Genomic DNA, 110,067 nt, shown 5'->3' with positions numbered 1-110,067 from the left:
TGTTCATGCGCACCAAGCACCACGCCCGCAAGCTGGCCAAGACCCTGACGGATGCCGGTATTCCGGCTGTGGACCTGCACGGCAACCTGTCGCAGAACGCCCGCGACCGCAACCTGGCCGAGTTCTCCAGCGGTGAGGTCCGCGTCCTGGTCGCTACCGACGTCGCAGCCCGCGGCGTGCACGTTGACGACGTCGAACTCGTCATCCACGTTGACCCGCCCACAGAGCACAAGGCCTACCTGCACCGCTCCGGCCGTACTGCCCGCGCTGGCTCCGAGGGCACCGTTGTCACGCTGACCCTTCCGGAGCAGCAGCAGGACGTCAAGAAGCTCATGCGTGCAGCAGGCGTGGACGTCTCCTTCGAACGCGTTACCGCCAGCTCCCCGCTGGTGGCCGAGCTCGTCGGTGAGGTTGCCGATAAGGTCGATCCCCGCACCCGTGCAGCGCTCCTCGCTGCCAAGCTTCCGCAGCAGGGTGGCGGAACGTCCACCGGCGCCAACGCCCAGCGCAAGCGGGCCCGCCGCTCCGGCCAGGCTGCACCAACCGCGGGTGGCCGTGGTGGTCGCGGCGGACGGGGCAAGGTCGCGGCCGAGCCGGTTCGTACCGACGTCAACCGCGCCGAGCGTCGCGCAGCAATGAACGACGACGTCGCCCGCAACTCCCGCGGTCGCGGCAAGTCCGGTGCCACGCACCGAAATGACGTTCCCGGCTCGCAGGGCCAGAACAGCCGCAGCGGGCGTCCGGCCACGGGGCAGCGCGCCTCCGGTGGACAGCGTTCCGCCACGGCTCCGCGTTCGGCCTCGGCCACCACAACCCGTTCCAGCGGGAACCAGGCCGTGTGGTCATCGAACACGGGCGGCACGGCGGGTGGATCCTACGGTTCGGGCAACTCCGGTCGTGGGAGCTCCGGCTCCGGTCGCCCGGCCCGCAGCGGCCCCCGCCGTGCGTCGGCTCCGGCGTCCAACGAACGCCGCGGCCGATAGCACCAACTCACCAGCCCCGGGCGCGCCACTCTTCCAATTGGGGCCGCTCGGCTCCCAGGGTCGTGGGTAGCCCATGGCCGGGGTGGACCACCGTGTCATCCGGGTAAGCGTCGAACAGCCGTTCCGTGACGTCGTTCAACAGTGACGTGAAGCGTGCGGAATCGTTCTGTGTGTTGCCGACGCCTCCCGGAAACAGCGAGTCGCCACTGAAAATGTGCGCAGGCCCTTCCGGATCCTGGTACACGAACGCAATGGAACCCGGAGTGTGCCCACGCAGGTGGACCGCCCGGACCTCGACGTCGTCGAACCGCTCAACGTCGCCGTTGTTGAGCCGCACATCCACCGGAACGGGCAGCGCATCGGCGTCGTCCGCTCCCGCGGAGGTGCTGGCCCCCGCAACCTTCACCAGCTCCGGCAGCGCACGGACGTGGTCCCAGTGCTGGTGGGTGGTGGCGATCCGGAGCAGTCTGGTGGGCTGGGCCGAGTCGGCAGCGCTGTCTTCGAGCAGTTGCTGAATGGCCGGGAGGTCGTCGGCGGCGTCGATCAACACCTGCGCACCCGTCGCTTTGGACGTGAGCAGGTAGACGTTGTTGTTCATTTCGCTGACTGAGATGCTCCGGATCGTGAGGTCGCGGAGTGAGTGAATAAGCGAGTCCATTCGTTCAGCCTACGTCCTTCGCTTCGCGGCCTTGGGACACCCAGTTCGGGTCGGCGGAGCGTGAACCCACGACGGCGTTCGCGGCTTGGTCGAGCACCTCGAGTTGGGCTTCACCCAGGTCCAGGGACAGTGCGCCCAGGTTCTCGTCGATGCGGTGCGTTTTGCGCGTGCCCGGGATGGGGACCACGGGGATTCCGATCCTCCGGCCTTGGGCAAACAGCCAGGCGAGGGCCACTTGGGCCGGGGTGGCTCCGAGTTGCGCAGCTACGTCCCGGACAGCATCCACCACAGCCTGGTTCGCGTCCAGGGCCCCCTCGCCGAACCGGGGGATCTTGTGGCGGAAGTCGTTCTCGCCCAAGTCGCCTGCGCTGACGGTTCCGGTGAGGAAACCGCGGCCCAACGGCGAATACGGCACAAAGCCAACACCGAGTTCCTTGGCTGCAGGAACAACATGTTGCTCAACATCCCTGCTCCAGATGGACCATTCACTCTGGACCGCGGCAATGGGATGGACGGCGTTGGCCTGCCTGAGCTCCTCGGCTGTCACTTCCGACAAACCGAGGTGCCTGACTTTGCCCTCACGGACCAGCTCCGCCATGGCCTCCACGGTTTCCACAATCGGAACGCGGAGGTCACGGCGGTGCATGTAATAGAGGTCAATGACATCAGTGTCCAGCCGGCGGAGGCTCGCTTCCGCCGCTTGCCTGACGTAGGCGGCATCCCCGCGGACGCCCGAGTAGCCGTCCGCGGGGTTGCCCTCAATGCCGAACTTCGTGGCCAGTTGGATCTCGTCGCGGCGCTCCTTGAGTAGCCGGCCGACGAGTTCCTCGTTGCTGCCCGCGCCATACACATCCGCTGTGTCGATGAACGTGATGCCCGCATCCACGGCGTGCCGGAGTGTTTGCAGGCCCTCTTCAGGATCGATCCCGCCATAAACGGGAGTGAGGGCCATGCCCCCGAAACCGAGCGGACTGACGGACAAGCCGTCCCCGAGGTGAACTGCAGTCATGACGTGCTCCAATACGCGTTTAGGTGCTCTTGAAGGCGTGAACTCCACGTATGCTGCGGGTATTCCTCGGCCCGATTCGACGGGGGAGTGCCCGGCGCTGGTTGGAGCGTTCGGTGCTACTCGGCGCTGGCGGTTTTGTCGCTCTTGTCCGCTGGGAGGGCCTTCAAACCGGCAGCACAGCCCACGATTCCGGCAATGAACAGCAACTTCAGCGGGCTCGCCGGCTCAACACCGGTGACCATGGCCCAGCCGACAGTCAGCGCCGCGCCAATTCCTACCCAAACGGCGTAGGCCGTGCCCAGGGCAATCCGCTTCACGGCGATGCCCAGGCCGATCATGCTCAGGGTTGCCGTGACTGCGAACACCAGGGTAGGAACTGGTTGGGTGAAGCCGCTCGACAAGCCCAGCGCTGTGGCCCACACGGCTTCGAGGATGGCCGAGGCAAGGAGAACCAGCCAGTACGCGCCGGCCTTGTTCGACTTCAGGGTTTGGGTACTCATGGCTACGCCACCACCTTCAGGCCGACCACGCACGCACCGATGCCGGCGAGCAGCAACAGACGTGCCGCCGTCGGGCGTTCCACCTTGGTGACCATGGCGTAAGCCGAGGTCAGCACGACGCCCACACCAACCCACACCGCGTATGCCGTGCCCGTGGGGATGGATTGCATGGCGATCGCGAGTCCGCCGGTGCTGGCAATGACCGACACCAGGAACACGATGGTGGGGATTGGCTTGCGGAAGCCCTTGGAACGGTGGAGGGCCGCGGCCCAAACAGCCTCGAGCGCTCCGGAAAGAATGAGAATTACCCACGACATGACAGATCCTTTGGCCAGTCTTGTCGCGTGCCGGGTACTGAACCGTCGTCCGGAGGTTCCAGAGCGGAACCTTGATTTCAGGCTAGCAACTCCGGTGCGGGGTGGCCACCTCTGGTGGTTAACGTCACCACTTAGGCATGGTCAATGGAAATAACGGCCACGAAGCCCCGGCCTGAGATTTCCGGACTGCGGACATCCGACCCGACCACGGCGTCATACCGCGAGAGCTCCACAGGCTCCTCGACGGAGGGAGCCGGCCCGCCGTCGTCGGACGTTTCCGCGGCGCCGGGTACCACCGATGCCTTGCCCTCCAGGAGCACTGCCAGTTGGCCTTCGAACACGGGATGCGGACGCTTCTTGGAGATCTCCACAATGGAGGTGTAGCCCTTGAACTTATCGGCGCGGGCAATAACGTTGAGGTCCCTGACATCGCCCGTGGGGAGGGTCGCGGATGATGCAGCTTCACCGGAGAAGCGGAAGGGCCGGTATTTCTCGAGTGGGTGCTCGGAGCCGTCCACGGTCAGGAGCAGCAACTCGCCGTCGATGATGGTGATGACGCGTTCCATGCCGGGAAACGCCGAGAAGTCGCCTGCCTTGGAGACGTCGGCGATGCTGACGCGCCAGTCCCAGGTGCCGTCCTGCTCCGAGGCGGCTTTCGGGTGGCTGGCGAGCTCTCGCGTGACGCCTCCGCCGTTACGCCAGGGCTGGGGACGGAGGTCGGCAAAGCGGATGATGTCCATTGCTCCAGCCTAGTGCGGGAGCCCGGTTCTGCCTCGGCAGGCAAGGCTTGCTAACGTCATAGGAGGCTTGTTTTTGCTGGTGATGGCTGGAGGCACGGAATGTTCGTTAAAGTGTGTGGTTTGAGCACGCCCGAATCCGTGCGTGAAGCCGTGGACGCCGGTGCCGATGCCGTCGGTTTCGTGCTCACGGCCAGCCCCCGCGAAGTCAGTCCTTCCACTGTCCAGCAACTGTTGCCCTTGGTGCCACCTTCAGTCCATGCCGTTGGCGTTTTCCGCCACGAGTCCGCCGCTGACGCCGTTGCCGTTGCGCGGGAGGCCGGCCTGTCCTGGGTCCAGTTGCATGGTCACCGCACTGCGGCTGACGTTGAGGAAGTGCACGACGCCGGGATGCGGCTCATCAGGGCCGTCACCATGGGTGCCTCCCCGGAAGAGTTCGGTGATCTGGGCGAGGACCTGTTCCTGATCGACGCCGCCGTGCCCGGCTCGGGCGAGGCCTGGGACTATGCGTCTGTTCGGGAGAAAGCGTTGGACGGGCGTTCGTGGTTGCTGGCCGGTGGCCTGGAGCCTGGAAACGTGTCCTCCGCTGTGGCCGCTGCCGGTGCATGGGGTGTGGACGTGTCCTCCGGGGTGGAGTCCTCCCGCGGCGTGAAGGACCTGGCCAAGGTCCGGGCGTTCGTCGAAGCCGCCAAGGCCTGACCCTCTCTCACCGTTTGCCTGGTTTGGCTGGACGCTCTCTCACCTTTTGCCCGGTTTGGCCGGATGCTCTCTCACCGTTCGCGGCTTTTCAGCGGACGCTCTCTCACCTTTTGCCCTGTTTGGCCGGACGCTCTCTCACCGTTCGTGGCTTTTCAGCGGACGCTCTCTCACCAAATGCTCGCTGCTAGTCGAGCGCCGCATCTAATTTGTCGAAAGACGTGCCCCATCCGTCCCGCGTCATTTCTACCCACTCTTCAGATGCGAAGGGGCCCTGGGTCAAATGCATCCTCGTCCGGCTGCCGCCCAGGTCTTCGAATTCGAGGCGCATTTCTTCATATTCATGGTCGGCATCCGGGGCGGCTTTTGCTTGGGCGACCAGCAAGCCGGGGGCGTCGAGCTGGGTGATCACGGCTTCAATGGGCGCTTCCTGCTGACCGTTCTCATCCGTCCAAACCATGACCACCTGCCAGATCCCGCCGACTTCGGGCTCGACGATAATCTTTCCCCGGGGAGCTTCCACGTCAACGGGCCCGAACCACCTGGTGAGCTGGTCCGGGTCCATCCAAGCCTCAAACACTTTCTCGCGAGGGGCGTCGAAGTCCCGAGTCAGGGTAAGGGTGTGCTGTGCCGTGCTCATGGTGCTCCTCGGTGTCTAATTCAGTGGATACCGTCGTGCCGTTTCGGCCGTCGTCGTAGCGCTGTCCTGTGACCGAGTCTAGGCTGACAACCGTCCGAAACCGACGCTCTCTCACCAAACCACCCGATATTCGAAACGCTCTCTCACCCTCGCGGGGGAGGCCCGGAACGCGGTGAGAGAGGGTGGGCGCCAGGGGGTGTTTTGGTGAGAGAGGGTTGGCGCCAGGGGGTGTTTTGGTGAGAGAGGATCCGGGAAGTCAGGGTCCGTTCAGGGCAGACCCCTAGGCTTTTGGGCGGTCGGGCACGAGAGAATGGGGACTATGAAAACTCTGCTCAACATCATTTGGCTGGTTTTTGGCGGCTTCTGGCTCGCCCTTGGCTATTTCGCCGCCGGGCTCATTTGCTGCGTCCTCATCGTGACCATTCCCTGGGGCATCGCGTCATTCCGCATCGGTTTCTATTGCTTGTGGCCCTTCGGCCAGATGGTGGTGGAAAAACCCGGCGGGAGCGGCGTCTTCGCACTGCTCGGTAATGTGATCTGGCTGTTGGTTGCCGGCATCTGGATCGCGATCGGGCATGTGGTCACCGCGGTGGCCATGGCCATCACGATCATCGGCATCCCGCTGGCCATTGCCAACCTGAAGCTGATCCCGGTCTCGCTGATGCCCCTCGGCAAGCAGATCGTTCCCACCGACAGGCCGTTCGCCAGCAACTACCGCTAAGAGGCAGTGACGTCTCCGGTCCGCAGATCGAACCGGAACGTCCGCTGCAGCGGCAACGGACCGCCGTCGTGCGTTGCTCCGGAGGCTTGGACTGAGAACGTGAGGTCCAGGGTGCCCTGGCGCATGTCTGCGTCCGTGATCGTGTAGGTGGGCGTGAAGTACAGAACGTGCTGTCCGGGGGCCAGGTCAGTGGCCGGGAAGTCGCCCGGGTTGGTGTGCGGCCCTTGAAGTTCGACGCCGGTCATCGCCTCCCCGGAGCAGTTGCGGACACGTCCCGTGAAGGCGAGGATGTCGCCTGCCTTGTACCCGGGGATGATGGGGCCGTAGTTGAGGTCTTGGGCCTCCCGGGTGCCCAGAATCTGATCGCCGGTGTAGCCCTGCCCTATCTCCTTCCACGTTTGGACGTCCCATTGATCTCCGCCGGAGGACGGAATCACATGGAAGGGGCCGGCATTTTGCCAGGCCTGCGGCCGGCCCGGAGTGATGGAGCGCAGTTCCATGTCGAAGGACAACCCGGCCAGAGGTACAGCGTGCCCTTCTGCCAGCTGTTCAGTAAGCTGCGCCGGCGGAACCGACGCGAACACGAGCTCCCGGTAACCCTGCCGTTCGTAGAGGACGCCTATGTTCCCGTTGGGCAACCGCGTCACCGTCGAATACGCCGAACTTCCCTCGCACAGCACCAGTCCGGCCGGCCACGTAGCTCCGTTGTCCGTGGAGAGGCTGAGCACAGTGTTTCGCCGCAGGTGCGGGTCCTGGTTGTTGCTTGCCAGGAGCCAGCGGTCGGTGTCGGGCGTGGCGAGTGACTTGATGGAGGGCAGCCCGTCGAACCGGGCCACCGAACCGTTGTCGCTGGGATCGGGAAGATCCGGTACAGGCTGCAGGGGACTCCAGCTTTGGCCTCCGTCTTCGGAAAGGGCGGCCAGACGGCACGGCGTGGCCCGCGAATGCAGCAACAGCCGGCCGTCCTCCAGGCAGACCACCTTGTTCTCGTTGGGCCCCACGCCGGACGGTCCGGGGCCAATGAACGAGCCCAGCGCCCACGTTTCACCGTGATCGTCACTGAAAGCTGAGGCTGCAACGATCCGGCCGTCCACCAGGAGGACGTATTGCTGTACCAGCCTGTTCCTGTAGGGGCCCGCATGGATCTGGATACCTTGGCCGGCGGCCGCGAAGAGGCCGGTGATTCGCCCTTCCCGTTTGAGCTGGGCGGTGAGGCGCCGGTGTTGCCAGGTGCCGCCGTCGTCGTCTGAAAAGCTGACGTCGGCGTGCTGGATGTCGTCCGCGGGCTCCAGTCCGGCGGCGGCCTCGAAGAAGCCCGCGTGCGTTCCGGCCGCATGGAACATGAAGATCCTGCCGGTCACCGGGTCGACCAGGAGGCTCGGATCGCCGTAGCCGTCCAAGCCGGTCCCGGTCCTGACAACCTGCTGGCTGCCCCAGGTGACGCCGTTGTCGTGGCTGCGCCGCAGGAGGAGGTCGATCGGGTTGGGAAGGTCATCCAAATTGGGCCTGCCGTCATAGGCGGCCAGGATCGTCCCCCGGGTGCTGACCGCGAGTGCCGGGATACGGTACTGCCGGTATCCGCCCGCACCGCGGACGGCAAGCACGTGCTCGACGTCGGGGCGGGCGTGCGGGTAAGGGGAGAGGTAGGAGGTCACATCTCCAGTGTACGAGAGTCAGCCATCCAACTCCGCGGCCAGGTTCCGACGGGCGGCATCCTGCCATAGGGACCGGGCACGCCCGCTGTGGAAGAGCGGATCCAGCGCCAGGAGATAACGCACGACGGCGGCACGTCCCGCTGCGAAATCATCGTCGCTCACGTGGGCGTAATCTTCGCGGACGGCGGCAAGATACCGTGCGTAGGACTGTTCGTCGCCGCCCAAAACGGAAAGGTCGGCGTCGCAGAGGAGCGCCCCGGCATGGTCGCCGGGCTCGGGCGAATGGGTGGCCGTGAGCCGGACCAGCCGGGCGACCTCGGCCACGTCCTCCGGCGCCAGGCGGGCGGCGGTCAGCCTCTCCTCGGCCAACAGCGCCGATTCCTCTTCATCCTGGCCGGCCACTCCCTCATAAACGGCGTCATGGAACCACGCAGCCAAGGCGACCGTGCGCGCAGGAAGGGCCGGCTCGGTGAGGATATCCAAAGCCTCCAGGACCGCTAGCAGGTGTGTCCGGCTGTGGTACTTCCGGCTGTCTTCACCCCACCGTTCCACCAGTTCCAGTCCCAGCTCCTCGTGGCCGGGAAAGGTGCTGTTCCAACGCTCCATCAAAGGCACGGTCAGGGCCTTGCTGCGCTCCCGGGCAGGAATCCTCAGGCCGCTCGCAATCAACTTCCGGACCAGCACACGGGCTTCCACCGGGATGGCGCCCGCTTTGACCAGGTCGTCATAGCGACGCTCGGGAACGTCGTAGTGGTCGCCGTCGAAAGCGCGTTCAGGAACCCCGGCCGCTGCGGCGAACGCGTGCAGTTCATCCAGCGAGGTATCGGATACCAGATGGGAAAACACCGTGCCGTGGGCGGGCCACAGCGGCGGATCAACGTAGACGGCCATGGCCAAAGTGTAGTCCCGGATCGTGCTGCAGGAACGGCCGGATGATCCTTCCCGGTTGCCGGTCATCGGGCGTGTCTACCGCCGACCACGGCCCGGAATCACAAGCTTCGCTGCCGGTGACGATCACGGCAACCGGGAAGGAGTGCGGCGGGTCAGCGTTCGGCAGGCAGGATGTTCTGGTTGCCCCTGAATACGTTGTCGGGATCGAATTGTGCTTTGACCTTGGAGAGCCTGCGGTAGTTCTGCTCCCCGAACGCGGCCATGATCCGGTCCTGCCCTTCGTCCCCGATGAAGTTGAGCCAGACCCCGCCGGTGGTGTGCGGGGCGATGTCGTGCCTGAACTGCTTCACCCATGCCTTGGCTTCCTGCCCGCCTTCGGGGGAGTCTGCCAGGCCGAACGGATGGCTGACCCAGGCTGCGCTGCGATGCTGCAGGGGAGTGTTTTGGGCCGCAGGTCCTCCTACGGCCCCGCCCCAGCGGCCGATCAGTTGCTGGGAGTGCGTGCCGGGCAGACGCTGGGCCGAGTCCACCAAAATGTCCAGGGCTTCGTCGCTGAGTTGGTCGTGGTAGTCGGCGCTCCAGTAGTTGTAATAGCCGGGAGGGTCATCGATCATGCACTGGAAATCCGCGTAGCCCATGGGCTCCACCAGGTCCACCGTTGGACCGAGTTCCTTGAACGGCTTGGCGTACTCCCTGCCCTCCTCCACGTCCCCGGCATACAGGTAGGCCATCCCCACGGCCATCTTGCCCACCATGTCCTCCGGCACGAATTCTTCCTCCGGCGCAGTGAGGTAGATCAACGCAGTTCCCACGCCGTCCGGTGCTTCCAGTGCCAGGCGCCGGAATTCGCGGGACAACGCAGGTGCAGCCTCGCCGGGGAAGAGCGTGATCCCGGCCATGACAGTGGGGCCAAGATCGTGCAGTTGAAAGGTGAAGGACGTCGCAACACCGAAGTTGCCGCCACCGCCATGCAATGCCCAGAACAGTTCGGGATTCTCGTGGGCGCTCGCGGTGACAAGGTCGCCTGAAGCGGTCACCAGGTCCACGGACAGCAGGTTGTCGCAGGCAAATCCGTAGGAACGCTCCAGCCACCCCGAGCCGCCGCCCAACGTGAAGCCCGAGACACCAGTGGTGGAGGCGCGGCCTCCCGTGACCGCCAAGCCGTGCCGTTGTGTTGCCCGGTCGAACTCGCCCCAGGTAAGCCCTCCGCCGGCCGTGATGGTCTTGGCCTCCGGGTCGACGCTTACGGATTTCATGGGTCGGACATCGACGACCAGCCCGCCCTCGTTGGTGGACATTCCGGCCACCGAGTGCCCGCCGGATCTGACGGCCACTTCCAGATTGTGGGTGCGGGCATGGTGGAGGGCCTCCGCCACTTCACCGGGGCCGGAGCACCTGGCGATCACCGCCGGACGGCGGTCGATCATTGCATTGAAAAGTTTCCGGGTCTCGTCGTAATCCGGGTGGTCCGGACGGATCCATTCCATGGGACGCTCCTTCGCGCCTGAGACTCTCCCCTGAAACAGGGTACTGCGGCATCATCCAGCGGGCCATGGCTGGAGCTTACGGAATGCTTTCGGAGCCTGTTTCCAGGAAAATTACGACGGCGGTCCTCGCCTTGCGCGCACTGGCCGACCTAAGGGTCATATTGCGTTTGCGGACATAGAGGTTTCTTCCAGACGCAAATACGGATCTACACTCGATTCATGCCGCACATACGAATATCCGAGGCCGCCCGTTTCCTGGGTGTCAGCGACGACACCGTGAGACGTTGGACGGAGAACGGGACGCTGACGCCGCAGAAGGATTCAGCCGGACGCCTGGTGGTGGACGGCTTGGAGCTGGCCACCCTTGCGCGTGACCAGTCGCACCTCCCGGACGACCCCTCCCGCGCCGGCAGTTCAGCCCGGAACCGCTTCATCGGCTTGGTCACCGGGATTACGGCGGACAAGGTCATGGCCCAGGTGGAGCTGCAGTGCGGCCCGTTCCGTGTGGTCTCCCTGATGAGCAGCGAGGCCGTGCGCGAACTCGGGCTTGAGCTTGGATCGGTGGCCACCGCCGTGGTCAAGGCCACCACTGTCATCATCGAAACACCCCAGGGAAAGAGCATCATATGAACCGCAAACCCCTTACCGCAGTGCTGCTGGCCGGGGCCTTGGCAGCAAGCGTGGCGGGATGCGCCCCAGGCGCCAGCCCAACGTCGCAGCAAAGCACCTCACCTTCAGGCGAAATCACCGTCTTCGCCGCTGCGTCCCTTAAAGGAACCTTCTCGCAGCTGGCCAAGGACTTCGAGGCAGCCAACCCGGGGACCAAAGTGAAGCTGAGCTTCGCCGGATCCTCCGACCTGGTCACGCAGATCACCCAAGGCGCCCCGGCGGATGTGTTCGCCTCCGCCGACACCAGGAATATGTCCAAACTGGCTGATGCGAACCTCGTGGAGGGCACTGCCACCAACTTCGCCACCAACGTCCTGGAGATCGCCGTCCCACCCGGCAATCCGGCGTCGATCGCTTCTTTCGCGGACCTGGCAAAGCCGGGCATCAAAGTGGTCACCTGCGCAAGCCAGGTGCCGTGCGGCGCCGCAACCGACGCCGTCGAGAAAGCCTCCGGAACCACGCTGAGCCCGGTCAGCGAGGAGTCGTCCGTGACGGATGTCCTGGGGAAGGTCAGCTCCGGCGAAGCGGACGCCGGCTTGGTGTACGTCACCGATGTGAAGGGAGCCGGCGACAAAGTGAAGGGCATCCCGTTCCCCGAATCGGACAAGGCTGTCAACACCTATCCCATCGCCACGGTAGGCTCCAGCAAGAACAAGGCGCTGGCGGCGGCCTTCATTGCCACGGTTACCGGGGACAAGGGCAAGAAGGTCCTGGGCGACGCTGGTTTCGGCACACCGTAGGGAGAATATGAAGACCACCGGCTATCACGGTATTCCGCGATGGATCCATGCCGTGGCAGCAGTGGGTGGCCTCTTGGTGATCCTTCCGCTGGCAGCCATGCTGCTGCGCGTGAATTGGCCCCAGTTCATCCCCCTGATCACGTCCGAGTCGTCCCTCGCAGCCCTGGGCCTGAGCCTGCGGACGTCTGCCGCCAGCACTGCTCTCTGCATTGTGCTGGGTGTCCCGCTGGCTCTGGTGCTTGCCCGGGGTGAGTTCCCCGGCCAGAAACTCCTCAGGTCCTTTGTGCTCCTCCCACTGGTGCTGCCGCCGGTGGTTGGCGGGATTGCGCTGCTGTATACCTTCGGGCGGCAGGGCCTGTTGGGGAAGTCGCTGGAGCTGGCCGGTCTGCAGATCGCGTTTACCACCACCGCGGTGGTCCTGGCCCAAACGTTCGTGGCCCTGCCGTTCCTGGTGGTCAGTTTGGAGGGCGCCCTGCGGTCGGCGGGCAGCAGGTACGAAGCCGTGGCTGCGACGCTCGGGGCCAAGCCCACCACCGTGCTTCGTCGCGTCACCGTTCCCTTGGTGCTGCCGGGGTTGGCGTCCGGGGCGGTGTTGTCGTTCGCGCGCAGTCTGGGTGAGTTCGGCGCGACGCTGACGTTCGCGGGCAGCTTGGAGGGAGTCACGCGCACGCTGCCGTTGGAGATCTACCTGCAGCGCGAGACCGACGCCGATGCCGCCGTCGCGCTGTCCCTGGTCCTGGTTGCCGTGGCCGTCGCGGTGGTGGGCCTGAGTTATGGCGGCGGCCGCCGACGCGCACCAGAGGCGGTCCAGCCGTGAGCTTCGAAATGCGCGCCAGCCTGAAGACCAGGAATTTCGACATGTCCCTCAGTCTCGGGGACGGTGAAACCGTGGCCGTTCTTGGTCCCAACGGCGCCGGCAAGTCGACGTTGCTGGGGGTGATCGCCGGACTCTTGCGGCCCGACTCCGGCTCCGCCTCGATTGACGGGCGCCAGCTGTTCAAGCTCGACGCCGGCACTCGCCAATGGGACCCGCCGCACCTTCGCGGCATCGCCCTTTTGGCCCAGGAGGCACTCTTGTTTCCGCACCTGAGTGCGTTGGACAACGTGGGGTTCGGCCCCCGCAGTGCAGGTGCTTCCAGGCCCGCTGCCCGGGAAGCTGCCCGGCATTGGCTGGCCGAAGTTGATGCCCAATCCCTTGCTGACCGGAAGCCGGCGCAGCTCTCCGGCGGCCAAGCCCAGCGGGTGGCCGTAGCGCGGGCCTTGGCAGCCGAGCCGGACTTGCTCCTCCTGGACGAACCCATGTCCGCGCTGGACATTCATGCTGCGCCCTTGCTCCGCCGGGTCCTGAAACGCGTTCTTCAGGACAGGAAGGCCATCATCGTCACGCACGATGTCCTGGACGCCTACATGCTGGCGGACCGCGTGATAGTGGTGGAAAACGGTCGCATCGTGGAACAGGGCCCGACGCGCCAGGTTCTGGAGCGCCCCAGAAGCCACTTCGCCGCCGGCCTCGCCGGCCTCAATCTCGTCACCGGCGCCCTCAGCCGGGAGGGAATCACGACGCCGGATGGCCGGGTTTTCGCCGGACAGCACGATCCGGACTGGTCACCTGTGCCCGGCCAGGCAGGCGTGGCGGCGTTCCCGCCGTCGAGCGTTTCCGTTTTCCTCGGTGATGTCCACGGAAGCCCCCGCAATTCCTTCCCGGTGATCATTACGGACCTTGAGCCGCACGGCGACCAGATCCGGATCCGGGCAGGCGCCGGTTTGGACGGCACGTTGTCCGCCGACATCACACCAGCGGCCTCGGCGGACCTCGGCCTTGTCCCCGGCATGGAGGTGCGGTTCGTGGTGAAGTCCGCGCTGGTGTCGGTGTACCCGGCGTGAGGCCTGGTCCCGATCTTCAACTGACGGAGACCGCCGGCACAACGCCGACGGCCCCCGCTCCCGTTTAGGGGATGTTGTGCCAGAACAGGCGGATAACATCAACGGCTAGCCGGATGATGTTGACCGCAAGGTTCCAGGCGCCCCTTGGTTCTTCACGTTTCCGCTTTGAATCCATGCCGACACCTCCTCCCAAAGGAACAGGCGCGGCTCGCACTGATAGTCGGCACAACAACGTTGCGGCCTACGTGCGTAGGGCCATAGACTCAAAGTGTGGCGTTTGAGGTTCTATGGCCCTCTTACCGCACCAATGAGCGAACCGCTCAGAACAAAGACCCGATGCCAGTCGGGTCTTTCGTTCGTTAACGGCACAGCAGGCTGTTGCCTGATGGTGCAAGCCTAGGGCAGGTTCCTGCTACTCCCGGTACATCCGCTCCGCGTAGGACGGCCCGTAGTAGGTCTCGAGATCTTCCAGCGGCGTCTCCGGCTGGGTGTACGCCTGGGCGAGCACCGCGATGCTGGGAAGGTCTTCGGTTTCCCACGTTTCCGGCTGCCACAGGCCGCTGCGCATGAAGGCCTTGCCGCAGTGGGTGAACACTTCCTCCACCGAAACCACGACGGCGGCACGCGGCCGGTGCCCCTTGACCACCATCTGATCGAAAAAGTCAGCGTCGCTGACCAGGCGGGCGGTGCCATTGATGCGGAGGGTGTCCGTGCGGCCGGGAACCACGGACAGGATGCCCACGTGCGGGTTCTCCAGGATGTTCCTGAAGCCGAAGGCAAGCTTGTTCCCGGGACGTTCCGGGATGGCAACGGTGGTGTCGTCCACCACGTGGATGAATCCCGGAGGATCGCCCTTGGGGGATGCATCCACGTGGCCTGCAGCATCGGACGTTGACAGGATGCAGAACGGGCTGGCTGCCAGCCACTGCCGGTCGAAACCGCTCAAGGTGGTGCGGACTTTGCGGCGGACCCTCTCCAACGGGGTGCCGATCAGCTCTTCGAGTTCGTGAGTGGTGGAAATCGGGTTCATGGCCCCAGCCTACGGCGCGGCGCAGGACCCAGGCCTTGCCTTTCTGCCCCTTTCATCTGGACAGGCGTTTCGCCCTCGGCAAACATGGAACGCAGTGGACGAAATCCAAAGTTGAGCGTAGTAGACTCAACTTTGAAATAAGTTTGGACTCACTCCAGGAAGGGAGCTCGCTTTGGATACCAAATTCACCACCAAGAGCCAGGAGGCCCTTTCTGCGGCCGCCATGAACGCCTCCACCGCGGGCAATCCGCAGGTGGAACCGGCGCACCTGCTCAAAGCGCTCATGGACCAGCGGGAAGGCGTTGCCGTGGCGCTGCTTCGTGCCACCGGCGCGGACCCGGACGCTGTGAGTGTGCAGGCAAGTTCCGCCATCAAGGCACTGCCTTCTTCCTCCGGCAGTTCCGTCCAGCAGGCGCAGCTGTCCCGCCCGACCCTGCAGGCCATCCAGGCCGCCCAAAACGAGGCCGACAAGCTCGGCGACTCCTTTGTCTCCACAGAGCACCTCCTGCTGGGGCTTTCGGCCGGAAGTGATGCGGTGGGCAAGTTGCTGCGCGACGCCGGAGCCTCCCATGAGGCCCTCCTCGCCGCCTTGCCGGGTGTCCGCGGTGATCGAAAGGTCAATTCCCCGGACCCGGAGAACACGTTCCAGGCTTTGGAGAAGTTCGGGACCGACCTGACCGCTGTTGCGCGCTCGGGCAAGCTGGACCCGGTGATCGGCCGCGACAGTGAGATCCGCCGCGTGGTCCAGGTCCTGAGCCGCCGCACCAAGAACAACCCCGTCCTGATCGGTGAGCCCGGCGTTGGCAAGACGGCCGTCGTCGAAGGCCTGGCCCAGCGCATGGTGGCCGGCGACGTTCCGGAGAGCCTGCGCGGCAAGACCCTGATAGCCCTGGATCTGGCTTCCATGGTGGCCGGTGCCAAGTACCGCGGCGAATTCGAGGAGCGGCTCAAGGCCGTCCTGGAGGAAATCAAGAACTCCAACGGGCAGATCGTCACCTTCATCGATGAGATCCACACCGTAGTGGGCGCCGGTGCCACGGGTGAGAGCGCCATGGACGCCGGGAACATGCTCAAGCCCATGCTGGCCCGCGGTGAGCTCCGCTTGATCGGTGCCACCACCTTGGACGAGTACCGCGAGAACATCGAGAAGGACCCGGCCCTGGAGCGCCGGTTCCAGCAGGTCTTTGTTGGCGAACCCAGCGTGGAGGACACCATCGGTATCCTCCGCGGCCTGAAGGAGCGCTACGAGGCCCACCACAAGGTGGCTATTGCCGACTCCGCCCTGGTTGCGGCAGCCACACTGTCCAACCGCTACATCTCCGGTCGCCAGCTGCCGGACAAGGCCATCGACCTCGTGGATGAGGCTGCTTCCCGACTCCGCATGGAGATCGATTCCGCCCCGGAAGAGATCGACCAGCTGCGCCGCGCGGTGGACCGTCTGACCATGGAAGAGCTGGCCCTCCAAGGTGAGAGCGATCCTGCTTCCGTGGAACGGCTGGCTGCGCTCAGGGCAGACATGGCGGACAAGAAGGAAGCCCTCGCGGCGTTGAATGCCCGTTGGGAAGCCGAGAAGGCGGGCCTGAACCGGGTCGGCGACCTCAAGGCCAAGATCGACGAGCTTCGCTCAGCGGCTGAAAAGCACCAGCGCGAAGGTGACCTCGAATCGGCGTCGCGCATTCTGTACGGCGAGCTGCCTGCGCTGGAACGTGAGCTCAACGCCGCAGCCGCGGAGGAATCCGCACGCAGCGACTCCGAGCCCGAGCTCATGGTGGCCGAGGAAGTCACCGCGGACGATATCGCCGAGGTGATTTCGGCGTGGACCGGGATCCCCGCCGGCCGCATGCTGCAGGGCGAGTCGCAGAAGCTGCTGCATATGGAAGAGGAGCTTGGGAAGCGCCTGATTGGCCAGGCCAAGGCTGTGCAGGCCGTCTCCGATGCCGTTCGGCGCGCACGTGCGGGCATCAGCGATCCCAACCGCCCCACGGGGTCGTTCCTGTTCCTGGGCCCCACCGGCGTTGGCAAGACCGAGCTGGCCAAAGCCTTGGCTGATTTCCTCTTTGACGACGAACGCGCCATGATCCGGATCGACATGTCCGAGTATGGCGAAAAGCACTCGGTGGCCCGACTGGTGGGTGCCCCTCCGGGATACGTAGGGTACGAGGAAGGCGGCCAGTTGACTGAAGCCGTGCGGCGCCGCCCCTACTCCGTGGTGCTGCTCGACGAAGTGGAAAAGGCCCACCCCGAGGTCTTCGACATCCTCCTGCAGGTGCTCGACGACGGCAGGCTCACCGACGGCCAGGGCCGCACTGTGGATTTCCGCAACACCATCCTGGTGCTGACCTCCAACTCCGGCAGCCAGTTCCTGGTGGACCAGTCCCTGGATGCCAAGGCCAAGCGGGACGCCGTCATGGCCGTGGTGCAGGCATCGTTCAAGCCGGAATTCCTGAACCGCCTGGATGAGATCGTCCTGTTCGATCCGCTGTCGGTAGAGGAGCTTGCCCGGATCGTGGAACTGCACGTGGCAGAACTCGGCCGACGCCTGCACGATCGTCGCCTCACCCTGGAGGTCACGGACGGCGCCCGCGCCTGGCTGGCCATGTCCGGGTTCGATCCTGCCTACGGTGCAAGGCCGCTGCGCCGTTTGGTGCAACGCGAAATCGGGGACCGCCTGGCCAAGGAGATCCTCGCCGGCCAGATCAGCGACGGTGACACTGTCCTGGTGGATACGGCCGCCGATGTGGACGAGCTCACCATCGCGGGCCTCGAAGCGCTGACCGCCGGCGACGACGCTGCCAGCTTGGGCACGGGCCTGTCGGTCCGGAGGAAGTAAGCGGCCCGCAGGAAGTAGCGGTCCGGAGGACCAGGGCTACTTGTCGAGGAGGTCTTCCTTGATGGTGTTGCCCGAGTCCACCACGATGAAGCAATCAACGCGGCGGTCGCCACGGTTCCAGCTGTCAGTGCTGGGATACACGTTCTGCTGCAGCAGCACGTAGTTGTCGGCCGCCGCGTTGTCCAGTTTCACTGTGCCGCAGACTTCACGGCCCTTTTCCCGGAGCGCGTTTGTACCGGGGAATGACTCGTCCTGGCCATAGCTGTGCACGGCACCAAGCTGGGCTGAATGTTCGGTGTCGCAGGCCACGGCTTTGGCTTTGGGTGCGTTCGGGTCGAAGTCGGCAAAGCAATCGCCTACCTGGAAATCCTTGGCCTCGGTGTCGCGGGGGAGCGGTCCCAAAGTAGCCGTAGGGCTGGGGGTGCTGACCACGGCTTCCGGCCGGGTTCCCAACAGGTTGAGCAGCACCCAAATGACCACGCCTATGAGCGCCAGGACGCCTACCACGATTCCCCCGATCACCAGGCGTTGCCGCTTGGTGGTATCACCTTGGGGTGGAACCTCGGCGCCGGGCTCCCAGGATTGGGGAGGGTCCTGGGGCGCTGGCGGCAGACCGTCCTCGCCTCGATCCCGTGGCGAATCGTCACGTGGTGCAGTGTTGTCCTGGCTCATTCCCGTGGTGTGCCTTCCTGCCGTGGTGCCACATTGAGGCCGACTCTACCCAATTTTCCGCCCCAGTGGAGGTGCTGGAAGCCGGAATTGCGCGCCTGGAGCCCCGACCCGTGGCCAGGGTGGCACGCAGGCACTCCCGAAAGCATGTAATCTAGACATACGACAAATTGACCAAACATTCCGGGGCCTCACCGATCGCCAAGGTGACCACCTCCGGTCCAAGTACAAAAGGGGGTCACGCCATGGGGCGCGGCCGTCAAAAGGCAAAAGCTACCAAGCAGGCTCGGGACATCAAGTACTACTCCCCGAACACTGACTATTCGGCCCTTGAGCGTGAGCTCACGGGCCCATCCAGTCGTGCAAAGAGCCACTTCCCGGAAGATCCGCCGGAGCCGGACTACTCGGCTTATGAGGACAAGTACGCGGAAGACGATGACGACGAGGTAGACACCCGCCGTATCGGATAGCTGTCGCAACCAACAGGTGCCGCAGGCACTGAGTTGTGTACCGCCGTCGTACATCAGGTCGTCGCGCATCTCCGGATGCCGAAAATCACTGAAGAAGGCCCGCAGGCCACGCCGCTGTTTGGCGTACCCTGCGGGCCTTCTTTTGTGCATCCAAGGCCAATGCGTTGTCCTGGTCAAGGCCCGGTACTAAGTTGATGAAGGACACGCCCCAGCGAAAGGAAAGCCATGCCTGAGGTCGAGAGGTACCAACAGGGAACACCGTGTTGGGTGGACCTGTCCTCCACCGACATCGAGGTTTCCAAGGCGTTCTACAGCGACCTTTTTGGCTGGGAGCTGGACGGCATGGAGATAGGACCGGGCCTGACCTATTACATGGCCAAACTCAAGGGACGCTATGTTGCCGGGATGATGCAGCAGCTTCCGGACGCACCGGAGGGCATGCCGTCCTATTGGGCCAACTACCTCGCTGTGGATTCAGTGGACCAGGCGGCAGAGCGGGCGGTGGCGGCCGGTGGAACCATCGTCTTTCCGCCGGATGAGGTCCCCAACGGCAGCGGCCGGATGTTCTTCGCGGCCGATCCCACAGGGGCGCAGATCGGTTTCTGGGAGGCCGGGAGCCATCCTGGGTCGGGGCTGGTCAATGAGCCCGGCACCCTGATCTGGAACGAGCTGCAGACAAACGATGTCCCCAGGGCCGTGGCCTTCTACCAGGCAGTGACCGGGTGCGGAAGCAGCACCGCCCCCGCAGGAGACCTGCAGGAATACACCAACCTCACCGTTGCCGGGAAGCCGGTGGCGGGAGCTGTGAAGTTGCCCATTGAGGGCCTGTCACCCTTTTGGATGACCTACTTCAATGTCACTGACGTGGATGCTTTTGCGGAACATGCGGCCAGCCTCGGCAGCCACGTCATTTCGCCTGCGTTCGACGTGCCGGGCATTGGCCGCATGGCGGTCCTGATGGATCCGGCCGGCGCAGCGTTCAGCATCATGTCGAGGCTTGACGCATGACCGCCCGTAGCCGTTACTCCCACGGCGAGCCGTGCTGGGCCGACCTTCAGACCCGGGATGTCGCCGGGGCCAAGGAGTTTTACGCTGCAGTGTTCGGGTGGAGCTTCACGGACCTTCCCACGCCTGACGGTCGGTTCTATGCCCAGGCTTTTATCGGAGAGGATCTGGTGGCTGTGGTCGCTCCGCAGAACCGCAGCCAGGAAGCCGCCGCCACCCCGGGCCAGTGGAATATCTATTTCGCGGCCACAGACGCCGAGGAGGTTGCCGAGGACGCCGTCCATGCGGGAGGGAAGCTCGAGTTCGGTCCCGAACATGTGGCAGACACCGGCGTCCTGGCCTTCATTGCACCGCCAGGAGGCGGGACCACGGGCATCTGGCAGGCGGGCACGCACCTGGGAAGCCACCTCTACAACCAGGCCGGCGCCTTGGCATGGGCGGAGCTGTCCACGCCGGAGCCGCAGGCAGCGGTGGCCTTCTTCCAGCAGCTTTTCGGTCACGAGGTTACCGAATACCCCCAGGACGACGGCGGCAGCTACTCCACGCTGATGGTGAACGGTGGGGAGGTGGCCGGCGTCGTCCCTGCCGAAGCGGGGGAGGAGGCGGCCTGGCAGATCTACTTCGGGGTCACCGACCTGCGGAAGGCCGCACACGCCGCAGTGGCCGCTGGTGGCACCCTGCTCGTGGAACCGGAGGAACACCCGGAAGAAGGATCACTGGCCACCATCCAGGACCCCCAAGGCGGAGTGCTCAGCCTGATCCAAACCCCCTCATCCAACTAGGTCGCATTTGTGCGCGTTTTGAGGGCTCAAAACGCGCTTAACTGCGACCCAGTTGGGTAAAGCGGAGGCTTAGGCGTAGGCGTTCACCAAACGGACCGCACCGCCGTCGACGCCCTTGGCACCCTGGACGTAATCCGGGCCGGTCTTGTCGATCGCGTCCGAGTCGGCTGCAACGGTACCCATGATCCAGGACGGCAGGCCACGCTCGTTGAGGCGTGCCACCGCGGCGTCTGCTGCCTCGGGGGAGACGATCGCCACCATTCCAACACCAAGGTTCAGCGTGCGTTCGAGGTCGGCCAGCGGGACATTGCCCAGCTCGGAAACCAGCTTGAAGATGGCGGGAAGTTCCCACGTGGCGCGGTCAACCGTGGCCACGAGGCCCTGCGGGAGGACGCGTGCCAGGTTGGCCGCCAGGCCACCACCGGTGACGTGGCTGAAGCCGTGGACAGCCGCTCCGGCGGAAACCGGGAAGGTGCGGGCCAGGTCCAGACAGTCGGCTGCGTAAACGCGGGTCGGCTCCAGGAGTTCCTCGCCCAGCGTGCGGCCGAGTTCGGAGACCTGTCGGTCCAGTGCCCAACCGGCGTGGTTGATGACGCGGCGGACCAAGGAGTAGCCGTTGGAGTGCAGGCCGGAGGATGCCATGCCGATCACGACGTCGCCGGCGCGGACACGGTCCGGGCCAAGCAATGCGTCAGCTTCCACAACACCGGTGGCGGCACCTGCGACGTCGTATTCATGCTCGCCAAGGAGGCCCGGGTGCTCGGCGGTTTCGCCGCCCACCAAGGCAGTATCGGCAACAGAGCAAGCAGACGCAATACCGCGGACAATGCCGGCGATGCGCTCCGGAACAACTTTGCCGCACGCGATGTAGTCCGTCATGTAGAGGGGTTCAGCGCCAACTACGACGATGTCGTCCACAACCATGCCCACCAGGTCGAATCCGATGGTGTCGTGGATGTCCATGGCCTGTGCGATGGCTACCTTGGTGCCCACGCCGTCGGTGGAGGTGGCGAGCAGCGGCTTCTTGTAGGTGAGCAGCTTGGAAACGTCGTACAGGCCAGCGAAACCGCCGACGCCGCCAATCACCGAGCTGTTATGGGTCGCCTTGACGGCGTCCTTCATGAGTTCGACTGCGCGGTCTCCCGCTTCGACGTCGACACCCGCCGAAGCGTAGGTGATGCCGGAGGCGTTCTCAGGAGTTCCGGCGGAGGATGCGGAGGTCATACAGACTCTTTCTTTTCGGCGTCGGTCAAACGATCAGCGTCGGTAAGGAGGTTCTCGAATTCGGCATCCGGTCCCGGATCACAGCCTGTGGCGCCCGGCTTCTCCGCCGGATCCTGGGTGTCGGAAGGATCAGAAACTGCGTCACCGGTAGGTTCTGCCGGAGCCAGGCCACCGAGGTCGGAACGCTCGAGCAGGTTCTTGCCGAGCTTGTCAGCGTGCGGCAGCTCGATCGGGTACTTGCCCGTGAAGCAGGCGGTGCAGAGGCGTTCACGCGGCTGCTGGGTAGCCCCGATCATGCCGTCCTCGGAGATGTAGGCCAGCGAGTCGGCGCCGATCGCCTGCGAGATCTCTTCGATGGTGGCACCGTTGGCGATGAGTTCCGCGCGGGAGGCGAAGTCGATGCCGTAGAAGCACGGCCACTGGACCGGCGGGGAAGAAATCTTAACGTGGACTTCCTTTGCGCCGGCTTCCCGGAGCATCCGGACGATTGCGCGCTGGGTGTTGCCGCGAACGATCGAGTCGTCCACCACCACCACGCGCTTGCCGCGGATCACGGATTCCAAAGCGTTGAGCTTGAGGCGGATACCAAGCTGGCGGAGGGTCTGCGAAGGCTGAATGAAGGTACGGCCCACGTAGGCGTTCTTCACGAAGCCGTGCGCAAACGGGATGCCGGACTGCTCGGCGTAGCCAACGGCAGCGGGAGTTCCGGACTCGGGGACCGGAATGACGATGTCGGCCTCGTGGGTGTTTTCGCGGGCCAACTGGCGGCCCATCTCCACACGGGACTCGTAGACTGAACGGCCTGCGATGGCCGCGTCCGGACGGGCCAAGTAAACGTACTCGAACACGCAACCGGCGGGGGTGGGGTCGGCGAAACGCTGGGAGCGGACGCCCTCTTCGTCAATCGCGATGAACTCGCCGGGCTCGATCTCGCGAATGAAGCTCGCGCCAACGGTTGCCAGGCCGGCCTGCTCGGAGGCGACAACCCAGCCGCGGTCCAGGCGGCCGAGGCACAGCGGGCGGATACCGTAAGTGTCACGGGCTGCGTAGAGCGTGCCTTCGTCCATGAAAACGAAGCAAAAGCCACCCTTGATCTTGGGGAGCAGCTCCAGGGCGGTCTGCTCCAGGGTCTTGCCCTCTTCGCCCTCAAGGAGTGCGGTCACCAGCGCAGTGTCCGAGGTGTTGCCCTGCTTCATTTCACCGGTGAGCTGGCCGTTGTTCCGCTGCAGGATCATTTCGCGAAGCTCTGCGGTGTTGGTCAGGTTGCCGTTGTGCGCCAGTGCAACCGTGCCGGTCGCCGTGGCGCCCAGCGTGGGCTGGGCGTTGGCCCAGTGGCTTGCGCCGGTGGTGGAGTACCGGCAGTGGCCCACGGCCAGGTGTCCGGTAAGGGTGTTGAGGGTAGTCTCGTCAAAGACCTGGGACACGAGGCCCATGTCCTTGTAGACATTGATGCGCTTGCCGTCACTGGTAGCAATACCAGCCGACTCTTGTCCGCGGTGCTGCAGCGCATACAGCCCGTAATAGGTGAGTTTTGCTACTTCTTCACCCGGTGCCCATACCCCGAAGACGCCACAAGCGTCCTGGGGGCCCTTTTCGCCGGGGAGAAGATCATGTGAAAGTTTTCCGTCGCCACGTGCCACTGGTCGATTGTCTCATGTCCCGGCCGTGGTAAGTTCCCGTGCAGACTTTGTGACCCCGTCAACAGGCACTTATCGCGGAGGAAACGCCCAAAATGCGGTGCGTCTCACACTGCCCATATCGGGCCGGACTCAGCGGTCGCCGTCGTGCTCCGGTCCCTCATCCGGAACCGAGTCCGGAACGGGCTCAACCACGGCACGTTCTGCGCGCTTGACGCTGATCCGGTCCAGGACCAGCGCCAGGATGGAAAAAAGGATGACGCCACCCGCGGCGCAGGCCACCAGGAAGAAGCCGAACACGGTGCTGGCGTCGAACGCGGGGTCGGCCGGGCGGCCGTAGGCGATGATGGCAGCCACGATGGCGCCCACAATGGCGCCGAGGATCATGAACGGGACGAACTTGGGCGCCCTGCGGACGGTGATGTTGCGCCGGGCGGGCGGTTCGTTGCCGGTTTGATTGCCGGGTGCGGGAGTCGGGGTTTCCTCGGGAGCCATGCCTTCCAGCCTACCGTTCCGGATTTGGGGACAAGAACGCCCTCCGGCGCGGGCCGAAGGGCGTCATGGCGGCAGACCTGGTCAGCTGCCGCGGTACGTGGAGAATGCAAACGGGCTGAGCAGGAGCGGCACGTGGTAGTGCTCGCCTGTGTCCGCAACCGTGAAATTAAGGTCCACTTCCGGGAAGAACGTGTCCGTGCCGAGGGCAGCGTAGTAATCGCCGATAGCGAAGTTGAGCCGGTAGGCGCCGCCCGGAATCTGCTCGGGGCCCAGGTTCTTGATGCGGCCGTCGGCATCCGTTTCGCCCTTGCCGACCAGCGTCCAGTTCTCGCCTTCGCGGACGTAAAGTACGACGGCGACACCCGCCGCCGGGCGTCCGGAACCGGTGTCGAGGATATGGGTTGTTACCTGCGATACGCTCATGCGTTGGCTCCTTCGGTGACCAGGCCCGAGAGGCGCAGCAACGCGATCTCCCGCAGCTGGCCGGCTACGATCGTGTCTTCTTCTTCGGGGGTGTGGGCCAGGCGCTCGTTGAGCGAGGCAAGGATTTCCTGGGCGCTGCGTCCTGCGGCGCGGATCAGGAAGACCCTGCCAAACTTTTCCTCGTAGTCGCGGTTGCCCTGGGCGAGCGCTTCGGCCACGGCCTGGTCTGCGGGGTCCACGCCGGACTGTTCGGAGCGGGACATGGCCGCCTCGGTGGTCTGGGCCTTGGGGCGTTCGCCGATGCGGGGGTGGTGGGCCAGCGCTGCTTCCACTTCGGTTGCCGTGAAGGGCTCGGCGGCTTGGCGGCCTTGTTCCAGCAGGTCATCGAGGCTGGTGAAAGGGCGTGCGTCCACTACTGCTTCCACCCAGCGGGTGATGTCCAGGGCGGGGGTGACGGCCGTGATGGCCTGCTCCCGGTCCAGGCGGTTGAATTCTTCAAGCTCCATGCTTGTCGGTCCTTGTGCAAAATGCTGGCATCCATGGTGTGGGCTATGCGGAACTCCGGGGTTGGCCGGAGGAAGCATCTTCACTTCTTCATTCCGCATCATGGAACTGTTATTTCAGCATACGTAAGTAGTTAAGCCGAGCTGAAGCATCAGTGTCAAGAGGCGACAGCTGTACGACGCCGCGTCCGTACCGTGAGGTACAGCCGGTGCGACGTAATCACCAAGGCGAGCCAAGCGACACCGATGGCCCAGGCAGCGAGCACATCCGTCAACCAATGGTGCCCCAGGTAAACGCGGCTGAGTCCCATGGTAAGGGCGAAAATTACCGCCACGGCTATGGTCAGAACCCTGGCCCTGGCCGTTTTGAGGCGCAGGATCACCAAGTAGGCAACGATTCCCGCGATGACGATCGAGTTCAGGGAGTGTCCGCTGGGGAAGGACGCCGAGTGCTCGTACGGAGGAATGGCATCGGAGAGATCCGGGCGTGCCCTGCCGAAGAGCGGTTTGCCCAGGATGGTGATGATCAGCGACCCCAGCCCTGCAGCCAGCATCAGGATCACCGGGGTCCACGAACGACGCCGCAGCGCCAATGCCACCATAATGGCGGTGGCGAGCAGCGGCATCCCTACCGTGCCGCCGATGTTCGTATACGCGGTCACTGCGACATCAAGCTCAGGGGACCGGACGTTCTTGGCCGCAGACAACACGGGATCATCCAGCCCGGCCACACCGTCGGCGTCCGTCACGGACTCATAGACCTCGCCGAACACCAGCGCCAATGAGGCAGCGACGGCCAGGCCGAGGAGCAGCGTAAAAACCAGCGCCGCGTATGGGCCGAGCAACGCCGTGACACGTTCCGCGACCGCAGCCATGAACCGTCCCAGCGGAGTTTTCCACCGGGTCAGGTCCTGTCCGGCTACAAACCGGTCCTGGCTTACCTCGCCGTGGACACCCTTCTCAGGCAGCTGTTTTTCTTCGGTCGCCACTCTCGGTCTCCTCGTTAGCAACGGCTTTGGTAATGGTGAGTAACCTTAGCAGTTTGGGCTTGGACCTTCGGCTCAGAGCGCGCCTACAACGATGTGTGCGGCAGAATGACCTCAACCAGCTGAAGGAGTTCGCACATGCCAGACATTCTGACGTCCAGGTTCCTGTTCGGTCCCGGCCCGGGCAACTGCTACCCCGAAGCCATGGCGGCCTTGGCCTATCCAGTGCTCGGGCACCTCGATCCTGTGTTCATCGAACGGCTCGACCATGTGTGCGAAGGCCTCCGGGCCGTCTGGGGGACATCCAACGCGCGGACGCTCCCGTTAAGTGCCACAGGTTCCGGTGGGATGGAAGCGGCGTTTGTGAACACCGTGTCCGACGGCGACGTGGCAGTCATCGCCGTCAACGGACTGTTCGGGGCACGGATGTGTGAGGTGGCCCGGCGCTGCGGAGCCACTGTGGTGCGAGTGGATCACGAATGGGGTCAGCCCGTGGATGCGGACCGCGTGCTCTCTGCGCATCCCAACCCGAAAGTCATCGCCGCCGTCCACGCAGAGACGTCCGTGGGCGTCCTCTCCGACATCGCCGCCCTCGGTGCGGGCAAGGGCGATGCGCTGCTCATCACGGACGCTGTCACGTCCATCGGCGGACTGGAGCTGTTGGCAGACGACTGGGGTATCGACGTCGGATACGCCGGAACGCAGAAGTGCCTCGGCGTCCCGCCGGGACTGTCGCCCTTCACGGTGTCCGACCGCGCCTTCGAACGCCGCGTCAAGGATCCGCGCTCCTGGTACCTCGATATCGGACTGCTCGGCGGTTACGTGGGCGCGGCGAGCGGGACCCGGACTTACCACCACACTGCGCCGGTAACGATGGTCGCAGGCCTCGAGGCAGCGTTGGACCGGATCCTCGCTGAAGGCCTGGACGTTGTGCAGGCCCGGCACCGCGCCGCGGGCGCCGCTTTGCAGGACGGGTTGCGGGACATGGGGCTCGAACTGTTTGCCGCCGAGGGCTCCCGCCTGCCAAGCCTCACCACGGTCAAAGTGCCCGACGGCGTCAACTCGTCCGCCGTCCGCGCCTACCTTTTGGAGCACTTCAGCATGGAGATCGGTGCCGGGGTGGGCGAATTCGCGGACACAGTGTGGCGGATCGGAATGATGGGGCCGAATGCCAACAGTGCGTCGGTGACGTTGGTGTTGGGCGCGCTGAAAGAGGCGATCGCGAAGGCGTGAGCGCGAGAGGGTTCCCTGGGAAGGGCCGGTGAGAGAAGGTTCCCAACGGGCGCTCACCTCACGGGGTGACCTGACCGGCGTCGTACGCCAAAACCGCGGTGGCGGTCGTATCTCCGGTGGCCGGCTGGATCGAAGCGAAGCGCAACGAGCCAGCGCCCGGCAACTCGACCGACTGGCATGCCGCCCCGTCTGTGTTTGCTCGAAGATAATTCTGCTCAGCCACGGTCAACGTACCCCGGCCGCGGTGGAGCGGCGATGGGTACATCTTCCCGGTCAGCCCGTGGGAAGTTCGTTCGGGTCGCAGCTTGGCGAGGCGACAGGAACAGTCAGGCGCAGGTAGGCGGGGTTTCTTGGACTGGATGGTGACCGTTGCCCCCGATCCGTTTGTACTACGCGTGACGACCCAACCGCCGGGAGTGGGATCGGTCCCGCCGAACGACGGGAATCCATTCTGCGCCAGGATGGGGTCGGCCACAGCGAAAACGTCCTCGAACGCGTTGGAGGGCTTCACAATGTCAGCACTGCTTTTCATGCTGGCTGGCCGGAGGATGCACCTGCCGTCATCCGTCCGGCTCAAGGTGGCCTGTTTTTCCACACTCCACGTGATCCCAGGCAGCTTCTTTTCCAGCGCAGCAACGAGATCCGAACGCAGGGAATCATATTTGGCCAGGCTCTGTGCCACCGGCTCGGGGCTCGCCGTGATGGGCGGGGCGCTGCTCGGCCCGCTGGTGTGGTGGTGCGGGGTTGCAATGCACCCGGCCAAGATTGAGGAGCACGTCACCAGCGCGGTCAGGATTAATGGTCTCGGTGCAGTGCGGCGCATTGTTCCCCCAGGTTTTGTTAAGGCACGACGGCGGCCTTCAACGCATGCTTTCGCGTTCGCCTCGCGTCCGGCCATGGGGAGATGAGCCCATCTTCCCCGGGTGAGAGAGGGATCGGTGGAAGGGGTGTTTACGTGAGAGAGCGTCCGCGTGGAGGGGTGTTTAGGTGAGAGAGCGTCGCAACCTCCGGACGCTCTCTCACCTATTGCACGATTGAGATAAACGCTCTCTCACCCTTTTACGTCTCGCGGGTCAGGGTCCAGGTGTTGGTGCCGTCCTGGCGCTCGAACGTCACCGTGGTCACCAGAGCCTCGATGAGGGCCAAACCGCGCCCCGACTCGGCATCGGAATCCGGCATCGAGGCCTGCATGTCGTTGGCAAACGGTTCGCGGGCATTGAACGCGCTGACCCTCGCCACCAGACGCGTCGGCCACACGCTGATGTCCACGGCGATTTCCACGGGCTTCTCCGCCACGGGCTGCGCGTGCTGCACGATGTTGGAAGCTGCCTCGATCACGGCGGTGGCGAACGTCATCCGGTCCATGTCGGGCACGAACGAGGCGTCATCCCACAGCGCGTCGATCTCATTATGGATGGCCTCGATGGCGTCGTCGTTGGACAGCCCGTGGTAGCTGCGGCGGGCAATGACGTCAGTCATTGCCGAACGCCTCCTCCGCCGACGGATACGCGGTGAGGACCCGGTCCATGTTGGTCAGTTCCAGCACCATCTTCACCTGCGGCTGCACGCCCGCGATACGGAGATCGCCGCCGGCCTGCCGTGCAGCTTTGAGGCATCCGATGAGGGCACCCAGTCCGGAGGAATCCATGAAGTCGGTCTCGGCCAGGTTGACCACCACACGGTTGGAGCCGCCCGCGACAACCTCGTTCACTACCTCGCGCAGCTTGGGAGCGGCCACCATGTTCAAACGGCCCACGCCCTTCACCTCCGCGTAGGACTCCTTGACCTCGTAACTAAACTGCATCGGCATTCCTCTCTTCGGGGACAAATCCCTTGTACAAAACTGCCTTCACCAGGACGCTCAGGACCACCAGGTCAAAGGCAACCCAGGCGACGTTCACCAGCGTGCCCAACGGCTCGGAGAGACCCGTCATGAGCCGGACGATGCCCACCACCAACGCCACGGCCAGCAACACGGCCACGATGATCTGGGGACGGATGAGGCTCCAGCTGGGTCCGCCGTTCTGGCGCGCCTTGGGGGTGACGGCGAACCCCAGGGGACGTCCGAACCAAACGTTACGGGCCGCCGTCGTGCATGCTTTGATCCAGGTGGGGAACAGCGCAAGGCTGTACTGCTGACCGCGCCAGGTGGGAATACCGTGACCGGCCACCACGAACAGCAGCTGGTTCACCACCATGAACGGGATGAAGCGGACAAAGAAGTCCCAGCTCAGGCTGCTCACGGGCAGGATGCCCAGCGTCAGGTAAATGATGGGCGCGGCGAAGTAGACCACGGCCGCGAACCCGCTCAGGTAGCTCCACATGGTGGAGAAGTACATGAGCCGCTGGCCCCAGGACAGGTTCCGCTGGACCAGGGGGTTCTCGCGGAGCAGGACCTGGATGGTGCCCTGCGCCCACCGGAGGCGCTGCGTGAGCATGGTCTTCAGGTCCTCGGGCGCCAGGCCGTTGGCCAGGATCTCGTGGTGGTACACGCTCTTCCAGCCCAGGCCGTGGATGCGCATGGCCGTGGCCATGTCCTCGGTGACCGAGATGGTGGCCAGCGGCATGATGGGCTGGGCTTCGTCCGTGCGTTCCACCGAGATGGCAGCCAGCACCGCGTGGACGGACTCGAGCGCGCCCAGCGGCGACCAGTCGCGGCCGGACATACGGTCGACGGCGTCACTGGCCACGGTGGTCACGCCCGACTCGCCGACGTGGGCGAGTTCCATGGCGGCGATTTCCTCGAGATCGGCTTCGAGGGCGGAGAAGTCAGCGGCAACCAGGGTGCGCACGGCCTCGTCCACTTTGCGGCGTACCCGGTAGGTGATTTCGCTGAGGGAGACGCGGGCTTCGAGTTCCTGCTGCGCCGAGTTGGTGGCAGCTTCCACCTGGTTGAGCATTTCGGCCACCAGCGGATTGTCGGCCTCAGGTGACCTGCGGGCCTTCCTGATGGCCTGCTTGGAAGCCGCCAGTGCGCGGCGGATGCTCTCCTCCGTGGCCTTTACGTATCCCACCAGGCCCAGCTGCATCAGGGCTTCGCGGCGGAGGATGGCGTTGGATCCACAGAAGAACGCCGCATTCCAGCCGTCCTTGCCCTGCTGAATCGGCCCGTAGAACAAGGGTGCCTGGCTGCCCAGGGGGTCGTCGGCGGGGACGTTGATGAAGTACTGCGGGGTCTGGACCAAGGCAACGCGGTCGTCGGTGAAGTAGCCCAGCGTCTTGTCCAGGATGTCCGGCTCGGGGATCTGGTCGGCGTCGAGGATCAACAGGTACTCGCCGGAGGTGAGCATCAGGGCGTTGTTCAGGTTGCCTGCCTTGGCGTGGCGCGGCATGTCCGGCGTCCAGTCGGCGGAGCGCGTCACATAGCCAATCCCGTGCGATTCGGCGAGTTCGCGCATCTCGGGCCGGTTGCCGTCGTCGAGAATCCAGGTGCTGTGCGGCCAGCGGATGTCCTTGGCCGCCAGAGCCGTGGTCAACACCAGGTCCAACGGCTCGTTGTACGTGGTGATGAAGACGTCCACGGTCGCATCCGGGGCAGGCGGGGGCGGCGGCTTGCGGATCTTGAGGTTCCACACCGTCAGCCCGAACAGCATCACGTCTATGAGGCTGTAGGTCTCGGCGATCACCAGAGGAATGGCGATCCACCACGCCTCCCAGTTCAGCGACGCCAGCCAGCGCCACGTCACGTAGTTGACGCCAAGAATGACTGTCAGGACAACCAGCAACCGGGTCCAGAATCGAGTCACAAATCCCCCTTTTTGCGGCTAGTGCCGGATTGTCCCTGTCTGGTGGGCAGCGCTTTGTTGACGGCGGACCACGACGGCGGTCACGTCATCTTCCGCTGTGGCGGCGGGCGCCAGGTCCAGCAACGCGGCGCAGACCTTGTCCGAGGTCGGCTCGTTGCGCGCTGCTTTCTCCACGTTCCGCATGAATTCCTCGAGCGACTCGTGGGCGTCCAGGACACCGTCGCTGACAATCACCAGGGAGTCCTCGGCCTCCAGTTGCAGCTCCGCGGCGGGCCACAATTGCCCGTCCAGGATGCCAACCGGTGGACCTGACGAAACGAGTCTCCTGGCCGGACCCTCAGCCGGGATGTGCACGGCCAGGCCGTGGCCGGCGTCGATGTAGCTCAGCACGCCGGAGCCGCTGTCCAAGCGTGCATGGAACATGGTCACAAACGAGCCGGACTGGTCCAGGTCCGAGGCGATGGTGGCGCTCGCGGAGGCGAAGGCGGCATCGAGGGCCGGAGTGTCCGCGACGGACCGCATCACGGCCCGTACCGTGGCGGCGATGAGCGCAGCACCCATGCCTTTGCCCATGGCGTCGGCGAACGTCAGGTGCATGCCGGCGGGAGTCTGATACCAGTCGTAAAAGTCCCCGCCCACGCTGCGTGACGGGCGGAAAGCGCCGGCGACGTCGTAGTCGTCCAGCCTCACGGTTTCCTGCGGTAAGAGGCTCTTCTGCACGACGGCGGCGCGCGCGAGTTCGTCGCTTTGGCGTGGGTCTTCCGTGGGCTGGGCGGGAGTGCGTGCCCGGCGGAACAGCGCGCGGATGCGGGCCTGGAGCTCCTTGGGACTGAAGGGCTTGTTGATGTAGTCGTCCGCGCCGGTATCCAGGCCGTTGAGCCTGTCGATCTCGTCGGCGCGGGCCGTGAGCATGAGGACGTAGGCATCGGAGAACTCCCGCAGACGGCGACAGACTTCCATGCCGTCGATGTCCGGGAGGTTGATGTCCAGTGTCACCAGCTCGGCGTTGGTGGTGCGGACGGCCTCGACGCCGGACAGGCCGTCCGGTGCCTCCGTCACCTCGAAGTCGAGCTGCTCAAGAACAAGGACCAGGAGGCCGCGGATATCGGCGTCGTCTTCCACGACGACAGCCTGGCGTTTGACCGGTGTTGAGACCATGGCTCCATTAACTAATGTCCCTGACGATTTGTCACGTTTAGTAAAGACACGTGTAACGCCCGCTCATGGAAGTGAGCGGGCGTTACAAAATTTGTGCATTTATGTGAGTGAGGGATCTCCAAAAAAGGGGTACTACGTGAGAGAGCATCCTCGGGAAGGGGGTGTTAGGTGAGAGAGCGTCCTAGACGCCGAGCTCTTCGCGGAGAGCCTGCACGTGGCCCTGGGCGCTCACCTGGTACTGGGCGAGCTTGACCTTGCCGTCGCCGTCCACCACCACGGTGGAGCGGACGATGCCCTCCACGATTTCACCCTTGACGAGCTTCTCGCCCCAGGCGCCGTAGGCCAGCGCCACGGAGTGGTCTTCGTCGGAGAGCAGCGGGAAGGTGAGCTGGAAGTCGCCGGTGAATCCCTGGAGGGCTTCCTGGGCGTCGGGCGAGATCCCGATGACGTCGTAGCCCTTGCCCTGGAGGCTGGCCAGGTTGTCGCGGAAGTCGCAGGCCTCGGTGGTGCAGCCGGGGGTGGCCGCCTTGGGGTAGAAGTACACAATGACGTTGCGTCCGCGGTAATCGGACAGCGAGACCTTGTTGCCGTCGGCGTCGAGAAGCGCGAAGTCCGGAGCTTGCGTTCCGACGAGGAGTTTCTGGGTCATGGCGATCCTTTACGTTCAACCGGTCTGCACCGGCGTTTGGTCATACTAAGAAAGCGGATTCGAGATATAGAACAGCACAATCAGATGCTGTATTCCGCAGGTCCGCGCACAGTGGCATAAGGGCCGGGCACGAACTGGTAGCCACCACCACGGACGGTGGAGACGGTGTAACGGGCGGAGCCAAGCTTCCGCCGCACCCTTCCAACATAAACGTCGATCGACCGGAACGCCGCGCCCGGCAGGTCAAATGACTCCAGGAAGCGTTGCAATTCTTCACGTCCGATCGCCCGTGAGCAGTTCACCACGAGGTAGCGCAACAGCTTGTATTCCATGCCGGTAAAGGCAACGGGCTCCCCGTCCAGTAGGACTACTTCAGCCGCGAGGTCGATCGCAAGTTGGCTGCGTCGGGCGGCCAACGTTACGGGCTCGACGGCGGTGCTGCCGCCCGCTTCAGCCTGTTGGGACGCCTCTGACAGAGCGTCCGCAAGGGAGACGGAAGACGCGCTGGAAAGGTGGTTACCGGCGTCGGCGGTTTCCTGCGGAGTGCCGCCCCAGGAAGTGTCGCCGACGCCGGAGTGCTGTGCCCCGGTGGCGGGCCAGATGCGGACTTCCGCCTCCGGGGCAAGTTTCATGGCCCGTGCCAGCACCAGCCGTGCTGCACGTTCCCAAATTTCGGGGTCCACGGGATCGCCCTCGGCGGGGTTGACCCAAAGGGCCAGGCCGTGGGCCGTAAGACCCGGTGCGGTGAGGCCCTGTGTTGTCCGGCCCGGGCGCCGCGCGGCCCCCTGCGCTCCTGTGGAGGAGAGCCTGGGGAACCGTGCGGGCGGGGGACCGTAGGCATTGACTGCCATGGCGGTTGGTCCTAAACGTTACCGCGGCGGATCAGCTTGCCGCTGGGGTTCTGGAAGTCGATTTCCGAGCCCCGCAGGTAGGTCTTGCGGACGACGCCGGAGAGCGGACGTCCGTCGTAGGGGGTGATCGGGTTCTTGTGCTTGAGCTTCTTCACGTCCACCACGTAGGCGTCGTCGTGGGCGAAGATCGAGAAGTCGGCGTCGTAGCCGAGGGCGAGCTGACCCTTGTTGTGCAGGCGTGCCAGCGCGGCGGGCTTCTCCGACATCCAGGCAACAACCTGCTCCAGTGAGATGCCGCGGTGGCGTGCCTCGGTCCAGATCAGGGACAGGCCGAGCTGGAGGGAGGAAACGCCGCCCCACGCAACTGCGAAGTCGCCGTTCTCCAGGTCCTTGAGGTCAAGGGTGGAGGGGGAGTGGTCGGAGACGATGCAGTCGATGGTGCCGTCCTGCAAGCCCTTCCAGAGGAGCTCGCGGTTGGAGGCCTCGCGGATGGGCGGGCAGCACTTGTAGGCCGTGGCGCCGTCGGGGATTTCCTCTGCCATGAGGGTCAGGTAGTGCGGGCACGTCTCAACGGTGAGGTTGACGCCGTCGCGCTTTGCCGAAGCGATCATGGGCAGCGCGTCGGAGGAGGAGAGGTGCAGGATGTGGGCGCGGGCGCCGGTCCAGCGGGCGCGTTCGATGACCTCGGCGATTGCCTTGTTCTCAGCGCCGCGGGGGCGGGAAGCGAGGAAGGTCTCGTAGTGGTCGCCGCCGGGGTGCGGGGCGCGGTCGATCGCGTGGGAGTCCTCGGCATGGACGATCATGAGGGAGTCGAAGGACTTCAGTTCCTTCATGTCCTCTTCCATCTCGTCCGCGTCCAGGTGCGGGAACTCGTCCACGCCGGAATGGAGGAGGAAGCACTTGAAGCCGAAGACGCCCTCGTCGTGCAGCGGGCGGAGGTCGGCCTTGTTGCCCGGGATGGCACCGCCCCAGAATCCGACGTCCACGAACGCCTGGTCCTTGGCAACCACGCGCTTCTGCTCCAGGCCGTCCACGCTGGTGGTGGGCGGGATGCTGTTCAGCGGCATGTCGATGATGGTGGTGACACCGCCGGCTGCGGCTGCACGGGTGGCGGAGGCGAAGCCTTCCCATTCTGTGCGACCGGGCTCGTTGACGTGGACGTGGGTGTCCACGAGGCCGGGGATGAGGGTCTCGTCGTCCGCGAGGTGGATGACCTCGGTGCCCGTCAGGCCGTTGCCCAGGGGTTCGATGGCGACGATCACGCCGTCGCGGATGCCAACCTCGCGGGGTGCGATGCCGGCCGTGGTCAGGATGCGCTGACCCCGGATAACGAGGTCATAGGCGCCGATTGCTTCAGACATTGAGGTACTCCTTGTTTTCAGTCCGTTCCGCCAGGTACACGCCTATGTGCTTTCCTAATTGTTCAAGCAACGGACCTGCTTCAGCGATACATTTCTGGACATCGTCTTCCAAGTCGGTCAATGCGTGGACCGTGTGGAAGCCGGCATCGTTCAGTTGTTCCCGGCTCAGGGTACTCCGGCCGCACACGGCGATCACGGGTACCCCGGCTTTTGCTGCCGCCCGGCTGACACCCATCGGCGTCTTGCCCAGGAGGCTTTGTTCGTCCAGGCTGCCTTCCCCGGTGATCACCAGGTCGGCGCCCTTCAGTTTGCTTTCCAGTTCAGTGAATTCGAGGACGACGTCGATACCCGGCCGCCGCTGCGCCTTCAGTGCCGCGATGGCAATGTAGCCAACGCCGCCCGCCGCGCCTGCGCCGGGAGCCTTCGCTGCGTGCTTGGCTTCGATGCCGGTTGCTTGGCTCAGCACGTCCACGAAGTGGCTTGCTGCCGCGTCCAGTTCGGCGACGTCATCCGGCGTCGCGCCTTTTTGCGGACCGAAGATGGCTGGGGCTCCGCTTGTCCCCAAAAGGGGATTGTCGACGTCGGACGCCAAGACGAACTCTGTGGCCTCGATCCGCACGTCGAAGTTGGCGAAGTCGATGCTGTCCAGGTTGGCGAGGGCGGCACCGCCGCCGGGGAGCTCGTTGCCGTCCTTGTCCAGGAACACGGCACCGAGGCCCTGCAGGACGCCTGCCCCGGCGTCGGTGTTGGCGCTGCCTCCCACGCCAAGGATGATCTTGCGGCAGCCGAGGTCCAGCGCGGCGCGGATGAGTTCACCCGTGCCGATGCTGGTTGCCGTCTTCGCGGTTTCGCTCGTGGGGCCTTCCGGGAGGAGGGCCAAACCGGAAGCGGCTGCCATTTCGATCACTGCTTCGGTGCCTCGGATGGCGAAGTCGGCCTTGACCGGTTCGCCGAGCGGGCCGGTGACCGTGGCGGTCCGGCGGGTGAAGCCGGAGCCGATGGCGGCGTCGATGGTTCCTTCGCCGCCGTCGGCCACCGGAATGCGTGTTGTCTCAAGTCCGTTGCTGCCGAAGCCGGCCAGCAGGCCTGTTGCCAGGTGCTCGACGACCTCGGGCGCGGACAGCGAGCCCTTGAATTTGTCCGGGGCGATGACCACACGCATTCCGGTGCCTCCTTACTGTTACTTACGCTTTGGCGAGGATCGCGGTGGGGGCGTCCTCTGCCGACTCGGCCAGCTCTTCGAACTCGTTCACTGCGTTGATTTCCAGGCCCATGGAGATGTTGGTGACCTTCTCCAGGATCACTTCCACAACCACCGGAACCTTGAACTCGTCGCGCAGTGCCTTGGCCTTGTCGAAGGCGGCAGGCATGTCTTCCGGGTTCTCCACGCGGATGGCCTTGCAGCCGAGGCCCTCAACCACCTTGATGTGGTCCACGCCGTAGCCCATGGTCTCGGGGGAGTTGATGTTATCGAAGCCCAGGGACACGTGGTAGTCCATGTTGAAGCCGCGCTGGGACTGGCGGATCAGGCCCAGGTAGGAGTTGTTCACCACAACGTGGATGTACGGCAGGTTGAACTGTGCGCCCACGGCCAGCTCTTCGATCATGAACTGGAAGTCGTAGTCACCGGAGAGTGCAATGACGTTCTCGCCCGGCTTGCCGCGAACCACGCCCAAAGCGGCGGGAGCGGTCCAGCCCAGCGGGCCTGCCTGGCCGGCGTTGATCCACTTGCGTGCGCCGAACACGTGCAGCATCTGGGCGCCGGCGATCTGCGAGAGACCGATGGTGGACACGTAGGTGGTGTCCTTGCCAAAGGCCTTGTTCATCTCTTCGTACACGCGCTGCGGCTTGATCGGCACGTTGTCGAAGTGCGTCTTGCGGTGCAGGGAACCCTTACGCTCCAGGCACTCGGCAACCCAGGCGGAGTAGTCCGGCAGGGTGCTTGCAGCCTTGCGCTCACGGGCCAGTTCCAGCAGACCGTCCAGGGCCGCGCCGGCGTCGGAAGCGATGCCCAGGTCCGGGGAGAACACGCGGCCGATCTGGGTGGGCTCGATGTCGATGTGAACGAACTTGCGGCCGGCCGTGTAGGTGTCCAGGCCGCCGGTGTGGCGGTTGGCCCAGCGGTTGCCGATGCCGATCACGAAGTCGCTCTGCAGGAAGGTCTCGTTGCCGTAGCGGTGCGAGGTCTGCAGGCCAACCATGCCAGCCATCAAGTCGTGGTCGTCAGGGATAGCGCCCCAGCCCATCAGGGTGGGGATGACCGGAACGTTCAGCAGCTCGGCCAGCTCAACCAACTGGGCCGAAGCGCCGGCGTTGATGATGCCGCCACCGGCAACGATCAGCGGGTGCTTGGCCGCGGTCAGCATGTCCAGAGCCTTTTCCAGCTGCTTGCGGGAAGCCTTGGGCTTCTCCACCGGCAGGGGCTCGTAGGCGTCGATGTCGAACTCGATCTCGGCCATCTGAACGTCGATAGGCAGGTCCAGCAGGACAGGGCCCGGACGGCCGGAGCGCATTACCTGGAAGGCCTTCTGGAAAGCACCGGGAACCTGGCCCGGCTCCAGGATGGTCATGGCGAACTTGGTGACCGGCTTTGCGATGGACTCGATGTCCACGGCCTGGAAGTCTTCCTTGTGCAGCTTGGACACCGGGGCCTGGCCGGTGATGCAGAGCATGGGGATCGAGTCGGCCCAGCTCGCGTAGAGGCCGGTGATCATGTCCGTGCCGGCAGGGCCCGAGGTGCCGATGCAGATGCCGATGTTGCCATCAGCTGCACGGCTGTAGCCGTCGGCCATGTGGCTGGCGCCTTCAACGTGGCGGGCCAGGGTGTGGCGGATACCGCCGTGTGCCTTCATTGCGGAGTAGAAGGGGTTGATTGCTGCGCCTGGCAGGCCGAACGCCTCGGTGGCGCCTTCCTTTTCCAGGATGGCGATCGCCGCGTCAACGGTGCGCATCTTAGCCATGGTGTGCTCCTTGAAATCTTGGGTTCGCCCCGCGTTCGGGGCGGAAAAAGGGTGTGGTGAGGGAGCCGCCGTCGTTATTTACGACGGCGGGTTCCCTTGTTTTTGGTGCTTAGTGCCTTAGTTGCGGCCGCTGAGCTGCAGGACCTGCTTGAAGAGGCCCGAGTGGTCCAGGCCGCCGTCGCCCTGGTTGACGGTTGCGGCGACGAGCTGCGCGACGACGGCGCCGAGCGGGACGGCGACGTTGGCTTCGCGGGCTGCGGAGGTGACGATGCCCAGGTCCTTGTGGTGGAGGGCGAGGCGGAAGCCGGGGTCGAAGTTGCGGTCGAGCATCTTCTGGCCCTTCTGGTCCAGGACCTTGGAGCCGGCCAGGCCGCCGCCGAGGACCTTGAGAGCTGCGTCGGTGTCTACGCCGTAGGCCTCAAGGAAGGCGATGGCTTCGCCGAGGACCTGGATGTTGACGGCGACAATGAGCTGGTTGGCTGCCTTGACGGTCTGGCCGGAGCCGGACGGGCCGACGTGGACGATGGTCTTGCCCACTGCGTTGAGGACATCCTGTGCTGCCTCGAAGTCTGCTGCGTCGCCGCCGACCATGATGGACAGGACGGCGTCGATGGCGCCCTGTTCGCCGCCGGATACCGGTGCGTCGAGGGGGCGGATGCCGGCTTCACGTGCCTCGTCGGAGAGGCGCTTGGCGACGTCCGGACGGATGCTGGAGGCGTCGATCCACAAGGTGCCCTTCTTGGCGTTGGCGAAGACGCCGTCCTTGCCGCTGACTACACCCTCAACATCGGGGGAGTCCGGCACCATGGTGATGACGACGTCGGCGTCCTTGACTGCGTCCGCGATGCTGCTGGCGCCCTGGCCGCCTTCGGAGACGAGCTTGTCGATCTTGTCCTGGCTGCGGTTGAAGCCGGTGACCGTGTGGCCGGCCTTGACGAGGTTGATGGCCATGGGGAGGCCCATGATTCCGAGGCCGATGACTGCAACGTTGCTCATTGTGGTTCTCTTTCTGAAAGTCTGCGTGTGCTTTGAGTTCGTGTGTATTAACTCAGGTGTGCTTACCCAACTAGGTCGCATTTGTGCGCGTTTTGAGCGTTCTAAACGCGCTCTGCTGCTACTTAGTTGGGCTCGCGGGGCTTAGTTGGCGTTGGCGCGCTGGCGGATGGCCCAGCTGAATGCCGTCTCCTGCGGTTCCTTGTATTCCAAACCGATGTAGCCCTCGTAGCCGAGTTCGCGGCTGCGGGCGATCCACTCGCCGAGGGGGAGGGTGCCGGTGCCGGGGGCGCCACGGCCGGGGTTGTCGGCGATCTGGATGTGGCCGAAGTCCTTGGCGTGGTTCTCGATGACGGATTCGACGTCGTCGCCGTTGACTGCCAGGTGGTAGAAGTCGGCGAGGAGCTTGATGTTCTGTGCACCGGATTCTGCCTTGACGCGGGCGATGACCTTGAGTGCGTCTTCGGCGGTGAGGAGCGGGTACTTGGGTGCGCCGCTCACCGGTTCGAGGAGGACAGTTCCACCGATACGTGCGACGCCGGCAGCTGCTGCGGCGAGGTTCTTGGCGGCGAGCTCGTCCTGCTCTTCGGGGGTGAACTCGTCCTGGCGGTTGCCGTAGAGGGCGTTGAAGGCCTTGCAGCCCAGGCGCTCACCGATGCCCGCGACGACGTCGATGTTGTCCTTGAATTCGGAGCAACGTCCCTTCCAGGAGACGAGGCCGCGGTCGCCACCTGGCATGTTGCCGGCGTTGAAGTTAAGGCCCGTGAGCTGAACGCCGGCGTCCTTGATGGCTGTCTCGAACTCTGTGGTCTCTTTGTCGGTGGGAACCGAAGTGGCGAAGGGCCACCAGAACTCGACGGCGTCAAAACCGGCTGCCTTCGCGGCGGCGGGGCGCTCGAGCAAGGGCAGCTCCGTCAGGAGGATGGAGCAGTTCACTGTGTACGTCATCGTAGGTCCTTCCGAGGAGGGGCTTTGATCTATCTTCCTCTGTGCTTCGTCTTGGCCTTGGTGCTTGGCTTAAGTTTCCGCTTGGTGGAATTTAGATTCTGCTTTATGAAAAGTTTAGGGAAGTGGAGGGTGCGAGTCAAGGGGGTGGGTGGGGAGGTGGGGGTTTGGATACCAGGAGACGTGTGGTGCCCAGTGCGGGTAGCTGCACTGTTGGGCTGTTCTTCGTACGAATTGTGCAAAGAGCCTTTGCACAATTACGGGTTGATGGTTCGGGGGAAGAGTGGGCCGGTGCGGTCTTCGCACACCTACTCCGCGCCAAGGTTGTCCGTAGGATTGGCCTTGTGTCAGATACAACAACAGGCGGCCCGCCGCGTCCCCTGAGCGTCGGAGACATCGTCGTTGGACCGAACGATCTTCTTGGCGAATGGGTGGCGGCCCAAATCACGAGTATCGATGCTAATTGGAAAAAGGTTGGTGTCCTGGACCTGAATTGGTCAGGTCCAGTGCCATCGTCAACGGACGACTTGGGCGTTATTGAGCCGCTCGTACTGACGCACAACTCCTGGAATGGCCGGTTGTCCTACGTCAATTGCGACTGGGTGCTTCCCCGGAGTTTTCACGTCCTCGGCAGCTTGCCGCTGATTCACGAGCAACCGTCGAATAGCTATACCAGCATTTGGACAGTTGGTTATCAGCTGGCCCGGCAACGCGCTTGGGACAGGGGCGAGCGTGATTGGAACGAACCAGGGGAACTTGAAATGACTCACGCGGACCTGGCTAATGCCCTCGCAGACGGAGCACCCGTTCAAAGTGACGTGCGCAGCCTGAAGTCAACCGCTTTGTCGGAAGTGGACTGTCTTCGGATAGTGTCCACCTTTCCCAACTTGACGAGGCTGGCCCTCGGCGGCAACCTCGGACAGGTCACGAACGCTGGAATGCTCAACAAACTCGGCCGGCTCCGGGACCTCTTTATTTCCAACCTGTTCGGCATGACAAAGTCCGACTGCTTGCTTCCTATCGAAATTCCCAACCTCGAGTACCTCTACCTAGACAGCGTCCCTCAGGAGTACGCCTCTGCGATGCGGAGTCGGTGGCGGTCTGAGGCGGCTAACGGCACAAGTGTCAGTATCACCAAGGCACGCAAGCCTGAATGGGTTCAAGAGAATCTAGAGAACCCGCTTCGTGACTGGGACGGACGCGAGCACATTAGCTCTGGTCGGTTCAAGAAAGCTGTGGCGCAATTCAAGAAGACACGAAGCGAGGTGTTCGAAGCACTCTCTGCCGAGCCAGACGAGACCACCTTGGGACGGCTGGAGGACCTTGGGCGTGATTACGCTGGTGCCTTCAACCGGCTTGACGGGCGGTCCCCATTCATAGAGACAGAGGAGCGTGAGGAACTGTTCGCCGCGCTTGCCTCTGTCATAGATGAGTTCGAATTGGAGCTGGGGCGTCCTCTCGCGGCCGAGCGGCAGGCACTTTTGTCGGGAGTGGAGGAAGCACGGGACTGGTGAGCGTTGCCTTGCCGTGGGCGTGGGCCTACGACGCACCTGACCGGGAAACTCCACCCGCCAGCCCTGATCAAGGCCCGTGCGCTGACCCATGTGCTGAGGTGCCACGGCTCCTACACGACATATGCGTTGTTATCGGCCTTTTGAAAGTGCTGCGCTGGCCATAGGGGTAGCACTCAGTTCTGTTCGGTGAGTTGGTTATTGCCTCGTTGGGGCCAGTAACCGACAGACTGGAAGTATTCGGTTGCGTCAGCATGCTCTGTGAATTCGAGCAGGTTGCCGATCTTATGCTCCAGGACATCGCGTACCTCGGCTGGTGTAGCGAAGAAGAACTCTTTTCGGAGGTTGGACTGGTTCAGGGCACGGGCGGCGAAGTGTTTGTGGAGTTCGTTCTCAAGGGTGACTGCATCTTCAGAGAAGTACAGGGTGTGGATGTCGAAGCGGAAGGGGACGGATGCGCCACTGAGTTCGGCTACGCGTTGTTCTGGCTCAAGCCTGCGTGTGAGGCCGATCTTCACGACCCCTTCGCCGAAGGCTCCTCGGTTTGAGATCACGTAGATGTACCCGGCTCTGATATTTGCCGCACGGAAGTCGTTCTGGGCGATTGCCTCATCGACTTCTCTTAGACGCTGTTCTAGTTCTTCGTCGTGCTGGCCTGAGGCGCCGAGGGCAGCCAGGGCATTGACGAGGTGTGAGCGTTCTTTGTCCAGCCGGGAGCGTTCCGCGGCGAGTTCCCTTTCGACGCGTTGTTCTTCGCGTAGGCGGGCGCGCTCTTCACGTTGCGCTTCTTTTTCTTCCTGCTTCTTCATCAGCCAGTCTGCCGTCAGCTCAATCTCTTCGAGCCGGAGGTCATGAAATTCATCGCTGATGTGCATTTCCATGAGCGCGCCGAGCTTGGCGATGGCCACTCGTGACGCTTCCAGACGCCGTTTGGCGGTTATGACGTTGCCGAGTTTGAGTGACCTGATGCTGTTGTCTGCTTCGGCGTTGTATGCCCTAAGCATGAGTTTTGCCAGGTCCTCGGTCATCCGTCTGCCCTTGGCCAAGGAGTTGTCAAAGGTGAACATGTTGGACTTGATGATGGCGCCACCGGCCCGAACCAGGTCCGCGATGCGTGTTTCGATCTCACTTAGCCGATCACGGTAGGAGGCTGCGTTCTCGAGTGGGTGATGGTAGCGGTAGATCCCGACCTCTTGAAGTACCAGTCCGTCGTTGAGTTCAACATACGACGTTGCGGCAGTCGGGGTCTGTTTAAGACGTTGCTTCAAAAGGCTGTTCTCCGCCTCGAGGAAAGCGATCCTGGCTGATTCGGAAGACTGACTGCTGGAGGTGGGAACGTCCGGTTGGTCTTGCCTGTCGATCGCCGCTGGCGGCGTTTGAGTTAGGTCATCCCCGCCAGTTTCGGCGGGTAGCCATAATTGCCAGCCCTCGGGTGGGGCCGGCCATGCTGGATCGGGCGTCCATCCAGCCGGAGGGCGCCACGAAGGAGGGGGCTTCGGCCACCCGGGCGGGGGATTGAAAATCATTGTTTGCTCAGCCGACATCAGGAAGTACGTACTCCAGAGACATTGGCAGGAACCAGACCGAGCGGATTCTTCGAGACTGAAGCCCCAAGATGCTCAAGCGTGGCGGACGGGACGACGGCTGAGAGGTCAATGTCGGCGAAGCTGGCACGCGGGACAGCTACAGCAACGAACGGGATGTAGGTGTCACGGCCCGTCGCCGGGTTGATGGTATTCGTTCCCACTTCCAGTGAGATGCTCTGGATCAATCCACGCCGGTCGGCTTCAAAAACCTCGTGTAGCGTACGCAGCGCGACTTGGTGCACAGCGCCGGCATACCGGTCCTTTGAGTCCTTCTGAGACAACGCAACCGGCGTGATTTCATCCGCTGCTCTGACGTACTTGTAGGACTTGATCGTTGGGACACTGTCCGGGCCCGGCACGAGCGTTCGCAAGGCAAGTTCAGCAGTTGCAGGATCGAACTCGGATTCGTGCTCCACCTCGAAAGCCTCGGGGTACACAGAGTTGGCGAGCACGATTCCAACGTACTCCTGCACGGCATCGACGACGCCATAACCCAAGCCCGAGATCAACTGGTCAAGGGAGGCATTGTGTTCGGCGACTTCCGATTCGCGAGCGGCGCACTCGGCTTCGTAGACCTTGCGCGCTTGCGCAAGTTGCTCCTGCCTTTTCGTCTCGGCTGCCACGTGACGTTCCGCGAGTTGGCGACGGCGCTCGGGCAGCTGCTTCATCTCTGCCTCCCAAGCGCCGCGGGCAGCTGCGTACTCCGCTTCAGCCTGGGCCTGCGCTTCAGCCAGCTTCTTCTTCCGACCAAACAATCCGGTCGGGGGAGCAGGAGGCCGAAACACGGGCTCTTCGGGATCCAAGAGGACAACGGGGGGAGGCGTCGGAAGCTCGAGTGAGCGATCAAAAGGAGGATGCTTGGCTGTCTGCCGCAGTGATTCAAGATCGACGTAGTCGTCAACGTCGAGAGTTGCCTCCAGAAGAGAATCGACTTGGTCGTACACCGCAAAAAGCTCGGCATTCAGTTGCTCGACTTCAGCCTGTTTGGCAGCGATGTGGGCATCGGCAGCTTCCTTCTCCAAACGCTTCCGTTCAGCCTCCGAAGCCCGTTGGAACGCGGCAGTTGCCCGTTGTTCCGCCCTGAGGGCCTGCTCTGCCCGCCGGGCCGCTGCCGCCTGCTCACGGACCGCGGCCCGCTGACGCTGTTCAGCCAGCCGTGCCTGATGTTGCATTTCCGCAAAGAATCCCCGACGACGCCCCATTACTAACCTTTCACTGAATTTTCGTTCACCATATCAAGGGCGAACGACGTCTTTTGCCCGAACTTCGAGAAACGACCAATGAGAGACAGAAATGGTGGTTTATGTGAATAAGAAGCAGCCTCTAGGGTTGGGTTATGAGCATGGATGTCATACAAGTGGAAGTCGTCGGCCAGTCCTGTGGTCTGTAGCGCTTCCTGTCCTCGCGATCGCTGTCTCCCCTGGCTCGCTGGGTGCCAGGCTCAGGCTGCGCGCAGTTCGTGGGTATCTGTTCGGTGCCGGGCAGGACGACAAGATGTTCCACCATCTTGAGGCTACGAACCAAGGCAGATCCGGAGCCGGTGTTCTCCGGACCTCGTTGAGTGCTCCTAGACGGCTCTGCAGCCCTGGTAAGCGATAGCCTCACCGCCCGCGATACCCGCCGACAGTGTTCCAGTAGCGGCGACCCGCAGGGCGTTGAAATTCAGCAAGCAAGGTAACTAGCGCTGGAGAGCCAGCCCGGTAACTGAACGGGACTCGATCGATGCGCACCGGGTCAATGCCGCCTTGGACATTCATGACGACGACCCGGCATTTGGGAACCGTTTTGTGGACGACGAACTTCCTGAGAAGGGCCTCACTGCGGGCGAGAACAGGGTCCAGCGCCTTCGCAGGGACCGCGGAATCTGGTCGGCTTTCTCGAGGAAACGCGGCCTGAACCGCAGACCCGGGCCACCGGGTCATGACGATCTGGTCGAACGGGACTTCGCCGCCGCCGCTCCCAACGAGCTGTGGCTGACAAACATCACATCCCACCGCGAGGGCAAGCTCTACCTCTGCGCGGTGGAGGATGTCTATTCCGGCAGGATCGTCTTCTACTCGATGGACTCACGGATTAACTCCTCCCTGACGGTGGCGGCACTGGAGAACGGGGTCCGGGCACGCAAACCTGCAGGGACCGTGGTGCACTCGGGCCGTGGTTCCCAGTTCGGGTCACGCCGGTTCGTAGGCGGTCGGCCTGATGAGCAACTGTTAGACGTAGCCCTCGACTAGCTTCGATACCTAGAGTTTAATGTCGCCGTCGTTTACGCCTGAAGATATTGCAGACGCAATTATTGCGTCGATCAAAGACCACACCTGCGTGCTCGGATTGTGTCGGGAAGGTGAGCCGTTCTTCTCGTGCTCCGTATCTAGCTTTTTAGCAGCCGCCCTGGCCTTCTGGAAGTTTCCGCGAAGGAGGCTGCAGTCAAGGCTCTTATCATAGTCAGGCATATAAACCCTAAGGCGCTCTGCTGCCTCCTCCGACGATAGATAGGCGGTGGTATAAGTGAAATGCAACAACGGCCAAACTTCAAAACAAGGATTGCTTACCGCTACGTTAATCTTCTCTCGCTTAGCGAGACTAAGAGCAGTCGGTATGCGGGTGAAATCGTCGACATCAAAGACGCACCAAACGTGATCAAAAGACAAGTTGTCGTCCCGCTGTTGCTTGGCCACTTTTAGCGCATCTCGTTTTAGCCTTACTGCATGTTCGACAACCTGCAGCGGGTCGCCGACGCCGCCAACCGTTCGCACTTGGATGAGGTCATCGCGTAGTCGATCCTTCACGTCAGTGAAGTACTCGGGTTCGGTGACCTTTCCCTCGCTCACAATCAGGAAACTTTTCCTCTGCTCCAGTCCCTGCCCCTTTCTCGCTAGCGATCGAGGAGGAGAGAGGTTCTTTCGACCCAACCGTTACACCGTTCCCACTTCGACATCGCCGCTAATAGCTCCAGCGATTTTTCTGTGATTGACGTAGGGGACAGCTCCATAGCGGCCCTGCAAGTAGCCTCGTTCCAGATTCTCGAGTCGCCTCGGGCTGTATTCACTAAGGGCATAGACTCGACTAGCACCATTTCGACCCTTTTCTACAAACCACACCTGGTCCCGGTCGAGGACAGGAGATTCATCGCCGGAAGAGGCCAGCAAAGTGGTGTCGTGAGTAGAGAAAATGAGCTGTGCTTGCGCTGGGTTCGACTTGGGTGACTGAAATAGGCGTACGATCTCGGCAACCACACGAGGGTGCAAACTAGTGTCTACTTCGTCTACTACGAGTGTGTTGCCTTCCTCTAGGGCTTTGATTACGGGACCCGTGAAGCTGACTAGGGACTTTGTGCCGAGAGACTCATACTCGAACGGCAGCGAGAATTTTTCACCGTCAATACCTATATGCTCAAGCTCAAACTCATTCCGCATTTGCGAAAAAAGCTTTTCTGTAGCCACGTCGTCTTGTTTTTCTGCGGGTTGGTCAGGTGAGATTTCTCTGGATATCGCAGTCATTAGGCGTCGCATGAGGGCTGCGTCTTCTTCGCCCAGATCATGATGCCGCACTTGAATATCGGAAATGCCGAGATCAGCATGTCGGAGTAAGGCGGTTGCTTTCGCTGCGAGTGTGCGATCTTTCTCGATCAAATTCATGGTATATCGAGTACGCTGATCTTGATTTGTGGGTTTTACAAATCGAAGGTTAGTCCCAAAGTAAGAATAGATTTTTGAGAGTCGTGGGTGCTTTAGACCTGCAGCGGCAGAAATGAATAAGGAGTTGTCGCGAGTAGACTCGGCAATGAGTCGGTTCGGGCCACCTAGACCCTTGCCAAAGTACCAAGGATCGCTCTCATCGCTGTTACGTTCAAAGAGGGTTTGCCTCCGTGCCTTGGGGTAGGCGTACAGCCACTCCTTCAAGTACTGATTAGCGTCGTGTTCGAAGCCGTACTGGTGCCGGACGCCTTGCATCAAAAATTCAAGTTCATAGCGAGTGGGTTCCGTTCGGCTGTCCGCATCTAGAAGGAACGGACTGAATGCAACCTTTTCTGTGGGCTTGGAAGTGGCCGCAGACCTGTCAACCATCCTTACCATCTCACTAAGGGCGTCCAAGAGACTGGACTTCCCCGAAGCGTTGGGGCCATATACGGCAGTGACCGGCGAGATGCGGTCATTCCACTCGCTCTCGGGCGCCTCGGTACTCGTAGATCGCTTACGGCCGGTTCTCATGAACGAGAGGTTGATCTCATCGCGTATTGAGCGAAAGTTAGACACTCGGAATTGCATTAGCATGGTGATTCCTCAGTTCTCACTATCGAAGACTATCCGTTTCAGGCCCATTTTTGCAAAAAACAAGCAAAAAATGACTTCTAAGCATGCCGTCGGGGTTGCCTCGCTAGGTTCTGCGTTCGATTAACAAGTGTTTCACGTCCCACAATCACCTGCCCTGGGGCCGCAACTACTTCCGCGCATGATGGGCTCGGTAGCCATTTCTACTCGTCGCGTGTCGCCGAAACCCAGAGTGCAATGACACCTTGAAGCTAAAGTCCGGCGATGACAGATTTTAGCCCTTCCCCTTGGACGCAGGAGCGAAGGGACTGTTGTGGGATTCGAGGTTTCCGACTCTTTTCGGCCAGAGGAAGCAGACATAGGCCGGACGTCTACTGACCTGACTATGCTGAGGGGGCCAGCTGTCACGGCGGTGACGTGGCGGCGAGGTCCATGGTCACTGCTCGCGGAAGGACAATCGAATGGCTCGGCCGACAGTTCAGGACGTCGCCAGGACTGCGGGTGTGTCCGTGGGGACGGTGTCGCGCGTCTTGAACGGGAGCTCGGCGGTCAGTGCGTCGGCCAAGGAAAAGGTCAACGCCGCCATCAAGGAGCTCAGCTACCGCCCTCTGGCCTCGGCGCGGGACCTAAGAAGAGACCGGACCATGCGCGTCCTAGCCCTCGCCAAGAACCTCGACTCCCTCGTGATCAGCGAGGTCTTCCGAGGTGTAGGAGATGCCGCCGCGGACAACGGCTACGTTAGCCTCATCGCAGCCACCGACGGAGACCGTGACCGCGAACAGCAACTCGTGGACATGCTCCGCAACGGATCAGTGGACGGCCTGGTGATCTTCTCGCCGACCATGCCGGACGCGGACGTCAACGCCGTCGCGGAGCAACTCAGCGTCATCCAGGTCTGTGAAATCGTCGATGCCGAGGCAGCCTTCGGTGTATCAATTGATGACCGCCAGGCGGGCTACGACATCACCAAACACCTCATCGACACGGGCGCCAGGAAGCTGGCCATGCTCGCCCACAGGGGTGCCCGCTCGGGTCGGCTCAGGGAAGAAGGCTTCCGCCAAGCGCTCAAAGAGGCAAATCTGGAACCGGACCGGGTGCTCCTAGGCGAAGGCAACTTCGGCTTCCACGCCGGACGCAACCTCGCCAAGAAACTTCTGGAAGCCGAAGACCTCCCCGACGCCGTCTTCTGTGGGACAGACGTCGTGGCGGCCGGGTGTGTCCGCGAGCTGACCGACGCAGGCCTAAGAGTCCCACAGGATGTCGCCGTGGCGGGCTTCGATGACTCCGCCCAAGCGGAAATGTGCGTGCCGGAGCTGACCACGGTAAGGCAGCCGGCGTACGAGATGGGCCGAGCGGCCTTCACCGAGCTCCTGGAGCGGATGACTGTGGAGGGCGCGCACCGCAAGGGGCGGACCTTCTTCCCGCACCAGCTCGTCATCCGGGACTCCACCAAATAGAAAGGGTTGACAGCTACGAGCAACCACTGCAAAACTACTTTGGAATCGATTCCACGGGCCGCGAGGCCTTTTTTCAAAGCAACATTTGGAATCGATTCCACGGAACGACCACAGCACCCGGCAACGAAGCCAAACTCAGGACTGCGCAACAGCCAAAGCGCCGCACTGAACATCCCCACAGTCACCAAAGGAGCCACTTGTGGACTTGAACCAACCTGCTCTCCCGCTCCGCAACAAAGCCACCAAACGCACAACCCTCGCTGCAACAGCCATAGCCGCCGCCCTCCTCCTCAGCGCGTGCGGCGGGGGAGCGGCGCCCCAAGGCGCGGAACAAGCGGCAGCCGCCGATCCGGCGTCGGGCGCTAATGCCAGCGGCGCCGTGAACGTCTGCGGCGTCAAGGACGCGAGCGGTATTTACAAGGGCACGGCGGAAGCGTTCACCAAGGCGAACGGCAAGGTCATGGCCAAGTACACCGAGATCGGCGCCACCACGGACGAGGCCCGCACGCAGATCGTGCAGCGCTTGGAAGGCAAGTCCACCGAGTGCGACATCTTCATCTCGGACGTCATCTGGACCTCCGAGTTCGCATCGCAGGGCTGGCTGCTGGACCAGACCAAGCTGGTGGAGGCCAACAAGGACCGGCTCATTCCCTCCACTGTGGAAACCACCAAGTACCAGGACAAGTACTGGGCCTCGCCGTTCTTCACCAACGCCGGCCTGATCTACTACCAGAAGGACAAGGTAGCCAAGCCGGAGACCTGGCAGCAGCTCTACGCGGAAGCCGCCAAAGCCCCGGGCAACGGCTTCGTCTACCAAGGCAAGCAGTACGAGGGCCTCACCGTGAACTTCCTCGAAATGCTCTACAGCGCGGGCGGCGAAGTCCTGGATGACCAGGGCAACGTCAAGATCGACTCCCAGGAAACCCGCGACGTCCTCAACTTCATGACCGACGGCCTCAAGAACGGCTCAGCCGACCGCGCCGTCCTCACCTACAACGAAGACCCGGCCCGCCTCGCCTACGAGTCCGGCAACTTCGGATACCAGCGCAACTGGCCGCACGTGTACCGCCTGCTGAACGCGACCCCGCTCGCGTCCAGCTTCGCCGTCGCACCGCTGCCGGCGTGGGAAGGCGGCAAGGCCTCGGGCGTGCTCGGCGGCTGGAACCTGGCGATCTCGGCCAACTCCACCAACCAGGCCGGGGCGGTTGCCTTCATCGACTTCGCCACGACGCCGGACTGGCAGAAGCACGTGGCCATGGATTACTCGCAGGCACCCGTGAATGAGGCTGCCTACTCGGACGCCGCGGTATTGCAGAAGATGCCGTTCGCCACGGAACTCCTCGCCTCCGTCAAGGGCGCCAAGCCGCGCCCGATTTCCCCGGTCTACCCGCAGATTTCGCAGGCGATCTACAAGAACGTCTACGCCGTTCTCTCCGGCACTGCCTCCACTGAGGACGCCGTGAAGAAGATGGCCGACGAAGTCGCTGCGGCCAAGTCGAGCTTCTAGTCATGGCCATCAAGACCCTCCAACCCGGTCGCGGGGCGCCAAAGCGCGGGGCCGGCGGATCGAACGACGGCGGCGCCCCCGTCCGCGTGTCAGGCCGCGACCGCGCCGAACGCCGTCTAGCCTTCCGCATGACCGCGCCGTCGCTGATCCTCATGGCCCTCGTTGCTGCGGTCCCGATCGGCTACGCGATCTGGCTCTCGCTGAACCAGTACAGCGTCCGCACGGCCGGGCTCTCGCGGTTTGTCGGGCTGGAGAATTACATCAACGCCCTGGCCAGCCACGAGTGGTGGGCAGCGTTCGGCCAGACCTTCATCTTCGCCGCCTTCTCGGTCACTCTGGAGCTGATCCTCGGCACGGCAATGGCGTTGCTGCTCAACCTCGCGTTCAAGGGCCGCGCCGTCCTGCGCACGGTGGTCCTGCTGCCGTACGCGATCGTCACCGTGGTCAGCGCCATCACCTGGCAAACGATGTTCCAGCCCAACCTCGGTCTGGTCACCAACGTCCTCTCCGCACTCGGGCTGCCGGGCGGCGACGTCGTCTGGCTGGGTGAGCACGGCTACGCCATGGCGGTGATCGTCCTGGCCGACGTGTGGAAAACGACGCCGTTCGCGGCACTCATCATCCTGGCCGGCCTGCAGGTCATCTCCTCGGAAACCTACGAGGCCGCGGAGCTCGACGGCGCCAGCAAGTGGCAGACCTTCGTCCACATCACCCTGCCGCTGCTGCGCCCCGCGATCGTGCTCGCCGCGATCTTCCGCACCATGGATGCCCTGCGCGTGTTCGACCTGCCGTTCGTCCTCACCCGCGGCGCCAACGGCACCGAATCAATGTCCATGCTGGCCTACGGCGAACTCCGCGAAAACCGGCTCGTCGGCGAAGGCTCGGCACTCTCCATCCTCACCTTCATCACCGTCATGGTGGTCTCGGTCATCTACATCCGCTTCGGCGGCGGCAACATCCGCGACGTCGCGAAGGAGGAGCAATGAGCACGCTGACTGCAGAACGCTCGACGCCGGCACCCGCCACCGGGCGCAAGTCACCCAAGCGCCGCTTACGTGGGGAGGCGAAACTGCACCCCTTGGTGTGGGTGTTCGTCGTCGCGGTCATGGGCTTCTCGCTCATTCCGTTCTACTGGCTGGTGAACACCTCCCTTAAGAAGGGAGCGAGCCTGTCCAAGGGCGAACTCTTCCCGAGCCAGCCAACCCTGGAGAACTACCTCGTGGTCTTCCAGAACCCCGAGTTCCTCCTGGCCTTGCGCAACTCGGTGATTATCGCCGTCGTGACTACAACAGTGGCGCTGGTGTTTGCATCGTTCGCCGCGTATGCGCTGGCGCGGCTCAAGATGCGCCGCAAGGCGATGATCCTGACGCTGATACTCTCGGTGACGACGTTCCCGGCCATCGCGATCGCGGCCCCGATGTTCTCCATCTGGCGCGAAATCGGGCTGTACGACACCTTGCTGGGCCTTATCATCCCGAAGCTGACGTTCGCCCTGCCCCTGGCGATCTACACGCTGACCTCGTTCTTCAAGGAGATCCCGCGGGAGCTTGAGGAATCGGCGTACATGGATGGCGCCACGCCGTTCACCGCGTTCCGCAAGGTCATCCTTCCGTTGGCAGTCCCCGGCCTGGCGACTACGGCGATCCTGGTGTTCATTTCGGTCTGGAACGAGTTCCTCCTGGCCGTCACGCTGACCACCTCGCCCGAAGCCCGTCCGGTACCGGTCGCGATCGCGTTCTTCAGCGGAACCAGCGAGTTCGACCAGCCCCTCGGCACCATCAGCGCGGCATCGGTGATCATCACGGTCCCGCTCGCCATCCTGGTGCTCCTTTGCCAGAAGCGCATCGTGTCCGGCATGACCGCGGGCGCGGTCAAGGGCTAACAGTTTTTCAAAACCGTCAAGAAACCCAGAAAGAACAGGAACAACGTGAGCATTCAGCAGCAGGCCCCCACCACAACCCTCAAGGTGGGAGTTGTGGGCATCGGTTGGGCCGGCCAGCAGCACCTCAAGGCCTACAGCAACATCGACGGCGTCGAGATTGTCGCCGTCGCGGGTATGGAACCAGAGCTCCTGGCCCAGCTGAAAGAGGAGTACAGCATTCCGCACGCCTTCGCGCGCTGGGAAGACATGATCGAACTCCAGGACCTCGACGCCGTCAGCGTCGCCGTGCCGACGTTCCTCCACGCGCCGATCGCGATTGCTTCGCTTGAGCGGGGTTTGCACGTGCTGAGCGAAAAGCCCCTGGCGCGCAACGCCGTCGAAGGTCAAGCGATGGTTGACGCCGCCCGGAAGGCGGGCCGCGTCCTCGACGTCGCGTTCAACCACCGCCGTCGCGGTGACATTCAGGCGCTCAAGAACGTGATCGACGAAGGGACCCTCGGCCGTCCGTACTACGCAAAGGCTTCCTGGCTTCGCCGCCAGGGCATTCCGATGCTCGGCAGCTGGTTCACCAATCCTGCGCTCGCCGGCGGTGGCCCGTTGGCTGACATCGGCGTGCACGTCCTGGACTACTCGCTGCACCTGCTGGGCGAGCCGAAGGTCCTGGCCGTTTCGGCGTCGACCCACTCCGAACTTGGCCCGCGCGGCCTCGGCGGCAACGCGAGGTATACGGCGTCGAACTCCAGCCATAAGTTTGAAGTGGAGGACTTCGCCTCCGCGTTCATCCGGCTGGAAGGCGGCGGAACCTTGATCCTCGAAGCGGGCTGGGCCACCTACCGCGACGAGCGGGACCTCCTGGACTTCACCGTCTACGGGACCGACGGCGGAGCGGACTTGCGCTCGGTGGGCGCCTCAGAGAACCCCGTCGCGGATGTGCACATCTTCACCGAGAAGGATGGCGAGAATGCCGACTTCGAGGTAGTGGCCGAACCCGGAAAGGCGCACCAGGCCGTCGTCGACGATTTTGTTGCTGCCGTGCGCGGTGGCGAGACCGTGTGGGGAAGCCATGACGGATCGCTTGCCCTCAGCCGTGCGCTGGTGCTCGATGCCTGCTACAAGTCCGCCCAGGAACAACGCGAAGTAAGGCTCTGACATGTCTGATACGAAACTGAAGATCGTCGTCTGGAACGAGGGCGTCCACGAGGCCCGCAACGAGCCAGCCACCATCGGCGAAATGTACCCCGAGGGGATCCACGGCGCTATTGCCGCCGGGCTCCGCGGCTTCTACCCGGACTCCGAAATCACGACGGCTACCTTGGCTGATCCGGAGCACGGGCTCTCGGAAGAAGTTCTCGCTCAGACCGACGTGCTGCTCTGGTGGGGGCACATCGCCCATGAGGAAGTCGCCGAGGAAGTGGTGGAGCGCGTGCAGCGTCATGTGCTTGGCGGCATGGGACTCGTCGTGCTGCACTCCGGACACTTCGCGAAGATCTTCACCAAGCTGTTGGGAACCACGTGTTCCTTGAAGTGGCGCAACGAGGGCGAGCGTGAGCTGGTGTGGACAGTCAAGCCGTCGCACCCGATCGCGGCAGGCATCGAAAGTCCCATCGTGATCCCGCAGCAGGAAATGTACGGGGAACTGTTCGACATCCCGGAGCCTGACGACCTGATCTTCATCAGCTCCTTCGCCGGGGGAGAGGTGTTCCGCTCCGGCGTGACGTTCTCGCGCGGCAAGGGCCGGATCTTCTACTTCAGCCCCGGCGACCAGGAGTACCCGGTTTACCACCAGCCGCAGATCCAGAAGGTGATCGCCAACGGCGTCCGCTGGGTGGCGCAGCCGGGTGTGTTCCGTGAGGCGCCCGAGGTTTCCAACCCTTCGCGCGACTGGTTCGCGTAGGCCTTTCTATCCAAGGAGCTTGATCATGACCACTTCTCTTCCTGTGGGGCGTCCGTTGGGTGTTGCCGCGATCGGTTACGCCTTCATGGGCAAGGCCCACTCGAATGCGTGGCGGAACGTGGCGAGCTTCTTCGACGTCCCGGCCTTCGAGCAGAAAGTGCTGGTTGGCCGGGACGCTGTCCAGGTTGCTTTTGCAGCGGGTAAGTACGGTTGGGCTGAGTCGGCTACTGACTGGCGTTCGGTGATCTCACGGGACGATATCGACATCGTGGACATCTGTGCTCCGGGCTGGATGCACGCGGAGATCGCTATCGCGGCGCTGGAAGCCGGTAAGCATGTGCTCGTGGAGAAGCCGCTGGCCAACACGCTGGAGGAGGCTGAGCTGATGGCTTCGGCGGCAGCTTCGGCCCAGGCACGGGGTGTGCAATCGATGGTCGGGTTCAACTACCGGCGCGTCCCGGCGCTGGCCCTGGCTCGGGAACTGATTGCCGAAGGACGTCTCGGAACCGTTCGGCACGTACGCGCCGCTTACCTGCAGGACTGGCTTTCCGACGTCGAAGCCCCCATGAGTTGGCGACTTCGGAAGGAGACAGCCGGCTCCGGGGCGCTGGGCGACATTGCTTCCCACGCGATCGACCAGGTTCAGTACCTCACCGGGCAGTTGGTTACCGAGGTGACAGGGACGCTGCGGACTTTTGTCACGGAGCGTCCCGGTCCGTCGGGCCCGGAGAAAGTGACAGTGGACGACGCCGCGTGGGCCACTTTGGGGCTGACCGGCGGCGTGAGTGCCTCCGTGGAAGCGTCACGGGTGGCTACCGGCCAGAAGAACGCACTCAAGATTGAAATCTATGGTTCCCTTGGCTCGTTGACGTTCGATCTGGAGAGCCTGAACGAACTTGGATTCCTGGACGCCACGCTGCCCGTGCGGGAGCAGGGGTTCCGGCGGATCCTGGTGAATGAGCCCGAGCATCCGTACGTTGGGGCGTGGTGGCCGCAGGGGCACATCATTGGCTGGGAACACACCTTCACGCATCAGATCCGGGACTTCCTGTGCGCGATCCGCGATGGCGAGGCGCCGTCGCCGTCGTTCGAGGACGGCCTGCAGGTTCAGCGGGTGCTGGCTGCCGTCGAAGAGTCGGCGCGAAACAGGAGTGTGGTGACGGGGGTTCCACAGGGCGCTGAACCTGCTAGAGGCAAAGCCCTACCGCCAACCGTGGCCGACGCTGCGCGAGATCAGTCCGCGCCGACGGCTTCAATACGGTAGTGTTTCTTCATCACGATCAGCCCGCTCGCCTCACGGCTCGGGCTGATTTTCTTTTTAAAGCGCGGGCGAGTTATGCTGTTTAGCTCAACGCCGCCCCACGACCTCTCGCAGCTGGTCGTTAGCCGCCATCGTCGATATATGCCGCCCTTCTTTCGTAGGCGTACTCCAGACGGTCGCAGGTGTCCTGCGAAACAAGATTTGAACCGTCTTTTCGACACCATTCGAGGAACACTGACAGCTGATCGTCACTAACGCGGATGAGAGCCGTTGGATACAACTGACCGTCAACCACAAAGGTGCTGACTCTCAGGGCCTCGGCCGTGGAACCCTTGAAGTCTTGAACATTGGGTTCATCCGATGCCAGTGGAAACTGAAGTGCTGTGTACCCTCCTGGCTCGGGCTTATCTGGCGGGCACCAATCGCTGAGGGCTATTTTGCAGAGTTCGATGTAAGTGTTGACTCCGGAGGCGCAAATTGACATAGCTGTGGAACCGGAGACCCGAGGGTTCACCTCGATGCATGTGAACCCTTTAGGGGTTGCGATGAACTCGAATTCGAAAGCTCCCCTGAGTCCGTCCGTTCGGCACATCTTGCGTATCCGACTTGCGAGCACGGGCTCGATGGTGTCCATGTGAACACTGGAATGAGACCATCGGACCTGTTCAAAGGCGAAGCTTCCGGGGGAGATCGTGGGTCCTTTCCATACAACTGGTTGCATCAGCACAGTCGTACCGTCGGAAATGACTTCAATTGAGCACAGTTCGCCGTCTATGAGTTCTTCAATGACACAATTAACGTTCATCCCGCCGGCGTTGAGCCATTGGTTGAGGCACTCGCTGTCATCCAATTTAACTATCCCGTTGCCTAGGCAATCCCAGACCGGTTTTGCCAGCACTGGGAACGTCAGATCCTGCGCTAAAGCTCTAAGCGCAGGCGGATACTCCATCTGCACTGAAGCCCGACCAGCCAGTAAATCGCCGTCAACGTAAAAGCCTCTTGGGGTAGTAATACCGTGCCGAGTCAGCGCATGCTTGGTTTCCCATTTGCTTGAGAGAGTTAGCGCAGCAGAAACTGACGGCGCGAGAATCGTCCGCCTCCGCGGGGCCTGCGAGTCCGCCAAGACCGCATCACGGACCACATTCTCGTCGGGGATGGAGATGCTTACGCCAACCCCGCCCGGGGGTACGATGCGCTCGAATGCCTGGACAAAGTCGACCAAGCCGCCGGAATCCGGCAGCCGGGTTGTTTCGCCGTTGAACAAGCGGGGCGGGACGTCGCCGTCAGAATAGATCAAGTGGCTGGTTAGCCCTTGCTCGATGAGCCAGTCATGGCACTCAGAGAGATGGGGAAGTGCCTGTCCGACCTCGATGGATCGCAGGAAAGCAAGACCAACCACTAGACGACGCCGACCTTGACGCGATCCAGGACAGACCGCATTTCCTGCTCGTATTCGTCCATAGTGTTGGAAGCAACAATCGCATACGCCAAGCGAGAAATATTATCGACACCATCTGAGACGGCCTCGCCGTTGGCTACGAGATAATCCCCCTCAACTAGGGACGGATGGACAGGGAACGGTGCCGAGACCACGGCAGTACCCACACGGTCCGGTACGACAAACCGAACTCCTGCTGTGCGGGACACAGGGCGAGGCTCCAGGTCAGGCGCAATGCCCCGCGCTACGTCGACGTACGCCTCTGCCAGACCCACTCCGGTAGCAAGGGGAACTAGCTTGATGATGTAGTCTCCTCCTGGTCGCAGCCCTGCTTCTATGACCCACGCTTCGCCGTTCCATACCTTCACTTCTGTGTGCGCTACACCGTCGGTAAAGCCAAGACTTGTCAGTGCTGCCGTGGTTGACCGATGGATTTCAGACAGGTCATGGGCGGACACGTTTGCGGGGATTACATGTCCGAGTTCGGCGCGGCGGTTCCCCTTTGTGGTGCTCTTGCCGGTTACTGCCACGTGGCTGATCCTGCCCCGAAAGGCCACCGATTCAACGGAGTACTCAAGACCGCCAATATACTCCTGGGCAAGTATCCGAATGTCGAGTGGCAAACCATGGGGAAATTCGAACGGGAAGGATTGGGCTTCCCTAACAGCCTCGGGGATGTCGTGGGGTTTTTCGACGATTGTCACTCCAACAGAGCCGGCATTCTCTGCTGGTTTTATGACTAATGGATAGGAAAGTCCAGCCGAGGAAATCTCCTCCAGTAGACTAACGGCATCGGCTGCGACCACAGTTTTGGCATGCTTAACATTTGATTGGAGGAAGACCTCGGCCATCATGCACTTATTCCGGGCAGCATTAGACTTCTCCTGCTGGTTTCCCGGAAGGCCGAGCTTCGAAGCGACTTCGGCCACTATCCCGGTGAAGAACTCCCAGCCTGTTATCAAACCCACAACCCCCTTGTCGCTGAGCTGAGCCTGAATGTCATCGACCACGCTCGGACTACCAAAGTCGACCAGGAGTATTTCGTCGGACGATGCAATCACCTTGGCGTCGAGCTTTGGCAAGACATCCTGCTGGGTGACTGTGATTAGTCGTAGGTTTCTTTTGACAACCGCTTCAGCGAGAGGCCGCGAGGCATTGCCAAATGGTTCTAAGATTGCGATTGCATCCTTAGGAAAATTAGTCATTTTGAGCGATCTTTCGTTTCAACAGGAAGCATCCGAGGATGGAAAGCAGGCATAGGACAGTGAGAATCCCAATGAGAAGGTTTGGTGAAAACTGAAGTAGCGTGGCGAAAAGGACTGGTGCCATGGCCATTCCGAGACTCCATGACGACTGGAACGCGCCCTGATAGCGACCCGAGTGTGCAGAGTCAGCCATCGAAACACTCAGATCGCTCATGTACGGCGTGCTCAGCATCTCCGCAGCGCTGTAGATCACGATGAACACAGTGAGGAAGAGTACGGCCGCTAGACCTCCACTGTTTGCACCGGCGGCCCACAACAAAATCAGTGATAGCGCGTTCAGGGCGAAAGCCCCAATGAGCAGGGACGCAGGGTGGAATCGTTCGGTTAGTCGTACTGCAACCGTGCTCAGCAAAGCCACGCATAGCGTGTTAGCCGCGATGAGACCACCGGCCCACCCTGGTGCGAGCCTGGCAATGTCGACGACCCATACCGCGAGCAAGAGTGGAAGGACCATCGCCGCGAGCACAAACACAAGGTTGAGCGCCAGCAGCAGCATGTAGCGACTGTCTGTGAGCACTGCGGCATATCCCCGGTTTCCTGGAGATTCGGGCGGGCTTGTGAAGTCCCTGGCTTTTTCGGACCTGTGTTTCTGCTCCATTGATGACATGTTCCAGGCCAGCAGCAGAATGGACGCGATGGCGAAGGCAAAGGCGCTGCCACCCACCAGCGACCGCAGCAGGACTGGGGAATCGACTGCAAGAAATAAGGATGCGACCACCGCGCCCACCCCGGTACCAACGTTCCGGAGCGCGCCGAGGAGTGCAAACCAGCGGGGCAGTTCTTCGCCCTGTGCAGCGATCGCTACAAGGCTCCTGGAACTAGTCCAGTACAGGTTCATACCAACCTGGATGAGTAGCTGACTGATTCCAATCACCCAGAAATCCGTAGCGAATGCTGCCACGCCAACTCCCACGAAGGAAATCCAGTTCCCAAGGACGATGACCTTCCGGGGGGACCAGCGGTCAAGGGCCATGCCGGCAAGCGGCGGCGTTGCAAGGGCGACCAGACGTCCAGTCGTCATTGCAAAGCCGATTTCCGCCAGCGGAACAGCCGTCACTTGTTGAAAGTAGATGAGCAGGAAGGCAAAGACGACACCATTTGCGAGGCTGTCGACCACCGTCGAACCTACGAACAGTCCTCGTCCACGGACAGAAGGGAACCCCATCGTGGTGCGAATTCGCTCGCCCAAGGAACCAACATGTGTGTGTTCGGTCTCAGCAGGAGCCATAAGTACCCGGATCGAAGTAGTTCACGGAGCTCACTACTAGACCGACACTTCGTGGAGCAGGTTCTCAGCGACAACGAGATTCGCGTGATAGCTCAAGAAGGCCCGTTCGGAGGGTGTAAGCGACAACTCACGGAAAGCGGCGAGATCCCACTTGCGTGCAAAGAACTCAATGGCTCCGATCCGGAAGTCCGATGCTGGCAGTCGTCCTATCACATCGACAATCTGTGCCTGGGAAACTCCGTTCAGGTGCATGTTGTGGATCCTCAGCATCTGTTCGCAGCCATCAAGGAAAGGATCACTTAGGTCAACCGTGGCCGAATAATTCCCGCGCCTGAATTGGCTTTCCACTTCAAGGAGGCCGACAATGCCGTGGTCGAATGCGTCCAGCGTTGACAGAATCGGCAATGATCGCACGCCGTAGTGATACGGGCTTTCGACCGGGGCGTTGCTCGTGATCCGTCGGGCCACAGAGTAATGGCGCTCGTACACGTGCATAGAGCCGACAAACCAATTCAACTCTCCCACAGCCAGGCCTAGTGACGCAGCGATGAGCTCCAGAGTCACACTCCACTCGAAAACATTGATGCCCGAGAAGCCCCAAATGGCGTCGTTGGCGCGAACTGAAACGTTCAAGTGGAGCCGCCCATCGCGCTGGATAAAGTTCAACCAGTTGTTGCAGGGAACATCCTTGGAATCGACGAAATCCGAGGCCGGATCGTAGATCGAGGCCACGGCGCGCTTAGTGTTGATGTCTTCATGGAAACGCTGAAGCACTCCTGCAAGTTGATCAACTTGGCCATTCCACTTCCTCAGCCGAGGTCCGTATGCCGCTCGCCACGTCGTACCGTTGTCGGAGAAGTCGACTGCCCGGGGGAGATACCGGGAAAGGAAGTCCATGTCATCCCGTCCAGCCAGCACCCACAGGGTTTCGGCTATCTGGGCGAATATGTTGTTCTTCCGGCCAGGGAGAACTACAACGCGTTCCTGGGGTGACGTCATGGTGGTGCGGTAGCCGATAATCTCACGCTGGTTCTGCCCCCGCGCAAGGACTTCCGAACCAGTGGTCTCGATCTCTGTGAGGGCACCCTGGAGGGCGCTTGATAGGTTGCGGTACTGAGTCATTTGGTCACCCGTTCCAGTGCGGAGTCAAGTTCGCGAAGCGCGGCATCGAGGTCGTCGTATTCGATAACCTCGACACCATCTGCGCCGGCGATCATTGCTGAAAGCGATGAACGCTCAGGACGATGTAGAGCGATGACTGGGATGTTCCAGTTCAGGGCGCATGCAATCTCATATCCCACGCCGAGGCTGGGATTTGTAGTTTCGGCGACGACGCATTTGCAAGTACGCAGCCAGCCAAGGTCACGATCGTGAATGAACTTGTCGGTATGCTCCGTCTGACCCTTCAGAGAAAGTGAGTAGTCGCCGACGTGTTCGGTCAATACATCCCCAGTGGTCTGGAGGTGATCGATGATCCGCCGGTAGGTGGGTACGTCGCTCCGCCCGGCTCTGATGGAGCCGGCAAAGTAGTACTTTTTCATAGACTTTCGCCTTTCTTCGGTGTGGAAGGGCTTCTCGGTGACCCCTTTCAAGGGTCGTTTGAAGTCCAAACGACGGATTTCGCACGTGCCTAGATCGAGAATGCCGATAGCTTCAGCTTCTGTTCCCCGATGTCCTCGTGAGCGGAAAAACCGAAACTAGGTGGTGTTTTGGGGCAAATTAGGTACTGGAAAGGGTCAAAATAGGTGGTGCTCGAAGGTGGTCTAGGTGCTGGAGCTGTCCTATGTCGTGCGTGTCGGGGGATGTCGCTCGGACATCGTTCGGAGATGGGAGCGCTTTCGTGGCCGCTAGTGTTGTGTGTCCAATGCTTGAGTACAGCTTCAACATCGACATGATGACAACGCGTTGAAAGCGGCTTTGCGCAATTGCGGACAGATGTCGCACCGTTTGTCTCCGGTTGGCCAGCTGTGCGGTGGAGGTTGCTGTTTTTCGTGCAAGAATCACGGCATGGACCAGTTTGAGCGGCAAACGAGGGAAGAACTGGTTATTCTCGAGGCCCTGATGCAGGCGATAGATCGACGCGACGAGGTTTTCCAAACAATTGAGGATTCAGAAGACGTCAATGAGGCCACTCGTCGCGTTGCTCAACTTCTGGGAGTCGAGACGGTTGCCAGCCGGGCGGTCCTAGATGTGCAGGCCCGGAGATTCACCCGCGACCAGCGTCAAAGGAGCGCCTTCCGTGCGGCAGAACTTAGATCCATATTGGGCGAAGGGGACTGACTTAAGGCCCTTGCCCGGCGCTAAACAGACCTAGTAACCCGCCCTTTTCAAGCACACATAAGTAACCAGGCAGCCGACCAAGCCCAGCAGTACCCCGGCCCACGCGGCGGGTTCCGAGCCTCGAACGAGCAGAGTAACGGGAAAAAGACAGGGTATGACTGCCAGGGCGCTTCCCTTTCCGGCACTGGCGTCTTGGCCGGTACCGTGCACGAACTGTCTGTAGTACATGGCGAGCCCGGCCAGGAACGCCATCAGGCCAACGAACACCAACAGCAGCCAAGGCCAGCCAACCATCGTGAACAATGTCAATGGCCACTAGTTTCTGCCCACCGGCGGCCAGTTAAAGTTCCCGCTGGTGGCCAGTAAAACTGCCCGGTGATGGCCAATAGATCTGCCCACTGATCGGTTTCGGCGGGATTGGCCATCGTCGGGGCTTGTTAGTTCAGTTGGGTGACTCCTTTCCCGGCGAGGGCTTGGGTGAGGCGGATGGAGTCGCCGCTGGTCTGGCAGACGTGCGCGTGGTGCAAGAGCCGGTCCACTGTGGCTGTTGCGAGGGTTTTGGGCATGAGTTCATCGAAGCCGGCCGGGTGCAGGTTCGAGGAGATCGCGACGGAGCGTTTTTCGTAGGCTGCGTCCACGACCCGGTAGAGTCCTTCGGCGGCGTCGGTGGCTACCGGCAGGAGCCCGATATCGTCAATGACCACGAGTTCGGCGCGCAGGATTCTGGTCACGGCGCGGGTGACGCTGTCATCGGTGCGGTGGGCGCGGATGAGGGCTCCGAGGTCTTCGAGCCTGAACCAGGCCACGCGCATCCCGGCTTCGACGGCTTGCTGGCCGAGGGCTTCGAGGAAGAACGTTTTCCCGGTCCCGGAGGGCCCGCAGACGACCAGGTTCTCGCGTCGGGTTATCCATTCCAGGGTGCGCAGGGCCTGCTGGGTTGGGCCTGGGATGGAGGAGACGGCCGGGTCCCACGCGTCGAAGGTCTTCCCGGTCGGGAAGCCTGCTGCTTTGCGGCGGGTGGCGAGCATGGACCGGGCCCGGCCGGCGGCTTCCTCGGCGAAGAGTGCCTTGATTGTCTCGGCCGGTTCCCAGCGTTGGGCGCGGGCGGTCGCGATCAGTTCAGGCGCGAGGGCCCGGGCGTGGGGCATTTTCAGTTGCCGCATCAGCGCTTCGAGGTCGGCCGGCAGTGGCGGTGCAGTGGTGTTCGTGGTGGTGACCGGGCTCATCGGTTCGGTTCCTCCTGCGTGGTGGAGGCGGTGACGCCCAAACGTGCCCAGGCGCTGGTGCCCTGGGTCAGGGAGCGGGTTTCGTCCGCGGAGTGGGTGGTGGTGCGGGACTTTCCGGCGTTCAGGATCGAGGCCAGATCCCCGTGAGCGAACCGGCCGTGGAAGGCTGCGTTGCCGAGGGCTTTATCGACTTCAGCGGTGCCGGCGATTTTGGCCAGGGTCACCGCTTCGGCCATTTTCACGTTCATCCGGGCCGTGCCTGCCGCGGCGGCTTCAACGATCCAGGTCCTGGCGCCCTCGCCGATACCGAGGAACTCTGCTTCGTCAGCGGTGCGGGCCTTCACCGCATAATCACCCGGGACCCGGGTCCTGGTCCCGGGAAAGTGTTCATCGTTGACGGCAGGGCTGCCGGGCCTGGCCCGGTGATGTCGGGCGACCTCGACCGGACCGGTCCGGCCGTGGTGGACGATGATGACCTGCTCATCGGTTCCGGCGCCGTGGGAGCGGACGAACACCCTCGCCCCGAGCAGCTGCGCAGGGACCGAATACTGGGCGTTCTCGAACGTGACCATCGGTGTGTTCTCCGCGACGGTGCGGGAGAGCCCGAACACGACCGTGTGCGCGGTCTCGGGGACCCGGTGCAAACGCGGGGCCTCCTCGGCCAGGGCCGCGGCCGGTTTACGGCGGGTCACCCGGTGCTCGCGGTTGTTCACTTCGTCCATGAACGCCGCGCACGCCTCCTCAAGCTCACCGAACGTGGAGTATTCGGCCCGGAGATTCGTAGCAGTGGGGACCAGGTCGGCTTTGGCCAGCTTCACTGATGCTTCGACGCCGCCTTTTGTTGCGGGGTCCGCGGGCTGGCACGTCAGCACAGTAACCCCGTAATGGCGCGCGAAGTCCAAAGTCTGCTGGTTCCTCACCGGAACCCCGGCGACGTGGGTGGTGGTGACGGTTTTCTCGTTGTCCGTGAGCACATAGGTCGGTGCCCCACCGGCGATACGGAAGCACCGATCCAAGGCGGCGAACACGCTCGGCGCGGTCCGGTCCCGCAACGGGATCACGATCCGGAACCTGGAGAACGCCAACCAGGCAACGAACAAGATGGTCTTCACCCCCTCGATGCGGGGACCGTCGCCGAAGTCGTACTGCAACCACATCCCCGGCTCCGTGATCCACGGCCGGTGCACACGAACATGACCCAACCGCCAGGCGGCCTTGACCTGTGCGACGGCGCGACGGGTGGACCGCTCCGAACCCTCATAGCCCAGAGCGATGAGTTTCTCGTGGGCTTTGTCAGCACGGATCCGGCCCTTGGAAGCCTCGACCCATTCCTCGATCTTGGGCAGAAACGCGTCAGTGACACGATCCCTGGCGGCGGGTTCGGCGATGGGACGGCCCGCGTCCCTCGCGGCGACATGCCTGGCGACAGTGTGGTGCGAGCAGCCCGTCAGCTCCGCGGTTGCCCGCAACGATCCGGTCAGATCGTAGGCAGCGAGTATTTCCATGATTTCTCCGTCAGACTTCATACAGGGCCTCTTCCTGGCGAATTTTGATGCGACTAGACACCGTCATCAAATCCCGGGGAGAGGCCCCCGCCGCTTAAGACGCGGCAGGACAAGTAAGGAAGTGGGCAGATCTCATGGCCACCGCTGGGCAGTTCTACTGGCCATCAGTGGGCACTTTCGTGGCCGCCTACGGGCAGTTTTTCATGGCCGCTAACAGAACAACGCCAGGCCGACTCCGGAAGCGGCGGAAAGTCCCAGCCGATGGCCCTTCGCTGACTTCAGGTGCCACATTTCCAGTTCCTTAGAGCAACGAGGCCGTCTCGGCGCGGGCTGACATCTCACGCCTTCTGGTTCGGAACCAACCCACCAGGGATGCCACGGCCGCCACCGCACTCAGGGCGCAGAGAGTCGGATTGTTGGAAAACGACAAGCACGCGGCCACCACATGGAACCCTGCCGTGACCAGGAACAAAACCTTCATCTCCCACATCCAATCCCTCGACGTCCCCGAGGTCCCAGCCTTATCCCAAATTATGAGCACTAGGTGGTAGGGACCCAAATGCACGGGCTAATGACAGCGGTACTAGGTGCTGCGGCGTCGAAAAATAGGTGGTGCTGAAACTCATCTAGGTGCTCAGCCGGTATCGTCCAACCCATGGGGAAAACAAAGCCAGCACCGCGAACCATGGCGACTGCCGCCGTCGTACTTCTTGCCCTCAGCGCCTGCGGCGTTCCAGCCGCCTCAACGCACAGCGGCGCACCGACTCCAACCGCCGCGTGCCCAAGCGCCGGCACCGAACCTCTACCCACCAACTGCGTCCCCTACGACGGAGACGCCGCCATGGCCGCCAACGAGACCTACCGCCAACGCGGAAAGCTCAGTTCGGACGTGCAAGCGGAACTGAACCAGCACATTGCCCCCGCCGTCGAGGCACTGCAGAAACTCCCGCGGCCCGCCACGGCGGACACCGTCACTGCCGCGTTTAACGGCCTGCACTTAAAAGAGGTTCAAACGGACGACGGCGGCACAGGCGTGAGGTTCGGGGTGGCGGTGCCAAGCGGCGGCTGCCTGTACGGCTTCGTTCCGGATCAAGGTGACGTCACCGTCCAGGCCGGCGGCGGAATCATGGACGGCGGATGCCTGGAGATGTTCGGCCATTAGGCCCTCCACGAGCGCCCGGAAGCCCCGCACCCAGCACCACCTAGACCCAAGCTGCATCACCACCTAGGCAGGCTCTCCCACCACCTAGTTTTGGTGTTTCGACCACCTAATTTCCCTCTTTGGGCTTGCGCAGTGTCCACTTTCACACCCATGCCCATCACCGCATCCATAGTCTCCTTCACAGGAACGGGCCCTGAGCACCCTCGGGGCCGTAGTGGAGCGACTATTGGGGGTCGGGTAGATGACGTTGACTCAGCAGCAGGCCACAGCTGCGGCAGTGGACCAGTGGATCACCGGGATTCCCGGACGGATCCAAGGGCCCGCAATTTTCGTGGAGAATCCGGACCACGCACCATATGCCAAGAAGCTTGCGGACCGGGATGCGACAGTCCTGGTACTGGGCGGCGATGCCGGCGACCACACCATAGTTCCGGTGTCAGGCGCGTTCGCTGAGACTGGCGAAGAACTCTTGATTGACGGGTCGTTGAGCCTGGAAATCCAGGACTATGTGGCCATCCCGTTCATCAATCTGGTGGGCGTCACGGTGGTGCGCATGACCACCCGGGAAGACTGGCAGGCATTCTTCGATGACGCCGATGCCGCCCGCAGCTCCGGGCATTTCATCCAGCAACTGACTGAAGTCAACGCAGTGCTGGCAGAACGTGCTTTGCTCAGCGGACTGGCCACCCACAGCCTGGTGATGCCCCGGCTCCACATCACCGGGGACGGACGGATCCTTAACGGACCCTACGGAACCAGGATCGGCCAAGTGGGCGACCCCCTTCATGACCTGCGCCTCCGGTCCCTGGCCCTCCACCCGGAGTCCTCCGTGGCTGCGGTATCCGAACCGGGTGACATCCGCCGCCTGCTCCGGGAAAGGCCTTGGCTACCCCGGTATCTGGCAGCTTTGGACGCTTGGAAGTTCATTCCCCGGGAAGAAAGGGCAGCAACCCAGCTGGTGGGCTTCGGGCGCAGCCTCTACGGCGCACTGGACAGCAGCAGTACGGCCTCGCCTGACGCCCCGTTTATCCTGCACCGCGGCGGTGAACACACGTTGTTGGATCCTAAGACAGGCCGACTGTTCAAGATCGGCAAGGATGCGGCAACCATCGTGGAGGCAGTGTCCAACCTCCAGGACTTCAACACCGCCGCGATACTGGCCGCCCCGGCACTGGGCGTTCCCGCCGCGCAAGCGGAAAGCTCGGTACGCGCCGTGGTGGCGCAGTTCGACCAGTTGGGCATCGACATCCTCGGAGTCCGGTGATGACCGGCCAGTCACCCCGCACAATGCTGCCACTGTGGGTGCCGCTGATTCCCCAACACGACTTCGTGGCGGAGAGTTACACGGCAACCGCGGCCCAAGGCGTCCACGTGACCTTCGCGGACGGCCGCCGACGCATCTGCGCCAAGAGCGGTCTGTGGAACGCCAACCTCGGCTACGGCAACCAGCGGATCGCTGCGGCCATGGCAGCGGAGTTGGAGACGGCGTCGTACCTTCCCCTTTTCCGGTCTGCCCACGGCAAAGCAATCCAAGCAGCGGACGCCTTGTTGTCCCTGCCTGCCCACCCGTTCCAGCGTGTGCTGTTCTCCACGTCCGGCGGTGCCGCCAACGACGCCGTCATGAAACTGGCGCGGCAGTATGCGGCCTTGGCGGGACATCCGGAGAAAAAGCTGATCGTCGGCTTGGAGCGTAGCTACCACGGCCTCACCTACGGAAGCCATGCGCTGGGCGGCGATGACCTGGGGCAAGCAGTGTACGGGGTGGACACCCGCAATATCAGGCACGTCAGTGCAGACGACGGCGGCGAAGGGCTTGCCGCGCTGATGCGGCGGGAAGGGCACCGGATAGCTGCCGTGGTTGTGGAACCGGTCCTCGGCTCCGGAGCGGACGCACTCCTGCAAGAATTCGTCAGCCAACTGCTGGGCTACCGAAAAGACCATGGCTTCCTGATCGTCGCGGACGAGGTTGCCACGGGATTCGGCCGCGTGAAGTCCTGGTTCGTGTCCGATGAATGGGCCGAAGGCCCGGACGTAATTATCACCTCGAAGGGTCTGACCAACGGGACTTCCGCCTGCGCTGCCCTGCTGATAGGAACACGCGTCACCGCCGCGTTCGACTCCAGCGAGGCCATCTTCGTCCAAGGTGAAACACAAGCCGGAACTCCTGCTGCGTGCGCGGCCATCCTGGCAACCATCGATGAAATGAAAAGGCTCGACCATGAGCGGCTCAATGCGGAGGTTTCGCAAGGGCTGGACGAGCTCATCGAATCACTGACGGCTATTCCAGGCGTGGGAAACACGTCCGGCCGTGGCTGCATGAGGGGCATCCAACTGTTGAGCAGCAATGGTGTTCCGTTGGCGTCGAACGCAGTGCTTGCCGTGGTGAGGCGCATCCATCACGCGGGTGCCTTGGTCCAACCCGGCCCCGGCCGGATCCAACTCCTTCCTGCCCTCGTCTATACGCCCGACAACTTCGCCGAGCTCAAAGAGGCAATCTTCAAGGGCCTCCAGGACGCATGTCGGGACGGAGTTTTCGGATGATCGCCGACAAAACGTGGCGGACCCGCAGCGTCATTCTCGACGCCGGAATGTCACCGAAGTATCTGCATGCCCTGACGCGCGGGCGCACCGGTTTGGTGCTTGATCCTGCGCTCGGCGGGCAACGCGACCGGCTGCTGGCAGGCGACCTGAGAGGAGCACCAATTCTGGAACTCCCTGCCGGGCCCGTCGATACGGAAAGGGTCCGTGAGGTCACTGCGTTTGTCCTGGCCAAGGGACTGCGGACCGTGGTAGGCCTGGGCGGCGGTTCGGTCATGGATGCCGTGAAGCTGGGGGCGCTGTTCTCCGCCGACCCCAGCCTGGCTGTATACGTGGAGCGCCATGCCAGGAGGTCCGGCCTGATGGTGGTGCCGGCGATGGCTGCACCCCATGAGCGCCCACGGACTGTCCTCATGCCGTCCACCATAGGGACCGGAGCGGAAGTCAGCGCAGTAGCGTGCCTGGACACCGCCGTCGGGCGCCGGCTCCTGGCCTCACGGCACTTGGCTGCCGATGCCGCGGTCCTGGACGCAGCGCATCTGGCGGACTTGCCGCGGCACCTGCTTCTGGAGGGGTTGCTGGAAGCTTTCCTGCGCGTGGCCGGAACTGTTGCGGGCAGCAGCGCCAGCATTTTCGACGACGACGCCCACCTGCTGCTGTGCCGGATCGTTGCCTTGGGGCAACGCCTCACACAGGAGGATTCTCCGGGGTTGAGACTGTCGGCCGCGCGGCTCAGCCAGGAAACACACACCGGATGGTCCTTGGCAGGCCGGGACCCTTACGGCGCCAAGCATTGGTACGTCGCCAACGAGCTCGCCTATCACGCAGGAATCCGGAAAATGAGTGCCACCGCCGCCATCATCCCCGCGATTTGGGAAGAGATCACCCGCGGGGCAGCGGCTTGGGGCGACGCCCGCAGACTGGCCGCGCTCTGGTCAGCCGTGACCGGGACAGACTCCAGCCTGCCGCCGAATCCTGCGCTGGGAATCGCCGAACTGATGCGCAGATGGGGACTAAACCAACCCACTGTCGTCGCGCACGGTACCGCGCAGGAAGCCGCCAGCTCCTCGATCAGGAACTGGGGCGGCGTCCTGCCCATGCTTCGCGGACTCACTGCAGCACAGGTCCTGCAGGTCCTCCAGCCGGGAGAGGACCCGGCTGGAGTGGACCCGGCCGGCGGGGGACAGCGGGCCGCATCGAACTTGCCACATGCCACTACACCGACGGCAAGGGAAAGGAGGTGACTACATGAGCAGCCTTACTGCACCGAAGACCCTGGACCTGCATATCCAGGAACTTGAAGCCATGGATGTACCCGATGACTGGGACGAACGGATCAAGGGAATCTCCTGCGGGCTCGCCTTGGTGACGATCGCCGTCACCATCACCTGATGGCGGGTCCACTACATCCAGCCCCGACCCAAGGAAGGAGGTGAAACAGCACCACATGCACAAGCAGCTCAATATCTCCGTCCAGGAGATCGAATCCATGGATACTCCGGACTTCACCAACTGGTTCGTCGGCGTCACCCAAGGTGTGGCAATCGGCATCATCGCCGTCAGCATCACCTAGGCCAACCATGTCCCCCTGAACAACACCCTGAAAGGAGGCAGCAATGACGCTCCAACTGTCCATCGAGGAAGTGGAAAATCTCGATACCCCGGATGACACACCGTGGTACATCCGCGTCGGTGACGTGATCATCATCGCCGGCATCGTCGTCGGAATCGCCGCGACCTGACCCGTGCGCGGGCGGGAGGTTCTGGTCCCGCCCGCGCGCACCTTTCAACGGCCACTTCCGGAGGAGACAAGTCGATGAAACCGACACCAGACAAAACCGCAGACGCCATTCTGCGCGTCCTGGGTCACGTTGATCCGCCCGAGGATCTTTACAGTGCATCAGGATCGCGCCTCTACGACCTGATCACTGCCGACGACCTCACCGAGCTTCCCGAAATCCTGGCGGCAGCCCGCAGCACCAACGGGCCCATCCTTGAGCTTGCCGCCGGGTCCGGCCGGATCACCCGTGCCCTGCTGGCCTTGGGACGCCCCCTGACGGCCGTCGACTCCTCACCGGAGATGCTGGCGATGCTCGCCCGGAAAGTCAGGACCAAGGAGTTCAACCCCCGCAGTGTCCCGGTTGAACTGGTGGAGGCGGACATGTCCACGCTGGAGCCCGACGGCGGTTACGGTTGCGTTGTCCTCGGTGCCAGTTCCATCACGCTCCTTGACCCGGAAGGACGCCGGAACCTCTTCCGGCGGGTCCGCGGTTCCCTGGCCGCCGACGGTCGCTTCCTGCTGACCGTCCTGAATGCTGACAGCCACCGAACGTCGGGAACCTACGACGGCGGCACAACAGTTTCCGCTCTTGGGGACGACGCCTTCCTGATCACCGCGGAAAGCCGCGATCCCGTAAACGGCGCCAGGCACGTGACCATGATCCACGTCAGCTTCAACGAGGGCGGCACGTACCGGTCCTCCGCCTACACCAGTGAGGTCGCCTTTGTCAGCAACCACCTGATCGAGTCCGAGATCACGGCGGCCGGGCTGGAGATCCTTGAGCGCCGGCCTGTCCGGTTGGCTACGCCCAGTCCGGAACTGAACGACGTTGAACTCTGGGTGTGTGGCCCATGAGCATTGATGCCGTCACCACGCTTGACCCGGCCTCGGGCCTGCTTTCCGAGGCAACCGTTCACCTGCCCAATGAGGTGGGCCTTTGGCGGACCGTGGGCTATCTGTCCAACACCGCCGCCGCCGCCGGCACGGGGTACTCATCCGCGGTGGGGGCCTTCGACCTTCGTCGACGTGCCTCCATGATCCGTGCCGCCGGAGAAGCCGTGGAGCGCTTCGCGTTGGTCCGCGTTGAGGGCGATCGGGATGTCCTGGCCGTGTCAACGGACGAGGACCGCCGCATCGACTTTGTCTCGGCGGGGCTGGGACGGGCCTCCGCACTGGCTTACGACTTCCCCTGGTACCGCGCACGCAACCTGCAAACCGGTGCCGAATCACAAGTTCCGGCTCCGGTGGTGGACTACGGTCCTCAACAGCCTGGCGAACCGTGGGATGTCTTCTTTGATCCCTCTCCCAATGGGGCAGCGTCCGGTCCAACGGCAACCTTTGCCCAAGCTGCTGCCCTGGCCGAGGTCCTGGAACGAGACAGTTTCCTGACCGCTTGGTACAAGGGAAGTCCGCTCCATCAAATAGACACTGCCCGTCTGAAGGGCCTGCCGGACTGCCGCGGCCTGACCCAGCTTCTCGAATCAGCCAAGACCGCCGGCATAGATCCGTGTCTCGCGTTTGTCCCGGAATACGGCTCCCCGCTGCACACGGCGGTCTGCATCATTTGTGATGGCAGCGGGCCGGGATTTGGCGCGGTTGGGCTAAAAACGTCTGCCGACCCGCTGACGGCGTTGCTCGGGGCGCTCCAGGAAGGCCTGCAGATCCGTGAGCTTTTCCTGGCCCGGACACCGCACGCGAGCAGCGCCACCCTGCAGGTCACTGACGACGATTCGCGCGCTGCCTACTGGTCAACCCCCGGCGCTGTTCAGCGACTTCAGGACTGGGTTGGTTCCTTCGCAGAGTCCGGAATCCCCGCAGGCAAGCCAGTTCCTGATGCAGCCGCCCTGGTCCGGCACCTGGCATCGCGCGGCGTCGGCTCACACTGGGTGGATCTCACGCACCGCCTTCCGGTACGGATCCGGGAATTGGGTTGGGTCAGCGGCAAAGTGGTCTGCCCGGGTGCCCTGCAGTTGACAATGGACGAAACCAAGGGGCTGTCCATCCCGGATAACCGGAGGGCCGGGTGGGAATCCTCCGGCCATACGACCCCGCACCCGCTGATATGAGCCTGCGCAACAATATGTCCCGGTCCGCAGCTCAGCCGCTTGAATGGCCGGTGCGGCTCAGTTCCGTGGCGTCCATCGATCAACCCCTCGACGCGGGTGGTCCGTGGATCGTTGCCCTGAATCAGGTGCCAAAGGCCCGCGTTTCGGCTGACGTGGCCGCGGTGCTGCGGACCGTTGACGGCACCCTGCTGCCCGGGCAGGTAGCAGCTGCTCTCGGGAGCCAATGGACTGCGGAGGACGTGGAAAACGTGGTGGGCCGGTTGGCCCACACCGGAATCTTCGACGCCGGTCCGCACCGTGCAGAGGTCCGTCGCGTGCAGTTCCGGGCACCCTTGACTGTCCAACTCACGCTGTTCAATCCGGCGCCCCTGCTCCAGGCCTTGCGCCCGGCGTTGGCGGTCCTGGTACGCCGGGAAACAGCGGCCGCCCTTGCGATCGTTCTGGTGGCAGGCCTCCTCGGCCTTGTCACGGCCAGCGAAGATATCGTCCGGGTGTTGTCCACACCGTTGCCCATGGAAGCGTATGTTTTTGTGGTTGCGGCCATGTTCGCCTCCACGCTGCTGCACGAACTGGGCCACGGAATGGCCTTAACGTACTTCGGAGGCACGCCCAGACGCATCGGCATCATGCTGTTCTACCTGTCTCCGGCATTCTTCTGCGACGTGACGGACGGTTGGCGCCTGGGATCCCGCAAGCAACGCGTCGTGATCGCCTTGGCCGGTCCGGTGGTCCACGCTGCCTTGGGTAGCCTGGCCCTGGCAACGCACCTATTCCTCCCGGCCTCCCCGCTTGGCGATGCTGTCCTGCTGTACGGGGTGATCTGCTTCGCGGTGGCGGTCCTGAACCTGTTCCCCTTCATCAAGCTGGACGGTTATGTGGCACTGATGTCGTGGCTGGATGTGCCGCACCTGCGCAGGAAAGCCCTGGATGCACTGGCCGGCGTCGTCGGCTATTGGCTGCTGGGTGCACCCCGCAGCAATCACCATCAGGGGTGGCTGCCGTGGTTTGGCCTGGCGGGCTTTGTGTCGGGCGCAGCCTTCACCTTGGTTGGCTTCCAACGACTGGTGCCCGTCTTCCTGCAGCTTGGGCTGGTGGGACACGTGGTTGTGGCCGCTGGTTCTTGCCTGCTCCTCGCAGTGGTCCTCAAGAATGTCCTTGCCTTCTTCGGCTCCGCGGCCAGGCAGGGAAGTCCTTTCTGGAGGCGTGCAGTAGTTGTGGTGGCTGGCGTGCTGTGCGTTGCTGCCCTTCTCGCAGCAGTTCCCGTCAGGCCCACCACGGTTGCCGGCTACACCTACAGCGACGGCGATCTTCGTATTGTCATGCCAACGGTGTCCGGGACACACTCGATCTCCGCGGGGGACGAGGTGATCCTGCAAACGCAGGGCATGGTGGTCAACCTGGAAGTGGCCAGGGCCAGCGTTGGTGACCAGCCGCCGTCGAACATCAACGCACCAGTGGAGACGGTAGGGCCGGTGACTTTCCCGGGCGCCCTGGTGCCGGTGCTTGCCTACCCAGGCGAGATGCACGCCTTCGCATCCTCCACCCCTGCGTCCGGACGCGCCGTGATCAGCGGCGGCACAAGCGTGAGCCTGGGGGAGTGGCTTTGGAACGCCATCACCGGGTCGCCGTTGTGGCCGGGCTCGTCCGTGTCCGGAACCGACCCCACGAAAGGTGCCCCATGACTGTCTACGCCAAATTTGCACACTTCAGCAAGAAACGCGGAGACCAATTGGTGGTGGACGACCTGTCCTTCGAGGTGCCCGCAGGCAGTGTTGTAGGACTGATCGGCCCCAACGGTGCCGGCAAGAGCACGGCGCTCGCAGGATTGACTGGCTTGGTGGCCGCGACCTCCGGAAGTGCCACAGTTTTCGGGACGGGGTACCGGGGACTGCGGAGGCCGGCCACCAAGGTGGGGGTGAACCTCGATTGCATGGATATGGAGCCTGGCCTGAGTGGTCGCCGGCACCTCCAGATCTGCCAAGTGGCCGCAGGCGTGGGCAGGGACAATGTGGAGCGGGTCCTGGAGCAAGTGGGCCTCGCCGAGCACGCCGACAGGAAGGTCAAGGACTATTCCCTGGGAATGCGTCAACGTCTGGGCATTGGATCCGCAATCATCGGCGATCCAAAGCTTCTGGTCCTCGACGAGCCCGCAAACGGGCTGGATCCGGAAGGCATCCAGTGGCTGCGCCAGTTTCTCAGGGGCTTCGCCGCAGCAGGTGGGAGCGCACTTGTTTCCAGCCACCAATTACTTGAACTGGAACACGTGGCGGACAGCGTGGTGGTGCTGAAGCGCCGAACCATGTTCCAAGGATCCTTGGCGCAGGCCAAAGCGATCGGTGGGGGCAGCCTGGAGACTGCGTACTTCCGCATCCTCGAGGACTCATGGTGAAGGACGACGTGCGGGGAACGATCATGGACGTGGTCCGGTCCGAACTCCTGCGGTACATGAGCGGCTACTCGGTGCTCGGTGTGCTGGCGTTCGCGGCCCTGGTGCCGTGGTTCATCGCCAATTTCGCCGGCTGGCCTGGCAACTCCGAAGCCGTGCCGCCGGGTTACCACATCCAGGCTTTCTGGGGTTTGGCGGCAAGCATCGCCGTAGTAGCTGCCTTTGCCGGGAGCTATGTGGTGTCCCGGGAGTCCTACTACGACACTTTGCGGCGTACCGTCCTGGTGTCCGGACTGGTTGCCGTGGCGGTTGCCAAGTACGCTGCCGCGTTGGCCATAGGCAGCGGCATCATGCTGACCGGTATTGCTTTGTGGGGTGCGAGCGTCGCGTTCGCCGTACCCGCCGCGGCCCACGCCGAACTCCTGTCCCCTGAATCGTGGCGCTTCCTGCCAGGAGTCGTCCTCGCCGGGGCCATGGCATCCTTGTGGGGCTGCTCACTGGGCTGGATCATCCGGCATTACTACGCAACGACGATCGTCACCATGCTCCTTCCGCTGGCTGTCGAGTTGCCGTTGCTCTTGAGCTTCCCGGAAGCAGCGCGATGGCTTCCGTCCGGAGCCTTGGCAGGTGTGGCGTCATTGCCTCTTGACGGGCTCCTCGACCCGGTCCCCGCCTTTGCCGTGTGCTCGGGATGGCTGGCAGCCAGTGGGTTTGCCGCAGCCAAGGTGCTCGAAGGCACGGAATTCTGAGTGGGCAACTTGTCAGCAGCCTTTATCTCGGATCTGGTCCGGCCGTCCTTATGGCGTGACGCGGCCGTGGGTTCGTTACTGGTGGGTGCGCTCGCCGGAACGTTGTATACCCTCGCCTACTTTGAATCCGGGCCGTCGTCCCCCGGAACCGAAGCAGTGCTGTTGAAGTCTGCCCTTTCCCTGGTACTCACAGGCTCCGCGCTGCTGGGTTCTTTCGCGTTCACCTCGGCCTTCAGGACAGGATCGCTCCATCTGCGGGTTCTCTTGTTCCAGCGGATCCCGGCGTTCGCAGCAAGGGCAGGATCCACCATGGTTGCGGCTTCCGCCTTGGGAGTTGCCACGGCAGAACTTTGTGCGGCCCTTGGTGCCTTGGTGTCCGGAACAACCGGGATCCATGCTCCAGGTGTGTTCGCGGCGACGGGGTGCATGGGTGCCGCATGGGGATACTCGATTGGTTCGGTGGTGAGGAACCACCAAGTGAGTCTCTTCCTTGTTCCCCTGACCTTGGTGCTCCCGGGGCTTGCTGCTCAGCTGATGCAGGAGGCCGGTCAGTTCGTCTTTCCCTTGGCAGCAGCGGACTGGGCGGATCGGGCGATCCTCAGCCAGCCGGCGTCGTGGTCTCTGCTGACCTCGCTCGGCTGGTTAGCCACAGTCGGCGCCGTAGCCCTCGGCGTCTTCACCAAACGCGACCTGGCTTGAACCACAACCCAATGAAGGAGTCCATCATGAACCGCACACCCCTGGTCCGGCTGCTGCTGGCTCTGGTCCTCGGCACGTACGGCGTGTCCATCTTCATGAGCAACGGCAACAACCCCGCGTGGTGGTCTACTGTCTCGGGGGTCATTGCAGTCGTTGGCGCAGTAGTGATGTTTGCACGATTCCTGCTTGAACGGCGATCAGACAGGAGCGGGCAATGAGAGCTGACAGACGCCGGGCCCGCTTGCCGGGGACTGATGTCCTTCGCGGCAAGCGAGCCCGCCAATCCTGTGCTGGCCGGTCTGCGGACTACTGTCCGCGGACTGCTCACTTTCTAGCTAGGTCTATCTCTGTTTGGGGCCTTTCCCCTCGGACACAACCATCGCTGAGCCGCCGCCGCGTCGCTCCGGCTCAGCGGCAGCTGTCAACAGGCCGTCCTCACCGAACTCGATCGCTGTCGCCGCCCCGATCTCTGCCGCCGACGTGAAGGCATCACCGGCCGGAACCAGCGTGTGGCCAAGGGTGGATAACCCATCGTCATATGCCTCAATGAAGGCAGGCTCTGCCGTGACATTGAGGGTGTTCCTTTGCGCCGCCCGCGGAGCTGCCAACGCCTCGGAGACACTCATGCCCAGGTCCACCCGGTTGAGGATGGTCTGCAGCACCGTGGTGATGATGGTTGACCCGCCGGGCGATCCAAGCGCCAGGAACGGCTTCTGATCCTTCAGGATGATGGTGGGCGACATGGACGACCGGGGACGTTTGTTGGGCTGAATCCTGTTGGGGTCGTCCGGGTTGTACACCGTGGTGAAGTCAGTGAGCTCGTTGTTCAGCAGGAAGCCGCGGCCCGGAACCACAATGCCTGATCCGCCTGTTTGCTCAATCGTCAGCGTGTACTCCACGACGTTGCCCCAGCGGTCGGCGACCGTCAGGTTCGTGGTGGAGATGTTCTCGGTGTCCGTCTCCTCGGCGAGCGGTGCATCGGAAGGCGGGCACGCGCCGTCGTAATCCGTGACGTCGCCGGGAGCCACCGGCTTGGTAGCCGCTGCAGCCGGATCAATCCTGCACGCACGTTCCTTGCCAAAGACATCGTCAAGCAGCGCCGCAGTGGGAACATCCACAAACTTGGGATCGCCCACGTAGGCTCCACGATCCGCGAACGCCAACGCGCTCGCCTCCAGGTAGTGGTGGAGTGCGTCAGTGGTCTCCATGCCGGCAAGGTCGAAGGGCTCCAGGATGTTCAGGGCCTCACCCACGGTGGTTCCACCGCTGCTGGAGGGTGCCATTCCATAGACGTCATACCCGCGGTACTCGACGTGTGTGGGGTCCTGATCGAGTGCCTTGTAGTTCGCGAGGTCGTCCGTTGTCATGAAACCCACCGGTACAGGCAGGTCGGTGTCACCGGATGTGGGCGGAGCCTGAACCGTGGCCGCGATCTCCTGGGCCAATGCCCCGCCGTAGAAAGCGGCAGTGCCGTCCTTGGCGAGCAGCCGGTACGTTTCGGCGAGTTCGGGGTTCTTGAAGACGCTTCCGACGGCGGGAGCGTCACCGCCGGGCAGGAACAGGTCCTGAGTGGAGGTGAAAGTGTCAAAGCGCAGCTTGTTGTCCAACGTCTGCTGGCGGAAGGTCTGGTCCACCACAAAACCCCGGTTGGCCACCTTGATGGCAGGCTTCAATGCCTCGCCCAGGCTGAGGGTGCCCCAACGCTCAAGGGCTCGTTCCCACGTGGCAGGCGTTCCGGGGACGCCGACGGAGACGCCGCTGGTGACCAGATCCGGGGTGAACGGGTAGGGCTTACCCGTTTCCGGATCGATGAAGGCGTCCTCGGGCATGCCTGCCGGTGCTGTTTCACGTCCGTCGATTGTCCCCACTTGCTGGGTCTTGGCGTCATAGAACACAAAGTACCCGCCGCCGCCAATGCCGGCGCTGTACGGTTCTGTCACACCCAAGGTGGCGGCTGCTGCGACGGCGGCGTCGGCTGCGTTGCCGCCTTTCCGCAGGACTTCTATCGCGGCGGCGGAGGCCTCGGGGTCCACGGTGCTCACTGCGCCGCCGTAGCCGGTAGCTGTTGGGTTCTTGTCTGTTTGGCGCGGATCGGCGAAAGCCGGGCTGGCTACCGCTCCGCTCGTCACGCTTAGGGCCAAGGCTGCTGTGACAGCAGCCAGTCGACGTCTCACTTGTGTCATGGTTTCTCCCAGGATTTCCAGACGAAGGTGCGGGTGGACGGTCCGGTCACCCTATCGCGGGGGTTTTTGAGGTTCAACGGTTGACAGGTGCGGCGAGGTGGGCCAAGAGGGGCAGGTTGCGGGATGTCCCGACCAAGTCCAGGTCGGGACATCCGAGGAGGGAAGCTACAGTCAGACGTAGTTCTTGACGCTGGCGCGCAAGGTATCAGCGTGCTCGTAAATTTCTTCCAGGGAATTGATCGGAATCCTTGTTTCCTCTTTGTTCGCATCGAACAATCCGATGTACTTCTGTGACCGGTTGAAGTGGAGACGGGCAATCGGTTTGCGGTTGTTGTCGTCCAGAAGGACGGCGAAATAGGACTTCGCGTCACGCTGGACGACCCGCGTGGGTTTAACTTCACTGCAAACAATGGCTCGAACGATCTGGTATCCCTCGATTTCTTCGAGGGTGGTCTCAATTGCGTCAGCCTCCGCCAAGTCTGCATCGGCCACCGGCTGGCTGGAAACAGCTGAAGCCGTCGTCAGATCCTCAGCCGGAGCGTATGCCTGTGCGCCGAGTGCTTTCTTCAATCGTTCATTGACCTGATCATTGAGGAACTGCTTCGTCGCCTTGCTTACCAGAGTGGTGAACTGCTCGCGTACTCTCTGTGTATAGGGTCCTGCATAGACACGGGTGGTCAAGAACTTCACCCACTCGTCCTCGGGCTCTCGAAACTGCGTTGCCAAGGTTCGCTTCAGTTCGCCAATGTACTTGAGCTCGCTGGCGGCGCCGATGATCGAATCGAGGTCGAAGACGTCCTTCGTCAGTTTCTGCAGTTCGGGCAAGAGGCTCTCATCGATGTCGTTAAGGTCCAGGACAAGGAATGGCTTTGCATCCATGCGGTTGGGGGCATCGAGATCAGTGAAGAACTGATAGGTCTCACCGTTCGTCAGAATGGCGATCCGCGCATTAGTGACGGCAAAGTAGCGGAACAGCTGCGACGCGTGTTCGATCTTGACCGGCTCGATCGACTTCTTACATTCGATAAGAATCTGAATTTCACCATCTTTCACGATGGCGTAGTCAACCTTTTCACCCTTCTTGACGCCTACGTCGGCAGTGAATTCCGGGATAACTTCCAGCGGGTTGAACACGTCGTAGCCGAGTATGGAGCTGATGAACGGCATCACAAAAGCATTCTTGGTTGCTTCCTCTGTTTCAATGACGCCGCGCTGCTGGCGAACTTTAGCCGCGAGGGCGGCCAGCCGTTCTGCAAATTCCAAGATGACCCCCATGGTCTCAAATCGGTAAGTGAGGCCACATTAGCCCAATCGAACGACAAAATGGCTGAGGAGCGGAAAGTGGGTGCCGGCGTCAGGGATCTCGCCGACCTCGGACGCCCTACCAGCGGTGTTAGGGGCGAGCTTTAGATCCCGTGCCGCGGCTGAAGAACCAGCGCTGCGGGCAAGGGCCGCGCGTCTGTACGCGCCGATAGGATGGAACAACTAACCTAACTAACCTAACTAACCTAACTAACCTAACTAACCTAACTAACCTAACTAACCTAACTAACCGATGTAACCTCGGAGCGCAGGAGGACGAATGCCGCGGACTCAAAACCCCTTCAGGCCCACAGCGGGAGCAACTCCGCCGGAAGTCATCGGGCGCGGCGGACTGTTGGACGAGTTCGAGTACGGTTTACGCCTGGGTTCAGGAGCGCCTGGGCTGCTGTCGATCTTTACCGGGGCCCGCGGCATTGGCAAGACAGTCATGATCGGCGAAGCCCATGATCTGGCGCGGGAGCGCGGGTGGGCGGTCATCTCCGAGACGGCAGCAGGGGCCTTTATGGGGCGCATTGGCGAAAAGATGCGTCGCCTTGCCGAAGAGTTGAGTGATCAGCCCACGGCACGTCGTCGAATCACTGGCATCTCCGTCGCTGGATTCAGTATCACGTCCCAACTCACGCCTGAGCGTCAGGTTGACTGGCGGGAGTTGGGGGAGGCCCTGCTGCGGATACTGGACGAAAATGGAACGGGGCTGCTGATAACAGTTGATGAGATTCATGCTGCAGATCGAACGGAACTGGCACAGTTGGCTGCAAACGTTCAGCACTTCATTCAGGACAAGCTGCCCATTGCATTGATCTTCGCGGGGCTACCCTCAGCAGTGTCCGACCTCCTGAACGAAGGAGTTGCCACGTTCCTGCGCAGGGCGGACAAGATCGACCTCCATGCAGCGGCCATCCGTGAAGTTGAAGAATCGTTCACTCATACCTTTGAAGCAGCGGAGATCAGCATCGCGCCTGACTTGGTAGCCAAAGCGGCGGAGGCCACCGGTGGGTATCCGTTTCTGATTCAGTTGGTTGGCTACTTTTTGTGGCGTGAGGCCGAGACTCAAGGCGGGGTCATCTCCGTGGAAGCGGCTGACCGTGCATTGGCTGCTGCCGCGAGAAGGAACGAGCGCGTGGTCATTGAGGCCGCCCTTGCGGAGGCATCAGCGAAGGACGTCGAGTTTCTGCGCGCTATGTCTCTAGACGATGGGCCATCAGCAGTTGCGGATATCGGTGAACGGATAGAAGCAAGCACCAGCCTCGTTTCGAAGTATCGTGCAAGGCTTTTGGCGGCCGGGCTCATTGAAACGGCAGGCCGAGGAAAAATTGAATACGCCATCCCGGGCCTCCGTGAATATCTCCGCAGGACCGCCCCACGCTAGGCCACCAGCCGGAGCGGTGTCCGGCCCAGCTCAACGGTGATCTCCTGCCCCCAGGATGCCGTGAGCCGGTCGTCTTCCATGCCGTCTCCGAACACCACCAACTGGTCAGACGCCACGGTGATCCGCAGCGACTCGCCGGCTAACAGGGCACCTTCCGTCAACGAAGCTCCCGTGATGGGGGAGGGCCACGCTTCCCGCACGAACCAGGCCAATCGGGGGTCTGTTGGAGCCGGCAGCGTCCGGCCTCCCCGTTCCAGGGCAATCGATGCGCACCATCCGGTGGCTCCTGTCCCGGTGGAAACAATGAGCCCGGAGGACGATTGGCGCTCGCTTGCAGGCTTCCCGTCAGCGCGAGGCGCCGTTAGTTGGTACCTCGCCGACTGGTGCGAGGCGTGGCCGACGAACACTTCGTTGAGGGCCGAAAGCTGCTGCCCGTCGTCGAGCGTTGCCGTCACGGTGGTGAGGTCCTGGCAGGGGAGGCCCGCCGAATCGGCGGCGGCCAGGAGGGCTGCCGCCTGGGCTGGAGAGTGGTTTACCAGAACACCGGGGTTGGTGCCGGGTTCGGGGTCGATGCCGAGCACCGGCTGGCCGTTGAGGTACTTGGCGACGTTGGCCACCAACCCGTCCTGTCCCACCACGGCGACGATGTCGTCGTCGGCGAGGAGGAAGCGGCTCAGGTCGGCACGTTCGACGTCGGCCTGCCGCCACTCCGCCGGGATCGAGGCGCGCATGGCGGCCAGGGCTGCGGTGAGTTTGTCGTGCCGGTCCTGGACGTCCTGCAGATTGCGCCCCCGGGTCCGGAGGAAGAATTCTGCCTGACCGCGGGTGGCGTGCCGGTCCAGGAGTTCCTGGAGTTCGGTGCGTCGATGGACGAAGACGATCCGGGGGTTTGCCATTATCGGTCCTCATAGTTGGTGACGGTTACAGCGGGATAATTGGTGACAGGTGCAGTGGGATATTCGGTGACGGGTGCAGCGGTGTCTTTGAACAGCCCGGCCAGTGCGCCTGTGAGCAGGTCAGGTGTGATGGTGAGGTTGCCGATGTTGGGAAGTGAGCCGGCGGCGTCCCGGAGCGCCAGTGCCAGCAGCGTTGCCTGGTCCATGTCGCGGTAGACCTGCATGGTGGCAGCCTCGCGGGCGGCAGCCGCTTCTCCGACCAGCCGGATCTGGTTGGCTTCCGCTGCGGCGCTGATACCGGTTCGCTCGGCAGACCCTTGGGCCTCGATCAACCCCGCGGCGGCCTTTTCCTCCGCTGCCCTGCGGGCGTTGGCACCTTCCTGCGCCACCAGCCGTTCGCGCCGGGACGCCAGTTCAATCTGGCTTGCCATCTCATTCTCGGAGATGGTCCGTTCACGTTCGACGGCGACTGCGCGCCTTTCGTACACGGCCCGGTCGGCTTCGGCCTGCAGTTGTTCGCGAACGGGTGTTTGGAGGGCCCGTTCAACGTCGGATTCGGGCCGGACCGCGAGTACCTGAACGCCGAGGATGTCGATGCCGGTGGACTGCAGCCTCGCATCGGCCCGCAAGGCCTCGGACAGGAGCAGGCGGAGTTGGGAAACTCCCCGTTCCAGGGCTTCGGCCAGCGTGGTGGTGGCGATCTGGTCGATCGCGTGGCTCTGGCAGAGCTGGCCGATGATGGTTGACACCTGTTTGCGCCCGGTTGCCGCCGGTTCACCTGCAGGGTGGAGCCCGAAGTCGAGGCGGTTCGATACAGCCACGGGGTCGACGAAGCGGTACGTCACGTTGGCCTGCACGCTGACGTCCTGGTGGTCGCGGGTGATGGCGTGGAACAGGGTGGGCAATTCCTGGTCGTCCACGGGAACTTCACTGAGGACGGAGTCGGCTTGGCGGAACCAGAATGCCTGGCCCACGCCTTGGTGCCGGACCTGCCCTTTCTGCAGGTGGACTACGTAGCCGGTGGGGCTGCCGAGGAAGTGGTTGATCCCGGGGTAGCGCTTGATGGTTGCCATGGTGTGCTCCTTCTCATTGGTTATCGTCACTTTGACGATAACGATAGCCTAGGCAGCAGACGCCTTTATTGTCAACATGACGATAATTGCCTACGATTGCTGCATGCCTTCGAACGCCCCTGCCCGCTTCCCAGTGACTGTGGATGTCGTTGCCCTGACTGTCCGTGAGGGCAGCTTGAACGTCCTGCTGATCACCCGCCTCATCGAGCCCTTCCGGGGCCAACTGGCCCTCCCTGGCGGGTTCGTCCTTCCGGGTGAGGACCTGCTCGAGGCGGCGACGCGGGAGCTCGCCGAGGAGACCGGCGTCGAACGCCTCCCCGGCCACCTGGAGCAATTGGGGAGCTACGGGCCCAAGGGCCGCGATCCCCGTGGTGAGATCCTGACTGTGGCCCACCTGCTGCTCGCCCCGGACTTCCCCGTCCTGGCTGCGGGCAGCGACGCCGAGAAGGCAGCGTGGTATCCCGTGGCCGCGATCATGGACGGCGAGGTAGGTCTCGCTTTCGATCACGCGCGCATTCTGCAGGATGCGCTGGAACGGGCCAAGGCTAAGCTCGAGTACTCACCATTGGGCGCAGCATTCTGCGGGGAGGAGTTCACCATTGCCCAACTCCGGTCCGTGTATGAGGCTGTGTGGGGGACGCGGCTGGATCCCCGCAACTTCCATCGGAAAGCCACCGGCACGCCCGGCTTCCTGGAGGACACAGGCCGCATGACCGCGGGCGACGCGGGACGGCCGGCAGCGCTGTTTCGCCTCACCCCGGAAGCACGCCCGACGGCGGGTCAACCCACCCGTGCGATCCTCAACCCGCCGCTGATGCGGCCACGGGACTAACACGGCCTTCGCCCAATAGGCTCTGGACAGCTTCCGGCTCGTGGCTGCACTCTATTCTGAGGGCTTCAGCAGCGGGGCCCTCTCTGGAGGCATTCATGGGCAGGTTCGGTGACTTTCTCGGCACGGCGATGCACCGCAGTACGCCCCAGACCGGAGCCTTGCCGTTGATAACCCAGCCCCAATCCATGGTGGTTCCCAAGCTGGCTGAAATCGTCGGTGGCGTGGTTGCCATGCTGCGGGAGGACGGCCGCAGCTCCCTTCCGGTGGTGGATTCCCGCTCCTCGGCTCCGTGGCCCGGCGTTTACGTCCTGGGACACATCGCCGGAGCGGATGACGACGGCGGTACGGCCTTCGCGGAGGTGGCCATGGACGGCTCGGGCCGGCTCGCGCTGTTCCAGCCACTGGAAGTGGCCGCCAGGGGGTCCCGGTTGGTTCCTGTTAGCTCCTCCAGCCTGGAGGGCAGATATTTGAAGCAAGTGGGCGAGATCCGGCCCACCAGCGAACGGGGTGCATTTCCCATCACGTTGGACCGGACCGGTGAATTGATGATCCTGCCTTTGTGGCGGCCCGAATATACGGCGGAGGTGCCCTTGAGGCAGTACTTGTACTCCCTGGCATCCGAGGCCGGTGGAGTCCTGCCTCCCGGCTGAGGCCCCGGGCCAAGGTCCGGGCCTAAGACCTAGCGGTGCTGGCCGGAGCGAGGGCCACTGCATCCCTGAGTTGTTCCAGCGTTTCCTCGGCCGAGCCGTTGGCATCCACCTCAACGAAGTCCGGGAATTCGGGAAGCGAGCGGTAGGCCGCGCGGAAGGCCTGCAGATCGGACAGTGTCTCCTGGTCAGTGCCACGCCGGGTGACGCGTTCCTGCGCCACCCGGGGTTCGACGTCGAAATGGACGATGAGGTCCGGCGCGGGAAGTGCGGCCAGCAACCACGGCAGGAAGCGGCCGCGCCCCAGTCCGTTGGCCTGGCGGAGGGCCAGCTGGCAATGCAGGTGGCGGTCCATCACCACGGTCCCTTTGAAGAAGCGGGCGCGGGCATGCGACACCACGACGTTGAAGATCCGGACAGTGGTCTCAATGGCGTCGACCAAGCGGGCAGGCAGGTGCCAGCCGAAGCGGGCGCTAAGGAGGGACAACCGGCGCCGGGCGGCATGGTTGCTGAGCAGCAACGCCTTGGTGCCGCTCTTCTCCAGCGTCGTGGCCAGGGCGTTGGCCGCCGTCGTTTTTCCGGACCCGTCTATGCCTAACAGAACAATGAGCATGTGGCCTCCCTTCGTCTTCCGTACAACGCCGAACGGCGCGAACTTGTGCCGAAATATGGCCGGGATCACTACTGTGCCGTGTGGTGACGTCCGCCTATCATGATGCTGTGCACGTACTTTGGTAAGCCGGATTTGTTTGAGCCGGCGGTCTTAGGGGTAAGTACGGAACAAGGAGATCATTTTCTCCGTTCGGTGCCCGTTGATATGGGGTGGATCTCCTATCGGAGTCCCAGCGGACGCCTTCCTAACTGGACAAATTTGTTTGAAGGGATGCGTAGCTACATGAACACTCTTTTAGTGATTGCCGGTGTCATCGCGATCATCTTGCTCCTTGTTGGCGGATTTAACCAAGCCTTGAGCTTCCTGCTGTGGGTAGGAATTATCCTGCTTGTTCTGGCTCTCATTGGTTGGGTGCTTGGCAGGGGCCGGTCGCGCGTATGACCACTGATCCAACCGAAGTTGCCGGCTTTAGCCAGGTGCACGACGGAATCACCACTCCGGGACACCCGATCCCACGGGATTTGGGGGCTCCGGAGCAGGATGAGCAGGTTCCGGTGGATGATTCCGGGGGTGGCCCCGAGGACGCCACGGATGCCGGAGAGAATCAATCGGCAAATCCGGCGGGACCGGCTGAAGAAAAGGATGGTCAAACTGCGGATGACCGCGGTTTGACCACCGAAACCAATCCAACGGATTGACCAGGGTGCGGCCGTGCAGGGAACTGTGCGGCCGCATTCCGGTTCTCCGGGCTTTTCCCCGGCAGTACATCCGTTATTTGAGAGGTAAAAATGCGTATCGGTTCAATTATCGGGCTGATCGTTGTTGTGTGGCTGGTGATTGGTGCAATTGCGGCAGGCCAGCGCGGCTATTACAACGCCCCGCCTGCCCAGTGCTCGCAGTTCGCTACGATCGCGCTGAATATTGTGGCGGGCCCGTTGAATTACACGGGGCTGGACCCGCAGGGCGGCTGTGAAGTTCCCCAGCCTTCCTAAGGCCGGTGTACATCGTAGTGCCTTACCCGGCAGATTACTAAGTTTGCTGATTAATTACGTCCGATCATGGACAGTAAGGCTACTGACCTTATAGGTTCGAAGAGTTCATAAACAGTTCCACCGCTTTGGAAAGGACAGGTCGCATGGACAAGCAGAACGCCACACCGGAAGAAGAAGTGGGCGGCTACGGTACCCCCACTGCGGAGCAGGAAGCCGGCGGAGGCCAAGCCCAGCCGCGGGTGGAAGAAGACCTCAGCGAGGCAGGCCTGAGCCAGGACAGCCCCGACGGCGAAACCTACGCCACCGGCGCGCCCAACCTGAGCCACCTGGATCCGGAAGATTCCGACAGTGCGGGGGAGCCCGGCGCCGGCCGTTTTGGCGGCACGGATGAGCAGTACCACACGGAACAATCCACGATCCCGGACGAATCAGGTTCGGAAAGGGCATCGGACATTCCCGACGGAAGCGGCAATGACCTTCCCCCGGAGGAGTCCCCCAAGGACGACGACGGCGAAAGCTTCGACGCCGGCTGAGCAACCGCGCTGACGCGCCCAAGACCGGCGCGCCTGCGGTTATGCAGCCAGCCGGCTGGCGCGCCACCGGCAGTCCAACCCACCGACACCATGAAACATTGAAGGAGCACCACCTATGGCTACCGTCAATAAGTCAGTCGACGTAGATGTCCCCGTATCCGTGGCCTACAACCAGTGGACACAGTTCGAGACGTTCCCGGAGTTCATGAACGGCGTAGAGGCAGTCCGGCAGATTGATGACACCGCCCTGCATTTCTCCACCAACGTGGGCGGCGTCAAGCGCGAGTACAACGCGCAGATCATCGAGCAGGTGCCGGATTCCCTGGTGAGCTGGGCCAGCGTGGACGGCCCGCGCAATGCGGGAACAGTGAGCTTTGAGCCACTGGATGCCGGCCGGACGAGGGTCAATGTGGAGATCGAATGGGAACCCGATTCCCTGGCGGAGAAGGCCGGTTCGGCGGTAGGCGCGGACAGCCTGCGCGTTGGTGCCGACCTGGACAAGTTCAAGAAATTCATCGAAGCCCAAGGGCATGAAACAGGTGCCTGGCGTGGCACCGTCAGCGGTGGCGATGTTGATGAAGCAGGAGGACCATTGGTTTAACCGCTTCTCCGGGAGGGCCGGCCAGCGAACGGGCTGGCCCTCGCCGGCGCCCTACGGAAATGCGCAGTGAGGAGATTACGCCCATGGCAGCTTCCAGCACGGTTGAGGCAGAAAGAAAGTTCGACGCCGACACCTCCACTCCGCTTCCCGACCTCACGGGGGTGAAGGGAGTCGCCCGCGTCGGCTCACCTGCCACCCACACCCTCGAGGCCGTCTATTTCGATACGCGGGACCTGGCTCTGGCAGCCCACGGCATCACGCTTCGGCGGCGTACCGGAGGACCCGACGCCGGATGGCACCTCAAGCTTCCCCACAGCCCAGGGCGTCGAACAGAAATCCAGGCACCGCTGGGCCAAATGGACACCGTACCCGTGGAACTCCTCGACCGGGTGCTGGCCTTTTCGCGTGGACATGCACTCAAGCCGGTGGCAACGCTGGACACGCAGCGCACAACGTACGCACTGTACAGCGACGATGACCAGCGGTTGGCCGAGTTCGTGGACGACCACGTTGTGGCGCGCCCCGCCCACGACAGCCCTGCTCCACAGGAGTGGCGGGAGTGGGAAGTGGAGCTGAACGGGGCGGTCGGGGATCACGACGATGCCCTGCTGGACGCAGTAGCTACCCGCCTCGTCCAAACCGGCGCACGCCCCAGTGAACGGACCTCAAAGCTTGCCACGGCCTTGGGCGATACGTTGCCTCCTGCCAAGGGCAGCGGCCGGGAAGTGCCCCGGCCCAAGGGCCCGGCTGTGGTTCCGGTGCTTAACTATCTGGACGGGTTGCTGGCAAAGGTCCTTCTTGAAGATGCCCACGTCCGGATGAACCGGGACGACGCAGTCCACCAGATGCGGACCCTGACCAGGCGCCTGCGTTCTGTGCTGCGCAGCTACCGCAAGTTTTTCAAGGCAGCCCCCGTGGCCGAACTCGAATCCGAGCTGAAATCACTGGCCAAGACCCTGGGCCGCTACCGTGACGTTGAGGTGCTGCATGCCCGGCTCCGGAAGGACCTGGACGACCTGCCGGTGACGCTCGTACTGGGACCCCTGCAGGCCGAACTTGATGAACGGATGAAAGTCCGCGCCGACACCGCCCTGGCTGCCGTCCGTACACGGCTCAACAGCCCTCGGTACTTCCGTCTCCTGGACAAACTTGAAGCGTTCCTTGACGCTCCGCCGGTAGCTCCGGAAGGAACCGGACCGGCACGGAAAACCACCGCCAAGTACGTCAACAAAGCCGCCAAGCGCGTAGCCAAACGCCATGACGCAGCGGTGGGTGCCGCCGTCGGGCCTTCCCGCGACCTGGCGTTCCACGAGGTCCGGAAGGCTGCCAAAAAACTGCGGTTCGCTGCCTCTGCCGTGGAAAGCGTGCACGGAAAGCCGGCACGGAAGATGGCTGACGCAGCACACGGGATCCAGACGGTCCTCGGTGAACACCAGGACAGCGCCGTGGCACGCGCGGAGCTGCTGAAACTCGGCTCGGCGCCGGGCGTGGGAAACGCCGCCTTCACCTACGGTGTCCTCCACGCTGCCGAACGCCAAGCAGCCGATGCTGCGCAGCAGGAGTACCTGCGCGGCAAGAAGAAAGCACGGAAACTGCGCCTCAAGAAGTAAGGAATTAGCCCTCCGGAACCTGGCCCCGGAGGGCAATTTCTCCCCGGGACTATTTCTTCAAGAAGGCCAGAAGCGCCTGGTTGATCTCGGCTCCGTGCGTCCACAGCAGGCCATGCGGGGCGCCTTCGATCTCCTGATACTCGGCGCTGGGCAAAGCTTCCTTGAAACGGCGGCCGGTGACGTCGATCGGCAGGATGTTGTCTGCCGTGCCGTGGACAATCAAGGACGGAACATCGATCTTGGGGATATCGGCCCGGAAGTCCGTGAGCCACGTGGGCTGGGCAGCGACGGACGCGAAGGCTCCCGAGCTTGCCGCGAGGTTCCAGCTGGCATCCAAGGACTCCTGGCTGAGCCGCTCGGTCCCCAGGAACGTATCGGTGTTGTAGAAGTTCTTGAAGAAGTCGGTAAAGAACGCGTACCGGTCCGCCTTCACGGCATCGGCCAGACCGTCAAAGACATCCTGCGGAACGCCGTCCGGGTTGTCGTCGGTCTTCAGGAGGAACGGCTCCAGCGAACCAAGGAACACGGCTTTGGCTACGCGGGCTGAACCGTAGGTGCTGATGTAGCGGGCAACCTCCCCGGTACCCATGGAGAAACCCACCAGGACTGCGTCGTTCAGGTCCAGGGTTTCCAGGACGGTCTTGAGGTCGGCCGCGAACGTGTCGTAGTCATAGCCAATGGTGGGTTTGCCCGACTTTCCAAAACCCCTGCGGTCATAGGTGATGACCCGGTAGCCGGCGTCCAGCAGGGCAGCAGTCTGCTTTTCCCACGACGAGCCGTCCAGCGGATAGCCGTGGATCAGCACCACTGCCTGTCCCGACCCGTGATCCTCGTAATAGAGCTCAATCTCAGTGCTGTTTTCGTTTCCGACGGTGATGTAAGCCAAGACTTCGGTCCCTTCATAGCGGTTCTGGGGTGGAACGTTTCCAGCCTACGTGGCCCGCCAACCCGCTGTGCAGGATCCCTGCAGGGTGGTGTTCCCACCAACAGCATCGGCGCACACTGGTTGCCGCCGGCGCCCCGGTGGATTCTTGGATCACCGCCGATGACGATCCTAGGAAGACCCATGCCACTCGCCCTGCGCCCCACCAGCAGCTACGCTTCCATCGACGAGCTCCTGGGTGACGGAAGCCGCCGTTTCTTCAGCCACGGCTACAAGTCCACCAATCCCCGGCTCAGTTCCCTCCGGGTAGTCCACACCCTGGCAGAATCCACCTTGACGGCCCGCGCCGCACTGGGCCTGGACGGCGTCTGGTCCGTCAAAGGAAACTCGGAACAGGTTCCGCATCTTGGCACCACGGACGTCCTGGTCCTGGCGTGCAGAATGGCCGAGGCCCTGCTGGCCAGCCGCTATTCCCCGGACCTGTTGCCCACGGCCCGGCTGGCCTCCGTGACCATCTCCGGAGGCAGCGAACCGGTGGAAGGCCTCTTGGGCGACCTTGAATGCCGGGCAACCCTTGAAGACGGGGCGGCAGGCTCGGTGATCCGGTGCTCCGTGGCGTCCATGGGCGCGGTGCTGGAAATCGACCATCAGCCGGCCGGGCTGGGGCTTGCCTCAGTCCAGTCTCCGACAGAAGAGGCGTTGGTGGGTGAGGCCGGTTCGCGTCTCTACGGGCAACTGTGGGCCCAACGGCAGGTCTCCTTGCTGGACGTGGTCCTGGACGGTGACGGTAACGCCCGGGCCGGGCTGTCCTTCCGCGAACAACCTTCCCTGGGCCGGAACCTGGGTGACCGCCGCGGGTTGGAAGCTGCGTACCCCCAGGCGCTGTCCGCCGTCGAGTACTTTGTAGGGTCGCTGCAACTGGGGCAAGTCCTCCTGTACCGGCTGGACTCCATGGACCGGGCCAACAGCAACACACTGTGGATGCGCCGGACGCGCATCACCCTCAACGTTCCCTGCCCGAAAATCGGGGGCGGGCAGGGTACTGAACTGACGGTCCGGCTGAAGAAGAGCCGCCTTATCGAAAAAGACGGCGGAGTGTGGCGTTGCGCCGACGTCGTGGGAACGTTCGACGGCGGCGAGGTCGTCTGCAGCGTCGCCCACCGTCTTCCCGTGGCGGCCGGCGTCCCTGCGACAGTTGGGGTGGTGAAATGAGTACTGCTGTTGTCCGGGGCCTTGGTGGTGCCCTGCCGGGAAAGGTGGTCACCAACCACCATCTCTCGGCCGTCATGGACACCACCGACGAGTGGATCCGGCGCCGGACGGGAATCGTTGAGCGCCGCCACGCCGATGAAACAGAGAGCACCAGCGTGCTGGCAACCCTTGCGGGAGAACGCGCCCTGGCAAGTGCCGGGGTCGACTCTGCGGGGCTGGTGATTGTGGCGACCTCGACGCCGGACAAAGTCTGCCCGGCCACGGCACCAAAGGTTGCGGCGAACCTCGGGTTGAACGGGGTCGCAGCCTTCGACATTTCGGCCGTGTGTTCGGGATTCGTGTACGCCCTGGCTACTGCCGCATGGGCCATTGAGTCGGGGTCAACCTCTTCTGCGTTGGTGATCGGAGCCGACACGTTCACGCGGCTGCTCGATCCAACGGACCGGACCACGTCCGTGATCTTCGGTGACGGGGCAGGGGCGGCGTACCTTGCCGCGGGCACTCCGGACCAGCCCGGAGCCATCCACGCCTCCACCCTGCATGCGGACGGCGACGGGGAATCCCTGATCCAGGTTCCGCGGGGCGCCGGTTCATTCTTTGAAATGCAGGGCAAGGAAGTCTTCACCCAGGCGGTCACCGCCATGTCCGGATCCCTGCAGACCGTGCTGGACTCTGCCGGCTGGACTGCGGAGGAGGTCGATTCGTTGATAGCCCACCAGGCCAATCTCCGGATCCTGAACGCCGTGGCCTCCGTGGCCGGGATCCCGGCCGCCAAAGCGGAGGTGCATTTGGACAGGGTGGGCAATACGTCCGCTGCCTCCATTCCGCTGGCCATGACCGACGCCGCCACCAAAGGACACCGGACACCCGGAGACAGGGTGCTGCTCACGGCCTTCGGCGGAGGCACCACCTGGGGAGCCATAGCCATGACCTGGCCATCAATCTCGGTGGTCGACCCGCACTAGGGACGGCTGCCAACTCCTGCCGGCGGGGCCGCGCAGGACCACCGTGGCGCCGGTTGCTCCCGGCCCACTGAAAAGGGGGAAAAACAATGGAAATCACCGCTCTTGACGTTGTCGATGCCATCCGGTCCACCATGGACGAACTGAGCCATATGGGGCCGGAGGACGCCTTCGCAGACCTCGACATCGACTCACTCTCACTGGTTGAAGCGGCCGTGATCATCAGCAACAGATTTGGCGTCCGCGTTGATGAATTCGAACTCACGGAAGCAGGAACTGCCCGTGAGGCCGCCAACCTGGTCACCGGCAAACTGGCCTTGCAACCCGCACTCTGACTACCTCTGCCACCGCCCGCAACCACACAACACAGCGAGGACACCCATGACCATTCCAGCAATCGCAGTTCTCTACTATTCAGGCTCCGGCCACACCAAAGTCCTGGCGGATGCCGTCACGGCGGCTGCCGCAGCCACCGGTGCCACCACGGCACTGTTGCGCGTTGATGAACTTGACCAGGAAGCCTGGGATTTCCTTGACGAGGCTGATGCCATCATCTTTGGTGCCCCCACCTACATGGGCACCGCACCGGCAGCGTTCCACGCATTCGCCGAAAAGACCGCCGGTCGATGGGCCGTCCAGAAATGGCATGACAAGCTCGGGGCGGGCTTCACCAACGCAGCGTGCAAAGCCGGAGACAAGAACTCCACGCTGGACTACTTCGCTACATTCGGTGCCCAGCACGGCATGAACTGGATCAACCTGGGCCTCCTGCCCGGTTGGAAGAGCACCAAGGGTACGGAAAACGACCTCAACCGCTTTGGCTACTTCAACGGGGCCGCCGCACAGACGTTCTCCGACGTCGGTGTTGACGGCGTGCATCCGGCGGACATCGCAACGGCTGAGCATCTGGGCCGCCGGGTGGCGGAGATCACCGCTGTCTTCGCGGCCGGTAAGACCGCGCTGGAACGGGAACTGGTCAGCGCGGGAGCCTGAACCGCTACGGAAAGCCCGGTGACATCCGGTGTCGCCGGGCTTTCTGCTGTTCCCCCTGGTCCTGGTAGGGCTCTGCCAGGGTCCTTTCCACCAGCCTCATCACTGCCGGGTTGCCCACGTGAAAAAGGTGGCCACGCCCGGCTTCCACCACCGGCGGAGCCGCCGCACACCAATCAGCCCAGCGCGCCGATTCCGACGCCGGCACCACGGGGTCGTCCCGGCCCACCAGGACCGTAGCAGGCACTTCCAGTTGGCGCGCCGGTGGCCTGCCTTGGTAGCTGCCAAGAAGTGCCAGGTCCTCCTGGAGAACCTCCAGGGCACGCTCAGACAACGTGTCGGAAACACCCGGCTCTGCCAGGACGGCATCCGCCCAAACGGCGGCGGGGATCTTTCCGGTGGCGGCAGCACCGGCGTCGTGCGTCACCGGTAGGAAGCCCGACGGCGGCCGGGCTGCTGCGAGGAAAACGTGCGCCACGGTGCCGGACGCCTGGAGGCGGAGCGCCACCTCGAAGGCGAGCACGGCACCCATGCTGTGCCCATACAGCGCAATGCGCGGAGACCGGGATTCCTGAACCCGGCTTGCGATGGAGTCAGCCGCCGCTCCGAACGATGCAAAGTTCCGGCCACGGTAGCCGGCCTTGGTAACGGTGACTCCTTGGAAGCGCCACCCAGCGAAGCTTGCAGTGGTTCCGCCCGCGTGGTGCAGGCAAAACAGGTGCATGCCGCTAGCTGAAGGCCAGCCGGTGCCGGTCGTGCTCGAGCCGGGAAGCGGCGACGTCGTCCATGTGTTCCTCGGCCCATTCCTTCATGTCGAAGATGATCCGCAGGAGCGACCGGCCCCGCGGAGTCAACTCATAGTCAGTACGAACGGGCACGGACACGGTGACATGGCGCAGCACCAGGCCGTCACGCTCAAGTGACCGGAGTGTGGACGTCAGCATCTTCTGGCTGGCACCCGGAATTTTCTTGCGAAGGTCGCTGTGCCGTTGCTGGCCGCCTTCCAGGGCGAGCATGACAAGGGTTACCCATTTGCTGCTGATCGCTTCAAGGAGTTGGCGCGCGGGGCAAAGGTCCAGGGAAGCGTTGTAGTGCTTCCGGGCCTTCTGGCGCTTCTGTTCAGCCGTGAGAGTCATTTCCCCAATACTTTCCTCATCAAGTGGACTGCTGGGCACAGCTTACTTGGGGCGTGTGACAGTCTGGGAAACAACGACTCAAACCTTAACCGGCGGCACCTCTGCAGCACGCATGAGCCGCCCACCGACCAGCATCGACTCACCGGCCAGGGCCATGAACGGAAGGTCCGAGCTGTGGTCCCCGTAGGCGTAGCTTGCGTCCAGGTCCACACCGGACACAGCTGCGTGCCTCCGGACAGCGCGCGCCTTGGCTTCACCAACCAGTGCTTCGCGGATACCGCCGGTGTACCGGCCGTCGGTGACCACCGGTTCCGTGCACAGCAGCTCCAAGGTGGGCCACCGCCGTCGTACATGCTCCAAGGCCGGCGCGAACGATGCCGTGACGGCCACCAGCCGCCGCCCCGCACCGGCGTGGGCATCCAGGAGTGAGGCCACTGGCTCAAGAAAAGCCCAGTCGTCCGGCGAGCCGGCCTGGGAGTCGGCCCACAGCCCGCCGAGGTGCCGGATCCCGTCCACGGCACGGCCGCTCCACCAACGGAAGTACCGGGCATTCGTTACTGAACGCGGCACACCGTTCGCGGCTGATGACCTGAGTCCGGCCAGGAAATCCTCCGCTTCGGCGCTGCGGCCCTGGCGCGCTGCATCGAAACGGAGGAACTCGAAGATCGTGTTGTAGGCGGTGACGGTGCCGTCGATGTCCGTGTAGACGGCTTGAGCGGCGTTGGCCTGCCCACAGGACCGGGAGGTTCGGGATTCTTCCACAGGAAGAATCCTAGGGCGCGGTCCGGTGATGGGAAGCCCTTCAGGGGAGGGCACTTCGAAGTGCCCTAGGCACAAAAAAGTGCGTTCTTACGCAGGTCCGCAGCACCGGGTGAGGATCGTTGACGGGGCACAAAGCGTCCCCGCAGCAAAGCCTCGAAAGGAAGCACATGCCTACCATCCTCCACGTCAATGCCTCCCCGCGTTATGCCAACAGCGACTCCCTGCGGCTGGCCCGGCACTTCATCGATTCCGTCCAGGCTGCCGGTCCGGAGAGCTTTGAGCTGGAGACACTGAACCTGTTCGATGACGGTGCGCTCCCCGTTTTCGGCCGGATCGCCGCTGCGGCGAAGATGGCTGTCTTCACCGGCCAGGACCAGACCCCTGAGCAGGTGGCAGCGTGGGAAGCCGCCCGGGCTGTGTTTGACCAGTTCGCCGCCGCAGACGCGTATGTTTTCAACATTCCCATGTGGAACTCCGGCGTGCCCTATGTCCTCAAGCAGTGGATCGACATCATCACCCAGCCCGGCTGGAGCTTCGGCTTCGATCCGGAGCAGGGCTACCGCGGCCTGATGGAAGGCAAGCAGGCCCTCGCCATCCACACCAGCGGCGTCTACGCTCCCGGTGTCCCTGCCGCCTTCGGTTCCGATTTCAGCAGCACCTTCTTCGCTGACTGGCTGAACTTCGTAGGCATCGAGGACGCAACCCACGTGCGCTTCGCTCCGACGGTCCTCAACGCGGATGTCGAAGGCACCCGCCAGGTTGCAGAAGCGGACCTGAGCGACGCCGCCATCGAGTTTGCCGGCAAGCTCAGCGCCGTGGGTGCCCTCCAGCTCGTCAACGACTAGGAGGCCTGCGTGCGTATCGGCATTTCGGGTACCTATTCCTCGGGCAAGACCTTCACGTCCATGGCGCTGTCCCACTACACCGGGCTTCCCCGGACGCGGGCCAGGACCATGCGGGAGATCCTGCCCGAGGCGGCACCGGGTAAGACCCTGGAGGAGTGCACGGCTGCGGAACTCATCCAGATGATCGTCACCCGTCACGTGGAGCGCGCTGTCTACGAAGACCGGCTCTCGGACGGCTTCATCTCCGACGGTTCGTCCCTCCAGGAATGGATTTACGGTTCGGTGCGTGTCTCCCTGGGACTGAACCCCAGCGCGTCCGCACACTTGAAGGCCGGCGAAACGGTGGAGAAGACGCCGGAACTGGCATTCTTCGAGGAGGTCATGACCAGCCTCGGCAACAGCTTCAAGCGGCACGTCAAGGGCTCCTTCGACGTCTTTGTCCACCTCAAGAACGAACTCCCGCTCTCGGCCGACGGTCACCGTCCGGTGAACGACCAGTTCCGGAACATGTCGGACGCCATCCTGCAGGAGACCATGGACGAGCTCGGTATTCCGTTCCACGTCGTGTCAGGTTCGGTTGAGGAACGACTGGTGCAGATCGCCTCGCTGTTCAACCTCGAACCGCGCATGAGCCCCGGGGATGCCACCCGCCTGGCATCCGAGGAGTATGCGCAGCTTGATGTCCGCTCCGAAAAAGAGCGGGTCCTGCAGTAACCAGGAACCGACCGACTCTCCGTCCGGCCGTCCACCAAAGGGTGGACGGCCGGACGCTGGCCATTAACTGGAGACCCCATGCCTGCCGATAGACCCCCCATCACGGAAAAGCTCACGCCCGGCGGCCGGAGCCTGCCGCCGGACAAACCTCTGGCGCACCGGACCCGTTCCAACCACGCCCGCTTGGGCGAGTTCTTCCGGGCCAGGCGCGAACAGACACGTCCGGAGGACGTTGGGCTGCCCGTTAGCCCTCGACGCCGGACTCCCGGACTGAGGCGCGAAGAGGTCGCCGTCCTGGCCAATGTGGGGGTCTCCTGGTACACGTGGCTTGAACAGGGCCGGGCCATCGGTGCTTCGGAGGAGATCCTGGACGCGATTTCCACCGCCCTGCAACTGAGCCCCGAGGACCGCGCATACGTCATGCTTCTTGCCTCGGGGCGGCGCCCGGTGTCCGATGCGGGGGGTGGCAGCCCGCGGAGCGTTGGTTGGCGGGACACTGGAGCCGGAGGCTTGGAAGGCACCCAGCTTGCCCTGCTTCAGCAGTTGGTGGATGCCATGGAAAACCCGAGCTACATCGCCGATCCGTTCTGGGCCGTCGTGGTCATGAATACAGCCGCCGCGGACACGTTCGATACGCGCGTGGGCGAAAGCTGCCTCCAGCGGTTCTTCACTGATCCGGAGCTCGCCAAACCGCACGTGCACAAGGAGATGATGGCCCGTTCCATGGTGGCGCAGTTCCGGGCGCAGTCGGCCAAGTTCCCGGACGACCCACGCTTTGATGCCATGGCCCGCGGACTGTGCAGCGTTTCGGATGCTTTCCGCGAGCTGTGGGAGCGCCAGGTGGTGGGCGATTCCTACCATGTTGACGTGGTGTACGACCACCCGCTGCTTGGTCGGCTGAGTTTCGCGCCGATGGTGCTGGGAGTACCGCAGTTTCCGGCGCTGCGGCTGTTTACCTACCTGCCAAAGAGCGGTACGGGGACGCAGTCGGCCCTGGTGTCCCTGGAGCGGAAAGCCGTCGTCTGATCTGCCGCTGGTTGCCCGCAGCAACCAGACGTAAACTGGCCTTCGGTTTATTGCTGGAAGCTCGGAGATCCCATGCTCTGGAAGGTTCTTGTTCGTTTCCTGCGGCCACATCAGCGGCTGCTGGTCGCCGTCGTCGTTTTCCAACTGGCCCAATCCGTCGCCTCCCTGTACCTTCCGACGCTCAACGCGGACATCATCGATCATGGCGTGGCCGTTGGTGATACCGGCTACATCCTGCGCATGGGCGGGCTCATGCTGCTGATAACACTCCTGCAGATCGCCTGCGCCGTCATTGCGGTGTACTTCGGCGCGAAAGCCGCCATGGGCATGGGCCGGGATCTCAGGGAAGCGATCTTCAGCCGCGTGGGGGAGTTCTCCGAACAGGAAGTCACCCGGTTCGGCGCAGCCTCGCTGATCACCCGTTCCACCAATGATGTCCAGCAGGTGCAGCAGCTGGTCCTGATGTCGTGCACCCTCATGGTCACGGCACCCATGCTGAGTATCGGCGGCGTGGTGATGGCGGTCAGGCAGGACGCCCAGCTCTCCTGGTTGATCGCGGTCAGCGTGCCCGTGCTGCTGGTCTGCGTCGGTGTGATCGTGACGCGCATGGTGCCGCTGTTCCGCAAGATGCAGGTGCGGATTGACGCCGTTAACCGCGTCCTCCGCGAACAACTGACCGGCATCCGCGTGGTCCGGGCCTTCGTGCGTGAGGATATGGAATCGGCCCGGTTCGGCAAAGCCAACGACGACGTCACTGATGTTGCGCTGCGGGCCGGGCGTTTGATGGCGCTCATGTTCCCCGTGGTCATGCTGGTGATGAACGTTTCCAGCGTGGCGGTCATCTGGTTCGGGGCATTCCGGATCGGGGACGGGTCCATGCAGGTAGGGACTTTGATCGCGTTCCTGAGCTACCTCATGCAGATCCTCATGTCGGTCATGATGGCCACGTTCATGGCCGTCATGATTCCCCGGGCGTCGGTCTCCGCCGACCGGATCGGCGAGGTGCTGCAGACCGACTCAAGTGTCCGGCCGCCGTCGAACCCTGTTTCCCTCACCGGCCGCCGCCGCGGCCAGCTTGAAATGCACGACGTCGGATTCGCCTACCCGGGTGCTGAGCAGCCGGTCCTCAGCGGTGTGTCATTCACTGCCTTGGCGGGGCAGACCACGGCGATCATCGGCAGCACCGGGGCGGGGAAGACCACGTTGGTGAACCTGATGCCGAGGCTCTTCGACGCGACGTCCGGATCCGTGCGGCTTGACGGTGCGGATGTCCGTGAGCTTCACCCGGACCAGCTATGGGGCCACATCGGCCTGGTGCCCCAGAAGCCGTACCTTTTCTCCGGCACGGTCCGCAGCAACCTGCTCTACGGAAAGCCCGACGCCACGGACGACGAACTGTGGCAGGCCCTCGAGGTAGCCCAGGCACGGGACTTTGTTGAGCAGATGGAAGGCGGTCTCGACGCCGCCGTCTCGCAGGGCGGGACCAACGTCTCCGGCGGGCAACGGCAGAGGCTTGCCATTGCCCGGGCCCTGGTCAAGAAGCCCGAGCTTTACATCTTCGACGACTCCTTCTCCGCCCTGGACACGGCCACCGACGCCCGCCTGCGCCACGCACTCAAGCAGCACACCAGCGGCGCCACGCTGGTGATCATCGCCCAGCGCGTCTCCAGCATCGCTGACGCGGACCGGATCCTGGTGCTCGACGGCGGCAGGATCGTTGGGCAGGGAACTCACCAGGAGTTGCTGGAAACGTCGGAAACCTACCGGGAAATTGTGTCCTCCCAGCTCGCAGCGGAAGAGGCAGCATGAGCACCATGACCCGGGGTCCGCAGCGCCCGCCCATGGGACCCGGCAGGGGTGGCCCGTTCGCCGGCATGAACATCCCCGCGGAGAAGGCGTCCAACTTTGGCGCGTCCGCCCGGCGGTTGTTGGGCACCCTGCAGCCCGAACGGCTCTGGCTGGTCCTGATCCTGGTGTTTGCCGTGGTCAGCGTAGCCCTGAGCGTCATCGGCCCACGGTTGTTGGGCGAAGGTACCAACCTGATCTTTGCCGGCGTCGTATCCAAAGAACTTCCCGCCGGCGTTTCCAAAGCCGATGTGATCGCCGGGCTTCGCGCCTCCGGCGAAGGGGCCAAGGCCGACATGTTGAGCGCCATGACCCTGACACCCGGAACCGGAATAGATTTCGGCGCCCTGTCATCAGTGCTGCTCTGGGCGCTGGCGCTGTATGTCCTGGCCGCGGCGTTCGGCTGGATGCAGGCATATGTGCTCAACGGCGTCGTGCAGAGGACCGTCTACCGGTTGCGGCAGCGGGTCGAAGCCAAAATCCACCGGCTGCCCCTGCGGTACTTCGACTCCATCCAGCGTGGTGAGCTGCTGAGCAGGGTGACCAACGACGTCGACAACATCTCCCAAAGCCTCCAACAGTCCATCAGCCAGGTAGTCTCCTCCCTCCTGACGGTGCTGGGCGTGCTGGTGATGATGTTCATCCTCTCGCCGCTGCTGGCATTGATCGCCTTGGTGACCATCCCCCTGACCCTGGGCATCACGGTGCTGATCGCCAAACGGTCCCAGAAACTCTTCGTGGCCCAGTGGAAAAACACCGGTGAGCTCAATGGCCAGATCGAAGAAACCTACACCGGACATGCCCTGGTGAAGGTGTTCGGGCGGCAGAACGAGGTGCAGGAGAAGTTCCGGGCCAAGAACGCCGAGCTGTACCAGGCCAGCTTCGGCGCCCAGTTCGTCAGCGGCCTCATCATGCCGGCCATGACGTTCATTGGGAACCTCGTCTATGTGGGCATCGCCGTGGTGGGTGGGCTGCAAGTGGCTGCCGGGGCCATGCAGCTGGGCGACGTGCAGGCCTTCATCCAGTACTCCCGACAATTCACCATGCCCTTGGCCCAGCTGGGGTCCATGGCCAACATGCTGCAATCCGGAGTTGCCTCCGCGGAGAGGGTCTTTGCCCTCTTGGACGAAGAAGAAGAATCACCGGAACCTGTTGATTCTTCCCCGGGCACGGGCCGGGGCCGACTGGTCTTTGAGAACGTCTCCTTCAGCTACTCCCCGGACAAGCCGCTGATCCAGAACCTGGACCTGGTGGCCGAGCCCGGCCAGAGCATCGCCATCGTGGGGCCCACCGGGGCGGGCAAAACCACCCTGGTAAACCTCATGATGCGGTTCTACGAACTCGACGGCGGCCGGATCACCCTGGACGGCGTGGACATCGCCACCATGTTCAGGCAGGAATTGCGCTCGCGGATGGGCATGGTCCTGCAGGACACCTGGCTCTTCGGTGGAACCATCCGGGACAACATCGCCTACGGACGGCCTGATGCTCCGGAGTCTTCGATTGTGGAGGCTGCCCAGGCCACCTATGTTGACCGCTTTGTCCGCTCGCTCCCGGAGGGCTACGACACCGTCCTGGACGATGAGGGCAGCAACGTTTCGGCAGGGGAGAAGCAGCTGCTCACCATAGCCCGGGCCTTCCTGTCCCGTCCGTCGGTGCTGATCCTGGACGAGGCCACCAGTTCCGTGGATACCCGTACCGAGGTGTTGGTTCAGAAGGCCATGAATGCCCTGCGCTCGGACCGGACCAGCTTTGTGATCGCCCACCGGCTCTCCACCATCCGGGATGCCGACCTCATCCTGGTGATGGAGGCTGGGCAGATCGTGGAGCAGGGGACGCATGCGGAACTGCTGGCCACCGGCGGAGCGTACTCCCGGCTGTACGAGGCCCAGTTCGCGGCGCCGGCGGCGGAAGTGTGAGGTTTCGCGGTCGGTGGCCCCTCGGAGAATGACCGCAGTTTCTTGATCGTCCGGGGCTATGAGTGGATGTCACAAGCAGGTGATTATCTGATGTTTATCAGATAAAATTTTCCTATGACCACAACAGCAACCTTCACGCAGCTTCTGCGCGAGCCAAAGGAAGTTCTGTCCCACATCGACGAAGGGGACATCGTCGTCACGCGGCGCGGCAAAGAAGACTTGATAGTCTCCAAGGCAAGTGATCACCGCAACGACCGCCACGGTCTGCAGTTGGCTTCCGCCCTGATTGCCGCTTCCCTCGGGGAAGGCGACTTTGTCCAACGACTCCATGTGCCTTTTCCATGGCTCACCTTCCTGACCCGGGCTGAGCAGGACGAGTTCGCTGGCGAGGTCGTGGAGGTAGCCCGTGGATGCGCTGCTGTTGGATTTTTCGGGCGGCTCGGCGTAGTGATTTCCTCGTGGGAGGCCACGGCCGCGGCCGCAGCAGAAGGGATCCCTGTCGGCAGTGCGGACCTGAACTATCTGGATCAGCCGGTCATTCTCGAGGGGCCGTAGCTTGGCGAAGCGAACGGACGGCGTTCCCAGGCCGTCGAAAAGCACGGACTTTGTCCTGCAATTCATAACCCGTGAGGCGGAGAAGGGTTGGCAAGATGCTAAAGCAACCGCTCGCAATAGCCTCGCCGAGGCTTGGGAGTACCTTACGACGAATCCAGGCCGCGAACAGCCGGGGCTGTGCTACATACTTCGGGGTGGGTTCCGGAGCCTGACTTACCAAGGTCTGGAACATGACCGTTATCAGTACAAGTTCTCTCACGGTGGCCGCATCTGGTACGCCGTGATCCCGCCGGTCAAGAAGGGCAAAGGTCCAGGCCGCGTGCTCATTGAGCGTGTGGAAACAGGCCATCCGAACGAGACCGAGCCCGGTCGCAACTTCCGCTGATCTTCCAGTCTCAAACGGGGCACGCCTTCCCGACCAACGCTGAGCCGCGTATCGACCCTTTCCAACTGGCTGTGGCTGTTTTGGCACCTGCCTGGCGTCAAAGTATGTCGTTGCGGTAGGCGCCTCGGGATCACGGCAGCCTCGAGGGCCTCAACGCCGTGGCGTCCCCGGCACGGGAGGGGTCCAAAGGGACGGGGCTGACCAGCACGGCTGGACCGCGGTGGAGCAGGCCACCGGAGACCACCTGGCATCTCACTCCACCCCTTCCACGCATCGCTTTGTGGGCGCCGGGAGCCAGCATCTGGTCCATCCAGGCACAGGGATGCGCTGGGCGTCCGGCCTTTAAGGCCACGGAATCGCCTGCAGACTCCAGGGTGAATTCGTGTCCCAGCAACGGAGCCAGTTCGGCCCCGCGGATCACCACGTTCCGGCGCGTCAAGAGCGGATCGAAGGGGCCGGCACCGAGGTCTGCGGCGATCGATTCAAGGGCTTCGACGGCGAACAACGTCACCGCTGCGTCCATGTGGGCGGCCTTGCCGAAGAACCGGTCACCCACGATCCCCTTGCCCGCAACAAGCTCGGCAGCGGGGGCATCGGTTGTCGGAACGTCGGCAGCTCCTTCCCGCGCCCGGCCAAAGTAGGCGTGGGCGGGCGACACCAGCAGGTGCAGCACCTCGACGTCGTACCTGTACTCAGTGACCATCCCTCAACGCTAGCTGTCCGGCCGCCGGCGCGCACAGGTCCCCGTCTGCGGCAAGCCGACGACGGCGGCCTCTCGCGCAGTGGTTGGCCTGCCTGGGCGCCGCGAAACTAAGCGGCGAGCTGGCCGGAGATTTTCTCGACGAGCACGTCAGGCGCAAGGTTGAAGTCGGCAAGTACGTGCTTTTCGTCGTCAGCCAGGGGTTCCAGTGTGCTTAGTTGCGAGTCGAGGAGGCTGGATGGCATGAACTCGTGATCGCGGGCGTTCATCCGGGCCAGGAGGGTTTCACGGTCGCCGTGCAGGTGGACGAACACGACGTTGGGAACGTGGGTGCGAAGCAGTTCGCGGTAGCTGCGCTTCAGCGCGGAGCAGGCGATGATCGACGGGGCGCCCTGATCCATTGATGCACGCAGCGTGCGCCCGATCTCTTCCAGCCAGGGTTTGCGGTCGGAGTCGTCCAGGGGGATGCCCGCGCCCATCTTTGCCTTGTTTGCCGCAGGATGGAGGTCATCGCCGTCCTGGAACGGCATGCCCAGCTGCGCGCCCAACAGCGAGCCGATGGTTGATTTGCCGCATCCGGAGACGCCCATGACTACAAGGGGTGGCAGGGGAGTGGTGCTCATATGGATATTCCTTTGGTTCGCGCCATCGCGGACGGGCATGGCAAAAATCATACTTGAGAAAAGGTTCGCAGTATTTCGAGTGGAGGTCAAGGGGGGTGGCCGCGCCTCAAGCTATGAGAAAACTTAAGCAAATGAGAAAAGTTTCTTGATTTTGTGTGATGCCGGACATACGCTTAAACCATCAGATTTCCCGGAGTTTCCAGCAAACTCCCCAGACCCCGGAGGCACGTGATGCGACGCATCGTTGGAGAACAATCGCAAGGTCATTCACACCGGTGCCGGTACGTGGCCGGGACCGGAACCCATTGCCCGGTCAGCGGCTTGTGGGCTCCGGTTGGTGAAACGGGGCCGGGTCTGCAGGTGTTGGAGGGCAGCATCATGCCCACGCACCGCAACACGGCCATCGTGTGGCATCTGGTCCACGGCCTCACGCCCCGTGACCTACGTAGCTGAAGCCAGGCCGCGCCGACGGACCACTGCCCATAAGCCCCGGCTCACTTCGCTGGAGCTGAGGCTCACAGAGTCCCGGGTCTCGCGCGCCCGCATCGACAGCCATGTGCGGATGCTCCTGAGCCGCCGAAATGAGGCTATTGCGGCCGCGCTGGCGGACAAAGTGTCCCTCGCCGCGGTTTCGGCCGTTGTGGGAATCCGGGCAACCGATGTCAAAAGGCTCGGCGGCGCCTACCAGGATCTCCATTTCTCAGGGGCTCAGCAGGATTGGCACCTCGCGGGCCTTTCCGCCATCGTGAGGCAACTCAATGCCGCCTTGGAAGACAAGGACAAGTGCGTGCAGCAACTCCGCCGCGATGTCCTGGCCGGGCTCCAAAAGGGCAGCCTGGACATCTTCCGGGTCGCCGCTTTGACGTCCCTGCCGGCAGAGCGGATCCGCGAACTTATCAGGCCGGAAACACTGTAGGCAGGGAAGGCCGGACCCGCGGGTCCGGCTTTCCCTGTTACGGAATATCTACGCCTGCTCCCGGTCGGCGCTCCAACCGGACAGTGCACCCTTGAGGGCTGCGATCAGCCGGGCCGTTGCCTGGTCCTTGGTCAGCCCCACAGTGTTGATGAGGTCCAGGATTTCGCGGGGGTCGAACAGGATGTTCCACAGGAACATGGCCTCATCGCCGATCGGCGGGAGGCCCAATTCCTCGCACGCCTCGCGCAGTGGCCGCTCCAGTGCATCCGCTTGCACGGTCAGGTAGAAGGCGCCGGAGCGCAGACGGGCCAGGTAGCCTTCGCCGGAACGCGTGTAGAGCATGGCGCCGCCATGGCGCGTGACCAGGTCCACCCACTTGCGGCTCACTGTGGTCAAAAGTTCGACGCCGGACAGTTCCTGCTGCTTCAGGCTGAAGTCGCGCAGTTTCTCACCAACGCCAAAACGGTACTCGGCCAGGATGTCCTCGACTGAAGGAAAATGCCGGTACGCGGTGGCCGTAGATATCTCGGCGTGCTTGGCGACGTCCGTCATGCTGATAGGGCCGCGGCGGGACGCAAACAGCTGGCCCGCTGCCTTGACCAGTTGTCTGCGGTTGCGCTGTGTGTCACTACGCATTGATGGGCACCCTTTCGTCACCTCAAGCTTAGGTCCTGGAAACGGACCACCCAGTCAGGGCGGCCGTGAAAGTCCTGAGCAGCCGGGCGGAGGCCTGTTCGGCCGTGAGCTGCAGGCTCTGGATAAGATCGTTGATTTCGCGGGGGTCGAAGAAACCGTTCCAGAGGAAGAGGGCCTCGTCCCCTGGGTGCTGGATGCCGAGGTCCAGACAAGCTTCCTTGAGGGGCTCCGCAAGAGCATCGGCCTGGACCGTCAGGTAGTACGCGCCGGCCTTGACCCGGGCAAGGTAACCCTCCGGGGATCGGGTGTGGATCATCGATTCGCCGTGCTGGACCACCAAGTGAACCCACTTGGTGCACACAGCCTCCAGTAACTCCAGGCCGGCCGAAGACTGTGCACGGCTGAATTCCAAGAGCTCGCGGCCCACTTCAAAGCGGTAAGCGGCGAGCGCGTCCTCCACCGATGCGAAGTGCCGGTAGGCAGTGGCAGTGGAGATGCCGGCTTCGGCGGCGATTTGGGACATGGTAGCCGAACGGCCGGCTCCGAAGAGCCGGCCGGCCGCCTCAACCAAAAGCATCCGGTTGCGCTGCATGTCTACGCGCAGCCCTGATGGAGGGTTGAGCAGTGTCACGGGGTCTGCTTCAGTGCCGCGAGGCCCGCAGCGATGCGCTCGACGCCGGCGGAGATCGCTTCAGCGCTCGCGGCGTAGGAAAGCCGTAAGTGGTGTTCGCCGTTGCGCCCGAATTCGCTGCCGGGGCGGACTGCCACGCCGAACTCACGCAAGTGGGCCACCATCCGGGCTGCCGGCAGGTCCACGTCGTACTTGGGGAACAGATAGAAGGCACCTTCAGGGGAGCTCACCGTAAGGCCGGGGATCTTGCTGAGTCCGTCGACCATGAGCTCACGGCGCTCGGCGTAGGAGGCGTGCATGCGTTTGATGTCCGGCCCGCAGGTCTTCAACGCAGTCAGCGCGGCCAGTTGAACGGCGGTGTTCATGGAGCCGTTGAAGGTGTTGTGCACCCGTGCTGCGGAAGCGATGATGTCCGACGGTCCCCACAGGTAGCCCACACGCCAGCCGGTCATGGCGTAGCTCTTGGAGAACGTCTGGCAGTAGATGGTCCTTCCGGCAAGTGCCGGGATTTCCAAAGCCGAGGTGAACGGCTCCGGGGTGTAGACAAGGTCACTGTACGCCTCGTCCGAGAGGACCAGGGTGTCCGTTCCGGCAACCATGTCCGCGAGGGCTTCGAGCTCCTGGCGGGAGTGCACGATGCCCGTGGGGTTGGACGGGTTGCAGAAAACGAACATCTTGGCGCCCTTGAGGGCTGTGGCCAGGGCGTCGAGGTCCCAATGCAGGTCCTCGGCCAGTGGAACGGGAACAATCTCGCCCCCGGCCATGCTGACCAGGTCTGCGTACAGGGAGTAGGTGGGGTCGGGGATGACCACCTTGTCGCCCGGGTTGACGATGCCCAGGATAGCGGCGGAAAGACCGGCCGTTCCGCCTTGAGTGATGAGCACGTCGCTGGGGCTGGCCACTTCGCCGAGGAGCTGGCCGATACGGGCAGCCAGCTCCTCGCGAAGCACCAGCTCGCCGAGCAACGGCGAGTAGTGGGTGTGTCCCTCTTCCAGAGCGCGGGCGGCTGCGGCACGTACCTGTTCGGGCGTGTCGAAGTCCGGCTCGCCCATGGCCAGGGACACGAGATCGCCCTTTGACTGCGGCTGCTGGACGCGCAGTGATGTTCGCTGGACCCGCAGCACGGCCTCGGATGGTTGGAAGGAGGCAACGGCGGTGGTTGGTTCAAGTGTCATGGGGTCCTGTTTCGGGATAGGTGGAAAGTTTGGCGGGAGCGGTCTTAGCGCCGGGGGTGGTCTTCTGCGGGGGCGCCGGCCCAGCGGCTGATCTCGATGTCCCCTGAGGTGTCGCGCTGGACGGTCGGCGCGATCACCAGTTCCTGGACCACGGTGCGCTGCGGCAATGTGGCTACCAGGTGGATGGCGCGGGCCACGTCCTCGGGCTGGACCATGGCTTCGCGTTCTTCGGCCTTCGGCGGCCGGGCCCGGTTGTCCAGGATGGGCGTCGCGGTTTCGCCCGGAAGGATGGTGACGGCACGGAGTCCTTCGTTGCGGAACGTGTTGTGGAGGTAGGTCATGAAGTTCCGGACGGCGGCCTTCGCGGCACCGTAGGCGGCGCCGCCCAGGAGGTTCGGGTTGACGGCCGCGAGCGAGGACACCGTGATGATGGTGCCGGTGTTGCGGGCCAGCATCCCGGGGAGGACGGCCTGGGTCAGCAGGTAGACGGCGTTGAGGTTGACATCCAGGACGCTGTTCCATTCCTCCTGGCTGATCCACCGGACATTGAGTACCTTGCTCGCGCTGCCCGCGTTGTTGACCAGGATGTCTACAGGTCCGAGGGTTTCGGAGACCCACGCGACCAGGGAATCGACGTCGTCCTTGGCCGCGATGTCAGCGGCCCGCGGGTGGACGCTGCCGCCGTCGGACGCAATGTCCGAGGCGACCTCCTCCAGGACGGAAAGCCGACGGCCAACCAGTACTACATGTGCGCCTTCAGCTGCGAGCAGTTCCGCAGTTGAGCGGCCCATGCCCGTTCCCGCGCCGGTAATGACGGCTACTTTGCCTTCAAGAAGTCCCATGGTTCCGTTCCTTTGGATCGTGGAAAGTGCTGAGATAGCTGTCACATATGCGAAAAGTTTCTCATTTGCGAAGCTGTTGGGTCAAGTGCCCCGGTCGGCCAATGTTCAGGCCGCAGCCCGCGCCGGGGCCGGACGGGAGTGATGGGGGAGGTCCAAGGCCCCGAAAAGGTTCTCCACGCGCGACTCCAAGACGGCCAGCAAGCGCTGCGCCTCGTGGTAATCCGCGACCGCCTGGTGCTGGTCCACCCAACGGAACGTCATGCGTTGCCCCGGACGCGCCTGGCCCAACATTGGCAAGGAGGCCTTGGTGGCGAACGCGACAATCGGGTAGCCCGCAGTCAGGGTCCGGTAGCGGCCCAGAATGATGAGCTCGTCGCCGTGCGGGATCTCGAAAGCGCCGATGGGGACGCCATGCGAGACGATCTCTCCGAGGCCCTCGGGGTGCACCACCGGGCCGTCCAGACGGAGTCCCACATGGTTGGACTTGGCGGTGACGGTGTATTCGCGGGAAGCGAGGAGCTCGCGGATGCCCACGGCCGCGTCCGTCTCCGGACCCTCCACAATGTCGATGGTCCACAAAGGGTGCTCGAACGACGGAATGGGTACAGGAAGGCGGAACAGAGGCTGGGTCAGGTAGGGATGCTCAAACCCCGAGTAGGAGGTCTCGAGTTCCAGGTGCTGTCCCGCGGCGATCTGTTGAGGGAACCCCATTCGTGCCTCGGGGGCCGCGCTGCCCATGAAATGGTCAGTGACCAAGGTTCCACTGAAAGCCAGGTAATTTCGCATGCCGCCGCGCGCGTTCGCAATCACCACGCGGCCCTTGGCTGGGACACAGACGGGTTCCCACATGGAGACCTTGCTGCCGTTGACCGTGACGTCCGCCGGTGCTCCCGTGACTGAGATCAGGACGGGTTTGGACGAGGTGAATACGAACCGGCCACCCATGAGTTCCAGAGCAGTGGCAGCCCGGTCGTTGCCCACCAGGATGTTCGCCACGGCTGCTGAGTGCTGGTCGGCCGCACCGCCGCAGGGGACACCGAGGGCTTCGGATTGCTCGCGCCCCAGGTCCTGGAACGTGGCCAGCCAGGCGGCCTCGCGGACCTTGACGGTAGCGCTGCGCTCGGCCGGCATCAGAGTGCTCCTTCCATCGAGTACGAATCAGTCCTCAGAAACCGTCCGGCCAGGCGTTCCCACTCGGACTCCGGGACCACCTTGAACCGGACAGTGTCTCCGGGCGAATAGGACGTGGGTGGATCTTCGCGGATATCGCAGATGGTCAGGGGAGTACGCCCAATGACCTTCCAGCCTGTGGGTCCCGGGAAAGGCTGGATGATGGCGTTGGTGCCGGCCACCATTACCGATCCCGGGTCCACGTTGGTCCGTGGTTCCCTGCAGCGGCTGACCTGTCCGGGGAACCGGACTGTCCCCATCATGGGTGCCATGGCCGAGGCCAGAAGGTTGATCGACAACACGGAATCCTCAAGATGCCCAAGGACGGCTTCCTGGCTGATGCCCAATTCCGCGGCCACATCCTGCAGGTCCGGAGCGAAGGTCTGGTTGACCACCAGCGGAATCACAAAGTGCTTGCCATCGGTGTGCCCCGTGTCCTCGTGGAACCGTCCAGCAGCCGCGAGCCGGATGGTTTGCGCCAGTTGGGCGTGCCCCACCGTGAGGCAGTCGAACTCCACCAGAATGGAGTCGACGCCGGCCACAACGTCCTGCAGTCCGTGGGGCCGCACCTCGAGGAGGATTTCACGGAGCCTGCGGCTGCCCGCCTGCCGTTCTCCTGCCGTCCCGGAGGCAACGCTGACCATCAGTGCGGAATCACCGAACGGTACGGCCTTGATGTCCGGCAACTGTCCGGGCTCTGGGTGCGTGCTCATGGGTCCTTGGCTTGTTGGTGGGGTGGGTCAGACGGTGGCGAGCTTGGCCTTCTCGGCCAGCACTTCCTGCAGCCCTGTGGCCTTGACTCCGGCTTTGTCCAGCGCGGCGCGGAGGGCGGTGCCGTTCTCCAGGACCTGTGGGTGGTCGCCGTGGAGGAGGACGACGTCGGCGTCGTGGCCGAGCGGGACAACCTTGCCGGTGACGGCGCGGACGGTTCCTTCGGTGACGACCTGGACCACGCGACGGCCGATTTCCTCGGGGTCGTGCAGCAGGGCGCCCTCAGTGTTGCGGGAAACGGGCATGCCGTCTTCGCCGTAGCCGCGGTCTGCCAGGAACACGTAGCCAACCTCGAGGCCGCGCTTGCGGGACTCTTCGGCCAGCAAACCGTTCTGGCAAATCACAATGTAGGAGGGGTCGTAGGCCTTGATGGCGTCGGTGATGGCCCGGGCGTGCTTTGCGTCGGTCTGGGCGATGCTTCCCATGCGGCCGTGCGGTGCCACGTGGCTGATCTTGCCACCGTGGATGCGGGCAAAAGCGTCCAGGGCGCCGATCTGGTAGAGCACGTCCGTTCGGATTTCTTCTTCGCTGGCCTCGATCAGGCGGCGGCCGAATCCCACCAGATCGGGGTAACCGGGGTGTGCGCCGAGTTCGATGCCGCGTTCAACGCAGGCCTTGACCGTGGTGTCCATGACGCGTGGGTCCCCGGCGTGGAAGCCGCAGGCGATGTTGGAGGCAGTGACCAGGCCCAGCAGGGCGTCGTCGTCGCCGATGGTGTAGTTTCCGTAGCTTTCGCCGAGGTCTGCGACAACGGCGACTGAGTTGATGCCCAAGGTGACTCCCAATGGTCTTGTTGTGGTGCTTTATGGTCCAACGACGGCGGCCTGGCGGCAATGGCGGCAGGCCGCCGTCGTACTTATCTTGCTAGTGCGTGGCCAGGGGCTGGCCCTTGGTTTCCTTCAGGAAGTAGACCGAAACCAGGGTGATGATGGCGGTGCCGATCGAGGCGTAGGCCGGGACCATGCTGTTGCCGGTGGCCTTGATGATTTCCGTCATGACCAGCGGCGCGCTGCCGCCAAAGATGATGGTGCTCAGGCTGAAGCCGATGCTGTAGGCGCTGTAGCGGACGGTGGTGGGGAACATCTCGGTCAGCACCGTGTGGACCACGGCTGCATGGCCGGAGAAGGCGATAGCCATGACCACGGTGGCGATGCAGGCCATGAGCATGTTGCCCGTGGTGATCATGGCGAACATCGGGTAGGACACCACGGCCATGAGGACCGCGGAGAGGGCCAGGACCGGCTTGCGGCCGATGCGGTCGGAGAGGCGCGCCATGAGTGGGATGGCGACAATGATTGCTACCAGGCTGAAGGCAGTCACGGTCAATGCCTGCAGCATGCTGAAGTTGTTGCCGGAGCCGAGCTGTGTCTTCAGGTACGTGGGCATGTAGGCGAAGAGCAGGTAGTAGCCGGGGCCATTTACTGCCGGGAGGAAGATGGTCAGTGCGATCGCCTTCAGGTGGCGTTTGGACG

Annotated in this window: 116 protein-coding genes, 1 pseudogene and 1 riboswitch (2 of these 118 only partly in view); of the genes and pseudogenes, 57 read left to right on the top strand and 60 right to left on the bottom strand. The window is 63.2% G+C overall.

Translation table 11 applies throughout. The annotated features are described in order from the left end of the window. Positions 1-983 carry the 3' portion of a DEAD/DEAH box helicase gene (locus tag ACPFL9_RS17745; protein WP_426007607.1) on the top strand. 751 nt of this gene lie to the left of the window's left edge, so the window shows 983 of its 1,734 coding nt (coding positions 752-1,734); the start codon falls outside the window, past its left edge; the stop codon is at positions 981-983. A 7-nt stretch (positions 984-990) separates the two neighbouring features. Here the strand turns inward: ACPFL9_RS17745 and ACPFL9_RS17740 are convergent, their stop codons facing one another. From ACPFL9_RS17740 to ACPFL9_RS17720, 5 genes are all read right to left on the bottom strand, one after another. Next, a complete protein-coding gene (locus ACPFL9_RS17740) occupies positions 991-1,641 on the bottom strand; it encodes an MBL fold metallo-hydrolase (protein WP_426004242.1) in 651 nt (216 codons plus the stop codon). Between the two features lie 4 nt (positions 1,642-1,645). Beyond that, positions 1,646-2,650 carry an aldo/keto reductase gene (locus ACPFL9_RS17735; RefSeq protein WP_426004241.1) on the bottom strand — a complete coding sequence of 335 codons (1,005 nt, stop codon included), beginning with the start codon at positions 2,648-2,650 and terminating at the stop codon, positions 1,646-1,648. A gap of 116 nt (positions 2,651-2,766) precedes the next feature. Then, positions 2,767-3,150, bottom strand: a complete 384-nt coding sequence (locus ACPFL9_RS17730; protein ID WP_426004239.1) for a DMT family transporter — start codon at positions 3,148-3,150, stop codon at positions 2,767-2,769. A 2-nt stretch (positions 3,151-3,152) separates the two neighbouring features. After that, positions 3,153-3,467 carry a DMT family transporter gene (locus ACPFL9_RS17725; protein WP_426004237.1) on the bottom strand — a complete coding sequence of 105 codons (315 nt, stop codon included), beginning with the start codon at positions 3,465-3,467 and terminating at the stop codon, positions 3,153-3,155. A gap of 9 nt (positions 3,468-3,476) precedes the next feature. Further along, a riboswitch (guanidine-III (ykkC-III) riboswitch) is annotated at positions 3,477-3,542 on the bottom strand. A 56-nt stretch (positions 3,543-3,598) separates the two neighbouring features. Continuing rightward, the gene (locus tag ACPFL9_RS17720; RefSeq protein WP_426004236.1) at positions 3,599-4,207 is read right to left on the bottom strand and encodes a HutD/Ves family protein; all 609 of its coding nucleotides are present in this window, start codon (positions 4,205-4,207) and stop codon (positions 3,599-3,601) included. Positions 4,208-4,306: 99 nt separating this feature from the next. Here ACPFL9_RS17720 and ACPFL9_RS17715 point away from each other — a divergent pair, with 99 nt between their 5' ends. Continuing rightward, positions 4,307-4,903 (top strand): phosphoribosylanthranilate isomerase, encoded by a 597-nt coding sequence (locus ACPFL9_RS17715; RefSeq protein ID WP_426004234.1) that lies wholly within the window; start codon positions 4,307-4,309, stop codon positions 4,901-4,903. A gap of 184 nt (positions 4,904-5,087) precedes the next feature. On the opposite strand, the gene ACPFL9_RS17710 is transcribed toward ACPFL9_RS17715, so the two are convergent. Continuing rightward, a complete protein-coding gene (locus ACPFL9_RS17710; protein WP_426004233.1) occupies positions 5,088-5,540 on the bottom strand; it encodes an SRPBCC family protein in 453 nt (150 codons plus the stop codon). Positions 5,541-5,859: 319 nt separating this feature from the next. Between ACPFL9_RS17710 and ACPFL9_RS17705 the strand changes: the two genes are divergently transcribed. Next, the gene (locus tag ACPFL9_RS17705) at positions 5,860-6,261 is read left to right on the top strand and encodes a YccF domain-containing protein (protein WP_426004232.1); all 402 of its coding nucleotides are present in this window, start codon (positions 5,860-5,862) and stop codon (positions 6,259-6,261) included. Here ACPFL9_RS17705 and ACPFL9_RS17700 read toward each other — a convergent pair. The 3 genes from ACPFL9_RS17700 to ACPFL9_RS17690 form a co-directional block, all read right to left on the bottom strand. Then, complete coding sequence (locus ACPFL9_RS17700) at positions 6,258-7,916, bottom strand: sialidase family protein (RefSeq protein ID WP_426004230.1); 1,659 nt, start codon at positions 7,914-7,916, stop codon at positions 6,258-6,260. The two genes, ACPFL9_RS17705 and ACPFL9_RS17700, sit on opposite strands and share 4 nt — an antisense overlap. Before the next feature lie 18 nt (positions 7,917-7,934). Beyond that, positions 7,935-8,807 carry a DUF4031 domain-containing protein gene (locus ACPFL9_RS17695; RefSeq protein ID WP_426007606.1) on the bottom strand — a complete coding sequence of 291 codons (873 nt, stop codon included), beginning with the start codon at positions 8,805-8,807 and terminating at the stop codon, positions 7,935-7,937. A 152-nt stretch (positions 8,808-8,959) separates the two neighbouring features. Continuing rightward, a complete protein-coding gene (locus ACPFL9_RS17690; RefSeq protein WP_426004229.1) occupies positions 8,960-10,294 on the bottom strand; it encodes an FAD-binding oxidoreductase in 1,335 nt (444 codons plus the stop codon). A gap of 219 nt (positions 10,295-10,513) precedes the next feature. Here ACPFL9_RS17690 and ACPFL9_RS17685 point away from each other — a divergent pair, with 219 nt between their 5' ends. Genes ACPFL9_RS17685 through ACPFL9_RS17670 form a run of 4 tightly spaced genes read left to right on the top strand, consistent with a single transcriptional unit; the run spans position 10,514 to position 13,587 of the window. Further along, positions 10,514-10,924 (top strand): TOBE domain-containing protein, encoded by a 411-nt coding sequence (locus ACPFL9_RS17685; RefSeq protein ID WP_426004227.1) that lies wholly within the window; start codon positions 10,514-10,516, stop codon positions 10,922-10,924. Next, complete coding sequence (gene modA, locus ACPFL9_RS17680) at positions 10,921-11,703, top strand: molybdate ABC transporter substrate-binding protein (RefSeq protein ID WP_426004226.1); 783 nt, start codon at positions 10,921-10,923, stop codon at positions 11,701-11,703. The genes ACPFL9_RS17685 and modA overlap by 4 nt, the downstream gene beginning before the upstream one ends. A 7-nt stretch (positions 11,704-11,710) precedes the next feature. After that, positions 11,711-12,520 (top strand): ABC transporter permease, encoded by an 810-nt coding sequence (locus tag ACPFL9_RS17675; RefSeq protein WP_426004224.1) that lies wholly within the window; start codon positions 11,711-11,713, stop codon positions 12,518-12,520. Continuing rightward, a complete protein-coding gene (locus tag ACPFL9_RS17670) occupies positions 12,517-13,587 on the top strand; it encodes a sulfate/molybdate ABC transporter ATP-binding protein (RefSeq protein WP_426004222.1) in 1,071 nt (356 codons plus the stop codon). Before ACPFL9_RS17675 ends, ACPFL9_RS17670 begins: the two co-directional genes overlap by 4 nt. Before the next feature lie 412 nt (positions 13,588-13,999). Here the strand turns inward: ACPFL9_RS17670 and ACPFL9_RS17665 are convergent, their stop codons facing one another. Further along, positions 14,000-14,617 (bottom strand): MSMEG_1061 family FMN-dependent PPOX-type flavoprotein, encoded by a 618-nt coding sequence (locus ACPFL9_RS17665; protein WP_426004220.1) that lies wholly within the window; start codon positions 14,615-14,617, stop codon positions 14,000-14,002. 172 nt (positions 14,618-14,789) lie between these two features. On the opposite strand from ACPFL9_RS17665, the gene clpB reads away from it, so the two are divergent. Beyond that, positions 14,790-17,447 (top strand): ATP-dependent chaperone ClpB, encoded by a 2,658-nt coding sequence (gene clpB, locus ACPFL9_RS17660; protein WP_426004218.1) that lies wholly within the window; start codon positions 14,790-14,792, stop codon positions 17,445-17,447. Between the two features lie 36 nt (positions 17,448-17,483). Here the strand turns inward: clpB and ACPFL9_RS17655 are convergent, their stop codons facing one another. Next, positions 17,484-18,119 carry a septum formation family protein gene (locus ACPFL9_RS17655; protein ID WP_426004216.1) on the bottom strand — a complete coding sequence of 212 codons (636 nt, stop codon included), beginning with the start codon at positions 18,117-18,119 and terminating at the stop codon, positions 17,484-17,486. Positions 18,120-18,361: 242 nt separating this feature from the next. Between ACPFL9_RS17655 and ACPFL9_RS17650 the strand changes: the two genes are divergently transcribed. From ACPFL9_RS17650 to ACPFL9_RS17640, 3 genes are all read left to right on the top strand, one after another. Next, a complete protein-coding gene (locus ACPFL9_RS17650; RefSeq protein WP_364165422.1) occupies positions 18,362-18,586 on the top strand; it encodes a DUF3073 domain-containing protein in 225 nt (74 codons plus the stop codon). Positions 18,587-18,811: 225 nt separating this feature from the next. After that, positions 18,812-19,594, top strand: coding sequence for a VOC family protein (locus ACPFL9_RS17645; protein ID WP_426004215.1), 783 nt, complete (start codon positions 18,812-18,814; stop codon positions 19,592-19,594). Beyond that, on the top strand, positions 19,591-20,373 hold the full coding sequence (locus tag ACPFL9_RS17640) for a VOC family protein (protein WP_426004214.1): 783 nt from the start codon (positions 19,591-19,593) through the stop codon (positions 20,371-20,373). The genes ACPFL9_RS17645 and ACPFL9_RS17640 overlap by 4 nt, the downstream gene beginning before the upstream one ends. A gap of 69 nt (positions 20,374-20,442) precedes the next feature. Here ACPFL9_RS17640 and purM read toward each other — a convergent pair whose 3' ends face one another. The 6 genes from purM to ACPFL9_RS17610 form a co-directional block, all read right to left on the bottom strand. Then, positions 20,443-21,597 (bottom strand): phosphoribosylformylglycinamidine cyclo-ligase, encoded by a 1,155-nt coding sequence (purM, locus tag ACPFL9_RS17635; RefSeq protein ID WP_426004212.1) that lies wholly within the window; start codon positions 21,595-21,597, stop codon positions 20,443-20,445. Further along, positions 21,594-23,237, bottom strand: coding sequence for an amidophosphoribosyltransferase (gene purF, locus ACPFL9_RS17630; protein ID WP_426004210.1), 1,644 nt, complete (start codon positions 23,235-23,237; stop codon positions 21,594-21,596). The genes purM and purF overlap by 4 nt, the downstream gene beginning before the upstream one ends. A 129-nt stretch (positions 23,238-23,366) precedes the next feature. Beyond that, positions 23,367-23,729 (bottom strand): hypothetical protein, encoded by a 363-nt coding sequence (locus tag ACPFL9_RS17625; RefSeq protein WP_426004209.1) that lies wholly within the window; start codon positions 23,727-23,729, stop codon positions 23,367-23,369. Positions 23,730-23,810: 81 nt separating this feature from the next. After that, complete coding sequence (uraH, locus tag ACPFL9_RS17620) at positions 23,811-24,152, bottom strand: hydroxyisourate hydrolase (protein WP_426004207.1); 342 nt, start codon at positions 24,150-24,152, stop codon at positions 23,811-23,813. Then, complete coding sequence (gene uraD / locus ACPFL9_RS17615; protein ID WP_426004205.1) at positions 24,149-24,658, bottom strand: 2-oxo-4-hydroxy-4-carboxy-5-ureidoimidazoline decarboxylase; 510 nt, start codon at positions 24,656-24,658, stop codon at positions 24,149-24,151. The genes uraH and uraD overlap by 4 nt, the downstream gene beginning before the upstream one ends. Before the next feature lie 155 nt (positions 24,659-24,813). After that, positions 24,814-25,644: a phosphatase PAP2 family protein gene (locus ACPFL9_RS17610; protein WP_426004203.1), complete on the bottom strand. Its 831-nt coding sequence runs from the start codon at positions 25,642-25,644 to the stop codon at positions 24,814-24,816. A gap of 135 nt (positions 25,645-25,779) precedes the next feature. Here ACPFL9_RS17610 and ACPFL9_RS17605 point away from each other — a divergent pair, with 135 nt between their 5' ends. Beyond that, the gene (locus ACPFL9_RS17605; protein ID WP_426004201.1) at positions 25,780-26,874 is read left to right on the top strand and encodes a pyridoxal-phosphate-dependent aminotransferase family protein; all 1,095 of its coding nucleotides are present in this window, start codon (positions 25,780-25,782) and stop codon (positions 26,872-26,874) included. A 58-nt stretch (positions 26,875-26,932) separates the two neighbouring features. Here ACPFL9_RS17605 and ACPFL9_RS17600 read toward each other — a convergent pair whose 3' ends face one another. The 12 genes from ACPFL9_RS17600 to ACPFL9_RS17545 form a co-directional block, all read right to left on the bottom strand. Next, positions 26,933-27,406: a hypothetical protein gene (locus ACPFL9_RS17600; protein ID WP_426004199.1), complete on the bottom strand. Its 474-nt coding sequence runs from the start codon at positions 27,404-27,406 to the stop codon at positions 26,933-26,935. A gap of 527 nt (positions 27,407-27,933) precedes the next feature. Continuing rightward, a complete protein-coding gene (locus ACPFL9_RS17595) occupies positions 27,934-28,353 on the bottom strand; it encodes an ATP-binding protein (RefSeq protein ID WP_426004198.1) in 420 nt (139 codons plus the stop codon). Then, positions 28,346-28,678 carry an STAS domain-containing protein gene (locus ACPFL9_RS17590; protein WP_426004196.1) on the bottom strand — a complete coding sequence of 111 codons (333 nt, stop codon included), beginning with the start codon at positions 28,676-28,678 and terminating at the stop codon, positions 28,346-28,348. Before ACPFL9_RS17590 ends, ACPFL9_RS17595 begins: the two co-directional genes overlap by 8 nt. Then, complete coding sequence (locus tag ACPFL9_RS17585) at positions 28,668-30,620, bottom strand: glycosyltransferase family 2 protein (protein WP_426004195.1); 1,953 nt, start codon at positions 30,618-30,620, stop codon at positions 28,668-28,670. The genes ACPFL9_RS17590 and ACPFL9_RS17585 overlap by 11 nt, the downstream gene beginning before the upstream one ends. Positions 30,621-30,638: 18 nt before the next feature. After that, complete coding sequence (locus ACPFL9_RS17580) at positions 30,639-31,778, bottom strand: PP2C family protein-serine/threonine phosphatase (protein ID WP_426004193.1); 1,140 nt, start codon at positions 31,776-31,778, stop codon at positions 30,639-30,641. A gap of 181 nt (positions 31,779-31,959) precedes the next feature. After that, on the bottom strand, positions 31,960-32,427 hold the full coding sequence (gene bcp, locus ACPFL9_RS17575) for a thioredoxin-dependent thiol peroxidase (RefSeq protein WP_426004192.1): 468 nt from the start codon (positions 32,425-32,427) through the stop codon (positions 31,960-31,962). Between the two features lie 80 nt (positions 32,428-32,507). Continuing rightward, entirely contained in the window at positions 32,508-33,278 is a 771-nt protein-coding gene (locus tag ACPFL9_RS17570) for a winged helix-turn-helix domain-containing protein (protein ID WP_426004190.1), read from the bottom strand. 11 nt (positions 33,279-33,289) lie between these two features. Beyond that, positions 33,290-34,639, bottom strand: coding sequence for an allantoinase AllB (gene allB / locus ACPFL9_RS17565; protein WP_426004188.1), 1,350 nt, complete (start codon positions 34,637-34,639; stop codon positions 33,290-33,292). Beyond that, entirely contained in the window at positions 34,632-35,801 is a 1,170-nt protein-coding gene (locus tag ACPFL9_RS17560; RefSeq protein ID WP_426004187.1) for a glycerate kinase, read from the bottom strand. Before ACPFL9_RS17560 ends, allB begins: the two co-directional genes overlap by 8 nt. Positions 35,802-35,823: 22 nt before the next feature. Further along, on the bottom strand, positions 35,824-37,599 hold the full coding sequence (gene gcl / locus ACPFL9_RS17555) for a glyoxylate carboligase (protein ID WP_426004185.1): 1,776 nt from the start codon (positions 37,597-37,599) through the stop codon (positions 35,824-35,826). 117 nt (positions 37,600-37,716) lie between these two features. Next, a complete protein-coding gene (locus tag ACPFL9_RS17550; protein WP_426004183.1) occupies positions 37,717-38,676 on the bottom strand; it encodes a 2-hydroxy-3-oxopropionate reductase in 960 nt (319 codons plus the stop codon). 60 nt (positions 38,677-38,736) lie between these two features. Next, positions 38,737-39,540, bottom strand: a complete 804-nt coding sequence (locus ACPFL9_RS17545) for a hydroxypyruvate isomerase family protein (protein WP_274260099.1) — start codon at positions 39,538-39,540, stop codon at positions 38,737-38,739. 341 nt (positions 39,541-39,881) lie between these two features. Here ACPFL9_RS17545 and ACPFL9_RS17540 point away from each other — a divergent pair, with 341 nt between their 5' ends. Then, positions 39,882-41,051, top strand: a complete 1,170-nt coding sequence (locus tag ACPFL9_RS17540) for a hypothetical protein (protein ID WP_426004181.1) — start codon at positions 39,882-39,884, stop codon at positions 41,049-41,051. Between the two features lie 173 nt (positions 41,052-41,224). Here ACPFL9_RS17540 and ACPFL9_RS17535 read toward each other — a convergent pair whose 3' ends face one another. Further along, positions 41,225-42,592 (bottom strand): DUF4041 domain-containing protein, encoded by a 1,368-nt coding sequence (locus tag ACPFL9_RS17535; protein ID WP_426004180.1) that lies wholly within the window; start codon positions 42,590-42,592, stop codon positions 41,225-41,227. Further along, positions 42,592-43,806 (bottom strand): hypothetical protein, encoded by a 1,215-nt coding sequence (locus ACPFL9_RS17530; RefSeq protein WP_426004179.1) that lies wholly within the window; start codon positions 43,804-43,806, stop codon positions 42,592-42,594. Before ACPFL9_RS17530 ends, ACPFL9_RS17535 begins: the two co-directional genes overlap by 1 nt. A gap of 441 nt (positions 43,807-44,247) precedes the next feature. Here ACPFL9_RS17530 and ACPFL9_RS17525 point away from each other — a divergent pair. Then, a pseudogene (locus tag ACPFL9_RS17525) lies at positions 44,248-44,820 on the top strand (DDE-type integrase/transposase/recombinase); the annotation flags it as partial. Between the two features lie 54 nt (positions 44,821-44,874). Here ACPFL9_RS17525 and ACPFL9_RS17520 read toward each other — a convergent pair. After that, positions 44,875-45,462, bottom strand: coding sequence for an RloB family protein (locus ACPFL9_RS17520; protein ID WP_426004177.1), 588 nt, complete (start codon positions 45,460-45,462; stop codon positions 44,875-44,877). An 84-nt stretch (positions 45,463-45,546) separates the two neighbouring features. Beyond that, the gene (locus ACPFL9_RS17515; protein ID WP_426007605.1) at positions 45,547-46,842 is read right to left on the bottom strand and encodes an AAA family ATPase; all 1,296 of its coding nucleotides are present in this window, start codon (positions 46,840-46,842) and stop codon (positions 45,547-45,549) included. A 521-nt stretch (positions 46,843-47,363) separates the two neighbouring features. On the opposite strand from ACPFL9_RS17515, the gene ACPFL9_RS17510 reads away from it, so the two are divergent. The 7 genes from ACPFL9_RS17510 to ACPFL9_RS17480 all read left to right on the top strand — a co-directional run bounded on the left by ACPFL9_RS17510 (position 47,364) and on the right by ACPFL9_RS17480 (position 54,906). Next, complete coding sequence (locus ACPFL9_RS17510; RefSeq protein ID WP_426004176.1) at positions 47,364-48,359, top strand: LacI family DNA-binding transcriptional regulator; 996 nt, start codon at positions 47,364-47,366, stop codon at positions 48,357-48,359. Positions 48,360-48,558: 199 nt separating this feature from the next. Then, entirely contained in the window at positions 48,559-49,866 is a 1,308-nt protein-coding gene (locus tag ACPFL9_RS17505) for an ABC transporter substrate-binding protein (RefSeq protein ID WP_426004174.1), read from the top strand. Positions 49,867-49,868: 2 nt separating this feature from the next. Beyond that, positions 49,869-50,852 carry a carbohydrate ABC transporter permease gene (locus ACPFL9_RS17500; RefSeq protein ID WP_426004173.1) on the top strand — a complete coding sequence of 328 codons (984 nt, stop codon included), beginning with the start codon at positions 49,869-49,871 and terminating at the stop codon, positions 50,850-50,852. Continuing rightward, on the top strand, positions 50,849-51,748 hold the full coding sequence (locus tag ACPFL9_RS17495) for a carbohydrate ABC transporter permease (protein ID WP_426004171.1): 900 nt from the start codon (positions 50,849-50,851) through the stop codon (positions 51,746-51,748). Before ACPFL9_RS17500 ends, ACPFL9_RS17495 begins: the two co-directional genes overlap by 4 nt. A gap of 45 nt (positions 51,749-51,793) precedes the next feature. After that, positions 51,794-52,897 (top strand): Gfo/Idh/MocA family protein, encoded by a 1,104-nt coding sequence (locus ACPFL9_RS17490; protein ID WP_426004169.1) that lies wholly within the window; start codon positions 51,794-51,796, stop codon positions 52,895-52,897. Position 52,898: 1 nt separating this feature from the next. Beyond that, positions 52,899-53,642: a ThuA domain-containing protein gene (locus ACPFL9_RS17485; RefSeq protein ID WP_426004167.1), complete on the top strand. Its 744-nt coding sequence runs from the start codon at positions 52,899-52,901 to the stop codon at positions 53,640-53,642. Between the two features lie 25 nt (positions 53,643-53,667). Continuing rightward, positions 53,668-54,906: a Gfo/Idh/MocA family protein gene (locus tag ACPFL9_RS17480; RefSeq protein ID WP_426004165.1), complete on the top strand. Its 1,239-nt coding sequence runs from the start codon at positions 53,668-53,670 to the stop codon at positions 54,904-54,906. A gap of 118 nt (positions 54,907-55,024) precedes the next feature. On the opposite strand, the gene ACPFL9_RS17475 is transcribed toward ACPFL9_RS17480, so the two are convergent. The 5 genes from ACPFL9_RS17475 to ACPFL9_RS17455 all read right to left on the bottom strand — a co-directional run bounded on the left by ACPFL9_RS17475 (position 55,025) and on the right by ACPFL9_RS17455 (position 60,375). Next, the gene (locus ACPFL9_RS17475; RefSeq protein WP_426004163.1) at positions 55,025-56,302 is read right to left on the bottom strand and encodes an ATP-grasp domain-containing protein; all 1,278 of its coding nucleotides are present in this window, start codon (positions 56,300-56,302) and stop codon (positions 55,025-55,027) included. Continuing rightward, complete coding sequence (locus ACPFL9_RS17470) at positions 56,302-57,546, bottom strand: ATP-grasp domain-containing protein (protein ID WP_426004162.1); 1,245 nt, start codon at positions 57,544-57,546, stop codon at positions 56,302-56,304. The genes ACPFL9_RS17475 and ACPFL9_RS17470 overlap by 1 nt, the downstream gene beginning before the upstream one ends. Continuing rightward, positions 57,539-58,723 carry an MFS transporter gene (locus ACPFL9_RS17465; protein ID WP_426004161.1) on the bottom strand — a complete coding sequence of 395 codons (1,185 nt, stop codon included), beginning with the start codon at positions 58,721-58,723 and terminating at the stop codon, positions 57,539-57,541. The genes ACPFL9_RS17470 and ACPFL9_RS17465 overlap by 8 nt, the downstream gene beginning before the upstream one ends. Positions 58,724-58,870: 147 nt before the next feature. Continuing rightward, positions 58,871-59,956, bottom strand: a complete 1,086-nt coding sequence (locus ACPFL9_RS17460) for a thymidylate synthase (protein ID WP_426004159.1) — start codon at positions 59,954-59,956, stop codon at positions 58,871-58,873. Then, on the bottom strand, positions 59,953-60,375 hold the full coding sequence (locus ACPFL9_RS17455) for a nucleoside 2-deoxyribosyltransferase (RefSeq protein ID WP_426004157.1): 423 nt from the start codon (positions 60,373-60,375) through the stop codon (positions 59,953-59,955). The genes ACPFL9_RS17460 and ACPFL9_RS17455 overlap by 4 nt, the downstream gene beginning before the upstream one ends. Positions 60,376-60,841: 466 nt before the next feature. Between ACPFL9_RS17455 and ACPFL9_RS17450 the strand changes: the two genes are divergently transcribed. Beyond that, the gene (locus ACPFL9_RS17450; RefSeq protein ID WP_426004156.1) at positions 60,842-61,114 is read left to right on the top strand and encodes a DNA gyrase subunit A; all 273 of its coding nucleotides are present in this window, start codon (positions 60,842-60,844) and stop codon (positions 61,112-61,114) included. Between the two features lie 437 nt (positions 61,115-61,551). On the opposite strand, the gene istB is transcribed toward ACPFL9_RS17450, so the two are convergent. From istB to ACPFL9_RS17435, 3 genes are all read right to left on the bottom strand, one after another. Further along, positions 61,552-62,340, bottom strand: coding sequence for an IS21-like element helper ATPase IstB (istB, locus tag ACPFL9_RS17445; protein WP_426004154.1), 789 nt, complete (start codon positions 62,338-62,340; stop codon positions 61,552-61,554). Further along, positions 62,337-63,866, bottom strand: coding sequence for an IS21 family transposase (istA, locus tag ACPFL9_RS17440; RefSeq protein WP_426004152.1), 1,530 nt, complete (start codon positions 63,864-63,866; stop codon positions 62,337-62,339). The genes istB and istA overlap by 4 nt, the downstream gene beginning before the upstream one ends. A gap of 280 nt (positions 63,867-64,146) precedes the next feature. Beyond that, positions 64,147-64,326: a hypothetical protein gene (locus ACPFL9_RS17435; protein WP_426004150.1), complete on the bottom strand. Its 180-nt coding sequence runs from the start codon at positions 64,324-64,326 to the stop codon at positions 64,147-64,149. Positions 64,327-64,500: 174 nt separating this feature from the next. On the opposite strand from ACPFL9_RS17435, the gene ACPFL9_RS17430 reads away from it, so the two are divergent. The 14 genes from ACPFL9_RS17430 to ACPFL9_RS17365 all read left to right on the top strand — a co-directional run bounded on the left by ACPFL9_RS17430 (position 64,501) and on the right by ACPFL9_RS17365 (position 75,443). Next, positions 64,501-65,007: a hypothetical protein gene (locus tag ACPFL9_RS17430; protein ID WP_426004149.1), complete on the top strand. Its 507-nt coding sequence runs from the start codon at positions 64,501-64,503 to the stop codon at positions 65,005-65,007. A 241-nt stretch (positions 65,008-65,248) separates the two neighbouring features. Beyond that, positions 65,249-66,271 (top strand): daptide biosynthesis RiPP recognition protein, encoded by a 1,023-nt coding sequence (gene mpaB, locus ACPFL9_RS17425; RefSeq protein ID WP_426004148.1) that lies wholly within the window; start codon positions 65,249-65,251, stop codon positions 66,269-66,271. After that, positions 66,271-67,548: a daptide-type RiPP biosynthesis aminotransferase gene (gene mpaD, locus ACPFL9_RS17420; RefSeq protein ID WP_426004146.1), complete on the top strand. Its 1,278-nt coding sequence runs from the start codon at positions 66,271-66,273 to the stop codon at positions 67,546-67,548. The genes mpaB and mpaD overlap by 1 nt, the downstream gene beginning before the upstream one ends. Further along, a complete protein-coding gene (gene mpaC / locus ACPFL9_RS17415) occupies positions 67,545-68,789 on the top strand; it encodes a daptide-type RiPP biosynthesis dehydogenase (protein ID WP_426004144.1) in 1,245 nt (414 codons plus the stop codon). Before mpaD ends, mpaC begins: the two co-directional genes overlap by 4 nt. A gap of 4 nt (positions 68,790-68,793) precedes the next feature. Continuing rightward, a complete protein-coding gene (locus ACPFL9_RS17410; protein ID WP_426004142.1) occupies positions 68,794-68,937 on the top strand; it encodes a daptide-type RiPP in 144 nt (47 codons plus the stop codon). A 40-nt stretch (positions 68,938-68,977) separates the two neighbouring features. Further along, entirely contained in the window at positions 68,978-69,118 is a 141-nt protein-coding gene (locus ACPFL9_RS17405) for a daptide-type RiPP (protein WP_426004141.1), read from the top strand. Between the two features lie 43 nt (positions 69,119-69,161). After that, entirely contained in the window at positions 69,162-69,287 is a 126-nt protein-coding gene (locus tag ACPFL9_RS17400) for a daptide-type RiPP (RefSeq protein WP_426004139.1), read from the top strand. A gap of 74 nt (positions 69,288-69,361) precedes the next feature. Next, positions 69,362-70,180, top strand: coding sequence for a daptide-type RiPP biosynthesis methyltransferase (gene mpaM, locus ACPFL9_RS17395; protein ID WP_426004137.1), 819 nt, complete (start codon positions 69,362-69,364; stop codon positions 70,178-70,180). After that, positions 70,177-71,391 carry a YcaO-like family protein gene (locus ACPFL9_RS17390; RefSeq protein WP_426004135.1) on the top strand — a complete coding sequence of 405 codons (1,215 nt, stop codon included), beginning with the start codon at positions 70,177-70,179 and terminating at the stop codon, positions 71,389-71,391. The genes mpaM and ACPFL9_RS17390 overlap by 4 nt, the downstream gene beginning before the upstream one ends. A 14-nt stretch (positions 71,392-71,405) precedes the next feature. Continuing rightward, positions 71,406-73,073, top strand: a complete 1,668-nt coding sequence (gene mpaP / locus ACPFL9_RS17385) for a daptide biosynthesis intramembrane metalloprotease (protein ID WP_426004134.1) — start codon at positions 71,406-71,408, stop codon at positions 73,071-73,073. Beyond that, complete coding sequence (locus tag ACPFL9_RS17380) at positions 73,070-73,780, top strand: ATP-binding cassette domain-containing protein (protein WP_426004133.1); 711 nt, start codon at positions 73,070-73,072, stop codon at positions 73,778-73,780. Before mpaP ends, ACPFL9_RS17380 begins: the two co-directional genes overlap by 4 nt. Beyond that, a complete protein-coding gene (locus ACPFL9_RS17375) occupies positions 73,774-74,526 on the top strand; it encodes a hypothetical protein (RefSeq protein WP_426004131.1) in 753 nt (250 codons plus the stop codon). Before ACPFL9_RS17380 ends, ACPFL9_RS17375 begins: the two co-directional genes overlap by 7 nt. Continuing rightward, the gene (locus ACPFL9_RS17370; protein WP_426004130.1) at positions 74,527-75,225 is read left to right on the top strand and encodes a hypothetical protein; all 699 of its coding nucleotides are present in this window, start codon (positions 74,527-74,529) and stop codon (positions 75,223-75,225) included. It abuts the gene before it with no gap. A gap of 26 nt (positions 75,226-75,251) precedes the next feature. Beyond that, positions 75,252-75,443 (top strand): LPXTG cell wall anchor domain-containing protein, encoded by a 192-nt coding sequence (locus tag ACPFL9_RS17365; protein ID WP_426004129.1) that lies wholly within the window; start codon positions 75,252-75,254, stop codon positions 75,441-75,443. Between the two features lie 123 nt (positions 75,444-75,566). On the opposite strand, the gene ggt is transcribed toward ACPFL9_RS17365, so the two are convergent. Together ggt and ACPFL9_RS17355 are read right to left on the bottom strand one after the other, a co-directional pair. Further along, complete coding sequence (ggt, locus tag ACPFL9_RS17360; protein ID WP_426004127.1) at positions 75,567-77,408, bottom strand: gamma-glutamyltransferase; 1,842 nt, start codon at positions 77,406-77,408, stop codon at positions 75,567-75,569. A 171-nt stretch (positions 77,409-77,579) separates the two neighbouring features. Continuing rightward, complete coding sequence (locus tag ACPFL9_RS17355; RefSeq protein WP_426004126.1) at positions 77,580-78,671, bottom strand: type I restriction endonuclease; 1,092 nt, start codon at positions 78,669-78,671, stop codon at positions 77,580-77,582. A 394-nt stretch (positions 78,672-79,065) separates the two neighbouring features. On the opposite strand from ACPFL9_RS17355, the gene ACPFL9_RS17350 reads away from it, so the two are divergent. After that, the gene (locus ACPFL9_RS17350; RefSeq protein ID WP_426004125.1) at positions 79,066-80,100 is read left to right on the top strand and encodes an AAA family ATPase; all 1,035 of its coding nucleotides are present in this window, start codon (positions 79,066-79,068) and stop codon (positions 80,098-80,100) included. Here the strand turns inward: ACPFL9_RS17350 and ACPFL9_RS17345 are convergent. Together ACPFL9_RS17345 and ACPFL9_RS17340 are read right to left on the bottom strand one after the other, a co-directional pair. Then, the gene (locus ACPFL9_RS17345; protein WP_426004124.1) at positions 80,097-80,996 is read right to left on the bottom strand and encodes a hypothetical protein; all 900 of its coding nucleotides are present in this window, start codon (positions 80,994-80,996) and stop codon (positions 80,097-80,099) included. The genes ACPFL9_RS17350 and ACPFL9_RS17345 overlap by 4 nt on opposite strands. Then, positions 80,996-82,069: an SPFH domain-containing protein gene (locus ACPFL9_RS17340; RefSeq protein WP_426004123.1), complete on the bottom strand. Its 1,074-nt coding sequence runs from the start codon at positions 82,067-82,069 to the stop codon at positions 80,996-80,998. The genes ACPFL9_RS17345 and ACPFL9_RS17340 overlap by 1 nt, the downstream gene beginning before the upstream one ends. Before the next feature lie 76 nt (positions 82,070-82,145). On the opposite strand from ACPFL9_RS17340, the gene ACPFL9_RS17335 reads away from it, so the two are divergent. Then, the gene (locus tag ACPFL9_RS17335; protein WP_426004122.1) at positions 82,146-82,901 is read left to right on the top strand and encodes an NUDIX hydrolase; all 756 of its coding nucleotides are present in this window, start codon (positions 82,146-82,148) and stop codon (positions 82,899-82,901) included. A gap of 95 nt (positions 82,902-82,996) precedes the next feature. Beyond that, the gene (locus ACPFL9_RS17330) at positions 82,997-83,551 is read left to right on the top strand and encodes a hypothetical protein (RefSeq protein ID WP_426004121.1); all 555 of its coding nucleotides are present in this window, start codon (positions 82,997-82,999) and stop codon (positions 83,549-83,551) included. A 22-nt stretch (positions 83,552-83,573) separates the two neighbouring features. On the opposite strand, the gene ACPFL9_RS17325 is transcribed toward ACPFL9_RS17330, so the two are convergent. Further along, positions 83,574-84,161: an AAA family ATPase gene (locus ACPFL9_RS17325; RefSeq protein WP_426004120.1), complete on the bottom strand. Its 588-nt coding sequence runs from the start codon at positions 84,159-84,161 to the stop codon at positions 83,574-83,576. Positions 84,162-84,443: 282 nt separating this feature from the next. Here ACPFL9_RS17325 and ACPFL9_RS17320 point away from each other — a divergent pair, with 282 nt between their 5' ends. The 6 genes from ACPFL9_RS17320 to ACPFL9_RS17295 all read left to right on the top strand — a co-directional run bounded on the left by ACPFL9_RS17320 (position 84,444) and on the right by ACPFL9_RS17295 (position 87,897). Then, positions 84,444-84,602 (top strand): hypothetical protein, encoded by a 159-nt coding sequence (locus tag ACPFL9_RS17320; RefSeq protein ID WP_223934535.1) that lies wholly within the window; start codon positions 84,444-84,446, stop codon positions 84,600-84,602. Next, positions 84,599-84,859, top strand: coding sequence for a hypothetical protein (locus ACPFL9_RS17315; protein WP_426004119.1), 261 nt, complete (start codon positions 84,599-84,601; stop codon positions 84,857-84,859). Before ACPFL9_RS17320 ends, ACPFL9_RS17315 begins: the two co-directional genes overlap by 4 nt. A 90-nt stretch (positions 84,860-84,949) precedes the next feature. Then, entirely contained in the window at positions 84,950-85,153 is a 204-nt protein-coding gene (locus ACPFL9_RS17310) for a hypothetical protein (protein WP_426004117.1), read from the top strand. A 143-nt stretch (positions 85,154-85,296) separates the two neighbouring features. Continuing rightward, positions 85,297-85,686, top strand: coding sequence for a hypothetical protein (locus ACPFL9_RS17305; RefSeq protein ID WP_426004116.1), 390 nt, complete (start codon positions 85,297-85,299; stop codon positions 85,684-85,686). A 115-nt stretch (positions 85,687-85,801) separates the two neighbouring features. Further along, positions 85,802-86,287 (top strand): SRPBCC family protein, encoded by a 486-nt coding sequence (locus ACPFL9_RS17300; RefSeq protein WP_426004114.1) that lies wholly within the window; start codon positions 85,802-85,804, stop codon positions 86,285-86,287. An 83-nt stretch (positions 86,288-86,370) separates the two neighbouring features. Beyond that, the gene (locus ACPFL9_RS17295) at positions 86,371-87,897 is read left to right on the top strand and encodes a CHAD domain-containing protein (protein ID WP_426004113.1); all 1,527 of its coding nucleotides are present in this window, start codon (positions 86,371-86,373) and stop codon (positions 87,895-87,897) included. A gap of 49 nt (positions 87,898-87,946) precedes the next feature. Here the strand turns inward: ACPFL9_RS17295 and ACPFL9_RS17290 are convergent, their stop codons facing one another. Then, on the bottom strand, positions 87,947-88,783 hold the full coding sequence (locus ACPFL9_RS17290) for an alpha/beta fold hydrolase (RefSeq protein ID WP_426004112.1): 837 nt from the start codon (positions 88,781-88,783) through the stop codon (positions 87,947-87,949). Between the two features lie 180 nt (positions 88,784-88,963). On the opposite strand from ACPFL9_RS17290, the gene ACPFL9_RS17285 reads away from it, so the two are divergent. The 4 genes from ACPFL9_RS17285 to ACPFL9_RS17270 all read left to right on the top strand — a co-directional run bounded on the left by ACPFL9_RS17285 (position 88,964) and on the right by ACPFL9_RS17270 (position 91,947). Beyond that, complete coding sequence (locus ACPFL9_RS17285; RefSeq protein ID WP_426004110.1) at positions 88,964-89,992, top strand: AvrD family protein; 1,029 nt, start codon at positions 88,964-88,966, stop codon at positions 89,990-89,992. Beyond that, entirely contained in the window at positions 89,989-90,957 is a 969-nt protein-coding gene (locus ACPFL9_RS17280; protein ID WP_426004109.1) for a beta-ketoacyl-ACP synthase III, read from the top strand. Before ACPFL9_RS17285 ends, ACPFL9_RS17280 begins: the two co-directional genes overlap by 4 nt. 86 nt (positions 90,958-91,043) lie before the next feature. Continuing rightward, entirely contained in the window at positions 91,044-91,289 is a 246-nt protein-coding gene (locus tag ACPFL9_RS17275) for an acyl carrier protein (protein ID WP_426004108.1), read from the top strand. A 46-nt stretch (positions 91,290-91,335) separates the two neighbouring features. Further along, positions 91,336-91,947, top strand: a complete 612-nt coding sequence (locus ACPFL9_RS17270; protein ID WP_426004106.1) for a flavodoxin family protein — start codon at positions 91,336-91,338, stop codon at positions 91,945-91,947. A gap of 4 nt (positions 91,948-91,951) precedes the next feature. On the opposite strand, the gene ACPFL9_RS17265 is transcribed toward ACPFL9_RS17270, so the two are convergent. The 3 genes from ACPFL9_RS17265 to ACPFL9_RS17255 form a co-directional block, all read right to left on the bottom strand. Beyond that, positions 91,952-92,668: a thioesterase II family protein gene (locus ACPFL9_RS17265; protein WP_426004104.1), complete on the bottom strand. Its 717-nt coding sequence runs from the start codon at positions 92,666-92,668 to the stop codon at positions 91,952-91,954. A 4-nt stretch (positions 92,669-92,672) separates the two neighbouring features. After that, a complete protein-coding gene (locus ACPFL9_RS17260; RefSeq protein WP_426004103.1) occupies positions 92,673-93,080 on the bottom strand; it encodes a winged helix-turn-helix transcriptional regulator in 408 nt (135 codons plus the stop codon). Between the two features lie 78 nt (positions 93,081-93,158). Further along, complete coding sequence (locus tag ACPFL9_RS17255) at positions 93,159-93,842, bottom strand: HAD family hydrolase (RefSeq protein ID WP_426004101.1); 684 nt, start codon at positions 93,840-93,842, stop codon at positions 93,159-93,161. A gap of 167 nt (positions 93,843-94,009) precedes the next feature. On the opposite strand from ACPFL9_RS17255, the gene ACPFL9_RS17250 reads away from it, so the two are divergent. The 7 genes from ACPFL9_RS17250 to ACPFL9_RS17220 all read left to right on the top strand — a co-directional run bounded on the left by ACPFL9_RS17250 (position 94,010) and on the right by ACPFL9_RS17220 (position 101,131). Continuing rightward, positions 94,010-94,687, top strand: a complete 678-nt coding sequence (locus ACPFL9_RS17250) for an FMN-dependent NADH-azoreductase (RefSeq protein ID WP_426004099.1) — start codon at positions 94,010-94,012, stop codon at positions 94,685-94,687. A gap of 9 nt (positions 94,688-94,696) precedes the next feature. After that, complete coding sequence (locus ACPFL9_RS17245; protein WP_426004098.1) at positions 94,697-95,401, top strand: AAA family ATPase; 705 nt, start codon at positions 94,697-94,699, stop codon at positions 95,399-95,401. A gap of 78 nt (positions 95,402-95,479) precedes the next feature. Further along, on the top strand, positions 95,480-96,427 hold the full coding sequence (locus ACPFL9_RS17240) for a helix-turn-helix transcriptional regulator (protein WP_426004096.1): 948 nt from the start codon (positions 95,480-95,482) through the stop codon (positions 96,425-96,427). Between the two features lie 72 nt (positions 96,428-96,499). Then, a complete protein-coding gene (locus tag ACPFL9_RS17235; RefSeq protein ID WP_426004095.1) occupies positions 96,500-98,236 on the top strand; it encodes an ABC transporter ATP-binding protein in 1,737 nt (578 codons plus the stop codon). After that, on the top strand, positions 98,233-100,191 hold the full coding sequence (locus ACPFL9_RS17230) for an ABC transporter ATP-binding protein (protein ID WP_426004094.1): 1,959 nt from the start codon (positions 98,233-98,235) through the stop codon (positions 100,189-100,191). The genes ACPFL9_RS17235 and ACPFL9_RS17230 overlap by 4 nt, the downstream gene beginning before the upstream one ends. A 114-nt stretch (positions 100,192-100,305) precedes the next feature. Then, positions 100,306-100,746: a type II toxin-antitoxin system Phd/YefM family antitoxin gene (locus ACPFL9_RS17225; RefSeq protein ID WP_426004093.1), complete on the top strand. Its 441-nt coding sequence runs from the start codon at positions 100,306-100,308 to the stop codon at positions 100,744-100,746. A 1-nt stretch (position 100,747) separates the two neighbouring features. Next, positions 100,748-101,131, top strand: coding sequence for a hypothetical protein (locus ACPFL9_RS17220; protein ID WP_426004092.1), 384 nt, complete (start codon positions 100,748-100,750; stop codon positions 101,129-101,131). 130 nt (positions 101,132-101,261) lie between these two features. Here the strand turns inward: ACPFL9_RS17220 and ACPFL9_RS17215 are convergent, their stop codons facing one another. Then, positions 101,262-101,834, bottom strand: a complete 573-nt coding sequence (locus tag ACPFL9_RS17215; protein WP_426004091.1) for an MOSC domain-containing protein — start codon at positions 101,832-101,834, stop codon at positions 101,262-101,264. 107 nt (positions 101,835-101,941) lie between these two features. Then, entirely contained in the window at positions 101,942-102,454 is a 513-nt protein-coding gene (locus tag ACPFL9_RS17210) for a gluconokinase (RefSeq protein ID WP_426004089.1), read from the bottom strand. Positions 102,455-102,890: 436 nt separating this feature from the next. On the opposite strand from ACPFL9_RS17210, the gene ACPFL9_RS17205 reads away from it, so the two are divergent. Continuing rightward, positions 102,891-103,370, top strand: a complete 480-nt coding sequence (locus tag ACPFL9_RS17205) for a hypothetical protein (protein ID WP_426004087.1) — start codon at positions 102,891-102,893, stop codon at positions 103,368-103,370. Positions 103,371-103,418: 48 nt separating this feature from the next. Here ACPFL9_RS17205 and ACPFL9_RS17200 read toward each other — a convergent pair whose 3' ends face one another. The 8 genes from ACPFL9_RS17200 to ACPFL9_RS17165 form a co-directional block, all read right to left on the bottom strand. After that, complete coding sequence (locus tag ACPFL9_RS17200; RefSeq protein ID WP_426004086.1) at positions 103,419-104,006, bottom strand: TetR/AcrR family transcriptional regulator; 588 nt, start codon at positions 104,004-104,006, stop codon at positions 103,419-103,421. Positions 104,007-104,034: 28 nt separating this feature from the next. Further along, positions 104,035-104,637: a TetR/AcrR family transcriptional regulator gene (locus ACPFL9_RS17195; RefSeq protein WP_426004084.1), complete on the bottom strand. Its 603-nt coding sequence runs from the start codon at positions 104,635-104,637 to the stop codon at positions 104,035-104,037. Beyond that, positions 104,634-105,812 carry a pyridoxal phosphate-dependent aminotransferase gene (locus ACPFL9_RS17190; RefSeq protein ID WP_426004083.1) on the bottom strand — a complete coding sequence of 393 codons (1,179 nt, stop codon included), beginning with the start codon at positions 105,810-105,812 and terminating at the stop codon, positions 104,634-104,636. The genes ACPFL9_RS17195 and ACPFL9_RS17190 overlap by 4 nt, the downstream gene beginning before the upstream one ends. Before the next feature lie 44 nt (positions 105,813-105,856). Beyond that, positions 105,857-106,654, bottom strand: coding sequence for an SDR family oxidoreductase (locus ACPFL9_RS17185; RefSeq protein WP_426004081.1), 798 nt, complete (start codon positions 106,652-106,654; stop codon positions 105,857-105,859). 105 nt (positions 106,655-106,759) lie between these two features. Then, complete coding sequence (locus tag ACPFL9_RS17180; RefSeq protein ID WP_426004080.1) at positions 106,760-107,785, bottom strand: biotin-dependent carboxyltransferase family protein; 1,026 nt, start codon at positions 107,783-107,785, stop codon at positions 106,760-106,762. Further along, a complete protein-coding gene (locus ACPFL9_RS17175; protein ID WP_426004079.1) occupies positions 107,785-108,537 on the bottom strand; it encodes a 5-oxoprolinase subunit B family protein in 753 nt (250 codons plus the stop codon). Before ACPFL9_RS17175 ends, ACPFL9_RS17180 begins: the two co-directional genes overlap by 1 nt. Positions 108,538-108,564: 27 nt before the next feature. Beyond that, the gene (locus tag ACPFL9_RS17170; RefSeq protein ID WP_426004078.1) at positions 108,565-109,368 is read right to left on the bottom strand and encodes a LamB/YcsF family protein; all 804 of its coding nucleotides are present in this window, start codon (positions 109,366-109,368) and stop codon (positions 108,565-108,567) included. Between the two features lie 91 nt (positions 109,369-109,459). After that, positions 109,460-110,067: the 3' end of an MFS transporter gene (locus ACPFL9_RS17165; protein WP_426004076.1), read on the bottom strand. 742 nt of this gene lie beyond the right edge of the window; 608 of the gene's 1,350 nt are visible here — the last part of the coding sequence; the start codon falls outside the window, past its right edge; its stop codon occupies positions 109,460-109,462.

The organism is Paenarthrobacter sp. NyZ202 (assembly GCF_049860755.1).
Taxonomy (GTDB): domain Bacteria; phylum Actinomycetota; class Actinomycetes; order Actinomycetales; family Micrococcaceae; genus Arthrobacter.
The sequence above is the reverse complement of the archived record's forward strand: the minus strand, read 5'-3'. Positions and strand labels throughout refer to the sequence as shown.

Excerpts from the sequence above, each read along its gene's own strand:
- ACPFL9_RS17740 (WP_426004242.1), bottom strand. The coding sequence starts at position 1,641 with ATGGACTCGCTTATTCACTCACTCCGCGACCTCACGATCCGGAGCATC.
- ACPFL9_RS17735 (WP_426004241.1), bottom strand. The coding sequence starts at position 2,650 with ATGACTGCAGTTCACCTCGGGGACGGCTTGTCCGTCAGTCCGCTCGGT.
- ACPFL9_RS17730 (WP_426004239.1), bottom strand. The coding sequence starts at position 3,150 with ATGAGTACCCAAACCCTGAAGTCGAACAAGGCCGGCGCGTACTGGCTG.
- ACPFL9_RS17725 (WP_426004237.1), bottom strand. The coding sequence starts at position 3,467 with ATGTCGTGGGTAATTCTCATTCTTTCCGGAGCGCTCGAGGCTGTTTGG.
- ACPFL9_RS17720 (WP_426004236.1), bottom strand. The coding sequence starts at position 4,207 with ATGGACATCATCCGCTTTGCCGACCTCCGTCCCCAGCCCTGGCGTAAC.
- ACPFL9_RS17715 (WP_426004234.1), top strand. The coding sequence starts at position 4,307 with ATGTTCGTTAAAGTGTGTGGTTTGAGCACGCCCGAATCCGTGCGTGAA.
- ACPFL9_RS17710 (WP_426004233.1), bottom strand. The coding sequence starts at position 5,540 with ATGAGCACGGCACAGCACACCCTTACCCTGACTCGGGACTTCGACGCC.
- ACPFL9_RS17705 (WP_426004232.1), top strand. The coding sequence starts at position 5,860 with ATGAAAACTCTGCTCAACATCATTTGGCTGGTTTTTGGCGGCTTCTGG.
- ACPFL9_RS17695 (WP_426007606.1), bottom strand. The coding sequence starts at position 8,807 with ATGGCCGTCTACGTTGATCCGCCGCTGTGGCCCGCCCACGGCACGGTG.
- ACPFL9_RS17690 (WP_426004229.1), bottom strand. The coding sequence starts at position 10,294 with ATGGAATGGATCCGTCCGGACCACCCGGATTACGACGAGACCCGGAAA.
- ACPFL9_RS17685 (WP_426004227.1), top strand. The coding sequence starts at position 10,514 with ATGCCGCACATACGAATATCCGAGGCCGCCCGTTTCCTGGGTGTCAGC.
- modA (WP_426004226.1), top strand. The coding sequence starts at position 10,921 with ATGAACCGCAAACCCCTTACCGCAGTGCTGCTGGCCGGGGCCTTGGCA.
- ACPFL9_RS17675 (WP_426004224.1), top strand. The coding sequence starts at position 11,711 with ATGAAGACCACCGGCTATCACGGTATTCCGCGATGGATCCATGCCGTG.
- ACPFL9_RS17665 (WP_426004220.1), bottom strand. The coding sequence starts at position 14,617 with ATGAACCCGATTTCCACCACTCACGAACTCGAAGAGCTGATCGGCACC.
- ACPFL9_RS17655 (WP_426004216.1), bottom strand. The coding sequence starts at position 18,119 with ATGAGCCAGGACAACACTGCACCACGTGACGATTCGCCACGGGATCGA.
- ACPFL9_RS17650 (WP_364165422.1), top strand. The coding sequence starts at position 18,362 with ATGGGGCGCGGCCGTCAAAAGGCAAAAGCTACCAAGCAGGCTCGGGAC.
- ACPFL9_RS17645 (WP_426004215.1), top strand. The coding sequence starts at position 18,812 with ATGCCTGAGGTCGAGAGGTACCAACAGGGAACACCGTGTTGGGTGGAC.
- ACPFL9_RS17640 (WP_426004214.1), top strand. The coding sequence starts at position 19,591 with ATGACCGCCCGTAGCCGTTACTCCCACGGCGAGCCGTGCTGGGCCGAC.
- purM (WP_426004212.1), bottom strand. The coding sequence starts at position 21,597 with ATGACCTCCGCATCCTCCGCCGGAACTCCTGAGAACGCCTCCGGCATC.
- ACPFL9_RS17625 (WP_426004209.1), bottom strand. The coding sequence starts at position 23,729 with ATGGCTCCCGAGGAAACCCCGACTCCCGCACCCGGCAATCAAACCGGC.
- uraH (WP_426004207.1), bottom strand. The coding sequence starts at position 24,152 with ATGAGCGTATCGCAGGTAACAACCCATATCCTCGACACCGGTTCCGGA.
- uraD (WP_426004205.1), bottom strand. The coding sequence starts at position 24,658 with ATGGAGCTTGAAGAATTCAACCGCCTGGACCGGGAGCAGGCCATCACG.
- ACPFL9_RS17605 (WP_426004201.1), top strand. The coding sequence starts at position 25,780 with ATGCCAGACATTCTGACGTCCAGGTTCCTGTTCGGTCCCGGCCCGGGC.
- ACPFL9_RS17600 (WP_426004199.1), bottom strand. The coding sequence starts at position 27,406 with ATGAAAAGCAGTGCTGACATTGTGAAGCCCTCCAACGCGTTCGAGGAC.
- ACPFL9_RS17595 (WP_426004198.1), bottom strand. The coding sequence starts at position 28,353 with ATGACTGACGTCATTGCCCGCCGCAGCTACCACGGGCTGTCCAACGAC.
- ACPFL9_RS17590 (WP_426004196.1), bottom strand. The coding sequence starts at position 28,678 with ATGCAGTTTAGTTACGAGGTCAAGGAGTCCTACGCGGAGGTGAAGGGC.
- ACPFL9_RS17580 (WP_426004193.1), bottom strand. The coding sequence starts at position 31,778 with ATGGTCTCAACACCGGTCAAACGCCAGGCTGTCGTCGTGGAAGACGAC.
- bcp (WP_426004192.1), bottom strand. The coding sequence starts at position 32,427 with ATGACCCAGAAACTCCTCGTCGGAACGCAAGCTCCGGACTTCGCGCTT.
- ACPFL9_RS17570 (WP_426004190.1), bottom strand. The coding sequence starts at position 33,278 with ATGGCAGTCAATGCCTACGGTCCCCCGCCCGCACGGTTCCCCAGGCTC.
- allB (WP_426004188.1), bottom strand. The coding sequence starts at position 34,639 with ATGTCTGAAGCAATCGGCGCCTATGACCTCGTTATCCGGGGTCAGCGC.
- ACPFL9_RS17560 (WP_426004187.1), bottom strand. The coding sequence starts at position 35,801 with ATGCGTGTGGTCATCGCCCCGGACAAATTCAAGGGCTCGCTGTCCGCG.
- gcl (WP_426004185.1), bottom strand. The coding sequence starts at position 37,599 with ATGGCTAAGATGCGCACCGTTGACGCGGCGATCGCCATCCTGGAAAAG.
- ACPFL9_RS17550 (WP_426004183.1), bottom strand. The coding sequence starts at position 38,676 with ATGCGACCTAGTTGGGTAAGCACACCTGAGTTAATACACACGAACTCA.
- ACPFL9_RS17545 (WP_274260099.1), bottom strand. The coding sequence starts at position 39,540 with ATGACGTACACAGTGAACTGCTCCATCCTCCTGACGGAGCTGCCCTTG.
- ACPFL9_RS17535 (WP_426004180.1), bottom strand. The coding sequence starts at position 42,592 with ATGTCGGCTGAGCAAACAATGATTTTCAATCCCCCGCCCGGGTGGCCG.
- ACPFL9_RS17530 (WP_426004179.1), bottom strand. The coding sequence starts at position 43,806 with ATGCAACATCAGGCACGGCTGGCTGAACAGCGTCAGCGGGCCGCGGTC.
- ACPFL9_RS17515 (WP_426007605.1), bottom strand. The coding sequence starts at position 46,842 with ATGAGAACCGGCCGTAAGCGATCTACGAGTACCGAGGCGCCCGAGAGC.
- ACPFL9_RS17510 (WP_426004176.1), top strand. The coding sequence starts at position 47,364 with ATGGCTCGGCCGACAGTTCAGGACGTCGCCAGGACTGCGGGTGTGTCC.
- ACPFL9_RS17500 (WP_426004173.1), top strand. The coding sequence starts at position 49,869 with ATGGCCATCAAGACCCTCCAACCCGGTCGCGGGGCGCCAAAGCGCGGG.
- ACPFL9_RS17495 (WP_426004171.1), top strand. The coding sequence starts at position 50,849 with ATGAGCACGCTGACTGCAGAACGCTCGACGCCGGCACCCGCCACCGGG.
- ACPFL9_RS17485 (WP_426004167.1), top strand. The coding sequence starts at position 52,899 with ATGTCTGATACGAAACTGAAGATCGTCGTCTGGAACGAGGGCGTCCAC.
- ACPFL9_RS17480 (WP_426004165.1), top strand. The coding sequence starts at position 53,668 with ATGACCACTTCTCTTCCTGTGGGGCGTCCGTTGGGTGTTGCCGCGATC.
- ACPFL9_RS17470 (WP_426004162.1), bottom strand. The coding sequence starts at position 57,546 with ATGACTAATTTTCCTAAGGATGCAATCGCAATCTTAGAACCATTTGGC.
- ACPFL9_RS17460 (WP_426004159.1), bottom strand. The coding sequence starts at position 59,956 with ATGACTCAGTACCGCAACCTATCAAGCGCCCTCCAGGGTGCCCTCACA.
- ACPFL9_RS17455 (WP_426004157.1), bottom strand. The coding sequence starts at position 60,375 with ATGAAAAAGTACTACTTTGCCGGCTCCATCAGAGCCGGGCGGAGCGAC.
- ACPFL9_RS17450 (WP_426004156.1), top strand. The coding sequence starts at position 60,842 with ATGGACCAGTTTGAGCGGCAAACGAGGGAAGAACTGGTTATTCTCGAG.
- istB (WP_426004154.1), bottom strand. The coding sequence starts at position 62,340 with ATGAGCCCGGTCACCACCACGAACACCACTGCACCGCCACTGCCGGCC.
- istA (WP_426004152.1), bottom strand. The coding sequence starts at position 63,866 with ATGAAGTCTGACGGAGAAATCATGGAAATACTCGCTGCCTACGATCTG.
- ACPFL9_RS17435 (WP_426004150.1), bottom strand. The coding sequence starts at position 64,326 with ATGAAGGTTTTGTTCCTGGTCACGGCAGGGTTCCATGTGGTGGCCGCG.
- ACPFL9_RS17430 (WP_426004149.1), top strand. The coding sequence starts at position 64,501 with ATGGGGAAAACAAAGCCAGCACCGCGAACCATGGCGACTGCCGCCGTC.
- mpaB (WP_426004148.1), top strand. The coding sequence starts at position 65,249 with ATGACGTTGACTCAGCAGCAGGCCACAGCTGCGGCAGTGGACCAGTGG.
- mpaD (WP_426004146.1), top strand. The coding sequence starts at position 66,271 with ATGACCGGCCAGTCACCCCGCACAATGCTGCCACTGTGGGTGCCGCTG.
- mpaC (WP_426004144.1), top strand. The coding sequence starts at position 67,545 with ATGATCGCCGACAAAACGTGGCGGACCCGCAGCGTCATTCTCGACGCC.
- ACPFL9_RS17410 (WP_426004142.1), top strand. The coding sequence starts at position 68,794 with ATGAGCAGCCTTACTGCACCGAAGACCCTGGACCTGCATATCCAGGAA.
- ACPFL9_RS17400 (WP_426004139.1), top strand. The coding sequence starts at position 69,162 with ATGACGCTCCAACTGTCCATCGAGGAAGTGGAAAATCTCGATACCCCG.
- mpaM (WP_426004137.1), top strand. The coding sequence starts at position 69,362 with ATGAAACCGACACCAGACAAAACCGCAGACGCCATTCTGCGCGTCCTG.
- ACPFL9_RS17390 (WP_426004135.1), top strand. The coding sequence starts at position 70,177 with ATGAGCATTGATGCCGTCACCACGCTTGACCCGGCCTCGGGCCTGCTT.
- mpaP (WP_426004134.1), top strand. The coding sequence starts at position 71,406 with ATGTCCCGGTCCGCAGCTCAGCCGCTTGAATGGCCGGTGCGGCTCAGT.
- ACPFL9_RS17380 (WP_426004133.1), top strand. The coding sequence starts at position 73,070 with ATGACTGTCTACGCCAAATTTGCACACTTCAGCAAGAAACGCGGAGAC.
- ACPFL9_RS17375 (WP_426004131.1), top strand. The coding sequence starts at position 73,774 with ATGGTGAAGGACGACGTGCGGGGAACGATCATGGACGTGGTCCGGTCC.
- ACPFL9_RS17365 (WP_426004129.1), top strand. The coding sequence starts at position 75,252 with ATGAACCGCACACCCCTGGTCCGGCTGCTGCTGGCTCTGGTCCTCGGC.
- ggt (WP_426004127.1), bottom strand. The coding sequence starts at position 77,408 with ATGACACAAGTGAGACGTCGACTGGCTGCTGTCACAGCAGCCTTGGCC.
- ACPFL9_RS17345 (WP_426004124.1), bottom strand. The coding sequence starts at position 80,996 with ATGGCAAACCCCCGGATCGTCTTCGTCCATCGACGCACCGAACTCCAG.
- ACPFL9_RS17340 (WP_426004123.1), bottom strand. The coding sequence starts at position 82,069 with ATGGCAACCATCAAGCGCTACCCCGGGATCAACCACTTCCTCGGCAGC.
- ACPFL9_RS17335 (WP_426004122.1), top strand. The coding sequence starts at position 82,146 with ATGACGATAATTGCCTACGATTGCTGCATGCCTTCGAACGCCCCTGCC.
- ACPFL9_RS17330 (WP_426004121.1), top strand. The coding sequence starts at position 82,997 with ATGGGCAGGTTCGGTGACTTTCTCGGCACGGCGATGCACCGCAGTACG.
- ACPFL9_RS17325 (WP_426004120.1), bottom strand. The coding sequence starts at position 84,161 with ATGCTCATTGTTCTGTTAGGCATAGACGGGTCCGGAAAAACGACGGCG.
- ACPFL9_RS17320 (WP_223934535.1), top strand. The coding sequence starts at position 84,444 with ATGAACACTCTTTTAGTGATTGCCGGTGTCATCGCGATCATCTTGCTC.
- ACPFL9_RS17315 (WP_426004119.1), top strand. The coding sequence starts at position 84,599 with ATGACCACTGATCCAACCGAAGTTGCCGGCTTTAGCCAGGTGCACGAC.
- ACPFL9_RS17310 (WP_426004117.1), top strand. The coding sequence starts at position 84,950 with ATGCGTATCGGTTCAATTATCGGGCTGATCGTTGTTGTGTGGCTGGTG.
- ACPFL9_RS17305 (WP_426004116.1), top strand. The coding sequence starts at position 85,297 with ATGGACAAGCAGAACGCCACACCGGAAGAAGAAGTGGGCGGCTACGGT.
- ACPFL9_RS17300 (WP_426004114.1), top strand. The coding sequence starts at position 85,802 with ATGGCTACCGTCAATAAGTCAGTCGACGTAGATGTCCCCGTATCCGTG.
- ACPFL9_RS17295 (WP_426004113.1), top strand. The coding sequence starts at position 86,371 with ATGGCAGCTTCCAGCACGGTTGAGGCAGAAAGAAAGTTCGACGCCGAC.
- ACPFL9_RS17285 (WP_426004110.1), top strand. The coding sequence starts at position 88,964 with ATGCCACTCGCCCTGCGCCCCACCAGCAGCTACGCTTCCATCGACGAG.
- ACPFL9_RS17280 (WP_426004109.1), top strand. The coding sequence starts at position 89,989 with ATGAGTACTGCTGTTGTCCGGGGCCTTGGTGGTGCCCTGCCGGGAAAG.
- ACPFL9_RS17275 (WP_426004108.1), top strand. The coding sequence starts at position 91,044 with ATGGAAATCACCGCTCTTGACGTTGTCGATGCCATCCGGTCCACCATG.
- ACPFL9_RS17270 (WP_426004106.1), top strand. The coding sequence starts at position 91,336 with ATGACCATTCCAGCAATCGCAGTTCTCTACTATTCAGGCTCCGGCCAC.
- ACPFL9_RS17265 (WP_426004104.1), bottom strand. The coding sequence starts at position 92,668 with ATGCACCTGTTTTGCCTGCACCACGCGGGCGGAACCACTGCAAGCTTC.
- ACPFL9_RS17260 (WP_426004103.1), bottom strand. The coding sequence starts at position 93,080 with ATGACTCTCACGGCTGAACAGAAGCGCCAGAAGGCCCGGAAGCACTAC.
- ACPFL9_RS17250 (WP_426004099.1), top strand. The coding sequence starts at position 94,010 with ATGCCTACCATCCTCCACGTCAATGCCTCCCCGCGTTATGCCAACAGC.
- ACPFL9_RS17240 (WP_426004096.1), top strand. The coding sequence starts at position 95,480 with ATGCCTGCCGATAGACCCCCCATCACGGAAAAGCTCACGCCCGGCGGC.
- ACPFL9_RS17235 (WP_426004095.1), top strand. The coding sequence starts at position 96,500 with ATGCTCTGGAAGGTTCTTGTTCGTTTCCTGCGGCCACATCAGCGGCTG.
- ACPFL9_RS17230 (WP_426004094.1), top strand. The coding sequence starts at position 98,233 with ATGAGCACCATGACCCGGGGTCCGCAGCGCCCGCCCATGGGACCCGGC.
- ACPFL9_RS17225 (WP_426004093.1), top strand. The coding sequence starts at position 100,306 with ATGACCACAACAGCAACCTTCACGCAGCTTCTGCGCGAGCCAAAGGAA.
- ACPFL9_RS17215 (WP_426004091.1), bottom strand. The coding sequence starts at position 101,834 with ATGGTCACTGAGTACAGGTACGACGTCGAGGTGCTGCACCTGCTGGTG.
- ACPFL9_RS17210 (WP_426004089.1), bottom strand. The coding sequence starts at position 102,454 with ATGAGCACCACTCCCCTGCCACCCCTTGTAGTCATGGGCGTCTCCGGA.
- ACPFL9_RS17200 (WP_426004086.1), bottom strand. The coding sequence starts at position 104,006 with ATGCGTAGTGACACACAGCGCAACCGCAGACAACTGGTCAAGGCAGCG.
- ACPFL9_RS17190 (WP_426004083.1), bottom strand. The coding sequence starts at position 105,812 with ATGACACTTGAACCAACCACCGCCGTTGCCTCCTTCCAACCATCCGAG.
- ACPFL9_RS17185 (WP_426004081.1), bottom strand. The coding sequence starts at position 106,654 with ATGGGACTTCTTGAAGGCAAAGTAGCCGTCATTACCGGCGCGGGAACG.
- ACPFL9_RS17180 (WP_426004080.1), bottom strand. The coding sequence starts at position 107,785 with ATGCCGGCCGAGCGCAGCGCTACCGTCAAGGTCCGCGAGGCCGCCTGG.
- ACPFL9_RS17175 (WP_426004079.1), bottom strand. The coding sequence starts at position 108,537 with ATGAGCACGCACCCAGAGCCCGGACAGTTGCCGGACATCAAGGCCGTA.